This window comes from Spiroplasma endosymbiont of Dioctria linearis, assembly GCF_964030865.1.
GTDB lineage: Bacteria > Bacillota_I > Bacilli_A > Mycoplasmatales > Mycoplasmataceae > Spiroplasma_A.
On record NZ_OZ034984.1, the window covers coordinates 519,043 to 634,385 of the forward strand.

The window sequence follows — 115,343 nt, forward strand, 5'->3', positions numbered from 1 at the left end:
CAACTTGAATTAAAAAATAAATTTTATATACATTTTCAATTAAATAAAAGAATAGGAGAAAAATTTAACATGTTAAAACAAAAAAAATTATCAAGATAATTTCTCATAGAAAGAGAGAAATTAAAAGATGAAATTAAATAATAAAACAATTGATGTTTGAAATAAAGCAAAAGATTGTGGCTGTCAAGAATCAGATTGTGATACAAATCATAAATTATGTGGAATATGTAGCAATAAAATAGTTTATACAGCACATAAAAGCAATCAGCCTAATTCTAAATTTGCGTGAGATATTGATCATATAATTCCTTTAAAGAATGGTGGAACTGATGATATTAATAACTTACAAATTTCCCACGTAGTGTGTAATTCAAAAAAAAATTAATAATTTAAACTTAGAAGTTATATATAAATTGTATATAACTTTTTTTAATTTCAATTATTTTAAACAAAGGCATTTTAAAAGTAATTATAAATACCTTTATATAAATAAACATTTTAGGCTAAACTACTTTTGTTTATTATCATAACTTCACACTCTTTCAACTTTTACTTTTTACCACCTAAGCCTATTGTAAAACCGTATAAATCATTAGCATGTTTTTAACAGACTCATGAATTATTTACATCTTCAGTAACTTCTTCATAATATATTTTATTTAGTTTTTCAGTTTCTTTGCTTAATTTATTTAAGATTTTAATAGGTTCCAAATTATATCTAGAAATTTAATATTAACGCAATTTTCAATTTTATTGAATAGTATGAAATAATAAAGCTCTCTTTTTGCAAACACTCAATTTTAAATATATTAATTATTTTAAAAAGAGAAACAGAAAATATTTCATATTACATTAATATTAATCAGTCTATCACATAAATGATAATAAATAAATTGATTTTTTATAAAAAGGACTAATTTTAAATATTATCAAGCAAAAGGAAATTACATTAATTAAAAACTTCCTTATAATAAGAAATAATTCCTAGTAATTAATTAAAAGGAATATCTAAAAAATATCTAAAAAGTTAAAAGTTTTTAAATTTAAGCAATCTTTTTTTACAATATCTATCATTTTTTTATTAAAATTTTTATTATTCATTTTTCTCATACTAAAAAGACCTGGAATTACTGATATTGTATTTATTAATCTATTTTCACTAGTATGAAGTTCATCTAAATTATCCAGATCATTATATCTATCAATTTTTTTATAGAAAGTAATAATAGTATCCTTTTTTGAATTTTCTAATTTATATTTCTTCTTAGTATTTAGAAATTCTGATAAATCATTAAATACAACATTTTCATGTTTAGTATTAAATAATTTAACTTTTACCTTACAATAAATTTTATTAGTCCTCTCTTCTAAAAATAATTCCATATATGAGATTTCTATTTCTTGCTTTAAAATTCTAAACTTTATAGTATTATTTACTTTTAAATTTTTTTGAAAATATTCTTCATTCATTATTTCATCAATAATATTTAAATTGTCACTAAAAATCAAATCATTTTTTACAAATAAATTTTTTATGGGAATGAAGAAAGCATTAATGTTTACATTTAATATCTCTATGCCTTTTATTGAGTTTTTTTTATAAAAATCAGTTCAATTGAATAACAATAATTTCTGATAATTTTTCTGATAATTTATTTTTCTAAGATTTTTAAATATTTTTTTATTAATAAAAAATAACACTATAAATAGAATTACAAATAAAAATAATCCAAGTAAATAAATAATATTAAAGTTAAGAAAAGTAAATGTAATAAGAAAAATAATTAAAACAAGTAATGAAAAAACACCAGATATAGTTAAAATTAAAATTATATCATTTTCGTGATTGAGTTTAAAGTCTTTATAATTAATTTTATTAGATTCATTTTTAATCATTATAATCTTTCCCCCCTTAAAATTCTATCAATAATAATATTATTTAATTTAAAATTGTTTCTACTATATTAGTAAAGTTTATTTTAAAATGACTTATATTATAAAAAAATATAAGTTAATATTTTTTTGTCTTCTATATTTTAGTATAAATATATGTATTAAGTGAAAAAATAAAATCTTTAAAGAAATATTTTATTTTATTACTAAAATTAGTTATTATAGAAATAATATCTTTTAATTTTGTCTTACTATTTTTCAATTTTATAACGTTCTATTTGTGATACGATATTGAAATCACATTTATTAAATTCCACTATAGGGACAACATTCTCTTCTAATAAACTTTTAATATTTTTCTTATCATAAATTTGGTCTGAATTATAAAAATATTCTTCACCTTCTATCATTACATAACTTGATTTAATAGTTTCTTCATCTTCAATAGATTTTATAAACTCAGTTTTTTCAAATAATTTATTAATTTTTAAAAAATTATCAAACTCTTTTTTTGTAATAATAAAATTCTTATGTAATTCCTGACCAACTGAGCTTACTTGCATAATTTTTCATTTACTTGGCTTTACTTTTTAAGCTACATCCTGCTTTTTTTATTTTCTTTGCAATTTCTAAATATTCCTTTTCAGAAAGTGAATTTCTATTGTCAATTGTCCATCCAGATTCTTGATTAATATTGTCACTTATAGAGTCCATACTTATACCAACACTATCAAAATATTGAAGCAAATCATTTACATCATCTTGTGATTTTTTTAAAATTATACTTCCATTAGTAATTAATGTAACATCTAAATTTATTTTTTTTGATAACTTTGCCATTTCCTTTAATTGATCTCAAAAAAGAATTGGTTAACCACCAGCAAAATTTATAGCTTTAAAAAAATATACTTTATTTATAATTATTAATCAATTTTCTAAATTCCTTTTATAATTTGCTTTTGTAATTAGAGGCGCATAAAAGCAAAATTTACATCTCATATTAGAAAACATACTAAAATGAAAATTTAGTATTATATTTTGCAAGTCACTAATTTTATACATATATTAAAACTCCCCTTAAATTTTTAATATTTTATCACATTTAATTAATACATTTTATTAAGTTTTTATATTCAGAAAATTTAAATCCTAATAAATTTAAATAAAAATTTTGGATAAGCGGTAGTTTTTAACAATTCTATTAAAATAAATTATTAAAAATAGATTAAAATATACAGTATTTAAAAGAAATTAATATAAATTATTAATTATTTATAAAAATTAATTTTATAAAAGAGATAAGACAATAGAATTAATAATGTGCAATAAATTAGTATTAAAAATATTAACAAGACAGTATTTGGCCCTTTATAAGAATAATCATGAATAATATATCTTTCTTTTCCAGTATCTTCATCTTGAAAAATATCATATTTTATTTTAATAAAATTATTAGTATGAATAAAATGTGAAGTATTTATTGTAGCTATATTGTCATAGTTTTTTTCAACTAATCCAAATTTAGTAATAAACTCTAGTCATAAAAATGGACTTGTATAATAATTAGACATCCCAAAAAAACCTGGGATATAATCATTTGGTTTTTGATTTGATGATAAAAATAGTTTATCTTCATCATAGTTATTTATTATGTAAAAAAGAATTCCTTGATAAAGTGATTTACCACTTGATATTTCTTGCAACTCAAAAATTATTTTTCTTTTATCTATGCGAGTAGATTCCTTGCCAAAGATATCACTAAAGTATTGTTTCATTTCAGATGAAATTAATCCTAAATCATTATATAAAAAATAATCTTCATTTTTAAAATAAAAACCTTTTTGATAAATATCTAGAATCACTTTATTAATTTTTTTAAGATCATTATAATAAAAATTAAACTCCTCACTATTTTTAAAGTGTTTTTCAAGTTCACTAATATATAACTGTAACTCTTTTAGAAGTGAAACGCTTTTTAATAGATAGTTATTATCTTCAAATAGATCATAATCAGACTTTTTAATATCAAAATTTTGCAATTCATTAAATAAACTATTTTTCTCGATAATCTCTTTATCATATACTAACTCTCGATAATCTTCTTTATTTGCTAAAAATGTCTTATTAAAACTATTAAATAAATCAATATTATAAAATAAGTTTCCACTTCTATAAAAAGAATTATTATTTAGAAAGTAGTTATAATATTCTTTCATGTCACAACTTAATTCACCTTTATCAAAATTATTACCATTACAGTCAAAACTTTCATTTCCTTCATAATATAATACTTTTTTTAAATCTAAGTTTTTATCGTTAAAGTCTTTTAAATTTAATAAGAACTCATTTTCATGTTCATTTTCATGTTTGAATTTTTGTATATAATAATTAAAATAAATTCTATAACTAGATATTTCAGCATTATTTGAACCAATTGAAGCTGGATTATAGCTTTCATAATCATAAACTGCAGCATTAAAAAAGTGAAATACACTAAGCAAACCAAGAAAAAAGCTTGAAAAAATTAAAGATACTTTTTGTATATTTAAACTTAATATTAATAAATTTAAAGAAAATAAGAAAAGAGGAACAAGAAATACTAAGTAGAGATTTACAAAAATTAACTTTGTTACATAAATGTTTTCATTAAATATAATTAAATTTTCTATAACAATAACAGAAGATAACACAAAAGAAACTGCTAAAATCATCAAAATTAAAGCAATTAATTTAGAGCAAAATATTTGTCAAACTTTCATTCCATTTTTAACTTCAATGGTTTTAATACCATTTCTTTTTTGATTATAAAAAAACTCATTTGAAAATAATAGTGATAAAACTACTATTTCTATCATAATTAAAATTACATTTATATATTCTAATACAAATAATTGTGCCATTTCTTTTTCTGAAATTTTAATATATAAGCCAAAAGATAAATTTAATACAACCATTAAACTTAAAAATATTGAATTAACTAATATAAAAGTCTTTGATTTAAGAATTGATAGAATTGAGTATTTAAAGCAAGTGTAAAAAATCATTTTAATTATCTCACTCCAATAATCTATCAAAAGATTTATTTTTATCATGAGTTTTTATCGTATCAAAATACAATTTTTCTAAATTCTCTACATTTTTATCATATTTTTTATCCAAAATTATTTTTCCCGAATCAATTATGATTACCCTATCTATTATATTTTGTAATTCATCTAAAATATGGCTTGTAATAACTACTGCTTTATTTTTTTCTTTCATATTTTTCAATAAAGTTATTAATTCCATTCTAGAATTAACATCCAAATTTGCTGTTGGCTCATCAAGAAAAATAAATTCTGGATCATTAATTAAAGAAGCTGCCAACATTGCTTTTTTTTGCATACCAGCAGATAAAGATCTAAAGGGTTTGCTTTTATATTTTTCAAGTTCTAATAATTCCAATAAATGATTCATTCTTTTCTTTGCTTCTTTAGACTTTATTCCTGCTAATTCCGCGCTATACATACAAAAGAAACTTAATGAAATATTTCTAGGAAAAAGTGATTGATCTGTAAAAAAACTAAATTTACTTAAATTTTCATCTCCATTATTATAAATTATTTCTCCGCTATCTTTTTTATATTCTTTAAAAATTAACTTCAATAATGTAGACTTTCCAGCTCCATTTGGGCCAAGAATACCAGTTATTTCTCCAGAATTTATTTTAAGATTTATATCTTGTATTCCCTCACCATTTTTAAAAATTTTATTTAAATTTTTTATTTCTATCATTACTATAATTCCTTTATATGTTTATAATAGCATAAGAAAACATAAATAAGTATTAATCAAAATAATAACTATCCAAGGAATTTAAACTAAGTACTTATAAAAGCATTTAATGATTTCTCCACTTAATAGTTATTTTTTCACAAATTAGTTACTAATTTTAAAGAAGTAAATTTATTGATTTAGTTTAATATACTAAGTATCTTTATTCAAAAATATTTAAAATATAATTTACTCAATTGACTTACTTGATTGATTAAAGTCTATACTATTCTCTAATAACTAATAATTAGTATATTATTTAATTAATTCGAAGCCAATACAGTGAAATTATTTTTATGAATAAAATCAATAAGACACTAAACTAATTATATTAATATTTTTTAAGTCATTTCTTTAAATGATTTAAAAAATAATGTTAATTATATTAAAAATAGTAAAATAAGTATCACTAATATTTTTGCAGTAATGAAATAAAAATATTTTTGACTGATATGCAAAAAAATATTTTATTTATTCCCTACTATTAGTCAATAAATAAAATATTTTTTGAAGGTCATTTAAAACTGCTTCATTATAATAATTTAAAAAATTTTTTTTAGTATAATTATCTTGTGCATATAAGCCAAAAATGTAATCTGAAAATGAAAAATCTTTTATATATAATTTCTTGCTTAAATAATCTCTGCTATATTTAATTAGCTTTTGCTTCAAAATTAAGTTATTAGTAGATACAATTCTAGTTATACTATTATTTTTTTCAACTATTGTAAAATCTTTAATGCCTTTGAAGATTTTTTTAATTTCAATAGAAGATATTTTTTTATTAAAAGTTATTTCATGAGTTAATTGTAAATATAATTCATCCTCAGAAATTAACAATTCTAAATGATTAACATTAATTTCAATATTATTAATCAATAATAAAATATTATTACTAATTAATATTTTTTTTATAGTTCTATCTACTATCAATTGAGTTAATAATTTTTCTTCAATATAAAGTAACTCTAAATTTAAATTTAAAGTCTTGAAGTTATAACTATTATGAAAATTAAATAGCTTTATTCAATTTATCTTTTTTACTTTTTTACAGTGCCAACTAATTTTAATGTTTTTTAATTTCATAAAAACAGTAATAAAAAAATAAAAAGGAAGAAATAATAGAAAGCAAATAATACTTCCATCACTTAATGATACAATCTCTACAAAGATATTATTAGCAATAAAAATATATGATAAAAAAACAATAAGTATAACTAAATATAAAATTAGTAAAAAAGACATTAATAGTATAGACTTTCTATTTGAAAAATTTCTTTCATATTTTTTAGGGATATTATTATATTTAAGTTCTTCATCTATAATATTTGAATATTTCTTCATTTTTTTCCTTCTTACTAATTTCATTTGTTTATAAGTATCATAATTAAAAGTTACATAAAATAATTAATTTTTGCAACTGTGACTCAGAACTTATAAGCTATTCTCAGATAAAATAATCATTGATACAAAATTTTTTATTAATTTATAAATAATTCTATTCTCTTTATGTCTTTTTCTATTTGTTCATTATATTTTTCTAAAATATTTTTTTTATTATGTGATACAGAATAAAAAAGCCCTAAAATGTTATCATTAATTTCTTGAGTTTTATTTTTAGTCGTTTTCAATGTACGATATGTTTTTGTAAATCTATCCTTCTTAATAACTTCTAATACTCTTTCTTTTAAACATAAATCTAATTTAAGTTTTAAAAATTTATTTGGAATAGCTTCTACAATTTCTTCTTCTACTTTTAATTTAATCGAGTTAAAAATATTATTTTCTTCTTTTTTGTTTTTAATATTGAAATTTAGATTAACACAAACAATTAGAGAGAGTTCATTAGTGTCTTCATTTAAAATTATTTTCTCATATATGAATTTAATTGATACATCATTTAAGTTAATGATAATAGAGTTTAAAATGCTAATATCATCAATTTTTCTTTTTATTAACTGCTTTAGATCATAATAAGAGATATTGAATTTATTCAAAGTAATACTATCAATTTTAAAACTTTCTTTATTGCCTAAAGAATATATTTCTTTTCAATCAATTTCCTTTAATTTAAGATAAAATAAATTACTTTTCCTATCTAATAAAATACAACAAAGGTAGAATAAAATAGCTATTAAAGGTAAAAAAATTGCTGTTAATAAAGCCATTAAAATCTCAATTGTAATAACATCATTTATTTTATAAAATGTAGTAATTAATAGAAGAGTTAAAGCTTGAATAGAAATACAAATTACAATAATATAGTTTATATACTTTACATAATTTGTATCATAATTTTCCTTAATACTTATATTTTTTTCGCTCAAATGTTTTTTTTCCATTTTTTTCTCCCTTAAACTATTGAAAAATAAGCTATTTAAATAAATATTTTTTTAGTTTTTTCAATATCTTTATTTATTTGCTTTTCATATTCTTGCAACATATTTTTTTGATTATGTAAAACAGAATAAAATAACCCTAAAATATTATTATTAATCTCTTTAATTCTATTTTTGGTTGTTTTCATTGTACGATAGGTTCTTGTACCCTTATGCTTTTTAATTTCTTCCAATATCTTATCAATAGAGCAAAGACTTTTTTTAAATTTCAAAAGTTTTTTTGAGTTACTCTCTATTATCTCATCTGAATTCTTTAATTTAATTAAATCAAGGATTTTATTTATTTTACCTTTATTTTCAATCCTAGAATCCAATTCAATTGTATATATTAGGTTAAGTTCACTCATTTTTTTATTTATAATTACTTTTTCATAAGATATACTGATTTTAATTTTATTTAAGTTAATAATAATTGAATTTAATATATTAATTTCTTCAACTTTATCTTCTATTAATTGTTTTAATTCAAAATATGATATATTAAATTTATTTAAAGTAACATTTTCTATATCAAATTTATTTTTATTGTTTGAATAATAAATGCTTGTTCAATCTATTTCTTTTAATTTTAATTCAAATAATTTACTTCTATATTTTAATATGCATACTCCAATAAAAACAAAAGTAGAGACAAATATTAAATAAATAAAAGGCATGCCTATTAATATTAAAATTCTGTTTAAAGAATAATTATCTTCTTGATAAATAAAATATAATGATCATATAACTATAATAAGAAGACAAAATGAGATTCATATTGTGTACTTGTAAAACTTATTATAATTTGTATCAAAATTACTTTTAGTACTTATATTTTTTTTAATTAATTCACTTTTTTCCATTTTTATTTTTCCACCACTTTTAACCTCTTATTATTTATTAAAGATTTAATATTTTTCTTATAACTAATTTATAATCTTCTAAACTGTTTAATTATTTTTATTTTAGATATCATATTAATTTTAGATGTCATTGTTGATTAAATATTTAAATTTTAATTTATTAATTTTAATTCCCCTTTTATTAAATAATATCAAAAAAACACCTTAAAAGATGTGTAAAATTATGAAAATTTGTAAGTACAGAAGTTCTTACTAATATACTTTGATAGACACTATCAATATAAATTAATTTTTGCAAAAAAAAAAAAAAAAGACTCTATTAAAAAAATGAATCCTCTCTTAATAAATACCTTCTTTTTTATAACTATAAAAAAATAATAGCAACACCATTAAATATAATTGTCTTATAAAAAAATACTTTTAATACTGGAAATGTTATTTTGTTAATTAATTATAATCTAGAAGTTTTATAACATAAAAGTATCTAAGGTTCTTATTCTATATAATAGTACTATTTATTGCATTTCTTATGCACTGCTTTAAGATTTTCCTTTTGATTTGTACCACCTTGTGCTTTGGGATTTAAATGCTCGACATTTCAACAATTTGAATTATTAGGTTGTCATCCTTGATATGCACCATATTCCATTTGTTCCTTACATCTAAAGCATTTTTTATGACCTCTATCGCTAGTATCTTGTTGTGCTCCACAATTGCATTTTGGTGCATTCTCTCAGGCATGTCTTGCAATTGTTGGTAAATCTTTTTTTGCCATTTCTTTATTTCCTCGTTCTACAATATTATTATATAAAAAAAAGCAGATTTTTATAAAGATTTTAATGAAAAACTATTATTTAAACTGAACTACTAATAAGTTTCTTATTAGTTTTCTATCAAATGATTAATATTTTAAACATTTTTTTGTTAGCTTATAATTTTAATTTACACAATGAGTTATTTTTTGATAGATAGATATTAAAAAAAACTTATACATATAGAATTATGTATAAATTAAATTACTATTTTTCTTTTTATTCATGGATTGTTTCTTGTTTAGCTCATTTTTGAATTTCCAACATATACTCTTTTGTATTATTATTTAAAGTTTCATCCTTTTGTCACCCTTCAATAAATATATCAAAACTATCTGTTTGATCTCTAAAATAAGTTACTTTTGAGATTTTTGAGTTTAAAGATTCATAGTCTAATTGCATCATTTTATAAGATTCATACGCTCTTATAAATGTTTCAAATATTCAACTTTTTTGTCAAGCATCGCTATTTAATTTTATTAATTTTTCTTGTTCTTTACTACACTCATTACATTCATCAAGTTCCTTTGCTCAAATTGCATTCATTTTTTCTTGTTCTAAAACATAGTTATCTAATGCTTCTACAATATCATCTCCAGATTTTGGTTGATCTGGTAATTCAAATTTTTTCTCACTTTGACATGATATAACAGATGTTGAAGTTGAAGCAAATAAAGTTATTGCTGTAAATAAAGTTAATAATTTTTTCATAATTTCTCCTTTTAAATGAATTAATAAATATAGAATTATGTATAAATTAAATTACTATTTTTCTTTTTATTCATGGATTGTTTCTTGTTTAGCTCATTTTTGAATTTCCAACATATACTCTTTTGTATTATTATTTAAAGTTTCATCCTTTTGTCACCCTTCAATAAATATATCAAAACCTTCTGTTTCAATTCTAGAATAAGTTCCACTTGATATTTTTGAATTTAAAGATTCATAGTCTAATTGCAACATTTTATAAGATTCATAAGCTCTTATAAATGTTTCATATATTCAACTTTTCTGTCAAGCTTCACTATTTAATTTTATTTTATTTTGTTCTTCTTTACTACATTCCTTACATTCATCAAGTTCTTTTGCTCAAACTGAATTCATTTTTTCTTGTTCTAAAACATAGTTATCTAATGCTTCTACAATATCATCTCCAGTTTTTGGTTGATCTGGTAATTCAAATTTTTTCTCACTTTGACATGATATAACAGATGTTGAAGTTGAAGCAAATAAAGTTATTGCTGTAAATAAAGTTAATAATTTTTTCATAATTTCTCCTTTTAAATGAATTAATAAATATAGAATTATGTATAAATTAAATTACTATTTTTCTTTTTATTCATGGATTGCTTCTTGTTTAGCTCATTTTTGAATTTCTAACATATACTCTTTTGTATTATTATTTAAAGTTTCATCCTTTTGTCATTCTTCAATAAATTCATCAAAGTAATCTTTATTATCTCTACTATATATCATTTCTGAAGTCTTTGATTCTAATGTTTCATAATTCAATTGCAACATTTTATAAGATGTAAAAGCTCTTATAAAAGCTTCATATATTCAACTTTTCTGTCAAGCATCACTGTTTAGTTTAATTTGATTTTGCTCTTCCTTACTACATTCCTTACATTCATCCAGTTCTTTTCCTAAAATTTCATTGACACGCTTTTGTTCAAAACGATATTTATCTAATGCTTCTACAATATCATCTCCAGATTTTGGTTGATTTGGCAATTCAAATTTTTTCTCACTTTGACATGATATAACAGATGTTGAAGTTGAAGCAAATAAAGTTATTGCTGTAAATAAAGTTAATAATTTTTTCATAATTTCTCCTTTTAAATGAATTAATAAATATAGAATTATGTATAAATTAAATTACTATTTTTCTTTTTATTCATGTATTGCTTCTTGTTTAGCTCATTTTTGAATTTCTAACATATACTCTTTTGTATTATTATTTAAAGTTTCATCGTTTTGTCACCCTTCAATAAATTCATCAAAAGTATCTGTTTGATTTCTAAAATAAGTTACCTTTGATATTTTTGAATTTAAAGATTCATAGTCTAATTGCATCATTTTATAAGATTTAAAAGCTCTTATAAATGTTTCAAATATTCAACTTTTTTGTCAAGCATCGCTATTTAATTTTATTTTATTTTGTTCTTCTTTACTACATTCCTTACATTCATCAAGTTCTTTTGCTCAAACTGAATTCATTTTTTCTTGTTCTAAAACATAGTTATCTAATGCTTCTACAATATCATCTCCAGTTTTTGGTTGATCTGGTAATTCAAATTTTTTCTCACTTTGACATGATATAACAGATGTTGAAGTTGAAGCAAATAAAGTTATTGCTGTAAATAAAGTTAATAATTTTTTCATAATTTCTCCTTTTAAATGAATTAATAAATATAGAATTATGTATAAATTAAATTACTATTTTTCTTTTTATTCATGGATTGCTTCTTGTTTAGCTCATTTTTGAATTTCTAACATATACTCTTTTGTATTATTATTTAAAGTTTCATCCTTTTGTCATTCTTCAATAAATTCATCAAAGTAATCTTTATTATCTCTACTATATATCATTTCTGAAGTCTTTGATTCTAATGTTTCATAATTCAATTGCAACATTTTATAAGATGTAAAAGCTCTTATAAAAGCTTCATATATTCAACTTTTCTGTCAAGCATCACTGTTTAGTTTAATTTGATTTTGCTCTTCCTTACTACATTCCTTACATTCATCCAGTTCTTTTCCTAAAATTTCATTGACACGCTTTTGTTCAAAACGATATTTATCTAATGCTTCTACAATATCATCTCCAGATTTTGGTTGATTTGGCAATTCAAATTTTTTCTCACTTTGACATGATATAACAGATGTTGAAGTTGAAGCAAATAAAGTTATTGCTGTAAATAAAGTTAATAATTTTTTCATAATTTCTCCTTTTAAATGAATTAATAAATATAGAATTATGTATAAATTAAATTACTATTTTTCTTTTTATTCATGTATTGCTTCTTGTTTAGCTCATTTTTGAATTTCTAACATATACTCTTTTGTATTATTATTTAAAGTTTCATCGTTTTGTCACCCTTCAATAAATTCATCAAAAGTATCTGTTTGATTTCTAAAATAAGTTACCTTTGATATTTTTGAATTTAAAGATTCATAGTCTAATTGCATCATTTTATAAGATTTAAAAGCTCTTATAAATGTTTCAAATATTCAACTTTTTTGTCAAGCATCGCTATTTAATTTAATTTTATTTTGTTCTTCTTTACTACATTCCTTACATTCATCCAACTCCTTTGCCAAAATTATGTCCACTTTTTCTTGTTCTAAAACATAGTTATCTAATGCTTCTACAATATCCTCTCCAGATTTTGGTTGATTTGGTAATTGAAATTTTTTCTCACTTTGACATGATATAACAGATGTCGAAGTTGAAGCAAATAAAGTTATTGCTGTAAATAAAGTTAATAATTTTTTCATAATTTCTCCTTTTAAATGAATTAATAAATATAGAATTATGTATAAATTAAATTACTATTTTCTTTTTATTCATGGATTGCTTCTTGTTTAGCTCATTTTTGAATTTCTAACATATACTCTTTTGTATTATTATTTAAAGTTTCATCCTTTTGTTTTGATGCAATAAATATATCAAAGTAGTCCGTATTAACTATAGTATAAGTTTTTTCTGATATTTTTGATTCTAAAATTTCATATTTTAATTGCAACATTTTATAAGATGTAAAAGCTCTTATAAAAGCTTCATATATTCTACTTTTCTGTCAAGCATCACTATTTAATTGTATTAATTTTTCTTGCTCTTTACTACATTCATTACATTCATCAAGTTCATTTTTTCAAATTTCATCCGCTTGACTTTTTTCAGTAGTAATTTTATCTAATGCTTCTACAATATCATCTCCAGATTTTGGTTGATTTGGCAATTCAAATTTTTTCTCACTTTGACATGATATAACAGATGTTGAAGTTGAAGCAAATAAAGTTATTGCTGTAAATAAAGTTAATAATTTTTTCATAATTTCTCCTTTTAAATGAATTAATAAATATAGAATTATGTATAAATTAAATTACTATTTTTCTTTTTATTCATGGATTGCTTCTTGTTTAGCTCATTTTTGAATTTCTAACATATACTCTTTTGTATTATTATTTAAAGTTTCATCCTTTTGTCATCATTCAATAAATTCATCAAAGTAATCTTCATTATCTCTACTATATATCATTTCTGATGTCTTTGATTCCAATGTTTCATAATTCAATTGCAGCATTTTATAGCTTCTATAACCTCTTATAAATGCTTCATATATTCAACTTTTCTGTCAAGCATCACTGTTCAGTTTAATTTTATTTTGCTCTTCTTTACTACATTCCTTACATTCATCCAGTTCTTTTCCTAAAATTTCATTGACACGCTCTTGCTCAGAACGATATTTATCTAATGCCTCTACAATATCATCTCCAGATTTTGGTTGATCTGGTAATTAAAATTTTTTCTCACTTTGACATGATATAACAGATGATGAAGTTGAAGCAAATAAAGTTATTGCTGTAAATAAAGTTAATAATTTTTTCATAATTTCTCCTTTTAAATGAATTAATAAATATAGAATTATGTATAAATTAAATTACTATTTTTCTTTTTATTCATGGATTGCTTCTTGTTTAGCTCATTTTTGAATTTCTAACATATACTCTTTTGTATTATTATTTAAAGTTTCTTCCCTTTGTCATCCTTCAATATATTCATCAAAAGTACTTGTTTCTCTTTTTACATAAGTTACATTTGAAACTTTGGAATTTAAAGTTTCATAGTCTAATTGCAACATTTTATAAGATTTATATGCTCTTATAAATGTTTCATATATTCTACTTTTTTGTCAAGCTTCACTATTTAATTTTATTAATTTTTCTTGTTCTTTACTACATTCATTACATTCATCAAGTTCCTTTGCTCAAATTACGTTCATTTTTTCTTGTTCTAAAATAGTTATCTAATGCTTCTACAATATCATCTCCAGATTTTGGTTGATTTGGTAATTCAAATTTTTTCTCACTTTGACATGATATAACAGATGTTGAAGTTGAAGCAAATAAAGTTATTGCTGTAAATAAAGTTAATAATTTTTTCATAATTTCTCCTTTTAAATGAATTAATAAATATAGAATTATGTATAAATTAAATTACTATTTTTCTTTTTATTCATGGATTGCTTCTTGTTTAGCTCATTTTTGAATTTCTAACATATACTCTTTTGTATTATTATTTAAAGTTTCATCCTTTTGTCACACTTCAATAAATTCATCAAAAGTATCTGTTTGATTTCTAAAATAAGTTACCTTTGATATTTTTGAATTTAAAGATTCATAGTCTAATTGCATCATTTTATAAGATTTAAAAGCTCTTATAAATGTTTCAAATATTCAACTTTTTTGTCAAGCATCGCTATTTAATTTAATTTTATTTTGTTCTTCTTTACTACATTCCTTACATTCATCCAACTCCTTTGCCAAAATTATGTCCACTTTTTCTTGTTCTAAAACATAGTTATCTAATGCTTCTACAATATCATCTCCAGATTTTGGTTGATCTGGTAATTCAAATTTTTTCTCACTTTGACATGATATAACAGATGTTGAAGTTGAAGCAAATAAAGTTATTGCTGTAAATAAAGTTAATAATTTTTTCATAATTTCTCCTTTTAAATTAATTAATAAATATTTGACGATTCAATTTCTATAATTTTGTTTATAGTTGACATAATATCATTATCATAAATTAATAAAGGTATAGTCAAACCTAAACTCGTTTGGTAATTATATAAATAAGTTTTATAAACTTGTACATTTATATTACTATTTTGTTTAGCAGCCTTTTTAACGGCATCAAGTGCTAAATCCTGACTTTGATAATAAATAAAGTTAGAACTATCATTTACATCTCTAATTCTATACACAGCATATCTACCATCTGAAATAATATTATCATAAGATAATTTAAAATTTGGATCTCATGTTTTTATTTCATCTCTATGTACATATTTTGCTGTTAATGAAATATTATTATGTAATTTTCTTAATGCTGCCTCTTCACTTTCTCCAGATGATTCTACTTTTCCAAAAGCATCATAAACTATATATTTTTTTTGTAATGTTCTTTTACTGTTTATAATTTCCTTTTCTTTGGCCTCTTCAAGGGTATTTGCCAACAGTTTACCATCTCTACTTGATAAATCTTGATCTGTTCCATATGAATATTTTAATACAGAACTAAAAGTACCTTGCAGTGGTAAAAAATTATCTAATTGTTCTTCTGTAACATAAAAATCTTCTCTCATTTTATACATTGCTTTATTATCAATTATATAAGGCTCTTTTAATATTCTTTCCTTTATTGGTAAAAAGTCATTATAACTTTGAATTAATGAGTATTTGAAACCTTGATTACCATTAACATCATATAATTTATCTTTTGCAATAGATCCTTCTTTATTTAAATTTAAATTATTATTTTTAAGATCTTTAAAAGTTAATTCCTTATTTGGATTTTCAAAATTTTGTAATCCATTAAAATAATTTGAGAATCATTTACTATAAAAATTTGCTAAATTATCTTGTGTCATATCACTTGTTGTATATGCATTTCCCATTTCTGGTGAGAATCATATTTCATCTCCACTTATTTTATCTTTTGTAATATATCCTGTAAAAGAAGTACGAGTTTCATCGTAATAACTAAAATCATCTATTGTAACTTTTTTATTTTTATAACTAGAATGCATTAAATTAATTTTTCCATTACTACATGATTTTTCATTATATTTAAAATTAAAAGTCTTTGTTAAATAAGGTCTCTTACCTTCCTTCTGACTTTGTCAATTAGTTCTAAATTCTCCAAGAAAAGAAGATCAAGAATTAAATGTTTTATTATCTAACATTTCCAAATTAACATAGTCACCAAAACCATAATCATCACTTGCTCCTTGACATTGAACTGTTATTCTATAATCTTTTTTTGGCATAAATTTTATTCTATATTTAGAGTTAGTATCCAATAAATTTTTATAATAACCTTCATAAAATTCTGATTCCAACTCTCTTTTTAATTTAGCAAAACTCTCTTCTTGAGTTCCAAAGAAATTAATTGGTTTAATTGCTTGTTGATTTAATCCTGTTTTTTTATTGACATAATATCCAGAAGTAAATTTTGATATTAAAGCCTCAACATCATTTTGATTGAAAGCATTATAGTATTCATTTGCATAAATATAGTATAAAGATTTATTAATTTTTAGATTATATTTTTCATTATTTTTGGCTTCATCAGGTGTATCAAATCATTCAATTTGATCATAACTGTACTTTGCTTTTACATTTCCCAAATTAGCATAAGTATTTAATGCATTTTCTTTTGAAAGAGCTATATTTCCAAAAGCATCTCTATATACTTGACTAAAATTATTGATATTAACATCATAAATTTTTTTATCATCTAATGTCATATGCTCATAATTTTTAATAATTTTTGATGGATTTGAAGAAGTCAATTGCATTTGTACAAAGTTATTTTTTAGAATATACTCATCTAGTTCCTGAGGAGAATTAAATTTCTTTCCATCAAAATAACTATATTCAGTATCTCCAATATATAGTCTATTTTCTTCTATATCCTTATAAAGCTCTTCAATTTGTTGATTTGATAAATTGCGAAATTTTATATTACTAATATTGTTTTCACTAGTAAGTAACGGTAGTATAGTTGAACTACTTAATACCAGAGCTAAACTTACTTTATATAATAATTTTTTAAACATGTTTACTTCACCCCTCTTTTAATAAACTTCATGAGTTTGTTGCTCAATTCATTTTCTAAATTCTCATTCATTTAAAAATATATTGTCTTTAAAATCAAAGGTTTTTAACTCACCATTTTGATTAATTACTTGATAATTAATATTATTATCTAGATAAGTTAATAACTGATTTAATGTTTTAAAATACTTATTTTGTCCATAAAAATCCAACTTATAAAAGTCATACTGACTTCCTTGATATTCTTCTAAACTATCATAGATTGAAGTTTTTATTAGATCACTGTTAATAATTAACTTAGATTCAACAGGTTGATTAATTTTAATGAAGGAAATAATTTCTTCTTCACTATCCTTATAAATTTTTTCACCATTTTTCATTATATAAAAATATTTTTTATTAAATTTGGAATTAGCAATGTTTTCTTTTAAACTTGATATTGCATCATACTTATTTTCAAAAGCATTTCCAAAACCATCTAAATAGTATTCTTTTTTATGAATTACATATTCTTCTTTAAATAGCTGTTCAATAAATATTTCCTTTTCTTTAACTAAAGCTTCTTGATATTCAGATCAAGTAAATCCTCCTGGTGAGTTTACGGGCTTATTAAATTTATCATTTGTTAATGTATAAACCTTGCTTTTGTTCATAATACTTGCAAATATTTTTCTTGAAGAGAAGTAATTTTGAGGATTTTTGTAGGCATCTAATATTAACTCTTCTTCTGCTGTATCTTTATGCAAATAATACTTATTTTTAAACTCATAAATAGTTGTTGATGAAGATTCTGGGTTTTTTGGAACTAAATAGTTTATTGCTGAATCTGAAATTTTTATAACGTTTACTTTTGGATTTGGTTTTTTAATTGATATATTAATTAAAGGAATTTTAATTGTAGGCACTGTATAAAATAATGATGTATTTTGATCTAATTTTGCTTCAAAACTAACTACTGACATAAAACTTAAAGCTTGACTTATACTCCATGCCTTTCCTACTCAACTTAATCCTGATACTAAACTAGTAGCACTTGCTTTTGAATTATAATTCTTATCTGTAAATCCTTTAAAACCAATTCCTTTATAAATATCTTCACTCTTACTTTCAATTTCCTTTTGATTTTCTTTATTAATTTCTTCCATGTTACTATCTATTTGCAACTGAGAAGTATTTTTATCTTTAAAGGTATTTTCAGTTTTTTTCTTATTTTTGCTTAGCTTTTCAAGTGGTTCCATTACAGTTTCTGCTATTTTTTGAAATTTTACAACTCCATCCAGTAATCTTTTATTTGCACCACCTTCTGAATAGAATTTATCCACATTTATAAAAAGAGAATATATATCTTCAAAACTACTTTCTCTTAAAGATTCCAATCCATTTTCAGAATCATTTGAAAAAACGTTCTCAACCATTTCTTCTTGTGAATTAATTATATCTGCTAATATATATACAAACGATTTTTCTAACTCTTCATAAGAAACACCAATTCTATGTACTTTACTTTTTATTAATAATTTATTAAATACAACTAGCAATTTATTAAAATTTGTAAATTCTTTATCTTTAATAAGATTTAAATCCATTGACGCATCTTCAAAATAATTTTGTTTAATATTACTCATTATAAATTCTAATTCTTCCTTACCTTCTTGACTCCAATCAATATTCTCTTTTAAATATTGCAAATATTCAAAAGAGGCAAAATTACTTTTTTCACCAGAATTGGATTTATGAATTCAAGGCAAAACAATATCAATGACAGTACTTGTCATTGATGATAAACTGACAGCATAACTATAAGCAATTAAAGGATTAATATCAACAGAACCAGTTTGTTCAAATTTAATATTATTATCTTTAATCTCTTCAGTTGATTCAAAATATTTTGGACCAACTAAATATCCATTTTGTAAATTAAGATTTCCTACTTGTGCTCAATAAGATTTTTTATCTGCATCTAAAACTTCTTTAATATGCTCTCTAGATAATTTTGGATCTAAAGGTTTTATTAAATTTTCATATTCTAAGTAGTTATAATCGGAAAAAGCTTTTCCATTATATTCAAAACCAGTTGTCATATTTTTTCTTAATCAAGATTTAATTTCTGTTTCTGTTTGACATATTCCACTTTGCAAATAGCAAGTAGTTTTATCATCACTTTTTTCCAACTCTTTTAGTTTAATTTCTTCATAGTATGATCTTGCATCACTTTCATTGTTTGTTTCTTTACCTTCAACGAAAATTGATGATTCATAATTAAAGTATGTTTCTAAAGCATTATCTCTTGAAAGATATGCTTGATTATCATGACCCCTATAAACTTTAACCTCTTCTTCTACATTAGAAGTTACAATATCAGAAGAAAGTTCTCCAGAAGCATTAATTGTATAATTGCCTGGATTTCTCATTGTTTTTTCTTCTGTGATTTTGAATTTCTGATTTATATATAAATCTAGTTCTTCTTTTGTGTTAAATAACTGATTGTCAAATTTAAAAATATTTGTTTCGTAGTTAAAAGTTCTTTGTGCTTCATTATAAGCATAGTTATAAACTTCTTCTTTTGTTAAAAACTCTTTACCTGCAAAACTATAACCTATTGGCTGAGGTTCTACAATATTATTATTTGTTAATACAATACTAACTGGAACTATTGTTCCAATAGTTCCAATAGATATAAGTGAAACAATAGAAAGTCTCTTTTTTGTTAATCACTTACCATTTTTTGATTTAAATATTTTATTTACTAATTCAGTAAAATTATTAGTATTTTTTTTCATTTTTTCTTTCTCTTTTGAAAATAAATTAAATAAGCATAATAGAGAGTTTTTATCTAATTGCTTTATTTTCTAAATTTTCCTCCCCTTATTTGCTGAAATTTACTCATATGTGCATTAGTAAAAACTTCACACAATTATTTTATACACCTAATTTATTGCAAAATCAATATTTTTACCATAAATTTAACAAATTTTGGAAAAATTTTGCAATAATATAAGCGCATACTTTAGAATGTTATATATAACTTTAATAACTTATTAACAATAATTAACAGTATTGTATTTGTAAGATTTAACTTTAAAATTAAGAATTGTATCTAATTCAATTATTTCAAAATAATTTGTCATTTCTCATTAAAAATTCTTTGATAAGACTTTTTAATTCGTTTTTTAAATAAATTTCTTTTTAATCTCTAATTATTGTTAAAGAATTATTAAGATCTCAATCAAGATTTGAAAAATAAGGTATAATTGGGCTTCCTTCATTTATCCATACTTTTGTATGGAATATAAAATGTAGTCTAAACCTTTTTTCTTTATCGTTATAACTTCACACTATTCCTGCTTTTACACTGTTCCTGCTAGACCAATTCTAAAAACTCATAAATCATTACTATATTTTCTAGCTGGCTCAATATTATTTACATCTCCTTTAACTTCTTCATAATATTTATAAACAGATGCCTGTTCGCTTGATTTATCAGTACCAAATGATGATCCAAATATTAATGTTGGCTCTGTAGAAGTTCTATTTCATCATTGTTTCGTAAATTTCTTGTATTTAGGTTCATCACTAAATCCCAATGTAATAGCTAAATATTGCTCAACAATTGGACTACCATAACCCCCTGTGTGTTAATCATAGCGAACTTATTCTCAATTAAGAGATTCCTTATTACTAATTGATCTACTTCATAAACAGAATTTTCAGATTCTGAAGTAGATCAATAAATATTTCATTTTCGAATTCACTTCTATAATTTGTTTCAACTTGTCTTTCCTCGATTAATACATTACTAATAATTGGAATTGCGCCACTACTTCCTATGGATGCAATTCATAATAAACATATCATTTTAGACATTTTTATTTGTTTTTCCTTAACTCCATAAGCACCTACAAATGATATATCCATTGGTCAAATAAAAGTAATTTATAAGTACTTATGGTGCCTTTTTAGCACCAATATTTGTAACTAAAACTATTATTATAATAAAAAGTGTTATTAATTCAATTATCTACCTTTAGCAATTTGCAATATTTGCAGTTATAATATATTAAGGAGTTTAAATAATGTCTAGGGAAGAAAAGATTTTTAATTATTGAATAAAACTTTTAAATGACTTATTTAGTTTAGATCAAAAACAAATAGAAAAAGAAAATCTATTAAATTCATCTAAAATAAAAAATCAATTAGCAGTTACAAAAAATGATAATAATAGTGTTTATAGCAGTATAAGGTATTTTTTTAATAAGCATTTTCAAAATAACTATAAAAATTTAAATAAAGAAAGTATTTTATATTACTACATAAATAGCTCTTATAAAAACTGAGACAATATAAAAAATAGAAATTTTATATACCCTTTTGGAATAAATAATAGTCAAAAAAAAGCTGTGGAAAATGCTTTTAAATCTAATTTTTCTATAATTCAAGGTCCGCCAGGAACAGGAAAAACTCAAACAATATTAAATATTGTTTCAAATATTCTTTTAGATAAAAAAACAGTTGCTATTGTTTCAAATAATAATTCAGCTATTGATAATATATTTTATAAATTGAATCCCAAAATTAAGGATAGTAATAATTATAAAGAACAACTAGAAGTAATTTGATTTTTATCTTCTTTCTTAGGGTCATTTTCAAAAAATAAAAATTACTTTACATTGGAAATGCAAGAAAAAATAGCATCTGCAAAAGAAAAATGAAAAAAAGCATTTGAAAAATCCAATGTAAATATGGAAATTAGTGTGCAAAATGATAAATTTCAAGTACTAATTGAAGAAATTGAAGAAATTGAAATTTTAAAGAAAAAAATATTAAGAGATGAAAAAGTATTACCTAAAGTTAAAAAAGAAAAAGAAATATATGAATCAAAAATTATCTTAAAATATAAAAATAACACTAATTTATTGAAATTATCCCTTGATAAATTAAATAAATTTTATATTAAAATTAAGGTCTACAAAAAAGATAAGCTATCATGATGATTTAAATTAAAAAATAAATTTAAATATAAGCTACCTAAGAATTTTTTTAAATACGACTTCATATCAGAAATATACTTTCACGTTCTAAATAAAAAAACTAAAGAGCTAAAAGAAAACTTAATTAAAAATAAAAAATTATTAAATGAGATTGATAATAATCAATTAGATGACTTAATAAAAATATCAAAAGAAATATTATATAACTCTATTTATGAAAATTATATGTCAGAAGAAAAAATAAACTTAACAGCAAATAACTTTACTGAAGTTAGTTCTGAATTTATAAAATTATTTAATAAACAGCCAATAGTTCTAAGTACAATTTTTTCATTAATAAATTCTAAGCCAGCAGATGTACTATATGATTATTTAATAATAGATGAAGCTTCACAAACAGACATGTTAGCTAGCATTGCTTCAATGGCTTGTGCAAAAAACATAATAGTAGTTGGTGATTTAAAACAGTTATCTCAAGTTAACTCCCCTAACTATAAAAATTACTTTGAAGAAAATAAACTATTTTTAAATGAAGGATATGAATACTGAGAAAATAATATTTTGAAATCTCTTATAAAAATATATGGTGAAAAGATTCCTAATCAACTATTAAGAGAACATTATAGATGTGATCCTGCTATCATTGAATTTTGTAATCAAAAGTACTACAACAATGAACTGATTATTATGACTGAATCAGAAAATGAACAAAGTCCTTTTGAATTAATAGTTGGTGAATCTTTATACTATACTGACACAAATAACTCTAAAACTAGTAGAAAAGAGTTAGAAAATATTAAACAATATCTTAGTGATAATAAAATTAGTGACATAGGAATTATTAGCCCTTTTAGAGATCAAGCTAATATCTTAAATAAACAATTAGGTACAGATAAGATAATTGCTAATACAATTCATGCTTTTCAAGGACAAGAAAAAGATTCAATACTATTTGCTGTTACAAGACAATCAATAAAAGGAAAAGATGATTTTGTTTCTAATCCAAAATTAATAAATGTAGCTGTCTCAAGAGCAAAAAATAAATTTATACTTGCATATTCAAAAAATATTAATAGTTGTCCTGACAATGATATCAAAGACTTAATAAATTATATTCAATTTAATTTTCCAAATAGCAAAGAAGTTTATAAAAAGAATACTGAGTTTTATATTTTATCAAAAGAATATAATAATGATTTAATAGAGTTTATTAAAAACTATAATAAAAACCACTTCAATGGTGCTAAAGAACCAACTGAAATAATAATACATACAGTTCTAGAAAAAATTATATCGCTGGAGGAATTTAATAACTTAGATATTACCCTATTCAAAAAATTAAGTCATATTATTCCTAAAGCTATAGAGAATGATATTTTTAATAAAAGAGAAAAAGAATTTTTAAATCATCACTGATCTCATATTGATTTTCTGGTTTATGATAAATTTAGTTTTGAACCTGTCTTAGCAATTGAAGTCGATGGATATACATTTCACAGAAAAGAAAAACAAAAATGAAGAGATAATTTAAAAGATAAGGCTTTAAAAATTCAAAATATACCTATCATGAGAATTAGTACAGATACATATAAGAAAATTGGACTTTCAATAATTAATAAAATAAGAGAAATAAAAAATAAATAGAGAACGTTAATAATTGAATCAAATATTAGAAATATAATATATGATTCAATTTTTTACTTGAACAATCTTTAATTTATTTTAAAAACAATCTTCACTTTTTTAGAAACTCAAAATCATATAATTGGTTTAAAAAAATTATTTTTAGAGTTAATTTTAAAATCAGTTCTAATAAACATGCAAAAGAATTTTTAATTACAATCAAATAAGTAAAGTTATAAATTTAATAATATTTGCTTAAAGAATAAATAATTTGTTTTTGAAAAATTAAGCATTAAGAAAAAACTGCTAAAATTTAGAATAGATTATTCCTTATTTATTAAAAAATCAATAAAGAGTTTTTAAATTAAACACTTTTAAAAATTTAACATTTTATTAATAAATATATTTATTTTATAATTACAAAATATTAATATTTAAAAACACTTAACTTTTAGCTTTATGTAATGCTTTATAATCGTCAAAATAAAATAAAAGTAAATTCATTCAATGAATTTACTTTTATAAAAAACTTTATTATTTTGTAATTTAACTATCAATTTTCAGGAGAATAATAAAATATTATTCTCCTTCCAATATTTTTTTACTTTGAGCTTCTTTATGTTAATAGTTTATCCTAATTTCAATGATAACTTCTCATTTAATATATTTTTAAATTTTTTTTATTAATAACTTTTTTTATTAATAAAAATTAAATATGCACCAAAAGTTAGAATTAAAGATATTAATGTATAAGTTATATATAATATTTCTACCTTCAAGAATCTTTTAGTTTTTAAATTTGTTATAGTTATTTCAGATTCTTTTGAATAACTCTTAATATTGTTTAAACTTGAAAATAGCTTCTGACGTGCCCCTATTTGATTAATTAATATATCATTTTTATAATCCACTGATTGATACATCAATGAAAAATGTCTAAGAGGATTAAATACATTTTTAATATTTTCAACCTTTTGAGCATTAATAATATCTTCGGTTGTTATTACAGAACCATCCATCTTAGTAAACGGTCTTTCTGAAATTATATAATATACTTTATTCATAAGTGTTCTTGTAAATAAATACTCATCAGGGCTATAGTTATTCTTAATTTTTTCTTGTAAATCTAAATTTAAATTAATTTTTTTTGGTTTATAAGACAGATCTAATTCTTGATAGAACAAATAGTTTACAGCATCTTTATTAATAAAATTATAAACTTCATGATACTCTATGCCATTTTTTGCTTCTATAGCTTTATTTGTTAGTTTTAATATTTCTTCTGAATTAGTAGTATACTCATTAGAAAATTCATAAACATTTTCTCATGTATTTATCTTTGATTCTGAAAAAAGAGATTCAATTTCAAGGGAGATATCTTTAAATACTACAGCTTTATTTTGAACCTCCAATTCTCAAGTTTTATAACCAGCCATTACTTCTTCAATATCCATAGACATAAATTCAGGTTGCTGTAAAGCAAAGTGAAGATTTGATATTTTCTCACTTTTTTTTATTTCTTCAAATTGCTGATTTGCATAACTAAAGTTGATTGCCATATTATTAAGTTGTTTAATATTTGAAGAGGAATTAAAACTTGATATCATTCCTAATAAACTAACCACTACCAACAATAACACTGAAAATAATGTAGCCAGTGTACCAATAATTGATTCTCTTTTTAATAACATTGAGAATAAAATAGTCACTGAGAAAACCATTAAAACAAAAATAGAGTATCACCCATATACTGAGATGTATATCTTATATACTAAAATATTTGCATTACCATTCGCTAAAAAAATTGAATAGAAAATAATTGACTTAATTAAACTAATAAGTAAAAAAGAAAACAGAACAATTAATATAAACATAACTCTACTAAAAAAAATACTTTTTTTAGAAATTCCATATCTTAACTCAAGTTTATAAGTATTATCAACTATTTGATTTAATAGTATGGTCAAACTGTAAAAAATTGTAATAAATAAAAATATTATAGAGTTTATTATAATAATTAAATTAATTGACAAATATATATTTTCTACACTTTTGTTTGTATTTAAAATTAAAGACGAGATAAGTTCAGATACAAAAATAGATGAGAATGCTATTACATATATTAATCAATTTGTCTTTTGATTTTTAAATATAATTAATTGATTAATAAAAGTAATTTTAAGAGAATTTTTTTTATTTTTCATTCATATACTCCTCTAAACTACTTTTTATTTCCTCAGAATTGTTTGAACTATATTTATTAAATATCTCATTAATATTATCACTCTTATTAAATTTTTTATTATATGTAATTTGACCATCATCCATAATAATTACGTGATCAATTAATTGCAATACTTCCGAAATTAAGTGAGTAATTATAACTATAATAGTATCTTCAGACTTTAATTTCCTTATTACATCTAAAATAATTGTTTTATTTTTAATATCTAAATTTGCTGTAGGCTCATCAAAGAAAATAATCTTTGGTTTAAAAAGCATACAAGCATATAATGATAATAATTTTTTTTGTCCTGCCGATAAATTTTTAATTTTAATTTTTCAATATTTTTTTACATCAAAAATACTTGCTAAATAATTAATTCTATTCTTATATTCTTGTTTTGAAAGTAAGTTAATATTTACTAGTATTTCAATAAAATTTCTAACACTAATATCATTAGGCAATTCATTATTTTCTGTAAAAAAATATCAATCCCTAAAATCAATATTTCTTTGCTCCAAATTATCTAAATAAATTTCTCCCGAAGTCTTATTGAGTTCATTAAAAATTATTTTTGTTAATGTGGTTTTACCTACTCCATTATTTCCAAAGAGTCCATAACAATTTCCTTTTTCTAGAAAAAAAGAAATATCTTTAAGAATATTTTTTTCTTTAAAACTCTTATTTATTTTATCTATTTTTAGCATTTCATTTTCCTAACTATAAATTATATAAGTTGAGGTTGCCCCCACCATAAAAGTATTCATTAAATTTGGTATTATTTCAATTGAATTAGTTTTTTCTGATTGACCTTGTGAGTTATCATAATCAAAAAACATACTAATACCATTTGCTATAACCTTCTGGTCTCTTTTAGTTACTATTTTATTTAGATTCTTTGTAGCATCTATATTCATTAAAGAGTTTGGAAACCAAATAATAGAAACTCATATATTATAGTAAGTATTTCCAACTATTTTTACTCCACTAAATATTTGTGTTGTTAGTGTAGCTAATCCAAAAGTATTGTTTTTTAAAATTAATTTATTATCAATATTGTTAAGCCCTGTTACATACGATAAGTAATCTATTTTAAAATTAGAAGTGCTTGAAACTACCTCATCTTTAATATTTTCTTGACCATTAGTATATAAAAAAGTATACTGATCATTTTTAAATTGTCCTAATGAAGCATGATGAACTAAACTACCCCAAGCCCAAGAATATCAAACTCCCAAATGAGATTTAATAGTAAGATTATCTCCATTTCATTCTTCATATAAAACAAGTCTTGCCGCTTCATTATTATTATGTTTTGAATCTGAAAAGTTAAATATTGTTTTACTATTATTTTTATTTTGCAAAAGATAAGTAATACCAGTTGTTGAATATGAATGATTCTTTCCAGCTGGATATGTTCATCTATTAATATCTCAATTATTTCAAAAATTAACCATATATTCATATGTTATATTAAGTGCAGCATAATTATTTACAAATTCATCTCTACTATTTGCATAATCTCTGGTATTAATTGTAATACCTTGAATTAAATGTTCATATCAAGTATCTTTGGGTACATATCCTAATAAATAATCAATAGGTTTTACAACACTAGGTAAATTTTTATCTCCAGTTGTATCAATAAAAATTCTGTAGTTACTTCCGTAATTTTTACCGTTAAATTTAATATCATTATTTAATAAATCATCATTATTAAAATTTACTGATTTTTTTATATCTACTACTTCATACTTCTTATTATCTATAATAAGAGTTGATAAATTTAATATAGAGAAAATTGATAAAACTAATACAAAAAATATATTAATAATTCCATTTTTTAACATTTTTTGCTTCCTCTTTCTTTTTGATTATTAAATTTTTAGAATAATTTTACTTTGATATTAAATTTTTATTATTGTTAACTAATGCCTATTAATTAATAAATTAATAGGCATAAAATATTTTTATATGTATAAAATCTATTTATACAAAATTATTATAATGCATATTTTTAAATAAAATAAAAAATATTATAATATTTTTTATTAAGATTATAAGTAATAAGCGATTATGTCCCTACATATTAACAAGCGACTTTGTCCTCTTTTATAATCCATAAATGTTGGTTTTTTGAAAGGACTACTATTAAATACAATGAAATAAGAACAACTAAGATTAATTAAGTAATTATGTTTAAGAAAAGACTCTATTAAAAATACAGCCTATAAATTAGGTTATAGTGTTAGACACACAAGACAAAACTTAAAGAATATCAAGAGACTGGAGAAAAACATTAGTTGAAAGAACTTTTGGAACTTTGCAAAGAAGATGAACTCAAATAATTCTACTCTTAGATTTAAAAAATATTGAGCAGTTAAATAATTATTTACCCCATCTTATTCATAAATACAATCAAGATTTTTCAATACCTTTAGACCAATTAGAATCAGTAGCTAGAAAATTTAATCAAGATTAAGATATTATTTTCTCTTATCGAAGTGAAATAATTATTGATAATGGTCATAGTATTGATTTTAAAAAATTAAGTGATTTATATGTAAGTATTTACTGCAATTTACTTTAAGCTAAAGTTAAAACTAATGATTATGGAAACAATAAATAAGAAGTATTATGCACTAATTGGAAATGACATTTACAATCTTATTCAAGTTGAAGATGAACTTTTACATGGAAGTATGAAAACACTATCTAATAAGGAGTTTGAAACGACTAAAATACCAAAAATTGACTCTCCTTGGAAAGCAACTAAATGATACTTTTTTGATAGAAAAAGAAAAAATACAATATCTATTTATTAGACAAATCTTGTATTTTGGGACATAATCGTTTTCTATCTACAATATAAATGCTATTTTTAGTATAAATATTCTGAATAATAAATAATTACAAAAAGAATATTTTAAATTATAGACGTATTAATATATTGAAAATAGAGCTAACTATTTTTTATCAAACAAAAGAATATTTTCACTCTTTGGTTTAGTGCCTTTCATATTTTCTATATCAATCTTTATAAAACGCGCATCTTCAAAAGCTGTTCCTGAAACAAGACATTGACCTGGTACCAATGTTGGAAGCAAACCTATTTTGTCGTTTCCAACATAAGAGTTAGTTTGCTTAATGATATCAATATCCTTATCGTTTATTAACTTATGAATAATAAAATTATGCATTTGAGATAAAATATCTGTTGGAATATCTGCTGGTCTTTGACTTGCCAAAGTTAAAAATAACCCATATTTTCTTCCCTCTCTTATAATCTTTTTTAATATATTAAGTGAACTTATATTTTCATCATCCTCTGATTTTACTGTTACGTTATGTGCTTCATCTATAATTAAATTTATATAATTTTTGTTTTTTTCAGCTTTTTTTATTTTTCCTAAAATTAAACTAGTTATAAAGTTTATTATTATATTTTTATTTGAATCAGTATAATTTTGTAGTTCAAAAATACTAATCCCATTGTCAAAAAAATCAAAAAAATCAAAAAAATCATTTTCAAAATTTAAATCAAAAATATCATTAAATTCATCACGTACTAACAAACTTCTATTATAGACTGGCATTAATCAATCATCGTTTCCACCGTCAATTACAATATGATACAAAATTAAAAAAACAAAAAAATTTATATCCTTTGAAATATTTGTTTGTAATTTAATAGAATTTTGAAATATTTCAGTTTTAATAGTTTCATTAATTTTTATATCCGGTTCTTGATTTAAGAAAATTTCTCCTATATGTGCTGACCCTGTTCCTCCATCTTTTTTGGCTATTCTAATTTTATTTAAATTTTTTAAAAATAATTTTCAACTTTCGTCGTCTTTAAATAAAAAATTTGAGTTTTCTATAATAGTTTTAAGCTTAAAAAGTCAATCAAATTTTTTATCTTTACAAATTTTAAATATTATATCTTGTAAATATTTCTCTACTTCATTTTTTTCTTCTTTTATTATCTTTTTATATTCTTTTCATGATTTCTTAATTAATGGAGCTTGAGTCTTTGTTGTAGCATTTAGAACATTACATCATATATCTCCATTAATTTCATTAAAATTTATAGTTATTTTATTTTTATTATCCAAATATATTGTTTTTGAAAAATTAGATAGATTATTTTCACATATTGAATTTGAATATTCATTATTATAATCAAATAAAAATAGTTTGACTTTTATATGTGAATTAAAAAGTTCTCTGTTTTCTATAAGATCACTAAAAATTTTGGATAAGGTTACAGATTTTCCAGATCCAGTATTTCCAAAAATACCTAGATGAGAGGCAAAAAAATTATTTAGATTTGTTTTAACATTAAAATTATCATTTTCTAGATCTTTTCCTATTTCATATTCATTCTTCAATTTCAAATCATTGTTAATTATTTTGAGATCTTCCAACGTTAATTCATAAACTCTACTTCCTAAAATTATAGGAATTCCAAAACTTCCTTTTATAAAATTTTCAGTATTTTTTTTATTTATAAAAGAGCCATAAATAGTAGCATCTAATTCCTTATATATTTCTCCACCTGTGCTTTTATTTCTTATATACTGTGCACCAATTATTTTAAGTATTATAGTATTAAATCCAGTTTGAATTTTTACTAATGTATTTGCATGGGGGTTAAAATTTTTTGTTTTTAAATTGTAAGGAGAATCTGAATCTGATTCAAAACAATAAATGTAAACTTTTCTGACATCCAAATTTACTTTGGTTACATAACCTATTGCGTCTTCCATTTTTTATTAATCCCTCTCATTTATTTGCTTATTGTCATTATTTATAAGTGAAAATAAATTTTTCAAAGTTTTGAATACATTTGAAGTTTTAAAACTATATAAATCCATTTCAACTTCACTTTTATTAATTCTTTCTAAAATTACATTATCAAAATCCTTTTCTTCTTCTAATATATTAGAAACTAATCCATTACTTGTGTTTGAAAAAAATTCCATATTTATTATTATATTTGCATCATTAAAAGAATCTCTCAAAATTTCATTGATGTGTTTATCGCCAAAAGAATAGCCAATTACAAATATAATATTTTTTCCTTGTTTATTATCTAACAAATTTCTCATATTTATATAACCTTTAAAAATTTTCATATCAGATAAAAAATTACTATATTTTGTTCTTCCAGGAATAATAGGTTCATTTTTATTTCCATGAATTTTTTGAATATAATAAGTTGGAATAAAAGTCTTTGTTGAATCATGATAAACTGTATAATTAAAAACGTTTTCATCAAATCCTTCTTTATCAATTATGTACGAAGGCATCTTGTTTTTTAACAATATTTTTTGAAGTAAATTATCATAATTTAAAGTTCAAAAATATGTTTTCTTATTTTGTGTTAGATTGCCATTACCTTTATTTTTATTTATATTTAATTTTTTTAATGAGACTATAAATGAGTTTATTTCTTCAAGATCATTTAATTTCAAATCCATTTTACTATTTTTTAAAGATTTTACAATTTCATCATAAGTTTCAAGATTATCTAACTCCAAATCCATTTTAATATTTTCAAAAAATGAGTTTATTATTTCGTCTTTTACTTTATCTTCACTTTCAGAAATCATATCATCCATTCAGCTTTCAAAATCTTCAGTAATTGAACTTGTTTTGGAGTTAACTATTTTAGTAATACCCTTTATAGTTTTTTTTAAATCACTTGCCAAAGGTAAAACTCCATTATTAAATCCTGCACCTATTACAAAATGCAAATTATTTGAAGATAAAATCCTTTTAAATTCTTCAAAGCTTAACAAAATTTTTTTATTATTATTCATATTATTACTCCTAATATACTAATCATTTTTTCATGGATATATAAATTTATTTTTTTATTCAAATATATTATTAATTATAACAAAAAAACGCCAGAAAAAAGGTATTTAAAATTTTGTATTTTCATTCATATTATGAGTTGTACTGTTCCTTTTTTTCGGACACCTATATTTTATAACTAACTCTATTCGTATTATAAAAATATTGATACATTTTCAAATTTATAATATGAGTAATAAGCAATTATGTCTCTTCATATTAACAAGCGACTTTGTCCTCCTTTATAATCAATAAATGGAGGTTTTATGAAACGAATACTATTAAATACCATGAAGCAAGAACAACTAAGATTAATTAAGAATTATCTTTAAGAAAAGAATCTATTAAAAATACAGCCTTTAAATTAGGTTATAGTGTTATGCCCACAAGACGAAAACTTAAAGAATATCAAGAGACTAGAGAAAAAAGTATTAGTTAAAAAAACTTTTGGAACTTTGTGAAGAAGATGAAATCAAATAATTAGACTCTTAGATTTAAAAAAAATTGAACAATTAAATAATTATTTACCCCATTTCATCCATGAATACAATCAAGATTTTTCAATACCTTTAGAAGAATTAGAATCAGTAGCTAGAAAATTTGATCAAGATGAATATATTGTTTTCTCTTATCGAAGCGAAAAAGCTATTGATAATGGTCATAGTAATAGTTTTAAAAAAGCTAAGTGATTTATATGTAAGGGCTAAGCTCCAATTTACTTTAAGCCAAAGTTAAAAGTAATGGTTATGAAACGATAAATAAGAAGTATTATGCACTAATTGGAAATGACATTTACAATCTTATTCAAGTAGAAGATGAACCTTTACATGGAAGTATGAAAACACTATCTAATGAGGAATTTGAAACGACTAAAATACCAAAAATTGACTCTTCTTGGAAAGCAACTAGCTGATAGTTTTTGTATAGAAAAAGAAAAAATACAAGATCTATTATTAGATAAATCTTGTATTTTGGCACATAATCGCTTGTTATCTACAATTAATTACTATTTTTATATTTCATTTATTTTAAAATTTAAATAATAGTTTAATAAATTATAATAAGAAATTATTAGAAAACTTTAACTGTTTTTAAAAGAAATAAAAATTAACTTATATTAACTACTTTTATACAATTATTTATTTTTTTATTTGACTTCTATATTTTGATTTTCTAAAGCTTTATGAATTGACTCCATATTTATTGGCAATTTTACAAGATTTATTAATGGCAAATTATTTTTTATTAAATATAAGAATAAGTAATTAATCTGACGATAGTTTTTAGCTGCAATTACTAAGGAGTTTTCATCTCTATCATATTTAAAGGATTTAATATTTTCTTGTAATAAGAAATCTCTAAATTTTTCTACATCAAATAAATCCTTGATAAATAATTTATACTTGGAGTAAATGTTTAATGTCTCTTTTGTGCCTTCAAATATTTTCTGACCACTTTCTAAAATAATATACTCATCAATAATATCTGAAATTTCATCAATATTATGAACAGTAATAATTATTGTCTTACCTTGTTTTTTAAACTCTACTAATAAATTTTTAACTTTATTTCTTCAATATGAATCTAAATTTGCTCCAGGTTCATCCATAATAATTATTTCAGGATCTTTTATAAAGCATAGAATTAAATTAATTCTATTTTTCATTCCCCATGAAAAATCTTTAACTTTTTTATTTCTATGATTTCAAACATCAAAGTATTCCATTCAATACTTAACCTTTTCTTTTATTTTGCCTTTTTTTACTCCCATAATTAAACAACTATCTTTTAAAAAGTTATACGCAGATATATCATGTAAAGCAAAATCCATTTGAGTATAATATCCAATCATTCTATTTGCTTTGTGATAACTTCTTGATTTTCTTTTTATATTATTAATTGTTATTTTACCTTTATATTTTTTAATTATTCCCAATAGTGCATTTAAAATAACAGTTTTACCACTACCACTAGTACCTAATAGTCCAACAATTTTACATTGTTCAATTTGAAAGCTTATTGGGCCGACTTTATTTGACTTAAATTTTTTAATAAAATTATCAAATATAATTAATTTTTCCATTTTATTCAAACCTCCTTTTCTATTATTGTAAATCTAAGGAATTAAATTTATAAAATGCTATGGAGAATAAAATTATACTAATAACTCCTTGAATAACTAAATACCAGCATGGATTTGTTCCACTATCATAAGAAGTTTTATCAATTGAACCATTCTTAACTTTTAAATCATATGTACTATAAGGTAAAAGTATATTTTTTTGTGAATCTAGTGAAATATAAGACTTTAATTGTGGATCAAATCAAATATCTTCATAACTTAGACCAGAGTAATAAGTATAATTTACAAATACATTTGATAAAAAATTAAAATGAAAGAACATATTATAAATGTTTCTTGTACTTACATAATCATTTCACTCCTGGCTTGATTCATTTAACTTATAGTTTGTTGCAATAACATAATTTGAGGTGTAATTAATGAAATAATCTTCAAGAATTCTTGTAGTAATCATTAAGGGATTATAAATTGAAGAAAATAGTTTTTCATTAGAGTTATAATTTTCATCCATATCAGCTTCAACTACTCTTTGACCATCTTCATCTTGAATTCTTAAACCATTTAAATTCATAAAATGATTTTGATAGATATCTTTTAAATAAGAAATATTGAAACTTCTCTTATCTAAAGAAGCATCATCATTTAAGTTATTACCACTCTGCCCTTTTCTAATTAATTCAATATAGCCTTTTTTCTCTTCTGTAATAACTCCTTGTTCATCTACTGATTGTCAACATGCACTTGGATCAACATTATCACATGAATCTAATTGAATATAATCATCAAATAAGTAATAAAACTTTTGTTGAAAATGAGTAGTATATGAATTAATGTAATTATTAAATTCTAGTAGTTCCTTTAAAATTTTAAACTTGTTATAACCATTTTCATCTTTAAAGTTGGGATCACTATTTTTAATTTTATTTTCCAATTCGCTAGTACTAATAAATTTATATTTTAAATAAGTTTCCAACCTTATTTCATCATCAAATTTCAAATCAGAAAGAGCTGAGTCAAATGGAACTGAAGATATTTTAGCATCAAAGCGAATTTTCAATGGCTCATCATCAATTATTCCTAACTCTTTTCAAAAGTTTTTTCTATTCTCTATATTTTTAGTCTCGCTTATTGTGCTTATTCGATATTGATTTTCTAAGAAGTTATCAACAATATATTTACTTAAATTAGGATAAGCTATTTGCGATTTATTAACATTAGAGATTAAATCAAATGAGTTATAAATATTATCTGTTCTTAAAATAACAGTTCCTGCTTCTCCTGAAAAACTTATATTTTTTGATTTTTCTGATGTCTTTAAAAATTGATATGGTAATGATGAAATAAAGCTAAATGACATTATTAAAGTAACTATAATTATTGATGCTTGTGGTGAAAGTACTGATAATAGAAATAATACAAAATTTGATAATAAAATTATAATTAAAAATAAATATAATGTATAAACCATAGATATTTTAAGAACCACTGGATTATTAAAGTTAGTAACTGCAATAATTGAAAAATTAATAGTAAATAGTATAAAACAATAAACTCAAATAACCATATTTGTTGTAATAAATAATTTAGATCTTTTCAAATGTTGTGTAGAAATAATATTTATTGTTTTATCAGTTTTTTTAATATGAAAAAAATAATTTAATAATCTCATGGAAATTAAAATAACAATAGCACATGTATGTATTAAAACGTAATAGTTAAATACAATAAGTTTCATATCAGAAGTTGGAAATATCATTAACATTAAACCAACTAATACTGATAAACTCATAGATATTAAATACATTATCATAAAAGTTTTTTCTCTTAAAATACTTTTAAATTGATATTTAAAAATTGTGAAAAAACTAATATTCATCTTAATATCTTTCATAATTTCTCTCCTTTTTTTTATTTTAAATTTTCCTACTAAAAAATTAATTAACAAGTTTAGTAAGTTTTACTAAGAAAATATATATCTTTTATTAAGGTATTATATTGTTTGCCTATTTAATTTTAAAAACTTTAGAAATCATAATAAATGTAAAAGACTCTGATTCCTTTATAAAATGCAGAATATAATGAATTCATATATTTAAAAAGAATAGCTCCTTTTAAATTTAATAACTATTTATACTCTTAAAGATAAAGTGCCCCTGCTTTTAAATGGGAAATCTGAAAATTTGAATTTTAAAATTAATTTTAAACAAAAAACAAACTATTTAAGTTTGTTTTTTACCAGAAACATATTTACAGTTTTGACAATATGTTTAATATTTACAAAAAATAAACTCTATTCTTTAAAAATTATGACAATATCTATTATTATTTTGAGTATCCTTGAGAAAATAAAACAGTTCTTTTATTTATGTTTACTGTGTAGCTTGATTTGAAATAATCCATTTCAAATGCAACCGATAATTTATAACCACCTAAGTAGCTATCTTTAAATAAAGTATAAGCACTTCCTGAATTATAAGAATGATTAATAATATAAGCATATTTTCCATCTTTGCTATCAGCAGTTCATGATACGTTAAATAAAAAATGACTCTGTTTTGAATTTGAAATTAATTTATCTCTCTCTGTTCTTAAATTAGAATGCTCTAAGTTTACAAAGCTATTAATATTTTGAGTTTTATTTTCTATTCCTAAAGAAGATCATTTATTAAATAATTGTGAGTTTCTAGAAAAGGAGAATATTATATGTTCTTGATCATAACCTGCACCGGATCACTTAACTGTTTGATAAATATCACCAAAAGCATTAGTTGCAACTTTAAAATTATCTTTTAGCACATTAACAAATTCGCTACTTTTTCTTGATACCACTTCTCTATTTTGAAAATATCCAAAACTTAAAGATAAATTAGGTATATCAATCTGTTCTTGATCATTAATTTTATAATTAAGATTAGTTAAAGTTATTGAATTGAATTTAATAACTGAGTTTATAAAAACATTCATATTTTCATTATTACCTAAACTCAATGAAATCTGATTTAATTTTGATGATAAGTTATCTATCATGTATTCTTCTGAAATATTTTCAGTAGAAGAGATCAAACTTTTAATATTTGCATCATTTGATTCTGTATTATCTAAAAATCTTTTTAATTCATCCTCTCCAAGTTTATTTTCCCTGTAAGATAATAAATTCTTAAGATTAGTAAAAGACTTTTGTTTAGATATTGTTAAATCAATGTTGAACTCATCTTTTACAAATTTTAAAAACTTATTTGAATAACTTGAATCATTAAAATAATTCATAATTTCATTATTATTCTGCTCTAAAAATGTTCTACTACCTAAATTTAAATCTGTCGAATAAACTCTGCTAATATCATTTAATAGAAATTTTTCTTCAACACTATTATACATATCCTGAATATTTCCACCAATTTCTTCATCATCTGTTATAGAAATTACATTTGGTACGTCTTGAATTTTATACTCTTCAAATTCCCCTGTTTTATTTTGAAAATTAACTGAGACTGAATAATTGAATTTAGTTGTTCCAAATCATATTCTTTTGTTACCCTCTTCATATGATTTAGTTTTAATTTCAATTTGCTTATTAGGAACTATAACTAGTTCTTTAAAAACAGAGCTAGTTCCTGCAAGCAGAACTGAATATTTTTCAACCTTATTTAAATCATTTATTTTTTGTTTTAATTCATTTAATTTAAATAAATTATTAAAGTCTTCAATAATAATTGGTCTCACTTCATCATCTGCGATTTTATTACTATCACTTCCCATAAAATCTTCAAATTTCTGTTTATTAAAAAATTTTAAATTACTTCCAGGTTTATCTATTATTAAAAAATTTTTATTAGTATCTGCAATATGTTCATTTAAAATCTTATTTACATCATTTTTAAACTCCTTTATCAATGTTTCAAGTTCTAAAACAGGCGGAGCTACTTTATTTCCACAAGCCATAACGCTTAAGCTTGGTGTAGATATTAAACCAATAGCACTTAATAAACTTAATAATTTTTTCATATATTTTATTCCTTTTCATTTTTATTATTCTATTTAAAAAAAAAAAAAAAAAGCAAAGAAAATTAATACACTTAAAAATGTTTTATTAACTTTAAAACATTTTTAAGTGTATTAATTATTTTAGGATATAAAAAAAATTTCAATAAATAAGGTTATATTAATAAAAACAACTAAAATAGTTTTAATGACTTTACTATATTTTTAGCCAGTTATTTTAAAAAAATACTAATTTGAGAATTAATAATACTTAAATTTAGACTAATAACTAAAGCAAATAAATCATTTTGACTTATGCTGTTAGAAATAACTATAGGATCTATTATTCCTTGTAATTTAAAATAATCTAGATTGTGTTCTAATTGTAGTCTATACTCAATTCAGAATATATAAAATACTTTTATTTTAAATGTATTTACTGTTTTTTATATGGAATATTTATATCCTTTCCTTTCACTTAAAGATTATCTTTTATATCTAATTTAAAATTCTCATTTCATCATCTAATTTGACTGTTGAACAATTTAGTCAATAACAAAATAAATTTATAGCAATTTAATCTCCTTTTTTAAATACTTAGTTAATTTAAGAAAAAAATTTTAGTAAATTAACTAAAAAATGAAATCTCTTCAAAGTCATTCCTAATTTAAATATAATTAAATAAAAATTTATCTTATAAAAAGATAAATTTAAAAGTAAAACTAGGTAAATTCAAATACTCAAGCATATATTACAAAAATAGTTCCAACTCCTGCAAATGATGCTGGGAGCAACTAATCATGAGCTGTTACTGTAGTTTCTGTAATAATTAATACTAGATAAAAAAACTTTAAATGCTGACGCAATAGTTCTAATATTAAGTGCTCATGCTACGGCACTAAGAAAATTTAGACCTAAATTATGTTTTTGTCTATAAAATCCAATTGATGCTGAACCAATTCCAAGTGAAGCACTAGTAGCTGAGGCTGTAAATGCTTAAGGAATACTAACTCCAAATCATCAAGCTGCTGCTCAAAACCCAGCTGAAGCAATCCCGCTAAAACTGCTAATGAAGATAAAGTATTTTGTGCTATTGCAAGATCTCTTGAGAATTTAGTTAATGAAGATTTATCTATTAGTTGAATTTTCTTATTTCGGGGCAGGACTGTTATTATATACAAAATAAAATTTTATATTCTTGCAATTACAATTTCCCTAGTATTTATTAATTTATAGGAATAAAAAATAAAGTTAATATAATTTACTTAGTTTCAGAAATTTATCAACTTTATTTTAAGAATAACATAAATATTAAATTTTACCTTTAAAAAATTTATAATTAATAATACATGTTATATCTTTAAATGAATTTAGTTTTTTGAAATATAGAAGTTGAATTATATAGTATTCCTGAAACTTTTATATTAGAAATATATATATTGTCATTTTCATAAATAACAAAAGTAGAAAACTCTTTTTTATTTCATTTTTTTGAATAATTTTTTAGTTCAAAACTATTCAAATCTAAATTAACTACAATATTTTCAGTTACTTCATCTTTAATACTATTAGTTTTCTCAAGAGAAAAAATAATATTACTATTCTCATTATATAAATTAGTAATTTTTACAAAGTTAATTCTAGGCGAATCTCAGTTATAAATTATAGTTATTTCCATTAATTTATTATTAAAAAATTCTGATAAAGTAATTTTGTTACTAAATTTTTCTATCATATAAACTTTATTTTTATAATTAAAAATATTGAAAATAGAACTATTAGGAGTATTAACAACTCATTGTAACTCTAATTTATTGTTAGAAAAATTAATTTTATTTAATGAACTATCATAATCATTACTTGAACTTCATTTAGATACATAGACATCTTTATTATAATACAATAATTTTGATAATCTTGACTCTGTTCATTCAAATATTAAGTCTTCACTAGTTTCTAAATCATAAACACCCAAATTATTTGATTTTCCAGCTACATTAGATGAAATTAAATAATAAATTTTATTTTCTACAAAAATCATTGAGAACATATTATGAGATTTTAAGACTACGATTTCACTAGTAGATAAATCAACTGAAACAATTGAGGCTCCATTATATCAAATATCACTATATAGAATAAAAAGTTTATTATTATATATATGAAAGTTAATTCCAGAAAAATTAAATGTCGACCTAACAGCATCTTCATCTAAAACAACCGATCCTAAATTCTCAACATTACCATTATCTAAATTTAATTTATAAAAATTTGCTCTATTATAATTATTATAATCATTAATAATAAATTGATAATAAATTTCATTACCAATTAAAATGGATTTACCACTTATCTCTTCAAGATTTTCTTGAAGTTCAATAGAGTTTACTAAAATAAATTCTGAATTTATTTTGTCTTCAACTTTATAAAACTCAAGTATATTCTCTTTTACAATTGTTCCATATCAATTATTTTCAATTTTTAATGGTGTATTAAAACCATATAGACTCCCTTTAGATAACTTACCCACATTTTTTTGAGCAATAATACCTGACTCATAGTTTAAATTTTCTTTATGAACTTGATTGGGATTGATCATCATTTGTCCAGTGCTTGTAGCAGACATTGTAAACACTGCTATTAAATTTAATAATTTAATCATTTTTTGCCTTTCTTTCATAACCCACCCTACCGACCTTAATCATTTTTATTTTATTATTAAATTAAAATAAAATATTTTTAGTTTTTAATAAAATAGCTACATTACTATCAAAAATGTAACTGATAGGTTTAATATTACTAAAATGATTTTACTAATAACTATGTTTACTATTTGCTTTTATTTTTTGATAGACTAGACAATTTTAATGAGATTAAGGGTTATACTTTTGAAAAATATTAGAATTAGTATTTAAATTATAATCTATATATTTATAAGAAGTTCAAAAAATATTTTGAACATTTAATATTTCTCAAGTTTATTACTTTCTCCTAAATATGACATAGTGTTTATTTAATAGAACTTAAGAAGGAAAAGAAAAAAGAGAACAAGCAGAGAAAGAGATAGAATTATTAAAAAAGTCCATAGCATCATTTCTAATAGGTTATCAAAAGGTTAATAAAAAAACATATACAAAAAAGGATATCAATCAGATATATCAAACAGTATATGAATTATCATTAATGGGAAATGATGCAAAACAAACTCTTCTAATTTATGGTGTTGGCTATCGTAGTTATAATAACTGAATTAAAAGAGGAAAACCTGAATATAAAAGACAATATCATATTCATGCAAAAGAAGCTGTAGAAAGTATTTATTCAAGAAAGGATGGTATATTTGGTGCGGAGAAATCTAGATTAAAGATATTAAAGGACTTTAATATAAAACTTTCTAGAGAAACAATTATTGAGCTCAGAACAGAAGTTTTATTAAAACTAAAAAAGGAAATAGCTTCTGCTAAATCAAAGACAAGGATGGGAATAAACACCTATAAGAAACATACTTCATTAGATCTTATTAAAGGAGATTACAGCTCTAATAAATATTTAGAAAAGATAGGAATTGATGGTACATGATTTAAAAATATTTATATTAGAGGAGTTAAAACAAAACGATTATTTTTACCTGCATACGACTTTTACTCTAATGAAATTAGTTCATATTCAGTTGGCAACTCTGAACATATACTAGTAACTCTTGAAATGCTAGAAGGTTTAGTAAGAAAAATGAATTTAGTTAGAATAACTAGAATTATTATGCATAGTGATTTAGGTTCTGCGTTTACAAATAAAGAAACACAAAAATTTTGTAAGTAACATAATATAATTAGATCAAATTCAGTTTCAGGCTTTAAAGGTAATCAATTTGTAAAACAAACACATAGATGAGTCAAAAAGTATTTTTTTTAATATTTGGTAATAAATTTAATAATGATCAACATTTTAAAAGTTGTATATATAAATTTGTTAAAATTTTTAATAGTACAAATATAATCTTAAAAAATGGATGTACACCAAACGAAATGATCCAAAATTTTAGGAAATAATGTTACTTAGGCTCCCCAATACCAAATAATAAAATAAGTTCTAAATACAAAATTAATTTTATACACTTTTATATTTATAAAATGAATTTATTTTTATAAGAATCTAATTGTGTCTTACATATAAAAACTTTTATCAAAGTTATTTAAATATTAAATGAAATATTTTTAAATAAATAAGTAGAAAGTCAACCAAATGTAAGCAATAACCCATTCATTAATATCGTTGATATACAATAGAGAATAATATTTATATCTTTTAAAGCTGGTGTCTCTATAAGTATTTTAATGTTTTCACCATTTTCCATAGTTTCATAAACTAAATAACTAACTAGTTCTTTGTCAAAATCAGGAGGCAAAACATTTAAAATAAAAACTTGTAAACCAATGTAGTTAATAATTATTTTTAGAGCTTCATTTTCTGAAACTGAAATTAGAGCAATCAGTTCTAATAACCCTATTAAAGTAAAGTAAGTTAAGATTAACGAACCTACAATATTAAATAGCATAGTTCTTTCTATTAAAAGTAAAGCCACAATAAAAAATATAGATGCTAACATTAATAAAAAGAAATAAGTTTGTAATCCTCCTAAAGTTATATTAGATAGAGCATCTTTGGAATCATGTGCAAATGAAGCAATAGAAATAAGAATCACAAATGCTGGTAAGTATAAAAATGTTGTGATTAACATTAAAGTTAAATACTTGGCTAATATTATTTGTGCTTTAGAAATAGGTTGAGTTAACCATAAAGAAATTTGAGTTGAATCAACTTCTTTTAATAATATCTTATTAATAAAGATTATTATAATCATTCCATAAATCACTCACCCTAGATTTTTAAAAAGAATATTGTATATCATTTCTAAAGGAATCATCTCCATTGAACTTGATCCACCGAAATCCTGAGAACTACTTGTTCTTTTGATTAAAGATCCATATGCAATAGAAAATCCCTCTGACAGAAAAGGCAAGCAAAGAAGTCCAAAATTAATTAAACTTCAAAAAATAGTTATAAAAGTGATTAGTTTTCAGTGAATTCTAAGATGAATTGCAATAGTATTAACTAATCTCATTAGAATAACTCTTCTACATCATGACTTTTAAATAATTTTATAAAATTATTGTGTATTTCTGTCATATTTACTTCTTTAACACTATACTCTTTTACAAGAAAACCTTCCTTAATAAAACCAACTCTATCACAAATTTTTGAAATCTCATCAAATTCATGCGAACAAATAATAATTGTTGCTCTATAATTTTTTTTAAAACGCAAGATCAACTCATAAAACTGAGCTGAGATTGCTGCATCTAATCCTCTTGTTGGTTCATCTAGAACTAAAAATCTGGGTTTATGCATAACTGCAGCAATTATTGCTAATTTTTGTTTCATACCACTAGACATTTTAATTATTCTTTTTTTTGCATCCAATTCAAAAAAACTTAAAAGTTTATCAATATAATTTCAATCAATATTACTTTTTAATTTAGCAATTATTTTTAGATATTGAATTCCAGTTAATGCATCATATAATGCAATTTCTCCTGAAATATATCCAGAAAACAGCATAATATCTTTTGTATTTGTAAAACTATCCATTCCGTCAATTGTAATTTTTCCAGAATCAGGTTTAATAAAACCCAGTACTTGTCTAATAAATGTAGATTTACCTGCACCATTTGGCCCCATGATTCCATATACTTCATTCCTATTCACTGTTAAAGAAATATTAAAGTTTCCAGCATTATTTTTGTATTTTTTTGATACATCTTTAGCTATTAGCATTTTTAAATTCTTTCCTAACTTTTTTTTGTTTTATATTTTTATGAATTTTAATTTTATTGATAAACAATATCATTTGTACCAATATTTTATTTATAAAACACTATATTTTAATTTGATTGCTAGGATTTTTATATATTTATATTTTAAATATATAAATTAGAAAAAACCAAAAAAACAACAAAAATTTCAAAAAATTTGAAACATTTACTGCAAAAAAATCATTTTAAGAAAAAAAAAAAAAAAATCATTAATTATTAATGATTTTAAAATTATTAAATTTGTAAATGCTTTTTAAAAAGTACAAATGAACTTAAAAGTACTAAAATTGAAATTATATAACACAAAATATAATTAATAATTATTAAAAATTTTAAGTTTTTTACTTCATATTTCTCAATCATTGTTTCCTTAGGAAAATTTGTTTCTTCTAATTCATTTTTAAAAACAAAATTATAGTAAATATAATTTTCTGATGGAAAAGCAGGAAAACTAGACAATAATATATTTTGTTGATAACTATTATTGAAATAACTAAAAGTTTGCATTTCATTAATTACAAAAAATGGATTTATAAAACTTTTTAAATACATTTTACTTATTTGAGAATTAACAAATTCATTAGGATCCTTCTTTATTTCATAACCATAGTTTTGAGATATATTATAATAAGCATCAATTATATCTAATAATCCCTTTTCAAACAACATAACACCTGGAGTCATATTTGTTCCAAGTACAGTTTCTTCTAAATTTTCTTTATAAAGAAATTCATAATCTCCTGGTTCTAAAGATGACAGATCTCTACCAACAGTTAAAATATTTTTACAATAATAGTCCACCAAATTAATAATTTCTAATTTTTCTTGATCATTTTTATAATAGTCTTTAAGTTTTTTAATTAACTCATTAAAATTATATTTTCCATCTAAACTAATATTTTTTGTAGAATTAACTGAATAATAACTATTACTTCATATTTCTTCAATGCTATCTTTAGAGTTATTAATTGGATTTTTAGAATCTAATTCAAACAAATTATTAGTTTCTTCAATAAATTGAAAAATTAAGTTTTTATTAAATTCTTCATGATTGAAATTATAATATTTACTATAAGGAAATTTTTCTTTATAAACTGAAAAATAATAATAAGCACCTTTATTAGCTAAAAATTTAGCATATTCCTCTTTTGAATCAAAAATCAAATAATTTTCTGATTCGCTTTTTAATTCTAAATAAATCGGTAAATTAGCATATTGTTCTGTTAATAACTTAAAATTTGAGTTCTTAGCATACAATTCATGACTTTTTTTAGTAGTATCATATCTAATATTTTGCTCACTTGCTATGTAACTTTCATTTGAAAGGTTAGTTAATAAATTTAGAAAACTATTAAAAGGTAAAACTAAAATAAATATCCCAGCTATAACCCCTAATATAATTGGTTTTCTAAATTGAGAAACCATAATAAAAATAGAAGAAACAAAGATATCTATTGCTAAAATACCTATTAAAACTATAATTTGATTTAGCAAATTAATTTTAAAATACACATTATTAATAAATGAGAAAAAAAAGATATTTATAAAATAAAATGATAATAACATTACTAATAAAATCAATTTATTTGAAATAAATCTTATTCAAAATATTTTATTCATAGAAATATCATTGCGATGTTCAATATTTAATATTCCATTAGCTTTATCCATCATTCAGAACCTATTTGCAAAAAATATTTCGAATAATAGTATGAAAAAAATAAGAACAGAATAGATGATATAATTATAAGCCACAACCTTACCTGGTTGTGAATTAGCTGATGCAATTTTCATTAAAAAAAGTATATCTACAATAAAGGTAACTAAGATTAAACTAAGAAAAGTAATTCAAAAAAATTTTGATTTTATTGTATGATTTATTATTCTTGAAGCTATTGGATTAAATGCTTTCATTATTTTCTTATCTCCTTTAGATCATCAAACACCATATGTTTATTTTCAGTTCCTAGATGTTTATGATATAAATCAATTAAAGATGATTTTGATTTTTCAAATTTATCTTTATAACAAATTTTTCCATTCTTTAGAAATATAACTTTATTAATATAATCTTCAAGTTCATTTATATTATGTGAAGTTATTAAAATCATAATTTTAAATTCTGTTGATAAATACTTGATTAGCTTTAAAAATTCTAATCTCGAATTAACATCCAAATTTTCTGTTGGTTCATCTAAAATAATAAGTTTTGGATCTGTTAATAATAAAGGAATCAAAAGAGCTCTTTTTTGCATCCCTGATGACAATTTTTCAAATGTGTAATTTATATATTCTTCTAATCCTAGCATATTCACTAAATTATCAAATTTTTCTTTAATATCTTTAATTTTTATTTTCTTTAAATCTAAAATATACCTACAATAATCATAAATTTTTTCTGACTTTGGAAAGTTATTTTGATCGGGAAAATAACCAATTAATAATCTAAAATTTTTATTATCTCCAAAAAATTCTATTTCACCTTCATCCAATTTATAGTCACCCATTATAGATTTAATTAAAGTTGTTTTACCTGCTCCATTATCTCCAATTAACCCTGTAATGTCACCTTCATTAATAGAAAAAGAGATATTAAATATTCCCTTACTCTTTTTAAAAACTTTAGATATATTTTTTATTTCTATCACTGTATTATCTCCTTATTTTAATAGTAATAAAGGACAATTAAAATAATTGTCCTTTATTACTAGGCTGTTACAAAAAATAATCTGTTTAAATTAATTTTAGTACTACAACTATGTACTGCTCCTGCTGTTCTTGCATAAATATAGTAATCCACTTTAATTGAAATAGTATTATCATGAATATTATTTGTAGCTTCAACTGTTAATTTAATTCTTGATGTATGATGTCCTCATCCTTTTCAAGAATCCACTGTATCATCATTTTCTCATACTCTCTTATTCAAACCAATATCTTTAATACTTAGTGTTAAACTGTCTCTTTCTTTTCCATTTGTATAAGTACCATACTTAAAATTTCCATTAGCAATAATGCGTGAAGTATCCTGGAAGTCACTTTGTCAATTACTATTAGAAATAGTAGTTAAATTAGTACCATATTTTTCTTTTGTTTGTGTTCCAGTTGCCTTTGTTGTAACCTCATCACTTATACTTATTGGTACAGTTGTAGAGTCTGCAGTTACTGACCTATTTTCCTTCATATTTTCCAAAATTTCATTATTTTTTAAAAGTAAATTTTTATTTATTATTAATGAATTACTTGCTAAAGGCGTAGATAACAATCCTATTACACCAGATAATTTTAATAAATTTTTCATTTTCTTTTCTTCTTTTCATTTTTATAATATCACAATAGTATTTAAAATTAAATACAATATTATTTTTTTTCTTATGTTATGAGTAATAAGCGATTATGTCCCTACATATTAACAAGCGACTTTGTCCTCCTTTATAATCAATAAATGGAGGTTTTATGAAAGGACTACTATTAAATACCATGAAACAAGAACAACTAAGATTAATTAAGCAATTATCTTTAAGAAAAGAGTCTATTAAAAATACAGCCTATAAATTAGGTTATAGTGTTAGACACACAAGAAGAAAACTTAAAGAATATCAAGAGATTGGAGCAACAGCTTTTATTCATAAAAATACCTATAAATAAAATTCAACAATTATTTAAAGATGAAATAATTGAATTATTTCAAACTAAATATTATGACTTTAGTATTAAACATTATTGAGAACTAAATTGGAAAAGAAAAATAATTTACTCTGCAATTAGACACATATTAATAGAAGAAAACATTTTAATTGAAACTCTTAACAGAAAAACAAAAAAAGATATTCGTAAAAATTTAAAGGCAGCAAACCAAGAAAATTTAACACGCGAGTATCTTTCAAATTCAATTATAACAAGCAAACCCCATCCTACGCAAAAGAAAATTGTAAAATTTGGAGAAATCTACGAAACTGATGCTTCAAATCATCAATGAATTAAGAACTTAAAATGTCATTTGCATATTGTAATTGATAAAGCTAGTAAAAGGATTTTAGCAGGCTATTTCAGTGAGCAAGAAACTACTGAAAGTTATTATAATATCTATAAAAAAGCCTTCAAACATTATGGTTTACCAAAATTAAATGTTAGTGATAATCGAAATGTTTTTAGTAGTAAAAATAATCGTGACCATTTTGGTGATAGTGTCTCAAATACACAATTGCAGTTTATTTTTCACTCTTTAGGAGTAAATACAAAAACAACGTCAATCCCTCAAGAAAAGGCATTAGTCGAAAGAACTTTTGGAACACTGCAAAGAAGATGACCTCAAATAATTAGACTCTTAGATTTAAAAAATATTGAGCAGTTAAATAATTATTTACCCCATCTTATTCAAGAATACAATCAAGATTTTTCAATACCTTTAGACCAATTAGAATCAGTAACTAGAAAATTTGATCAAGATGAAGATATTGTATTCTCTTATCGAAGTGAAAGAATTATTGATAATGGTCATAGTATCAGTTTTAAAAAAACTAAGTGATTTATTTGTAAGTGCTTTACTCCAATTTACTTTAAGCCAAAGTTAAAAGTAATGGTTATGGAAACGATAAATAAAAAGTATTATGCACTAATTGGAAATGACGTTTAGAATCTTATTCAAGTTGAAGATGAACGCTTACATAGAAGTATTAAAACACTATCTAATGAAGAATTTGAAACTACTAAAGTGCCCAAAATTCACTCTCCTTGAAAAGCAACTAACTGATATTTTTTTGATAGAAAAAGAAAAAATACAAGATCTATTTATTAGATAAATCTTGTATTTTGGGACATAATCGCTTATTACTCATAATTAACAATTTATTTAATAACAAAAAAACTCCACAAAGGAGTTTTATATGCTATACTATATTTAATGGTTATTGCCCCAAATGCTGGTAATAAGGGAATGGCGTGTGTATTTATCAAATTTTCCTTTCTCGGTTCCAATAATTCATTACTTAGTAACAAATATATTATATGAAATAACCTTAATTGGTTATTTTTTATTATATATACAAAAAAAATTAGATAAATTAATTATCTCAATTGTATTAAAAAATTCAATTAAGGTCATTATTAATTTTTATCCAAACATATAGCTACAATCGCAAGCAATATCGTACATAATGGAGTTATTACTTTCATAACATATTCTATGATTCGTGTTGGATCTTCAATTGCTTCTACAAATAAACTAATCCCTCTTTCTAAAAATTCATTCATTTTTATTTCTCATGTTTTGAAATAAAAAAAGACCAGTATCTAGTCTTTGTTTATCTATAAATATTATATATCAGATTAACAATTTATTTAATAACAAAAAACTCCACAAAGGAGTTTCATGCTATACCATATTTAATGATTATTGCCCCAAATACTGATAGTAAGGGAATGGAGTGTGTATTTATCAAATTTTCCTTCCTCGGTTCCAATAATTCATTACTTAGTAACAAATATATTATATATGAAATAACCTTAATTGGTTATTTTTTATTATATATACAAAAAAAATCTTATGAGTAATAAGCGATTATGTCCCTACATATTAACAAGCGACTTTGTCCTCCTTTATAATCAATAAATGGAGGTTTTATGAAAGGACTACTATTAAATACCATGAAACAAGAACAACTAAGATTAATTAAGCAATTATTTTTAAGAAAAGAGTCTATTAAAATACAGCCTATAAATTAGGTTATAGTGTTAGACACACAAGAAGAAAACTTAAAGAATATCAAGAGATTGGAGCAACAGCTTTTATTCATAAAAATACCTATAAATAAAATTCAACAATTATTTAAAGATGAAATAATTGAATTATTTCAAACTAAATATTATGACTTTAGTATTAAACATTATTGAGAACTAAATTGGAAAAGAAAAATAATTTACTCTGCAATTAGACACATATTAATAGAAGAAAACATTTTAATTGAAACTCTTAACAGAAAAACAAAAAAAGATATTCGTAAAAATTTAAAGGCAGCAAACCAAGAAAATTTAACACGCGAGTATCTTTCAAATTCAATTATAACAAGCAAACCCCATCCTACGCAAAAGAAAATTGTAAAATTTGGAGAAATCTACGAAACTGATGCTTCAAATCATCAATGAATTAAGAACTTAAAATGTCATTTGCATATTGTAATTGATAAAGCTAGTAAAAGGATTTTGGCAGGTTATTTCAGCGAACAAGAAACTACTGAAAGTTATTATAATATCTATAAAAAAGCCTTTAAACATTATGGTTTACCAAAACTAAATGTTAGTGATAATCGCAATGTTTTTAGTAGTAAAAATAATCATGACCATTTTGGTGATAGTGTCTCAAATACACAATTGCAGTTTATTTTTCACTCTTTAGGAGTAAATACAAAAACAACCTCAATCCCCAAAGAAAAAACATTAGTTGAAAGAACTTTTGGAACATTACAAAGAAGATGACCTCAAATAATTAGACTCTTAGATTTAAAAAATATTGAGCAGTTAAATAATTATTTACCCCATCTTATTCAAGAATACAATCAAGATTTTTCAATACCTTTAGACCAATTAGAATCAGTAACTAGAAAATTTGATCAAGATGAAGATATTGTATTCTCTTATCGAAGTGAAAGAATTATTGATAATGGTCATAGTATCAGTTTTAAAAAAACTAAGTGATTTATTTGTAAGTGCTTTACTCCAATTTACTTTAAGCCAAAGTTAAAAGTAATGGTTATGGAAACGATAAATAAAAAGTATTATGCACTAATTGGAAATGACGTTTAGAATCTTATTCAAGTTGAAGATGAACGCTTACATAGAAGTATTAAAACACTATCTAATGAAGAATTTGAAACTACTAAAGTGCCCAAAATTCACTCTTCTTGAAAAGCATACTAACTGATATTTTTTTGATAGAAAAAGAAAAAATACAAGATCTATTTATTAGATAAATCTTGTATTTTGGGACATAATCGCTTATTACTCATAATTAACAATTTATTTAATAACAAAAAAAACTCCACAAAGGAGTTTTATATGCTATACTATATTTAATGGTTATTGCCCCAAATGCTGGTAATAAGGGAATGGCGTGTGTATTTATCAAATTTTCCTTTCTCGGTTCCAATAATTCATTACTTAGTAACAAATATATTATATGAAATAACCTTAATTGGTTATTTTTTATTATATATACAAAAAAAATCAGATAAATTAATTATCTCAATTGTATTAAAAAATTCAATTAAGGTCATTATTAATTTTTATCCAAACATAATAGCTACAATCGCAAGCAATATCGTACATAATGGAGTTATTACTTTCATAACATATTCTATGATTGGTGTTGGATCTTCAATTGCTTCTACAAATAAACTAATCCCTCTTTCTAAAAATTCATTCATTTTTATTTCTCATGTTTTGAAATAAAAAAAGACCAGTATCTAGTCTTTGTTTATCTATAAATATTATATATCAGATTAACAATTTATTTAATAACAAAAAACTCCACAAAGGAGTTTCATGCTATACCATATTTAATGATTATTGCCCCAAATGCTGGTAGTAAGGGAATGGAGTGTGTATTTATCAAATTTTCCTTCCTCGGTTCCAATAATTCATTACTTAGTAACAAATATATTATATATGAAATAACCTTAATTGGTTATTTTTTATTATATATACACAAAAAATCAGATAAATTAATTATCTCAATTGTATTAAAAATGCGATTTTAAATTAAAAAAACAATAAATTACCTTTCAATTTTCATTAAATTTTTCTTTAAGTTCTGAATAGGTTGTGTATATTCTACCCATTAATATATTTTTTAATTAATCTTATTGACTTTTTTCAAAAGCTAATTGCTTTTCTTTATCAGGTTTATCTCAAATCTCAATCATCTTTTTATCATTAACATAACTATAATTTTTACTATTAAGTGTTGGACCATTTATAGTAATTGTATTAAGTAAAATCACAAAAATTAGTTTTTTCTTTTGAAAGTTTAATTATCAAATCATACAATTGATTTTGTTCCATATTATTCAAACTATATTCCATTTTTAAGCAATTTGGTTGAAGAAAATCTATAAACTTTACTGGTTATTAGCTAAATATATTAATAATTTTTTATCTATATCTAGTACATCAAAAAAAGTATCCATTATGGACACTTTTTTCATTTAAATTTAAAATACTATCAATTATGTTTCTAGCAGATCGATATGGTAAAAATTTTTTAATTAGCATTATGTTATCAACTGCTAAAAGACTATCATAATCATTCATGTAGTTTTTATCTATATACTTCATTATTTCTTGAATATCTTTTAACACATATTTATCTTTAGTTAAATAACTATTATTAATATAAAAAAGTAAATTTTCAAACCCAATAGAACTACCTGATATATTATTTTGAGACTTAACTGTTTTGGTATCGCGTACCATTTGAGTAAAGCGACCATTAGTTTGTTTATCTCTTTCATTGAATTTTTCGACCATTATGGAATCGAAATTTAAATACATTTTTGCATCAAGTTGTCCTATTAAAGAAGAACCACTATAATAATTATTTTCGGCTTTAAATTTATATTCGAAAGTCGGAGCAATATCATATTCTTCATTCTTATACACTAATTTAATTACTTTATTATCAAGTGTTGTATAAAAATTTTTATTTGTCTTTAAAAAATTATTTAAAAGAAATTTGAACTCAAAAAACTCAGATTTATAGTTTTTAAAATCAAATGGGGTTTTTTCTTCATTTGGAATTTTATATTTTGGATTAGTAAAAACCAATAATTCTTCATTTTCAGAAAATAAATATTCATTTGTAATAGCTTGCATATTGATTCGAACATTAATATCTCAGTCACTGTTTGAGATATTAGTGTTTCTTGCATTAGATCCTGTAATGTATGTATTAAATTTATATTTTGGATATTTAAATTTATTAATTTCACTTATTACATATTCTACATCATCGTTTATTTTATAGTTAACAATATTATTGTGGTATTCAAAGTTATTAGTTTTAATTAATAATTGACTATTAGTAATTGAAAATAAAAAAATTAACAAGATTTTAAATATTTTTATCACTATTTTTTCCCTCTTTTACCTTTCCCTCACTATTAATATTGGTTGTTAAATTAATAATACTAGGATTTGTTAATAAAATACTTCCTATTATTGACAATAATTTTAACATTTTTAATTTACCTTTCTTACTAACCCACCCTACCATCCTTCTAAATTTTATTACAATACTAAAATAAATTATTTTTAATTTTCATTTTAATAAAAATATATTGTATAAAATAAGGGCTAATAATTTTTTTCTAAAATCTACTAAGTTACAATATTTTAATAATTAGTATCTTTGCATTATTTTTTTATAAAAATATTTAATTCCATAAAATGAATTTATCTTATAAAAAAATAAATTTAAAAGCGGAACAATACAAATTTAAAAACTTAATCATATATTACAAAATTATTGCAAATGTTCCACGATAGAATCATGATACATTACTAAATAATTTCAGATATAAACTGGGTTTTTGTATATAAAATTCAATTGATGCTGAGACAACTCCAATTGAAGCACTATTATCTGAGGCTATAACTACTCAAGAAATGTTAATTGTAAAACTATATAATACTAATTATTTTTTGTGCTTTTCTAAATTAAGTAAATTTGTAACTAAAAAGACTATACTTTTTTCTTTCTTATATTTGATTCTTTTATTTTCAATACATATAATTCTAACTACAGTTTAATTACTCTCTTTATTTATTCGAAACCTTTTAAAATTTAAATAATAGTTTAAAAATATTTAGAAAACTATAATAAGAAATTATTGGAAAATTCTAACTGTTTTTGAAAAAAATAAAAAATTAACTTATAATACTTTTGAAAAGTATTAGAATTAGTATTTAAATTATAATCTATATATTTATAAGAAGTTCAAAAAATATTTTGAACATTTAATATTTCTCAAGTTTATTACTTTCTCCTAAATATGACATAGTGTTCATTTAATAGAACTTAAGAAGGAAAAGAAAAAAAGAGAACAAGCAGAGAAAGAGATTTAATTATTAAAAAAGTCCATAGCATCATTTCTAATAGGTTATCAAAAGGTTAATAAAAAAACATATACAAAAAAGGATATCAATCAGATATATCAAACAGTATATGAATTATCATTAATGGGAAATGATGCGAAACAAACTCTTCTAATTTATGGTGTTGGCTATCGTAGTTATAATAATTGAATTAAAAGAGGAAAACCTGAATATAAAAGACAATATCATATTCATGCAAAAGAAGCTGTAGAAAGTATTTATTCAAGAAAGGATGGTATATTTGGTGCGGAGAAAGCTAGATTAAAGATATTAAAGGACTTTAATATAAAACTTTCTAGAGAAACAATTATTGAGCTCAGAACAGAAGTTTTATTAAAACTAAAAAAGAAAATAGCTTCTGCTAAATCAAAGACAAGGATGGGAATAAACACCCATAAGAAACATACTTCATTAGATCTTATTAAAGGAGATTACAGCTCTAATAAATATTTAGAAAAGATAGGAATCGATGGTACATGATTTAAAAATATTTATATTAGAGGAGTTAAAACAAAATGATTATTTTTACCTGCATACGACTTTTACTCTAATGAAATTAGTTCATATTCAGTTGGCAACTCTGAAAATATACTAGTAACTCTTGAAATGCTAGAAGGTTTAGTAAGAAAAATGAATTTAGTTAGAATAACTAGAATTATTATGCATAGTGATTTAGGTTTTGCGTTTACAAGTAAAGAAACACAAAAATTTTGTAAGTAACATAATATAATTAGATCAAATTCAGTTTCAGGCTTTAAAGGTAATCAATTTGTAAAACAAACACATAGATGAGTCAAAAAGTATTTTTTTTAATATTTGGTAATAAATTTAATAATGATCAACATTTCAGAAGTTGTATATATAAATTTGTTAAAATTTTTAATAGTACAAATATAATCTTAAAAAATGGATGTACACCAAACGAAATGATCCAAAATTTTAGGAAATAATGTTACTTAGGCTCCCCAATACCAATAATATTCTATAGTTATTTATAATTAACAATTCAATATCTTTTATACTTTTTTTAACTAAAAATATTTATAATGGCTTTAAATGTAATTTAAAAATAAAAAATAAAAAAACACCATGTCTAATATGGTGTTTTAAGAATAATCACTTATAAATTTTTACTATTCACATGTGTCTCATCAATTGCAGTTCAAATATATTTATTAAAAACTATAGAGATAAAAATCCTCAGCCACTTTTGTAAAGCTTCCAAAATAAAATTTATAACTAATTTCTGTAATTGTAGGAACTAATATTCCTAAAAAATCAGGATTCAGTTTTACATTAATATAAATTTCAAGTTCCGGACTTTCAGGTTTTCCAACAAGATTAATTAATTTATTTTTGGAGTCTTCAAATTGACCACAATAATGAAGTCGATCTACTTCAATATTTGCAGGTCTAGTTATCTCACAAAAACCTACTTTTGGATTTTTCTCATGAAAATTTTTAAAATTATATTTACTATCATAAGGTGTAATATCTATAAAATTATTACTCATCCTTTTATAAATAAAGCTATCTGTTTTTTTCATACCTCAGTATCAATTACCAAAAATGTCTTCCATTTTTGTTATAAAATTTAATTGATCTTCTAGAGTAAAACCTTCAGGTTGTAATGCCTCAAAATTAGGTATTGCATATTTGTCATCTCCTCAAAAAAGGAATTGTACTCCTTGATCATTAAGCATATTATGTTCTCTTCAAAGATTATAAATGTTTTTTTTATCAATTCAATAATTTCTAATAGGATAAACAATCTCTTTGCTATAGGTAAATATATCACTTTCCTTAGAATACATTGTTACAGAAAAATTACCTATTTGATAGTCTCCTATTTTTAATTTATTCTCATCTAAACTGTAAATATTATCAGAAGAACACTCACTTCCTTCAATTGTTAAACAATTATAATTTTTTTCTTTTTTAACTACTTTTAAAAAAATATCATCTTCTCTATATTTAATTTTTTTTAAAGCATAGAACTTATTATTTTGAAAAAGGCTATCAAATTTTTCAATTGCTTTTTCTAATCCCTCAAAATTGTCTAAGTATGATTTGAGAATATAGAAATCCATTTCGGGATTAGTATCGTCTCCAAAGTATTCGATCAAATAATTTTCAAAATCCTTAATTGTATCAATGTATACTTGTTTTACCACTTTTGAAGGAATAGCAATAAAATCAGGTTCTCTAATAAAATCTGGAGTACAACTTATAGCTAAAGTGCTTGGAATAATTGTTGCAAACAATGAAGAATAAATAGTTAGTTTCTTCATAATTAACTGAATTTAATGTCTGATATTGACATACTTGCTTCTGCTCTTGCTCAATAAGCATTTCAAGCTGAAGCTCAAACCCAAGTGTTTACAGACAGTCTTATTTCAAATTTAAAATTAGTTAATCAAGTAGTAGTCAATGTACCAAAAGATTTTTCTTGATTTACATTTTTATAAGTTAAATCAAAAGCATTAATTGTTGTATTTTCATTAACATTAATTCTTTTATATTTTGGCTTAATATGATTACTATCTTTGTATTGCTCATTTTTTGGATTAGGTTCTTTTTGGTTAACAGTATAATTGAATCTTCCCATTCCCTGAGTATAGTAATTTGTATTTAAACTATAATCCATATATTTATAAGAACTTAAAAATTTACTTTTACCTAAATCAATATCTATTACTACTGCACTAGTTTTAAAATCAGATTGCTCTGAATTATATGCATCAGATCTAGCTGATTGTGTTCCAACATCTGCAACTTTTGAAAAAAGATCGTCAAAAGTTATAATTACAGAACCAGTATAGTCTGAATTCATAGTTGAGCTAGCTACTGCATTTTTATAAGTTATTGTTTCTATAAAAAAATCACTTTCTTTTAGTTTATTTTTTCTATTTGCTGCCAAGACAAGTTCCTCTAAAACTTGTCTATTTAATTTTGTAACTTCACCCATATTAGTAATTTTAATTGCTTCACTTAAATTAGGTTTTATAACCGTATTTTCATTTATTAGAGAAATATCTAGAATGTTTAGTATTCCTTCAAATTGATTACTATCACCCATATATAACATAGTTAAATCTCCCTTAGATTTACTTCCCTCAGTAGTAGGCAATTGTGGCATAGCCACAAATCAGTCATCATAATTTTTTTGAACAGAAGTTATAATTTCTGAAATCTCATTTTTCTTATCATTTATTTTTGAAAGTTGTGATAAAATAGTTATCACAACTAATTTTTCATCATCTAATTTGTTTTTAATAGGGTATAAATTTACTTCCCCACTTTTTAATTCTAGTTCAGTTAAATTAATAGTTGCATATTCTGAATTGAGTAAATTATTCTCATTCTTTTCTAAAATATGTTGATTTGTTTCCAAAACTAATGTTGGAACGGCAGTGATTGATAAACTAATACTTGACAAAGTCGCTAATAGTTTATTCATATTTTCATCCTTTCGTGTATGATTTCTCATACGCTTATATATTAATTCTTTTTTTTAAATAAATTTAAAAAATCAACATTAATTTCATAAAAAGTGGAACAATTCTCAATATTTTCTCATTTTTAAAAAATAATGAATTAATAATTTCAAAAGCTTATAATAATATTCTGCTTTTTTAAAAAAACTACTTATTAATAAAGTAATATAAAAATTTATTGTCTTTTATATATTTAATTTTTCCAAAGTACATTTTAAAGCTGTTCTTTATATTTTCTGGATCTAATATATCTAAATATTTTTCATTTAAAGGTATATCTAAAATTATTTCTAGTTCATTATTCTCTAAATTCATAATCCTTAATTTATTTTTAATTCTTTCAAGTTGAGAGCAATAATGTAAATTTTTTTCTTGTAAATTTTCATTAGAGTTTATTTCACAAAAATTTATTTTTGGATTTACTTTGTGAAACTTTCTAAAGTCATATCTTTTAATTGGTTCAACAATCTGTGCAAATTTATTACTTAAATAACTATACATAAAGCTTTTTGTTTTTTTCATCTCTCAAAATCAATTACCAAAAATGTCTTCAACGCTGGTAATGAAATTTATTTGTTCTTCCAAAGTAACTCCATTTGGTTTCATTATTTCAAAATTAGGAATTGTAAAGTAATCTTCATTTATTAAAACTTCTTGAATTTTTTGATCATTCATTAAGTTATGATTTTCTCAAAGATTTGAAAAATTCTTTTTATTAATTCAGTAATTTCTAACTGGAAAATTTAATTGTTTTTTGTAAGAAGAGCTAATTCCTTTTAATGACTCTATTAAAATATTAAAACTTCCTAAATTATACTCTCCAATTTTTACAATATTATTATCTTCAATAAAGGTTGTTCCTATTTTGCAAATCATTTTATCAATTGTTTTACAATTAATATCTTGTTCAAGTTCTTTTATATTTAACTTTATATTATCTGTTGGATACTTGCTTTTATTTAAATATTTCCTTTTATTTAATTCATATAATGAGGTAAATTTATTAGCTAGAGTTGTAGTGATATTCCCTTTCCCTATCTCTATTTCAAAATCATAAAAGTCTTTTTTAGGATTTTCATTATTACCATAAATATCATCTAAATATTTCTCAAACTCAAGAATTGTTTTTTCAGTAATTTTATTAATGATTTCTAATGGAATTCTATCAGAGTCTAATGAAGGATTTGCCCTAATTGGTGGTCCACAACTTATTACTAAATTAGTAAGAATAATTGATGAGACTAATGAAGAAAAAATTAAAGTCTTTCTCATAGCTAATTTAGTTTAATGCCTTTAAAAGACATCTCACTTAATTTTTTAATCTTTTTTTTATAATTTCTTCAGTCACAAAAATTTGTATCTTTATTAATCATATAATAATATTTTTTATTTATATAATTGAGAAAAGTTACTTTATTATCATTATTTAAAAAATTATTTTTAATAGAATCAATATTAACACTTGTAAGGCTTGATACTTTAATAGTTTTTTCAATTATAGATTGATTTTTATTTTGTAACTTATTTCAAATATAATACATAATTATTTTAACTACTTGGAAATTTAGTTTATTGCCAATTAACTTTAAGTAGACTAAATAAGATACAATACTATCATTGTTTTTATAATAAAATTGAACTCTATTCCATCTTAAAAATGGAATAGTTTCTATTGATAAACTAATACTAGACAAAATAGTTAATAGTTTATTCATTCTTTTTCCTTTCTCGTATAATTTTTATATACATATATATATTAATTAGATTAAAGAGAAAAAATAAAAAAGTTGATAAAATATTAAGAAAAAATGAACTTTTTCTAAGATTTGTTTCATTTTTTAAAAAATATCAATTGATAACAAGTCTGCCTTAATTTAAAAAATCAGATTCTACCTTAAAAAGACCATTAGATATTAATTATATTTTTAAACTCTCCTAAAGAATTTGTATTTAAAGTAATTTACTTTAAGAGTTTACAAAATTTCTAAATCAATATAACTTTATTATTTCTAATCTCATTATATATATTGAAATTTTAACTTCATTTTTCAAAAAGTAAAAAATTTATAATGTTAAGTTTCTAAAGCATCATATCTCAAAAAAGTAAAAAAAATCTTATTCAATATTTTGAATAAGATTTTAATTGATTATATTAAACTACAAACTATTTATTTCCTCAAGTTTCTTTAAATCAAGTTTCAAACATTCAATTTGAAACAGCATCATAGTTAATAGCTCATGTCATTAATCCACGAATATGGATATTGTCATTTTCTAGTAAAACATATGATTTATATATTGATTCTCTTGTTGCTGCACCTCTACCTGCAGGTTCATTAGTAGCAGCTCCTAAAACGAATTTATTTGTTGGAATTTTTTCATAAAAATCGTTTTGGGCACTATATTTTGTTGTTAAGTATTTTGTTACTAAGTAGTAGAATTCTCCTCTATACTCAGTATCATCATTTGAAATATATGAAGTATTAACTCCTAAATAGTTTTTTTCTTCTTCATCAACAAATGGTCCAAATGCTCAACCATTATAGTATTGAGGATTTATAAAGTCATATAGACCATCAAGTCCTTTTAAGAAAGGAATATAACTTGCTTGATTACCACCTTCTGTATTGTATTTTAAATATGGTAACTCTGGTGCCATTGTTAACATAAATTCTTTACCTTTTGAGTTTTGAATTTTTTTAGCTTCTTTTAAAGCTGAGATTGTAGTTTGTTGACTTTCTCTGTCTCCAAGTGCTCCACCTTCTCAATCAATATCGATTCCATCAAATCCATATTCATCCATATATTTAATAAATGTAGCAGTTAATTGATCAGTTTGATCTTGTCTAAATCTCATTTCTCCACCAGTAGCTCCACCCATTGATAAAATTACTTTTTTACCAGCGTTTTGTAAAGATTTAATTCCTCTTTGAATTCCCTCTTTACTTGTTGGACTAAATGCTTCAAAAGTAGGCATTGCATATGGTTCTCATGTATATAAGAATGAAATATCAATTACATTATATGCAGAGTTTAATAATTCATTACTATTTAATAAATCAACTGGAGTACTATGTTGGCCTTCTCCACCTCATTCATATCAGTAACCTACTAAAAGTGCATCATTTGAAGGTTTTGGTTTCTCACCATTTTCTTCTAAACTAAAATTGATTACAACTTGTGATTCTTCATTATAAAATTCAGATTTTGCCTTTGTTTTAATTGTAGCTCCAGTTGTAGAAATGTTTTTAACTTCAACTTCATCTTTTTTAACATTTTTATTTTTAGCATAAACTGCATCCAAGATTGTTGAGGTATTTGCGTTCTTAATTACTCCTAAATTTATTTGTGTTAAATCAACAGATAAATCTTTTTTATTTGAAGGTTTTTCTTTTTCAAGAACTTTAAAGTTAACTTCAATAGAACCTTTATAGATTTTGCTTCCACTAATAGAATTAATAGTTGCACTTGTTTCTGTTATGTTTTTAACTTCTAAATGTCCTAAATCTAAGTTTGTATTTTTTTGTGCTAAAGCACTTAAAATACTTACTTCTGTATTTTGATTAAGATCACCTAATTGAGTATTTTTAATAATATCATTTAATTCATCAGGTTGAGATATTGAAACTACTGTGTAAAAATTAATATCAACAGTTCCTTTATAACTATATGAATTTTCTTTTGCTTTAACTGTTGCTGAATAATTTGTAAATTCTTCAGTTATTCCTTTATTGCCAGTTTCTTTTATATTAGAAATTTCAACTTGATTTAAATCTAATCCTTTATTGGCACTGTCAATTAACTCTTTAATTTTTAATTCACTTAGATTTTCACCTTCAGCTAAATGAATTGCTGTGCTTTTGCTTTTTTCAAAGTTTGTTTTTGTAATAACTTGACTTAATTCTTTCTTTTCAACAGGTTTAGCATTTTCTGAAACACTGTATGAAAGTCATACTTCATCTTTATATTTAGATTTACCTTCTTCATTCGGGATTAAAATTGAGTTATACTCATTAGTATTTTTTAAAGTTAATTTTGAAGTATCTAAATTTGGATTGTTTATTTTAACAGCTTCCATAATTGTAACTTCATTTATATCTGAAATATTACCCAATCAAGTTGTTTTAACTTCATTATAAAGTGAAGATACTGATTCAGAACCTTCTGAATTTCCTTTTAAAGTAAAACTAATATAACATTCATCTTGGTATACTGTTGAACCAGATTTAGCAACAACTTGTGCTCCTCATTCAGTTACTGATGTAACTTCTAGTTCATTAATATCAATTTCACTATTTTTTGCTTTAACTTGATTTAATATATTTTTTTCAGTTTCTTGTTCATTAGAACCAGCTTGTATTTCTCCCAATCAGCTGTTTTTAACTGCTGAATAAAGTGCTACTGCTGATGAATCTCCACCATTAATTACATTATAAGAAACTGTTGATTGTCCTTTATAAAGAGTTGAATTACTCTTTGCTTCAATAGTTGCTCCTCATGGATTAATAGCTTTAACTTCTAATTCATTTGTGTTGATTAATGGATTAACTCCTTTTAACTCTTTTAAGATTTCTGCAGAATCATTGCTAGTGATTGTCCCTAATCATGTATTGCTAATAGATTCTCATAAATATTGAGAATCTGCTTTTCTATTTCCAAAATCAAATTTAACACGAGCCTCCCCATCGTAATCGGTTGCTCTATTTTTTGCAACAAAAGTAGCATTTCCATTAAATAAATCAACATCTTTTAATGCCAATTTATCTGTATCTACTTTTGGATTATTTTGTTTAAGTGCACTCTTTAGAATACTTTCACTTACATTGCTTATTTTTCCTAAATCTTTGTTTTTAATGATTTTATCAATGTCCTTTGTATTATCTACTTTTAAATTACAACTAACAACAGCTGATGATGTTGAAGCAGTAAATGCAATTGTAGATAAAATTGATAATAGTTTTTTCATTTTTATAGTCTCCCATGTTTTGTATTATATACAATTAAAAGACATTGTCAAAAATGAGAAACTTAGAATAAGATAAAAAAATACTTTAAAAGTTTACTTTTTAGTTAATTTGAACTAAAAAGCACATTTATATTTAAATATTTTTATAAAAAGAGGAATAAAGCATTAATAATACAACTCATAATATGAAATAGTAACTAATAAGATAAGTAATTACCTTAATATGTAAAAATATTTTTAAATATTAATTTTAAAAAGTAATTTGTAAAACTATTCAATTTCTTATGTTATATAGATAGATCTGCTTTAGCTGAGAAATTAGTATAAAAAAAGTTATTATCTTAAAAAATAATAACTTTCAAAATTCAATTAATATATTTCTATATTAATTTGCATATCCACCTTTTGGTCATACTAAGTATAATACTCCAGGTATAATTGCTAAAATTAATAATAAAATTAATGTAATCAATTTATGTTGTGGATGTAATAATCAGTAAATTATTCCAGGTATAATTGCCAATATTAATAATATTATTAATAATAATAGACTTTTATCTTTCATATGTTTTTCTCCTCAAATTAATTATAAATAATTTTACCTTGAAATTCCATAAAATATTGATTATTTTATAAATAAATTTATCTACTTCTTTATTAAAGATAACGTTGAATCAATTAATAAGCTTAACAACTAGTCAACTCCTATTGTTCCTACTCTAGCTCATTCTTGAATTTTCTTCATAAATTTTTTTGTATCCTTTGTTAAATTATCATATCCTTGACTTTTATCCATAAATTGTTCGAAGTCATTAATACTTTCGCTTTTATAAGTTTTTCCTGAGTTCTTTGATACTAATTGGTCACATTCAAATTGAAGCATTTTATAAGATTTATAAGCTTTAATAAAACTTTCGTATACTACACTTCTTTGTCTAGATTCACTTTTTAATAGTATTTGATTATTTTCACTTTCACTGCAATTTAAACATTCTGCAAGTTCCTGTTTAATTATTTCATCCACTTTTGTTTTTTCTTCAGTATAATAATCCAAAGCATTTATAATATCTTCTTCTGATTGAGGTTGATCTGGTAATTCAAATTTAATTACCTTTTCTTTTTGACATGAAATAACCATATTAGATGTAGAAACAAATAAACTAGTTGCTGAAAATAGTGTTAATAATTTTTTCATTTATTATTTTTCCCCTTTAAAACTTTATATTGTATTGATATTCTCTGAAATTGGATTTATCAATTTTAACCACTTATATGTTATATACTTAAAATTAAACAAAATCAAGATATTTGCTCTAAAACAACAAGATTAAAAAAAATCTACTACGTAGATTTTTTTAAACAATTAAGATTTAATAACACCTTTTTTAGCTGATTTTTTTCTTATGACAATATAAGTTATTGTTAAAATGACTGCAGTTCCACTAGCTGCCAAAATTATTACCCAGATATTTCAATTATTGCTCTTAGCAACATACTCTCCAAAAGTATCACCTGTATAAAGTGATTTATAGTCTAACATTTTTGAATGATTTTGACCTCTATAATAATTTAATTTACTTCCAAATCCATCCAAAGCATGACCAATTTCGTGAACAACTACACTAAATTTATATGGACTACTTCAAAAACCTTGCTTATACTGACTGTTAAATTCTTTAAAAGTTAAACTAGGTCCTGTAATTACAATATAAGAATATGCAGTGCTTGCAAAATTACTTTGACTATCTACATAATAATTTGTACTTGTATAACCCATTGTTCCATCGTTCATATCTGTTCCATCATCATTTTTTAAAGGAAAATCAGGACTTAATATAAGTGCTACTAATATATTATTTACCCATATATCATTTTGTATAATGTTATATAGCGAATTATAAGTTTTTAAAGTAATATCTCTTAACTTTTGAGTATTATTAGTTGATCATTTTTCACTATCTGATCCCAAACTATTTGGAGTACTTTTTAAATATACCTCTTCAAGATTATTGTAGACATGTGATAATCAAACTCCACTATAATTATTTTTATCTTTTGTTGCTTCAGCTAATGTTTTATCTAAATTATCAAATGAGTCATAGTGGTTTTCATTAAAGTTATTAAATGCATCAATTGATTCTTGACTTGCTGGAGTATACGAATCTTGCATTCATGAAGAAGCAACTGTTAATAAGCTATTTTTTTGAATTTGATTAAGATAAATATTATTTCCTGTTTGTACTCTAAGTTGTGAAATTATATAATTTAAAGTTTGCTGATTATTTGCTCAAATAATTGAATTATTTGAATATTGCAAGTTTAGAGCATTACTTGGCATTGTCTGCAACGTTGTATCATAATATACTTTATTTTCTAAATTTTTAACTAGTTCAATAAATTTTTGTGATATTGTCAATGAGTTCTCATAAGACCCATTAAATGTCCCTCCTGTTTTAATAATTTCAGGAAGAATATTAATATAAAAGTTATTTGTTACTTCTCAACTTTTATTTTTTAAGTCATCTTCTGTATTTAATCACTTACTAAAGCTTTCTGCAAAAAACTCTGCATCACTTGAAGAACCATAAATACTTGGCATAACAGTAGATGCCAACATATTTTGAATAAATAATGACTCATAAATTTCACTTTGAGCTCCATTTATACTTAAAGTAGTTTGAACTTTTTGAATATCACTGTTTGAAATATAAATACTATTTGCATAGTAATATTTTAAAAGACGTCCATAATACATATAATTGCTTTTTGGAGTTATTAAAGATTTATATGAAATTTCTTCATCTTGATTTACATATTTAATAGTTTTTACAAAATTATTGTGCTCAATATTAGTTTTTACAGATTCAGACGTTGAAACTGTAAAAGAAAAAAATAATGATCATAATAATGTTCAAAACATTATAATTCTTTTCATTTTCTCACTACCTCTTTATATTTTCATATATATTTTTTAGAACTTATTTCAAGATATAAATCAAGATTATTATATAGCAAAATAAATAAATAAAATTATATTTTGGAACTTTTATGGTGCTAAAAGTAATTATTTTAAATATTCATTTTTTACTACTGTTTTATATTTCAATTATTTTCCTCCTTTATTTGTATAGCAAATACTGATAATATTGAGATATTTGTTAAAGTATTAAAAATCTTTCAATAATTCTGAGAGTTTTCTTCAAAAATATTATGAATGCTTTCACTGTTTAGTGAATTATATTCAAGCATATTTAAAATTATTTCAGAAGAGCTTTCAATTGTTTCAAAACTATTTGATTTTTTTATAAGTTCTAAACCTTCTATAATTTTTTTATTAAAATTAAAATTTTCCTTAATTAAACTATTGCAATAATTAACTATTATATTTTGAATTTCATTAAGACATTCAAATAGGTTCATTACCTCTTTATTATTTTTTACATTATTATAACTTTGAACTATTCACTTATCTAATAAATCTGCTATTTGCTTTATTGACTCTATATTCGGTCAATATTTATGACGATCAAAGACTTGTAATCTATTTAAAGAAATTAGTTCATTTCAAAAATCATAATAATAAAAGTTAATCATATCTTTGACTTCTTTAAATTGATCAAGATATTCAATATTTTTAAAATAATTAAATATCTTTTCAAATTCTTTAGTTAGCAAGTTATCTCTTTTAAGCTGGATTTTTTGATCTTCAAATAATATCGATATTATTTGCAAGGCTGGATTATAAAATTTAAATATTTTCTTAGAATTTTCATGATTAAAATCATATTTACCTAACATAAATTATTCTCTTTTCTCTTTATACAATTAATATATAATAAAATTAATGAATTATAGAAGGTTTAATAAAATGATAAATAACTTTAAAGCATATAAATTAACATTAAAAGATAAAGAACATTTAAAAAATGTAAGTCCTTATTGAGAGAAGGACATTAAAAAAAGCATTAAAAAGCTTATGAAATGAATATTGAGATTTAATAAAAATCCAAATGACTTCAATATTGAATATACGAATAACTACGAATTGTATGATGTTTTATTTCAGCAAATTGATAATTATTCAAATTTTTACAATCAGAAGTTTAAATTAATTAATAATAACTCTAAGCTATTATCTAAATTTCATAAATTAATTGTAGATTATGTTTTTATTTTAGGTTGAGTAAAATCAATTGAATTAATATGCACTTTCTTTGAAGATATTGCAAAAAAAGATATTGCAAAAAAATCACAGTATGCAATTGAATTGATAAATAATTGCCTAATTTCATATTTTGAAATTTATAAAAAAGAAGTTTTAAAAATAATGAAAAAAGATGAATATTTAGAATTAATTTTTGAAAGAATTTTTTCAAATAAAAGCACTATTACTAGAGTAGACATTGCTGCAAGAGATGTTATGAGTTATTCAAAAATGTTAAAGAAAAAAAATAAACTAAGTGAAGAAAAACTTATTAAATTAAATATACTTTCTATTGAATTAATTGTCTTTTCAAATTCAATAACCTATTTTTATACAAGATTTTTAAGTAATGTTTATTAAAAAATAAACCAATAATTGGTTTATTTTTTATTTAGCAACTGTTCAAAATACTCTACTAATTTTTCAACTTCCAATATTAAATCCTTATATGATTCTTCTTTTTTACAATCAAAATTATATTTTTTAAATAATTGAGTAGCTTTTAAACTTCCCCCATCTTTTAAGAAATTTATTATTTGAGAAGCATCTTTGGTTCTTTTAAATTCTGAATATAGTTTAAAGGAAACCGCAATTGATACAGCATATTTATAGATATAAAAAGGTTGTTCAAAAATATGAGATATAGCTATTCAACTATATTTATATACTTGATCATCATATCTATCAAAAATAGATTTTCCTAAAACTTTCTTATTTGCTTTTTTTAGTATTTCTGATATTTTATCTAAAGTAAGAACCTCACCTTTTTCGCTTGAGTTATAGCACTGATATTCAAACTCGGCATCCGCAATAGCAGAAAAGAAATTAGAAAAAATAAATTCAATTCTATTTTGAATTAAAATCAATTTCCTACTTTCATTCTTTTCATTTTGAAATAAATAATCAAATAGCAAATGTTCATTAAATGTCGATGCTACCTCAGCAATCATATTTGAAAATCCATTTAAAGGTTTTGGTTGATTTTGTTTAGCAAATAAATTATGAACAGCATGACCTAGTTCATGTGTTAAGGTTGAAATTGATTCTATATCTTCTGTAAAATTTAAAGAAATTAAAGAGTCATAAGTATTGCTTCCAACTGTAAAAGCACCAGTTGATTTATTTTCATCCTCATAATAATCAATTTTATTATCTGATAAGCAATATTCTAAGTTAGCAATATATTTTTCTCCAATTGGTTTTAATGAATTTTTTATTATTTTTTGAGCTTCTTCAACACTATAATTTTTTCTTTCCAACTTAAATAGTTCCAAACTTGAATCCGTTCCATAAAATTTTTCTAAATTTAAGTATTTTTTAATTATTTCATAATATCTATAATAAACACTAGAGTTTTTAGAAGTAAATTTTATTAAGTTTAAAAAATTTGTAATGGAAAAATCAGCTCTATCAAAAAAGTTTTCTTTAAAACTTTTCATTCCAACAAGTTTTATTGATTCAATTTCTTCTTTTACAATAGATTCATATATTTTTGCATAAGTATGTTGTTTAAATTTTAACCCCTCTTTAAATTTTAAACTTGCTTTAATTCTTAATTGTTGATCTTTAATAGGATCTGAATAAGTTAAAATATCTGAGATAAACTTTTGATTAATAATATATTCTTCATTTTTATACACTAACTTTTTTTCTTCATTATCTTTAAATCTCATTGAGTCATACATTTCATAAATAATTGAACTAGAGTTTGAAACCTTTGACAACAACTCTCTTTGGTTTTGAGGCATAAGATATTTTATATTTTTAAAGAATTCTTTGTAACTTTCTGAATAATGAATAAGTTCAGAATCTTCTGATAGTCACTTTAAAATTTTTTCTTTTCCAATATTTTTAATTTCCTCATTAACTCATGAGAATTTGCCATCAAATTGTTGCATTTTATTATTGAAAATTGAGTCTAATTTTAATAACCTAGGGTTATTTTGTTCGATATATAAATGCTTTAAAAAATGATTAATTTTAGAGACACTCTTATCCACTGCGATTGAATCCTTTAAAAAATTTATAAAATCACTCTTATTTTTCAATTTATTTTTATACATTAATAACTCATTATTTTTTTCAACATACAAGTCTAAGTCTAATAAAAACTCTTTATCACTTTCATAAAGAGAAAGTAAATTTCATTTATATTTATCTTCTGCATCAATTCTCTTCATAATTTACCCAAAAAATTTATTTAAAAATTTTCTTTTCTATTATTTCAATTAGTTATTACTAATAAGAAATTCTATATCTTTAAATTAGTATTATTTAAAGATATAGATATTTCAAAATTTTATAAAGAATTATTTTTTATAAATAATTAATTTTCTTAACTAAATTGATTTTACATTAATTTTAATAACTTGTCATTTATAACTATATATAAAAAATAACATTAGACAATGTTATTTTTTTTCTTTATTGTGAGTGTCATTATATCATGATTCAAAACTTCACTTTTTAAACATAACTTGTTGACCATTACTTTCAATCATACCTTCATAAGCATCATAATTTATTGCTCAAGACATAAGACCTCTTGTATAAACTTTATCTTTTTTAAGAAGTTTGTGTGATTTTTTAATTGATTGTTTAGTTGCAGATCCATTCCCTGCAATCTCATTTGTTGAAGCCCCCATTACAAATTTATCTGCATCAATTAAATAGTAGTCATTTTTTGGACTATATTTTGTTGTCAGATATTTGGTCATTAAATAATAAAATTCTGCTCGATACTTAGCATTATCATTTGCAATATAATCTTCTTTAATTTTTAATTTTTTTTGTTCTTCAGGCTCAATATATGGTCCAAAACCTCTTCCATTATAAAGCTGTGGATTTATTCAATTATAATATCCTTCTAAACCTTTTAAAAAAGTAATGTAACTACCTTTACCTGTAGTATCTGATTTATTTGTTAAATATGGCATTTCTGGAGCCATAGTTATTATAAATTCAGGATTTTCATCCTTAATTTCTTTTAAAGCATCTACAGTTGTTTGTTGACTTGTTTTATCTGTTAATGATTTTTGTGCTCAGTTAATATCAAGACCATCAAAACCATATTCATCAACTACATCTAAAATTGTTTCTTTTAATTCGTCTTTTTGATTACTTCTAAATTTCATTTCACTTGAAGGTGAACCACCCATTGAAATAAGAACCTTTTTACCTTTAGATTGCAATAACTTAATTCCTGCTTTTACTTCTTCTGGATTTTGTGGTAAATATTTAGGCATTTCATAATTTGATTTTGAATAAAAGAAAGAAGCATTAATGACATTATAATTTGTTTCTGCTAATTGCTCAAAAGTTGGAATAGTTTGTCCTTCCCCATTCCAATCAAAATAATAACCTACTAGAACTCTATCTTCTAATCTAACAACATCTCCCTTTAAATTAAAATTTATTTGCAGTTTTCCACTATACACTCCATCATCTGTTGCTGTAATAACAACAACTCTTTTTTTAATACTTTGAATAATAACTGATTCCATTTTTAAATCAGGATTTCATTCTTTAATTTTAGTTTTAATTGTATCTTCTTGTTCATTTTCAATAAAACCTAAATTAGTTTTTAATACATGATGAACTAAATGATTGTCAGCTGATGTATCTCCCATATTAAAGCCACAAGCAACAACTGCAGTTGAAGTTGTAGCAACTAAAGAAAATGAAGACAGCAAAGTTAATATTTTTCTCATTATTTTACCCTCAATTCAAAAATATAAAAGTATAAGCAAAAATATATTTTTTATATATTCTATTATTACTTTTTAACTACTAAAAACCAGTAATAATACTGGTAAAAAATAATATAATTAACTATTTTTTTTCTTGTAAATAAATATCTTTATATCACTTTGAAAAAGTTCATTTATCTCATTTAATAATTAAAGGATCTTTACCTTCTTGTGGTATTGACGCTATCTTTCCATCATATGCATCACTATTTATTGTTCAAGCCATAAGACCCTTTGTATAAATACCATCTTTTGCAAGCAGCTCATATGATTTTTTAAGTGCATCTTCAGAAGCTGCCCCTTTTCCTTCAGCAACGTATTCATGAGTTGAAACTCCTAAAACAAATTTATCCGGATCAATAATAAAGTAGTCATTCTTTTTACTATACTTAGCAGTGGCATATTTTGTTAATAAATAATAAAATTCTGCTCTATGTTCTAGATTATCATTTGTAATACTACATTTAAGTTCTCCACTTTGTTCAACTTGACAGGTATCATCTTTATCATCTCAATTTAAAATTCTTTTTTCTGCATCTTCAATAATAACATCATAGCCAAATTGATTATATGCTTTAGGAGTTACTCAATTATAGTAACCATCTAAACCTTTAAAAAATGGAATGTAACTTGGAGCTCCTCCAATTTCAGTTGCAAGTCTTAGTCCATCAGGAGTAGTTGATAGTGAAATTATAAAATTTTCTCTCTCACCTTTAATTTCTTTTAAAACATCAGTCATTACTTGTTGACTTTCTCTATCTGTAGTACTTTGTATTTCTCAATTAATATCTATTCCATCAAATTTATACTCATCTATTACATTTAAAATTGCTGCCTTTAGTTCTTCTTTTTTATCAGTTGTAAATTTCATTTTTGTTGATAGTGCTCCACCCATTGAAATTATTGCCTTTTTATCATTTTGATGAAGTAACTCTATTCCATTTTTTATTTCTTCAGGTTTTTTTGGATTAAAAGTAGGCATCTCAAGTGCTTTAGAAGCATAAAAATCTCCAATGCTAATTACATTATAATTTGTTTCAACTAATTCTTCGAAAGTAGGAATTCGCTCTCCTTCAACAACTCAATCTTTTCCATCATTATAATAACCAACTAAAACTTTTTCTTCTAATTTAATAGGTTCACCCAACAAATTGAATTTTACTTCCATAGCTCCTGTATATGCACCTTTTTTAGTTGCTGCAATAAGTGCTGTTTTATTTTTATTTACTTTAGCTACTTTATATGAATTTGCATCCAAACCTGGATTTAATTCTTGAATTTTAGCTTTTATAGTTTCTTTATTATCATTTTCTAGCATTCCTAAAGATGTTCTTAGAACATGATTAACTAAATGATTTTCATCATTGATATCTCCAATACTATAACCACATGCAACAACTGAAGTTGTTCCAATAGCTACTAATGACAATGAAGATAATAGACCTAATATTTTTTTCATTATTTTCCCCTTAATTTAATCTTGCATTTTCATAAAATATTAATACTTTGTATTTTAAATTCCAAATTATTTTATTTATTTTCTTTATTATGAGTGTCATTATATCATGATTCAAAACTTCACTTTTTAAACATAACTTGTTGACCGTTACTTTGAATCATACCTTCGTAAGCATCAAAGTTTATTGCTCAAGTCATAAGTCCTCTTGTATAAATACCATCTTCACTTAGCAATTGATATGATCTTTTAATAGATTCTTCAGTAGCAGCTCCTCTACCAGCTGGTTCATTTGTTGAAGCTCCCATTACAAATCTATCTGGATCAATTAATCAAAAGTCATTTAATCGACTATATTTTGTTGTTAAATACTTAGTCATTAAATAATAGAATTCCGCTCTATGAGTAACATCATCATTTGTTATATAGTCCATCGATAAATTTAATCTTTCTTTATCTTCAGGTTCTACATACGGACCAAATGCTCAACCATTATAAAACTGTGGATTTATCCAATCATAATAGTCATCTAATTGTCTTAAAAATGGAATATAACTACCTGTTTTATCTTTATCAGTTGAATTTTTTAAATAAGGCATTTCTGGAGCCATAGTTATCATAAATTCAGGATTTTCATCTTTGATTTCTTTTAAAGCATCAATAGTTACTTGTTGACTTTCTCTATCTGCAAGACAACTACCTTCTCAGTCAATATCCAAGCCGTCAAAGTCATATTCATTAACTACATTTAGAATTGTTTCTTTTAATTCATTTTTTTGATCAGATCTAAATCTCATTTCACTTCCAGTAGCTCCACCCATTGAAATAAGTACTTTTTTGCCTTTTGATTGTAGTAACTTAATTCCTGCTTTCATATCTGCTGGATTTCATGGTTGAAATACTGGCATAGTATAAGCTGTTGGTGAGTATAAAAATGAGATATCAATTACATTGTAATTAGTATTAGCAATATCATCGAAACTTGGTTTTACTTGAGCTTCTCCTCCTCATTCATAGTAATACCCAACTAAAACTTTATCCATAGTTTCAATTGGAGCATCTTTTAATCTAAATCTTATTTCCTTATTTCCTTTGTAAATACCCTCATCAATTGCTGAAATAGTTGCACCTTTATTTCAAATATTTTCTATTTTAATTGCACTTATATCTAAGCTAGGATTTAACTGCTGCAACTTATTTTGAATTGTTATTTCTTGATTATCTTCAATTTCACCTAAGTTATATTGAGTGATTACAATACTTAGTTCCTTTTTATTATCTGGTTTTGAACCAATTAAATTACATGAAACTACCGTAGTTGATCATGATGTTATTAAGCTAATTGACGACAAAAAAGTTAACAGTTTTTTCATATATTTTACCCCTTTATTTAAATATTATCATAAATAACATTTAAAAGTTTTAATTTAAATAAAAAAGTCAATTAGTAAAAAAATACTAATTGACTCAAGTTTTATTTATATTTAAATAATATGAACAGTTTTTATACTATTTATGTACTAACATATTAAATGTTCCATTAGCACCATTTGATTCAAATGAAACATAGAAGTAATCATCATTAACTAACTCATTATTTGAAATGACTGAACTTTTTTCAAATTTGCCATCCTTATTAATTGCCTTATAAACATTTAATGATTTAACATCACCAATATTTAATTTTAATGTTGTATTAATATATTTAATGGCTTCACTATTTAAGCTATTTCCTGAATAATTAAACATATCAACTATTTGACCTGCTAAATAGTCAATTCCCAAGTTTGGCAAACTAATGTTTGATTTATATTCATTGTCTGTATAATCCATAGATTCACTTATTGTATATTGTGTATCTAATGTAACAATATATCCTGGTTTAATTTGAAAGTCAGCTAAAGATTGCTCTACTTGATAACCATAAAGATTACCCTCTATTGATTTTCCATCAGCAATTGCTTCAAAACCAATTGCATATTTATAATTTCCTAAATTATCTAATTTATCAATTGTAACATTCATGTTTAAGATTTCATAGTCTTTAGCATTAATAAGTCTGGCCAACTCATAGCCTACTGGTCTTGTACCATCAAAACCAGTTCCTGGAAATCTTGTTTTACTACCTGTAATTGAAAAGTTTGTAACATTATTCTCTCTATTAAAATTTCTTTGATCTTCAATAACTTTAATTAGTACTTCCTTGTAATCCTCTGTACCAAGTATTATTTTTCCATCTTTGTCAAAATGCTTTTCATTATTTACAGTTAATCAAATTGTTCCAACTTCATCATTTGAAGTAATTTTATTATTAACATTTTGCTCCATTGTAGCAATTGGTGCTATAGCAGAACTAGAAACTGATAAAGTTCCTATAAGACTTAAAAGTTTTATCATATATACCTTTCATTCTTAAACCCACCCAACCTACCAAAAATTAACATTTTAAGTTTTATTTTTAATATAAGGATTTTTTACATTTTTTTATTGGTTAAATTTTATTAACTTAAATAAATCGTAGCATAGAACTTTTTAAACAATTTATTAATAGAAATGTATAAACTATTTTTAATTTTTTAGATAAAAAGTCTTTTTTGTTTAAATTAAAAAATAGTTTATTAAAAGGAAAAAATATCTCGATATAAAATTAAATTACTTAATTATTTTGTCTATTTTATAAATAAAGTAAAAAATTCATTATTAAATACTGAATTTGCAAATAAAAAAACTTTCTTATAGAAAGTTTTTTTAAAATTATTTATTTATTAAAAGGTCTAATTTTTCATTAATTTCTTTTAATAATTCTAAAAGAGGTTTTTCAAAGTTTTCAATTCTTCCTGAATTTCCAGCTTGTCCACCAAATCCACCATTAGGTCTTCCGCCACGGTCTCCACCGCGACCACCAAATCCACCTGGTCTTCCGCCACGGTCTCCACCGCGACCACCACCAAATCCACCTGATCTTCCACCACGATCTCCACCACGTCCACGATCTCCACCACGGTCACGGTCTCCACCACGATCACGGTCTCCATCTTGACTTTTAGATCCATCGCTTGGTGATCTTCTAAAGTTATCTTTGTTATCAAATCCCATAAGTTCATTGCCTTTCTATTTAGTTCTTTTAAAGGCAATAATAATACGCTATCAAAAGATGTGTAATTTAACACTCTTATTATTATATAGGAATAATCATTCAATCTTAATTTATTTAAATTAAGTTTTCAAAAACTTAACTTTTAAGTAATTAAATTGATTAATTAGTACCTGTTTTAGTCGAATCACTTTTAATTACACTATTTAAAAGTTTTAAGATACTAATATTAAATAAAATAGCAGATAAAGTAATAATTAAAGCTACAATTGTTACTCCAAGAAACAATGCTAAATCAATATTTGCTGAAAGATAACCGGGTACCTCTTCAATTGAAATGTGACTATTTAAGCTTTTTTCAATCAAAATAAACTGTGAAAGTAGTATTGCTTTAATAATTACAATTGCAATAAGCATTATAATAGTTAAAAATACATATATATTATTTAAATTTTTAAATTTTAAAAATGGCTTTTTAATTGAGTTATTTGCAAAAAATATTAATGTAAAAATAATAAGAATTGTTGTTAGAGATATAGATAGTATTTTTAATAACTCTAAATTTGTATTAAAAATATCATCTATTGAAGCAGTCTGATAAGTTCCTATCAAATACTTTCCAAAACTATTGTAAATAACGACTCCATTCTTATTTTTATCTTCAAAAGTAAAACTAATAATAAATTTGGAAAATAAAGCAAGAAAAGAAAAAATAAATGCAATAATTACAGTGATTAAATTATAAGTATAATACCCCCTAATATTTTTATATTTTCTTTTAAGCATTTAAAATATTCTCTTTTCTTTATAAATATATTTTAGATTTTAACATATTATTAATCAGTCTAAAAAGAAGAAAAACTACTTAAAAGTAGTTTTAACTAATATCATTTATTTTTTTATAATATTGTTTATCCATTACTTTGTTATTAATAAAATTATATAAGAAACTAAATCCTACCAATAATCCTATTATTCCAAAAAATGCAATGAAGAATCATCCAATACCAGGAATTCCAGCTGGTCCAACATGATGAATATCTAAAAAGAAATATGGATATAATAAATTTATATTTTCTGTAAAATAGTAATCTCCTGAGTTAAATCTAAGTTCTCCACGTACCATTGCATAAACACAATAGATCAAAACCATAGTAAATTGAATTCAAAATTTTTTAATAAAGAATTCCTTAAAATTAACTTTTTCCTTATTGCTCATAAATAAATTTACATATAAAATAAAAGCAACTGGAATAATTGCATGATCAACTAATGTTACAAAAATACTAAAAGGTTGTGTTGGAAAACCTTCAACTGGAATTAAAATTCCATTGTAAACAATTAAAGTAACAGTTATCATTGTTGCCAATGAATTAGCTGTTGTATAACTTAACATTTTTGTTTTACCTTCTTTTTTATAATTTATTGCTGCATATAAAAATCAAAATTGAACTAAAACATTTGAAAGTAAAGTAAATGTTGTAAAGTAATCTATTGTATATATTTCATAATTACCTTGATAAACAGCATTTACTTCACCTGCTGTTGCTATATTTCAAATATAATATGAAAATATAGTAAAGAACGATAAAAGTCCAAAAAAATATTTATAAATTAATTGAAATTTTAATGATTTCATAATTTTCTTCCTTTCTTTTTTTAATATAATTGAATTATATATGAACCATTATAAAATTAATTTATTAAAAAAATAATCCTTTAGATTATTTTATTTCAATATGAAGTTGATCTAATTGTGACGAATCTACTTTATCTGGAGCATTTGTCATATTGTCTATTCCTGATGAATTTTTTGGAAAAGCAATTACTTCTCTTATATTTTCAGAACCTGTTAATATCATACAAATTCTATCTAATCCTAAAGCACAACCTGCATGATATGGAGCTCCATATTTATAAGCATTAAGGAATCAACCAAAATTTGTTTCAATTTCGTCTTTTTTAAGTCCTATAGCATCAAACATTCTTTGTTGAATTTTGGGATCAGTAATTCTTTGACTTCCCCCACCAATTTCAAACCCATTTAATACTATATCATATGCTTTTGCTAATGCTTTTGCCTTATCAATATCAAAGCTATCTAAACTTATATCTGCTGGCATTGTAAATGGATGATGAGATGCTACAAATCTATTTTCTTCTTCAGAAAATTCAAATAACGGAAAGTCAATTATTCAAGCTAATTTCATTACTTCTTGATCTAATAAATTTAGTATTTTTGCAGTTTTATTTCTAATTGCTCCCATTGCCTGACTTGCTTTAAAATACTCATCTATAACAAACAGAACTGTTGACTGTTTTTTTATTGAAAATAGTTTTATTAACTCTTTTTTTTCAAAATCCGATAATTTTGAACCTATCGATCCTGTTCATTCTTTTAAATCGTATTTTGCAAATGCTAATATATTAACACTATTTTGTTTAGCCACCTCTGTTAATTCTTCCAAATCTTTTTTACTTAACATAGAGTCAACACAAATTGATCTAATACTTTTATTTTCAATATTACAGAATAATGGTATTTCACTCTTTTCAAAAATTTCATTTAGTGTTTTGATTTCAAAACCAAATCTTAAATCTGGTTTATCATTACCATATTTGTCCATAGATTCTTTTCATGTAATTCTTTGAACTGGTTCTTTAATTTCAAGACCTTTAATTTCAAAAATAATCTTCTTAATTAAATTTTCAATTGAATTCATAACATCTTGATCATCTGCAAAAGACATTTCCATATCAAGTTGTGTAAATTCAGGTTGACGATCTATTCTTAAATCCTCATCTCTAAAACACTTCACAATTTGAAAATATCTATCTAAACCTGAAATCATAAATAATTGTTTATAAAGTTGAGGTGATTGAGGTAAAGCATAAAATTTACCTGCGTTCAATCTTGAAGGAACTAAAAAGTCTCTTGCCCCTTCTGGAGTTGACTTACCAAAAATTGGAGTTTCAATTTCAATAAAGTTATTGTCCAAAAAATAATTTCTAATAGTTTGATTCATTTTACTTCTAGTAATTAAATTTCTTTGCATTATTTCTCGTCTTAAGTCTAAATAACGATAAGTTAATCTCGTATCTTCTTGAGACTCAATATTATCTTTAATTTCAAAAGGAGTTAATTCAGATCTATTAATTAGAGTTAATTTTTCAACCTTAATTTCAATTTCTCCAGTTTTAATTTCAGAATTTTTTGACTTTCTTTCAATAACTATTCCTTCAACTTCCAAAACATATTCAGATTTAATATTTTCCAAATTCTTTGATTCATCAATAACAAGTTGAGTAACTCCATATCTATCTCGAAGATCAATAAAATTCATTGCTCCCATTTTTCTAATTTTTTTAACTCATCCTTGTAAAATCACTTTTTGTTTGACATTCTTTATTGTAAGTTCTCCACATGTGTGCGTGCGTTTCATTTTTTTATTCTCCAACAATTGCATCTACTATTTCATCAAATGCAACTTTTTTCTCTTCTTTTGTTAATTGATTTTTTATAATAACATTATTTTCTTTCAGTTCATTGTCACCTACTATTATGATATTTTTAGAATTTAGTTTTTCAGATTGTTTAAAAGCTGATTTCATACTTCTATTCATAAAATCAAAGTCAACTTTTAAACCTGATTTTCTTAACATTAGTAGTAATATATTTGAAAATTGTTTTGCTTTTTCACTTAAAGCAATAATATAGGCATCCAAAGTATTAGGAGTTGAAATATAAATTTTTTCTTCTTCTAAAGCAATTAGCAATCTTTCCATACCAATAGCAAAACCAGATGCTGGTAAATCAACATTTCCTAACTTTTTAACAAGTTCGTCATATCTTCCACCACCCAATAAGGTTGAACTTTTTTTATCTTTGATTTCGTAAACAAAGCCAGTATAATAGTCCAATCCTCTTACTAGTTTCTTATCAATTATTGGTTTTATTCCAATATTGTTTAAATTGTCAATCAAAGTTTTAAAGTAATTTTTGTCTTCTTCATTTAGATAATCTTTCATATCAATTACATCATCAAATTTATTTCCATCTATTTTACAATCTAAAACTCTTAATGGATTAGCTTGAATTCTTTTTTTGCAATCATCACAAAGTGATTTGGGTTCTAAGTATTTCTTTAAATCACTAATGTATTCTTTTCTTTGTTGACCATTTACTAAATAATTTAAGTGAATTGTATAATTTTCAATTCCAATTGTATTTAAAATTATTGAAGATAAACAAATAATTTCACTATCAATTTCAGGTGTTTTAGGTCCAAAAACTTCAACTCCAAATTGATTAAACTGTCGATTTCTCCCAGCTTGAGGTCTTTCATATCTAAACATTGAACCAAAATAGAACAATTTTAATGGTAAATTTTCATTTATATACATCTTATTTTCTAAAATAGCTCTAACAGTTGGTGCTGTACCCTCTGGTCTTAAAGTCAATTCTCGATTTTTTCGATCTTCAAATATAAACATTTCCTTAGAAACAATATCTGTTTCTTCACCAACACCCCTTTTAAACAGTTCTAAACTTTCAAAAATTGGTGTTCTTATTTCATTATAGTTAAATGAATCAACAATATTTCTTATTATCATTTCCAAAGCAAAGTATTCTCTTACTTTTAAATCGATTAAATCTTCTGTTCCTCTGGGTTTTTGAATCATATTTTCACCTCTAACCTTTATATTTTACACTTTTTTTAAAAAGAGCAAAATAAAAACCCAAAAAATGGGTTTTTATTTAAAATTTTATTAACTATTTATTTACTTTTCTTGCTTCTCGTTGTTTATGTTTTTCTTCAACAAGAGCTTGATAAGCTTTTTGTTTAGTTGCTAATTCGTTTTCAAATTCACTGTAATTATCTAATTTTTTATTTAAAATTGACAATCTTTCTTCTTTATTGTTAATTTTTACATTATTTTTAACATTTTCAATTTTTTCTAAAATAGACTCTTTTACTCCATTAGTTGCATCAAGAGTTAATTTACCCTTTTTAATATCAGCTGTTCTTCATAAACCTAAAAGTATTGCTGACAATAAACTAGCTCCTAATACAATCAGAACAGCTGCTCCTGCTCCTAAAGCAATTGAACCACCATTCATTGAACCATCTTCTAAATAACTTGAACTTAATAATGGGAATACAAATACCCCACCATGTGATGCAAGTAATTTAATTTTTAATGCGCCAACTAATCCACCAATTAAAGCTCCACCAGCCATTGCACTTACTGCAACTCTTTTTGGATCTTTAACCATAAATGGAATTGCACCTTCTGAAACGAAACATGCACCCATTAATCAGTTAGCTTTTGCAGCATCTCTATCTTTTGCTGTTCAAGCTCTTGGGAAAATAATTGTTGACATTGCTACCATTAAAGGAGGTAACATCCCTGCTAACATTGCTGATGCCATAATAATTGTTTGATCATTAAAGGCATTTCCAGCTGCATTGATATCTGTAACTAATTTACCACCAACTGCTAAATTACCTAAAGAATAAGCAATTTTATTAATTGGTCCACCCATATCAACACACATCATAAATCCAATTAAAATTGATACTAATCATAATAAGTTTAATTGTGCTAATTCTGAAATACCAAGGCTTATACCACCCATTACAAATCCTAAAGGAATATTAATAACAAACATTGTTAATGCTATTGATAATAATGACAAGACAGGAATAAAGACAATATCTCTAGCTCCTTGTAATCCTTTTGGGAATTTTGCCATTGCTTTTGATCAACCAACAACTAGTAAAGCTGCAAGATAACCCCCAACAATAGCTCCAATAAACCCAGACTCAGTTCCTTGTAAATTAGATGGAATTAATCTTGATCAAAGACCATTTCAACCATTAGTAATTGAGTTACCGTCCGCATCGTATGCATAACCAAATCCTAAAATGTTTGTAGATAATAATCCTGCGACCATTCCAGGCATTAATCCCTGAGATCCCACAATTGAAAACGCAATAAATGCTCCCAATATTGGTACCATCATAGACATTGATATTTTTCCAATTGCTGCAAATCAACCAGCTGCTGGATTAATTGTTCCAAAATCTCCACCAGCATTTCCATTTCCTGCAGCAAAGTCTATTAGGAAAGCAATTCCTAATATAATTCCCCCTGCAACAACAAATGGTAACATTCTTGAAATTCCACCAAGTAAATTCCCTTTAATATCAAGGAATTTTCTCATTGTAAATTCACTTACTTCTGATGAATCAGATGCGGCTTTAACTTCAGTTAATCCCTCACCTTTTTTATATTTTTCAATTAATTGATCACCTTTAAAGATAGCTTCTTTAGTATTTGTATCAATAACTTTTTTACCATTCAATCTTGAAAGTCCTTCAAGAGCTTTATCATGAGCTAAAATTATAACTTTAGCATTATCTATATCTTCTTGTGTTAACTTGTTCTCAATTCCTCTACGTCCTTGAGTTTCAATTTTAACTGTTAAACCCTTTTGTTTTGCATATTCTTCAAGTTTTTCTTGAGCCATATATGTATGTGCAATTCCTGTTGGACATGCTGTAATACCTATAACATCATAACTACCTGATTTTTCAACTTTTTCAACTTTTTGTTCTTGTTTTGTTAACGCATTTTCTACATCTTTAATTGATTTTGCACTTCTTAATTTTTTTTGTACTTCTGCTTTCATTAAGAAACCAGATAGATCTGCAAGAGCAGTTAAGTGCTCATTTCCATCTTTTCCATTTGTCATAATCATAAATACTAAATCAACTGGTTGATCATCAAGTGATTGTCAATCAACTTTATTTTTTAATTTTACAAAAGCAATTGCTGATTTTTCAACTGTAGGATTTAAAACGTGAGGAATACCAATTCCATCTCCAACCCCAGTTGATCCTTCAGATTCTCTTTTGTAAACAGCTGCTTTAAAATCATCAATAGATTTAATGTATTTTTCTTTTTCTAAACTTTTAGAAAGAAATTCAATAACTTCATCTTTTGATTTTAAATCAACATTAAAAAAACTTATTTGTTTACCGAATAAATCTTTTAATTCCATGTGAACCTCCTATTTTATTTTTTGAACATCAATTTTTGAAACTAATTTTTCTATTTCTTCTTTTGAAGCAAGTCATTCGTTAAAAGCAGTTGCAGCTCCACTAGCTGCTGCGTATTGAAGTGTATTTTCAATACTTAGATTTTTATATTTTCCAAAAACAAATCCAGCCAACATGCTATCTCCTGCACCAACTGAGTTTACAAGTTTTCCTTTTGCAATTCCAACTTTGTAAATATCATTATTTGAATCAAAATATAAACTTCCTTTTGAGCCCATACTTAGCAATACATTTTGAGCTCCTAGTTTTTTTAATTTATTGATTAATTCTTTTGTTTCTTCGAAACTTATATCTTCGTTAAATTTTATTCCTAATGTTGAACAAATTTCTTCAAGATTAGGTTTAATTAAGAAAGGTTTTTCTTTTAAAACATTTTTTAAAAGTTCATTTGTAGCATCACAAATTAGAATAGCTTTTTTTTGATTTGCAATTTTTCCAATTTGTTTATAGATATCTTTATCAATACCCACTGCAACACTTCCTGTTAGCATAACAATATCTTCTTTTTGAAGATTAGATGTTAAATAATCAATTAAATTTTTTAGAACACTTTTTTTAGTATTAAATCCCATTCCATTTAATTCTGTTTCTTGTTTTGATTCTAAGTGTTTAATTTTATAATTAACTCTAGTTGATCCTTCATTAAGAAAAAAATTGTTATTTAAATTTATTTCTTGAAATTTATTTAGAAAAATTTCTTTATTGTTTTCTCCCATAATCCCAATTGCTTGAATATCTGCTTGCAAATTTTTTAAAATAATTCCAGCATTTATTCCTTTCCCACCAATAACTTTATACTCATCAGTATAATAATTAGTTATACCTAATTCTACTTTTTTATTGGCTAAAACAATATGATCAATTGCAGGATTTAACGTTAATGTATATATCATTTTTATACCTCTTCATTAATGAGTGCTATTTGAGATTTATCACTAAATTTTACAAGTGATTTAGATTTATTTTTTGATGTATCTGCTAAACCAAATGAAAATTGTGAATTTTTAATAGCTATTCTTTTAACTTCTGCTTCGTCTTCATCTGTTGTAAAAAAATTAAATTCATTGTCTACGGCATTAATACCTATGAAAGCCAAATCAAAATTATATTTTGATAATGCAGTTATTGTTTCAACACCACATATTGCTCTTGTAGATATTTTTAATTTTCCTGGTAATAAATTAATATCTTTAATACCATTTTTTGCTAAAATCTGTGCATTGATAATTGAATTAGTATAAATCTTGTTATTTAATTCTGGTTTTAATATCTCTGCTAGAAAAAAAGTTGTTGAGCCTGCATCTAAAAAGATGGTCTCAAATGGTTTAATACAAGCTAATGCTTTAATTGCTATATTTTTTTTTGCTTCAACATTAGTAAGCAATTTTTCATCTAAAAATGCTTCCAATATTGATTTTTCTCTAATGGTCTTTGCTCCTCCATGAACTCTTTTTAATTTAGATTCATTGTGAAGATCTGTTAGATCTCGTCTTAGAGTGGTGAAAGGAATATTTAAGTGTTTTGATATTTTTTCATTTGAACAATAATCTTGTTCATTTACAAAATCTAAAATTAATTTTAGTCTTTCTTCTCTGATCATTCTTTCACCTCAATAATATAATATTCCAAAAAAGATAAAAAACAACCAAAAACAACCAAAAATTAAAAATAAAAAAATATGGAATACCATACTATTTTCTTTTTTTCTTATTATCTGTTGATAGACCTCTAGTTTTTGCCATTGCTATGTTTATGTCAGAATATTTAGCTTCTTGAGCTATTCCTTCATCTCAAATTGGATTAATAACTTCTCTTCCTTCACTTTCAGCTCTAGCTTCTTTAGCAATAATGTCAGGATTTGCACCTTGTTCAATTTTCATTGCTTGTTCAATAGTTAAATATGGATCTTCAGGTCTAACTCCTTTTTCAACTAAAGAAGCTATTTGCATTCTTATTTGTGAGCTTGAAACTTTTTTATCTTTAAAATCAACTTGTCATTGTACTGGTGAAGCCTTTTCAAATTTATAAGGTTCTTTAATAATTGCATATAACATATTTACAAATTTTTCAAAGCCATCTTCTCCCTTTCAAAAATTTGTTTCTTCTGCAACTATTAAATTACCATTTTTTAAATCAAATTTTGAGAAGTGCATTTCAAATATTTTATTTGATCAATCACCTTCTGGAATTAAATAAAAATTAGTAATAAGTGAACAATTAAATATATGGTTATCAAATTCATAAATTGAAAAATTAAATCTATCAACGCTTGTTGTATCAATTGATACACTAAAATTAGTAACATCGGACACTTTACTTAATCAATGTAAAACAGATTGTGTATATTTTAGAACAAATTTTAATTTTTGACTTGAGAAAATCATTGTTTTTCATCTTGTAAAATTAAAGTCAAATTCAGATTCTTTTCTATTTGAAGCAATATTAAAGTCTAGGTTTGCTTTAACAAATTCTTCAATTGGTAAATAAATCATTTCCTTTTTCATATAAACCTCATTTTATTAATTAAATTATACCATATAAGCCTAATACTAACAATAATTAATTTCTGGTTGGTTGTATACAAAGTCTAGACTCTTTTTATTGAATGGTTCATTAAATTTAGTGAAAATATTATTTTTGTAAAATGTACCAAACTTATAGTTACATTATTTAAATTTATATCCCTAAAAAATTATTACATCAGTTATCCACTTTAAAAACATTTTCTCTTTTTATTTAAATCAAAAAAATAAAACCTACTATTTTTAAAGTATCTACTATAAAAATTCTCTGCAATTCCTCAAGATTTATTTCATAAGTAATATATCTCCTCTAAATTAATATTAAAATTATATTTATCTATTAAAATATTAATAGCACTAATTTTAATAATATGTCTTATATATTATTGCAGCTAAAGTTTTTTTATTGTTATAAAACATTAAAAGCACTTCTAGAAGTGCTTTTAATTAATATTTCTTAATAATGTTAATTTTTATTTAAACTTTTATAAGACATTTCACAATAAAATATAATTATGCCATTGGATTTTCTGATGAAGTTGCTCTTGTAACTCCAATAACTCCAGGAATTTCTGAAAGTGATTTTAATATCACATTTAATTGATCAGCATTATTAACACTTATAATCATACTTCCCTTACCTGAATAATCTTCTTCTTGAGAAATAACTTTAACCTCATTTAGATTTACTCTTTGAGCATTAAAAACGTTAATTATATCTAATAAAATTCCTGGTCGATCATAGGTTGTCATTCTTATTTTGGCATTATAATTTCTATCTTCAGTTTTTGCTTCAATTCACTCTGTTTCTAATAAGTTTTTTACTCTTTTAATATTGGTAATATTTAAACAATCACTGCGATGAACCTGAATCCCTTTTGTTTTTGACATAAAACTAGTAACTGGTTCAACAGGAACTGGATAACAACATTGTGCAAGAGTACAATTAACTTTTTCAATTCCATTAATTCTTAAATCATCTCTTCCCTTAGCTGACTTATATTTTCTAGTTTTCATATCATTGATTACTTCAATATCTTTTAACTCTTGTTTTGATACATATACAATTTCAACTGCTTCTGGAATAGTAAAATCACCATTACCAACTGATAATAAAAACTCATCAATATTTTTATAATCTAAAACATTTAATTTTTTTTGAATTTCATCAATTGATTTTACTTGTCATTTTAAGTTGTGAGCAATTATATATCTATCAACTTCACGTTTAACATTTCTAATGATTTTTTGATTTGTAATTTGTTCTTTTGCTTGTGCTTTTACTTTTTCAGTATTTAAATAATCTTCAATAGCTCTTCGTGCCGTTGAAGTACGTACAAAACGTAATCACTTTTCATGAGGATTTGTTTCTTTTGAAGTTTGAATTTCCACCATTTCTCCTGAATTTAATGTTGAGTTATAGGGTGAAAACACCCCATTAATTTTAGCTCCAATAGTTTTATTCCCAACTTCAGTGTGAATTTTATATGCAAAATCTAAAACAGTTGATCCAAATGGTAAGTTAACAACATTCCCATCTGGAGTTAAAATATAAATCATTGGTGCTAAATAATCTGATTTAAAAGCTTCTTCAACTACTTCTCCACTTAAATCAATTTTTTGTGATTCTTCATCGTAATCTAATTCTGCAGCTTCTGATGCTAATTTTTCTAAGTCCATTAATCTTGTAAACATATCTACTTTCAAATCAATTTCCTTTTGTTTTTCAGCAATATCAATATTTTTTTCACCCTCTTTATATTTTCAGTGAGCAGCTGCTCCATTTTCAGCAATATCGTCCATTTCATACGTTCTTATTTGTGCTTCAAAAATAATTCCATCTTTACTTGCTAATGTTGAATGCAATGATTGATATAAATTATTTTTTGGTGTTGCAATATAGTCTTTAAATCTTCCTGATAAAGGTGTAAATAGTTGATGTAATCAGCCAAGAATTCTATAACAATCATCTTGTTTTTCAGTAATAATTCTTACAGCCAAAATATCGTGAATATCACTAAATGACTTACCAAATTGAGTTAATTTTCTATAAATTGAATAAATTGTTTTTGATCTACCAAAAATAGTTACATTTGAGATACCACCAGCTTTTAATTTTCTATTAACTTCAGAAATAATTTCAGTAATTATTTCTTTTCTTGTACTTTTATCTTCTTCTAAAAGACTTTTAACCCTTTTGAATTCTTTTGGATTTAAATATTCAAATGAGTAATCTTCTAAAAGATTCTTAGCATTTTTCATACCAATTCTATGAGCAATTGTTGAGTAAATTTCTAATGTTTCTTTAGCAATTACTTTTTGCTTTTCAGGTTTCATATGTTGAAGAGTTAATAAATTATGCATACGGTCAGCAATTTTTACAATAATAACTCTAATATCTCTAATCATTGATAAGAATAGTTTTCTTAAATAATTAGCTTTCATTTGCTCACGATTTTCTTTTGTAAAGTAACTTACTTTTGTTACAGCTTCAACAATATCTGCAACCTCAACACCATATAATTCTTCAATTTCCGAGAAAGTAACTGGGGTATCTTCAATTACATCGTGTAAAAGACCAGCAATAATAGTTTTTGGTCCCATTCTTCATTGAGCTAAATAATATGCAGTTGAAAGTGGATGTATTATGAAAGGATCTCCACTTTTTCTTTTTTGATTTTTATGTTTTTCTTCAGCATAATAATATGCTCTTTTAACTTCATCAATTAATTTTTTATTTTTAATATACTTTTTCATTTCTGAAACAAGAACTTCAACATCACGGCATTCAATAAAATTAAATTCTTGTTCACTCATTGAGGCTCTTGACTGCATAAAATTCCCCTTATCTTTGATAATTTATTATTAACTATATTATATATAAATTAAACTAATAATAGTAAGTTGGCTATGTTTTTTTTACATTTAAAAAAAGACAAAATATTTTAATATTTTGTCTTTTTATACTAATAAGTTACTAAACTTTTTGAGTCAAATTCCTTAAATAAATCTGGTTCATGTAGGAATGATAAATCAGCTACAAATACTATTCCTCCAACTTTTGCTTTCTCTTGATTAACAAGTTCCACAATAGCTTTCATAGTACCCCCTGTTGCTAATACATCATCTACGATAATTACATTATCGTTTTCTTTTAAGTCTCCCACATGCATTTGAATATGACCTTTACCATATTCTAAAACATATTCAACATCTTTTACTTTTCTTGGTAATTTTCCAGGTTTTCTTACTAAAACAAATCTACAGTTTGCTGCATATGCAACTGCTGATGCAAATAAGAAACCCCTAGCTTCTGGAGCAACTATAACAGTTGCCTTTTTTGCTTTGACATACTCAACCATTTTATCAATTACATATTTAAAAACATCTTTATCATTTAATAACGGAGTAATATCTTTAAAGGTTACTCCCTCTATTGGGAAATTATGAACATCTAAAATATATTTCTTTATATCCATATTTATTTACCTCTTAATCATTTATTCCTTCTATGATTTGTTCTTCTTTTGAAACATATAAACCATTTATGAAACGTTTTCTTGCTAATTGATTTCTTATTCTTATTTGCTCAAATACTACCCACAATGGTAAGGAAATAAATAATACAAATACACTTGAAACAAAAATCCCAATTATCATTGAAGCTCCAAATGATCAAATACTTGACATTGATGAAGCTAAGATGATTCCAAGAACTGTATATAAAACAATTAATAATAAAGATCTAACTAACCCAAATCTAAATGTTTTTACTAAAACTTCTGATAAATAGTTGTTTTGTTTTGCAACTCTATTTATTTTAATTTTATTAGCTTTTTTAACTTTTCTAAACTCTATTTTTTTAGCATGCTTAATTTCTTTAAATTCTAATTTTAATTTTTTCTTCTCTTCTTTTGGTAAATTATTAGTTCTAATATTTAGTCTCATTTCATTTTTAAGATTAAATAACTCATCATTCATTTTTTTCTTAACTGATTTTGTATCATAAATAATTTCAATTTCTTGTTTAAAGAAGTTTATTAATGATTTTTCATCTTTTGATGCAATTAGAGTTCTTGCTTTACCAAATATAATGAATAAAGAAATAATTGTAAAGAATATTGAACCAACTATTGCAATGATTGCAACATTTCCTAAAGGAATTTGTAATGCTGTTATTGCTGCAACTGCAACTAGTGGTGCTAAAACTATTGATATAATCATCGCTATATAATATGTTCATTTAAATCTAATAAGTATATAAATAACTAACGCTGCAATAATTATTAAAATAGAGATCGCTATTTCCTTAATTGATCAGAACATTGTAGCTGGTTTAATAGCTTTTGTTATAAATCCATTATTTGAAGTTGAATTTATATTTTTATCCACACCTAAATTATTAAACATTTTTTTAATAATTGCTGACTGTTTTAAATCTTGTGTAAATACTGTCAATGTTATTCAATTTTGATTTTCTTTAGTTATTGAAGAGGGATCATTAAATATGAATTTATCTCCATAAGAAACTGAATAATTTTTACTTTTATATGACTTCTTATCTGATAAATTTTGAGCCAAGTAATTAACATAAAAACTATCATCGAATACAAAGTTTAAGAATTCACTAACTGTTCTTGTTTCATCTAATTTAACAGCTTCTTCATTAGATTGATTATTAGATTTAAAGCTCTCATGTTTTTCAACTAAGTCTTCTTTAAATTCATAGATTTCTTTTAACTTTTGTTCGTTACCATAACTTGTATCTTCAAAACGCTCTTCTCTAATTTGAGAATAAAGTGTTGAAGTATTATCTCCTCATAAAGTATAATCTGTTCTTCCACCAAATGTATCATCAAAACGTAGACCGAATAAGAAACCAAGACCTAGTGATAATGCCAGTAGAATTACTCCAAATAATGAAACAAACTTAGTTCCATTTTTGATGTTTCTTTCAACTGTCTTTATTTTTAGTTTTTCATTAGTAGAAGTAACAATTTGCCCTTCTTCTTCAATAATATTTTGAGTATTATCATCTCTAACAAATATTAATTCATTTACTTTAAAATTAAGTGACTGAATTTTTTTAGCATCTTTTTCAGGATTTAAACTATTAATTTTTTCTGTTATTAAATCAATTTTTTTATTTAGTTTTTCCTTAGCTAATTCTTGCTTCTTATTATTTTTTTCTATATCTTTTAAGTTAATTTCACTTAATTTATCGTTTAAAGATTTAAGATCACTTTCAAGTTTTGAAATTGCTTCTTTGTCAATTTCAGGTTTTGAATTTAATTTAGTAATTTTATTTTCTATTTTTCTTATTTTATAATTCATAAAGAATTTACCTTGAGATGCAAAATCTGTATTTAAAGCAAATAAATATGATTTATTTGCAATTAATTGAGAATTAATTATTAATTTAAATAGAATTACACCTACCAATATTGTAAATAATACTGTAAAGAATGACCCCATTGCCAACATTATTGCCATTGAAATAATTGCATTAGATGAGATTCAGAACATACACATTGATGGAATTAATAAAGCAACAACTAAATCTAATGCTATTCCAACATTTTCTTTAATAGAAATATTAAAACTAGTTTTTAATCCTCTTTGTTTTAGATAGTAACTCTCCTTCATATTTTCAAATAGAGAAGAGAAGATCTCAATATTTAGCCCAAGTAAAATAAACGAGCAAATAATTGTTTCTGGTCCAACTGCCAGATTGAATCATGATAATGACAATAAAGTCATTCCTATAATTGCTAATGTAATTATCATTGAGAAAAGACCAAGTAGTCTATAAAAGAATCCCATATAAACAATTAAACATAAAGCAATAATTAATATAAATACTAATGCTGAAATTAACATCACTTGTGTTACTTTTCCATCAATAGTTGCAACAGAGTTAACTGTAAAAACAAACCCTTTACCAGATGCGTTAAATAAAGAAGCACCAATTCTAGCCTTTGCTTCTGAATCAACTTTAGTTATTAAATTATTTCCATCAATATACCCATTAGAAGCTTGCCCTTTTGATTCAGTAACATTTCCATTAAATAAGAAATAATTAGTTACTAAGTTATTAGCAAAAGTTTCATTAAAAAGTATTTGATTTGATATAACAAAATTTAAAAGTACTGGGTTTATTAAAGAAAATATTTCATTAACTTTATATTTTTCTGTTAATGTATTTGAAGAATCTCATAATTTTACATTTTGTGAATATCTTCCACCTGTTTCAAAATCCTTTGTAACAGCATTTGAATCATAAACATATTTTGAAGTCTCTGATAAATAGTTAAATGAATCTACAACCTCTAAAAATGAGTTTGCATCTTTTAAAGTTTCATTTGAAGCATTTCTTTTACTCATCAATGAACCTCTATAAGTTGTACTAATTCCTGAAGATGTTTTTTCAGTTCATTGACCATAAAATAGGTCATATAAAACTTCTTTAACTTTTGTAGGAGTACTACTTGCATCATAGAAAGTTCTTAAAGGTTCAACAATAACTTTAAAGAATTCTTCAATTCTATCTTTTTTCTCACCTTTAATTAAATTGTAATAGTTTCTTATATCATTATAAAAACCATCAGCGTCTAAAAGGATAAATAGAGGTAAAGTTCCTGCTTCACGAGTTTGTCCTTCAGCTCCTTCTTCTGTTTTAAATAATGCTTTAAAATTATCACCATTTAGTGAATATGAAATTGCTGGGTTTTTTGAATTTGACTCATTAATGAAAGTTGAAGATGCTCCAGTAAAATATTCATTAATTCCTTTTCTTTCAAGTTTATTACTTTCGTTTGTAATTTGTAAATCATTAAATTTACCTTCTGTTGAGTCTAATAAAACAATTCCCCCATTTTTTTGGATTTGATTTTTAAAAATTGTTTCATTTTGATATGCATCTACTGGAGATAAAACTTTTAAAAAGTTTTTACCAGCTTTTTCAATTATTATTTGATTATTTCCCATTGGATTTAAACGTTCATTTAGAGCTTTAGCTCCTTCTGTTGAATCACCATTTGGTTGACCATTTATTGATTCCTTTTCATTTAAATTACCAACTGAAACAAGAGCTGAGTAATAACCTTTAAAGTCTGAACCCAACTTAATATTTTCTGAGAATTTTAAATTAGAGAAAACTATCCCTAATACCAAAGAAGAAATAATTATTAATATAGCAAAAATCTTTAAAATTGGTTTTTTAGGCTTATTGCTTATATTTTTTTCCTTGTTATTCAAGTTAACCACTATCTTTCTAAAATAATTTTTAAATCCATTTCAATTGAATTATTTTTATCTAAAATTGCACTAACATTTAGATATTCAAATATTTTGTTAATTTTAATGTTCATAATAAAGAATGATAAATCATTTAAATCAACTATTTTATTCTTCTTAAATATTACATCTTTTAAATAGCAGTATAAGTCCTTCAAAGTAATTCTACTAAATTCTTTCCTTATTTCTGTTAATTTAAGATCTAACATTTCATAAATAATTTTTTTAAGATTTTCCTCTTTCATTAAATCACCACTATAATCATAATTATAAACAAAAAAACTAATAAATTTAATAAATTTACTAGTTTCTTTAAAAAAATTAATCTTTTTTATCATTATTATCTTGTTTTTTAGAATTTGGTTTCCTTCTTTGACTCTTTTTATGTAATTTTTCATGCTCTTTTTGAGCTCTAACAATTGCAATTTGTCTAATTTTTTCTAATTCCAGTTCATTCTTTTCAATTTTGGTTCTTATAATATCTCTATCATCATTCTTTTTAATTTCATAGTTAAATAATCCCCGTACGCTTTTTGTTATAATAGCATTAATTTTAACTTGAGGGTCAATCATAAAAATTTCTCTTTCAATTTTATCTCAATCCATAACTGACATTGCTACCATAATAACACTTCTATGTAAATAATTTCCATTAATTCTATTGATACTATCTCAATTTAAAATATCATTTTGGAATCCATTTTCCAATAACATTTTGTTAATTTCTTTTGGAGTGTTTGTTGTTATCATATATGTTCTTACTGTATATTTTGGATAGAAAATATTAGTTGACATTCCTGCAAAAATTACAAGTGAGAAAGAGGCAAATAGTGATGGTCCAAAAATAAATAAAAATTTAATATGTCATACTAATCCTTGATTAACATTTACTAAATCATCACCATAACCCTTTTTACAAACAAATTGAACTAAAAATTCATATTGATCCTTTGTAAACGAAGCTGAACCATCAAATAAATTCCTTGCAGATTCTATTGAAGTGTAATCATTAGAATAAATGATATTGTTAAATCAGGCTTCAAATACTGGATCTCATCGTAAATTATTATTATCCCCAACTAATGCACCATTTTCAATTGCAAAATCTCACATTGATTTTAATAGATTATTATCTTGATAATAATTACCACTTTGAAGGATATTAATTTTTATATCAGAATTAATAAGAGACATAGGAATAATAATAGTATTTAAAATAATAACAACTGCTAAAATAATAAAATTAACTTTTCTGTTTAGTGAACCAACTGGTTTATTTGTTTTATTAGATAAAAAAACAGTTAAAAAGTCTAATCCTCCAGTAGAAGAACCAATTTTATATACAATTGAATATGAGAATCCTAGTAAAAACCCACCCAATGCTGCAAATATAAATAATCAAATACCTGTATTTCATGACCCTGGCATTGAACCAATTAATTGATAATTTACAAGTAAATTAAATTCTCTTGGGTTAATAAATGGAATATTTTGAATAATCTGGTCAAAACCAATCTGCATAATTATAAAAATAAATGTTGTAAATGTAAATTTTTTTCCTAATTTAATATATCCAAAAATAAAAAGAGGAATATTTATAGCAAAATAATAAATAAAATAAAATGATGATTGCAATTGGACTTGATCTTGATTAGGAAAAGTCAAAGTTGCAAAAAAACGTGCAATTGCTCCAGCTCCAGCTGGGAAAAGACCACCTCTACCCGTTGGAGTAATAAAGTAGTCAAAAGTAATAGTAATTAAAAAGGCAGCTAGAATAATTTTAAAGAAGTCTCTAATAAATTTGGTTCTAAAATATTGCTGAACAAGTAATTTTTGTTCTCTTTTAGACATAATTTTATTTTCAAGATTACTTAAAAGTTCTCCATCAATATTTCCACCTCTATTTAATTCTTTTGCCAACTTATTAATTGATTTTTTTTCTTCACTTGATTGGAATTCAACAACTTCTTCTTGAATAATTTCTTGAGTTGCTTCTTGAATGTCTTCAATTATTTCATTTAAATTATTCTTTTCCATTGTTTCCCCTCCCAAGTTTTACATTATTTTCTTTTTTTTGCTTTATTTATTATACTTGATAAACCAAGAGATTCTCTTTTTTTCTTTTGTCTCTCTAATATTAACTGACGTAATACATCTGAATCATATGCAGATTTTCCTTGTTTTTTTGCTTTTTCTAGAATAGTTTCTTCTGGTTCAACACTATTATTAATTCATTTTGATTTGCTTACTTTACTATTCATTTGTCTTGCATTTTTAATTATTGAGTCTAGTGTTTTCAGTTGAGTGGTTTCTACAGTCTTTACTTTTTTATTAACTGGTTTATTATCTATATTTTTATCCCTATCAGGTATTTTGAATTTATTTGGCACTGGTTTATCATCAAGCTTTAGTAAAGATAAATCTAATAAATCCTCTAAAATATGACTTACACTATCATTATCTTCAAAAAAACCCTTCCTTTTTTTACAAGCCATAAATTCACCCCTTACTAAAATAGTATATACTAAATTTCTTTATATTAAAAAATAAAAAAATCACTTTTAAAGTGATTTCTTTATTTTTTGTTACTATGCATTTTTTAAACGAACTGTAACTTTGAATGATCCAACTTTCAATGGGTCGTAATCATTTCTTGTAATATCAACAACTGTATAAGTTTTTTGATCTTTACTTGAGTATCCGCCAAATACAACAGCTTCATTAGCTTTTGATTTAGTTTTAATAATAACTGGAAGCTTTGCAACTCCTTCTGCAGGAACTTTACAGTATACTATTATTTTTTCAAATGGAGATTCAACTTCTGCCAATTGTTCATTTAAATATTTTATAAATTCGTTTGCAACTAATTGTGATCCTTGTTTTGGAGCTTCAACAAATTCATGAGTAATATTATGAGTAATATAGAATGAAATTGGTGCATCTACTGCAACTAGTAAATGTTTTTTCAATACTGTAGCACCATCATATGTATATGCTGATTTATCTTGTGAACGATCAGCAATTACTTTTGAAACCGCTCTTGCAACATCTTCAATTGAAACAATTTTAGTTGATTTAAGATCATATTTAGCTGATTTATTTCATAACAATTCATCATCATTTACATGAATATTTGTTAAGAACATCATTTTACGTAATCATTTTTTAGGAGCATTTTTTCATTCATCTTCTCCTAAAATAATTTTACTTGGTCCTTCATCTTCTAATTTACTTTTTAAAATTTCTACAATATCAATAGCTTCAGGTTTAGCTGCTTTTTTATCAACTAACATCAATGATGGTCCTAAACCAGAAATAATTGATGTAACATCACTTTTGAAAAGTGATACTCATTCATCATGAGATAATTCAAATAATTCATGAATTACTTCTAATTCATCATTTGTATTTTTTGTAAAGTCAATAATGTATTTTGATGATAATAAGTTAAATAATCTTGCCAATAAGTATTTTAAAGTATTAGCTGTTTCATAAATTTTAAACTTATGTAATGGATCATTATCTCATGGTGATAATGCATTATTATACATAATTTTCATTGCAACAAAGTTAACACTTGATTTTTTAGCTATTTGAGCTAATGCTCCAGCTTCTGAATCAATTACGTCAATTGTTTGACCGTATTTGTCAACCATTTCTTTAAATTGTTTTGAGTTATAAATTAACATATCAGCAGTACCAATAATACCATCTGAAACTCCTAATTTAAAGTTTTTAACTTGTGTTACAAATTCTGTATTAAAAGTATATGCTTCTGGTTCATGTACGATTTGTCCATATTTAATATCTTTGAATACTGTTAAATCAGCATCTCTATAAATAAATTTTGTAGCCATAACTGTATCTGTTGTATCAAATTTATCATTTGTTGATAAAGCTAAGTCTATGTTTAAAACTGTTTCCAAAGTTGGATATTCTTCCATTAAATAAGTAATTGCCATTGCAGCATTTGCTTTTCCATAACCGATTGTTGCGATTATAAAAAACTTCCCTCTGTATTTAAGATGTTGAATAACCATATTTCTTCATCAATATTTTTTTACAGTTTTAATCCCTTCACGATCTTTAACTGTAAAGTAAGCTGTTGAAATAATACCTATCATTTCTAGTCTCCTCTTTTATTTTTCTCTATACCTTTATTTTTTATGTATTTATACAAAAATAAAGATTAATTTAATTATACTAAAAAGTTCCCAAAAACACTACTTTTTTATTAAAAAATTGAACTAATTTGAAATTTTTTACTTTTTAACATTTTAAGTTTAATAGTATATTTTTTGTTCTCAACTTCAACCTGATATGAATAATTTTTTAAGTCAGTAACACTTATGATTTCTTGATTTAAAATATCATCATTTATTTTTTTATTATACTTAGATTGTTCTTTTCTATATTCTTCTCATAAACTAGATTCTTCTTCATTTTTTGGATTTGTAACTCATGATGTTAGTTTTTTACTACCTTGTAGATTTACAAACAAAGTCTGTAAATTAGTTTGAAATTTATAAAGATCATTTTCGTTTTTTTCACCATTTTTTAAATCTAATATTTTTCTTAAATTTATTAATAATTCAGAGATATTAGTAAAATCAATTTTAAATTCACCTTCAAAATCCTCATTATTAATTATGTTTCAAAAAACCTCTTTATATGTTAATTTTCTCCCTAAAAATGTTACATTAGTATTTTGTATAATATTTTTAATATTAATATCTTCTTCATTTTCTTCATTATTCAATACTAATAGAATTTTGTTAATAAATTTTCCACTATAAAGTTCATCTCATAATGAATTTTTGTAAATTTCATCAATTTTCTTCAAACTTTTTAGTTTTTCTTTTAAAATCTCATCTTTGATAATAGAGCTAACTAAGAAACTATTCATAATATCAATAATTCCTTTAAAGTTTGAACCAGATACTAATGAATTAACCAACTCAATGCATACACTTCCTAAGTTTACTCTATCAATTTTAAAAGCTTTTAAAAGATTTACAATTATTGGTGATAATCCTTCAGTTATATAAAAAGTTGGAAATATAGCATTCATTGAAGCTTGTAACAAGGGGTTTATCCCTTTTAGTTGAATTTTTTCATCTGCAATTACTCCAACACTTGGGATTCCAGGAAAAATAGTTTTTAATTTAGGATTTTCATAACTTTGAAATAATAAAGCCAATATTAATTTTAAACCGTCACCATTTTTATATGTACTTTCTAAAAAATCAAGAAAGTTTAAAACATTTATTTCATTTTTAGTAGCATCAATTTTTGTATCTCTAAATACTTCAATTTGTTTGAAGTAGTTTTTATTTCCATTAGATTCACTTTCTGTATAAATTGTTCCTACTCCATTTGCAATATATACAATTAGAGTTCTTACAAATCTAACTATTTCAGCAATAGCAGGTAGATCAATTATTAAATCGAAACTAATTGATTTTTCATTATTAAAAATTGATTTAAGATTAGTAGTTAATTTACTTATTGAGTTCAGAAATACTTCCTCTTCAAGCTCATCTTTTGTTGGGATTTCTAATTGATTTTTATTTCCAATAAGATAATCAATTGAGTTTGAGAAACCAATAATTGCTGAATTTAAAGACTCTTGATTTGTAAAATCAGCATAAGGTTCATTTGAAAAGGCATTTGAAAATGCTTCACTATTTTCCTTTGAAAGAAGTTTGTCTAAATAACTAACTAAATAGTTATCACTTAAATTTACAATAAATGATGGAAATATTGTTAATAATTTAAATAGCAAAGCAATAATTTTACCATTACCTAACAATTCCAATAAATTAGGAATTGTTACAAGAATTGTTTCTAGAGTTGCGCTATTTTGAGGTTTAATATTACCTTCAAAATTTATTGTTTCAGCAACTTTTAAATCCTCATTAAAAAGATTTTTATCAAAATAATATCTATATAGTTCATCAAATCTTGAATAAGAATTTAAATCATCTTTAGTATAATTATCATTTCCATATATATTTGATATATCTTTTATTCTTTTATTTTTTAATATACCATCCATTTGATAATCAAAATTATAGTTTTTTGTATCACTTAAATAAATTGATTTACCAATTTGTTCAACTGCAGTTTGTAATGAAATATCATCTATTATTTTTTTATTTTTAGTACAAGAGACTACTAAAATAGTTGGTGAAACCACTAATAAAGAGGATCCAAAAATAGCTAATAGTTTTTTCATAATTATTTAAACTCCCTAAAGACAATTTCTTTTATTATCTCTGAAACATATTCATGAACCAGTTTAGTTGGATGAACAATGTCAGTAAAAAAGTATGAAGTCATTATTTCATCTCTCTTTTTCAAGTCATCTCCTCATAAATTTTCAACTAAAGGTTGACCTATAACCTTAACATCCAATTTAGTTTTGTTGAATGTATTATTTATTTTAATTGTCTCAATATAATTTTTAAAGTTAATTCTTGAAAGCTCATTAAAATTAAAAGTTTCTTTACCATTTACTTGTATTATAGTTTTTTCAGAGAATGGAGATGAAGTATTATATTCATTTTCAATTTGATTACTAATAGTCTTCCCATATCCCTCTATAATATTTGGAAAATCATTATCTCCTTCATATAGTGAGCTATAAAATAAGTTTCCAGAATAATAGTTGTTTACTTCATTGATTAATTTATTAATTTTAAGTTCGTACTCTTTTCCGAGATCGATAATATCTTGTTTTTCTTCTCTATTAATATATCTAGGAACAACATCCATAATTGGTGGTCCCATAAATAGAATATTTTTTATACCATTATTTAAAAGTGTAAATAATGTTGCTCTAATACTTTTAATAGATTCATCCATATATTCTATTACAACTTTGTCATTTTGACTATCTTGACTTTGAATTAAGGAGAACATATCGTTACCTCCAATTTCAAAAAACACTAAATCATTTGCTCCAATTTTTTGTTGTTTAACTAAAGCTCTTGCTTGTTCTTCTGTACTAAAATCATTAATAATAATTCCATTTACAAATTCTGATGATTTTCCAGCTGTTGCACCACCAACAGAGTAATTTTTACCATAACCTTCTTTTGAATTATTTAGTTTTGAGTATTTATTACTAGGTTTCATTGCTCCAAAATTTAATTTTTCAGATAATAGATAGCCTGTAGTCTTTCCATTACTAAAAGCACTATTATAAACACCATCTTCTTCAAAACCATATGCTCCTCCAAGTGTTAAATTGAAATCAACATATTGATCCAATGATGTATTTACTACAAATTTATCTTTAACATAAGTTGTTAAACCATTAACATCACTCAATGAGTCACCTACTATAAAATAGTTGGTAAAACCAAAATGATCATTTGGGTTTGAACTTGTATCAATAGCTTTACTTTTATCAATATCCAAACCAATTTTTAAAGGACTTGTCTTAATAGTACTTGGTTGCTTTGGCATACAAGAAACTGTTGAAGTTACTGTTGATATTGAAAAGCTAAATACAGTTAATAATGATAATAATTTTTTCATATTATTTCCTTCCCTTATTTTTTTATTTTTCTCATTTCTTTTTTAAAATTATAAACAGACCTATTCCACCAGGGATAACTAAAATATTTAAAAATATTAATACAGCACTAAATCTTAAAAAAATTAAAGTTGCTGTAAAATTTGGGAACTTCAAGTCATCTACTGTAACATATCTTATATTTTGATTTTTACTTAAAGTTTTATCTACAAAAGGATTTGTTAATTTAAGTGCAAAATTAATAGAATCAATTTGAGTATTTAAAAATCATACCTTGTTATTTACAATTTTTGTTCCAATAGAATGCTTAACTTTTATACCATTTAATCCTGGTCCACTATATTGCATTTGTTCATCATAATCTTCTTGATTAAGAATTGTTTGTTGTTTCAAAGACATTTCATATGTATTTTTTGAAAAAATTTCTTTTAAACCACCACTTTTAAATATTCATTGAATTCCGGTGTTAACAAAACCAAAGGATTGAAATTCTTCAGCTACACTCTTATCAAATTCAATAAAATTTAATCCGATATCATATAAATCAATTTGTTCTTTATTTTCTACTTTTTTTGCTCAATATTTTTCATACCATTCATCAGAGTAGTTTGAATATTTTAAGTAGAACATTTGTTTTTCTTGTGAATCATCAAAATTTATTGTTGATAATGCATCTGCTTTAAATGAAGATTTTATAACGTGTTCCATCATTTCTTCATATAAAGGATGATTTGGGTCAAAAACAAATTTATTTTTAGGCATTATTCTCTTAATTTGTTTTTCAACACTATTAATAAAAGTTAACGATTCAATACCCATTCCTGGGACTGTCATAATAATGGTTAATATTGGAAAGAAAGTTGTTAAAGATAAAATTAATATTAATAATATCTTATTAGACTTACTTTTAATATTTTTCATGTTTTTCTCCTTCCACTTGCTTAAAGTGTTATTTAGATTTTATATTATTTTTTTAGATAAACTAAAAACATTTTATAAAAAAAGATGAAAGTAAATAAAAAATAAAAAATAAAACAGATTTTACTCTGTTTTATATATCTCTAAAATTATATTGAATGAATTTGCCACAACTCCACTAATTAATCTTCCTTGATGTCTTTCAAATTTATCATCTACAGAACTAACCATTATTGCTGATTCTCTATTATCAACCATACCATTTAAATTTGTAACAGTAATAAGTCCCTCTTTTAATAATTTTGATAAGAAAAATGGATCAATTTGAGAAAGTACACCATATTCTAATCTTTTTAAATAACCATATCCAGTAATTTTTGCATCAATAAGTTTATATTCTCTTATTATATTTTGAATTTGTTGGTCAATATCTTCCCCATTCTCCAAAAAAATAACTAATAAATTTGATTTTTCTTTTACTAACATTCTTATTTCCTTCCCCCTATTGATTAACTTGTTGCTTCTTATTTTCTAATTCTTTTAATTTTTGTTTTTGTTTTGTTAGTTTTTTTGCCTTTGGATCATCTAAATGTTTTTCTCTAAAACGTTTTTTATCTCTAATTGTATTTAAGTTATTAATTTGCTCGCTACGATATGCAACTTCTTCATCTTTTAATTCTCTTAAATCTCTTAAAGTTTCATTTAATGATTTAACAATTTGATTTGTGGCAAAAGGATCATTTGGATCATAATACATAATATTATCAAATATTTCTTGTGTTTCAACATTTGGCATTGTTCCTACTATTAGAGAATGAAATCTATTATAGTTTTCCTTTAAATCTGCAATTTTTGCTCTTGTTGAATTTGGAAGAGTTTCCATCATAAAATCTGAAATAAATAATAAGTCAGCTCTTTTAAAATCTTCTGAGTGCATCTTTTCTATAATTTTTTCAAAGGCAGGTTTGGCGTTAGTTTTACCATAAAAAGATTTAGCTAAAAACTCTAACATTTTTTGAATATTTACATTTTTACCATTAATGGTAAATTCTTCAACATGTTGATTTGCAAAGTTTACAAAGATTAAATCCCTATATTCTTTCAAAGCAACTTTCGATATGGCAATTGATAATGCTTTTGCAATATATTCACCAGCACCTTCCATAGAACTTGATGTATCAATACAAATTATAAATTTTCCTTGTTCTAATGGTATTGGTGCTTCATATTCTACTTCTTCAATTTCATGTTCAATGACTCTTTCATTTGATTCAAATAAAAAAGTTTGAAGTTGTGATTCCACAAATTTCTTATAAAATATAATTTCTAATTCCTCGTCAAATAGACTTGCAAATTCCATTGGAAGCAATCTTTCAAGATCTTTTGAAACAGTTAGTCCTACAATTTCTTCTGGGTTATATGGTAATTTAACTTCTGTTGGATATGTAACAACTTGTTCTGTTATATTTATTTCCATTAAATCATCTTCACCATTTAATCGCCCTAACATCTCAGCTATCATTAAAATTGAAGGATCTTTATATAAGAAGTCTGCAAATCTAGCTATTGATTCAATGTTTTGATTTCTCAGTTCGTCTTCAATATTGGCTACTTTTCCAAAAACATCATACATTGTTTTATAAATTTTTGCATATTTTCCATAATTTTTGATTATTGAATATATTTCAACTAAATAGTTATATCTTAAATCCTCCACAGCTTTCATTCTATAGTCAACAATTCTCTTCGTTAACATAAAAGTTCAAGTTTTAAAAAACTCAGTCAATCAATCTCTACCTTTTAACTCTAAATACCCATTATCAATTTTTCAACTCATTGTATCAATATATGTTGAAAAAGGAGAATCAAACTCGACTAATTTATTTTGAATAAGTCTTAAATTCTGAGCAAAACTTACTTCATCATAGTATTCAGAAATATAATTATAATAAATTATTTCTTTTCTAATTGGTTCAGGAAGTTTTATTTGTCTTATTGTAGACAAATTTGAAGCTGAATAAAAATTATTAATTTTATCATCTAATTGTTCAGCTGCATATTCATGATTTTTTTTAAATGTTAAAAACTCACTATTATGAATATCTTTTCGTCTAAGTTTTTCAATCTCTTTTTTGATTTCACTTACTGGTTTTTCTAAGTCAAATTTCATAATAGTTTCCTTCTTTACTTAAATTTCTAATTTAAAGTCTAAATCATCAATTGGATTTTTTTGATTATTATTTTTTTCGTTTAGTTTAAATTGCTTTTCTAATTCAGCTTCTTGTTCCAATTGTTTTTTAGTCTTTGCATCGAATGCTTGCGCAATTTTTTCATCATAAATTTCTTCAAAGAAAATACAATTCATATTCATATATTTTTTATACTCTTTAAACATTTTTGCTGACAATGCTTTATATTTAGTTTCAAGTTCAACAATATTATCTGCTAAATTATTCATTTGTTGATTAAATTCATTTGGACTTTCATTTTGTAATAAGTATTTTTTGTTTTCATTTACAAAAAGAATCTGATCTGCTTTATAAGCTTTAACTAATGTTTTTTGACTTCCTGAATATTTATTTAAATTTACTCCAAAATGTAAATCAATTTCAAATGACTCATTTGTTAAATTTCTTATTTTATTTCAATCCGCTGCAGATATAAAACAAATTTTATAGCTATCTCCACCATCTGTAAAATTAATAAAATAGTATGTTCCATTAATTGCACCTTTAAATGGATCAGTATATGGTGTTAATCTTAAAAATTGTGCTTCAACTTGACCAATTTGTGAGTTTACTAAATCAATTTGATTCATTAAGTTTTTCTTTTCATTTCTTCATTCTAAACCAAATTGTTCCAAAAATGTATTAAAGAAAATTTCAGAATACTGCTTTTCTTGTTCTTCGTTATCTCAAATACAGTATGGAATTACAAATAAATCAGCAATATCAGTTTCTGATCTTCCATTATAAAATGCACTTGTTTTCATTAACCCTGATATTTTTTTTCAACGTCTATCAGAAATATAAGCTTCTCCATTTGTTTCTTTTAATATTTTTTTTCTAAAATAATGAATAAAGTCTAAAGTTTTTCTACTAATTTTTACTTGTTTTGATTGTTTTTTTCAGATTTCCAATTCTTGAATTGTAAGTTGAAGTTTTGGATCTACATCAACGTCAAGTGATGATTCACCATCTAAAAGTTGCTCAAAATTATCATCACTTTTTAAACCTTCAGCTATAAATCTAATAATAAAACGGTCAAATAAAGCTTCCAATCCTTCACCTTCTGCAGGTAATTCATTTGAAGCTGAAATTAATAGTTTCAATGGAACTTTTATATCTGTTCCACCATTTCTAAAAAGCTTCTCATTAATAATTGTCAATAATGTATTTTGAATACTTGGTCCAGCTTTTCAAATTTCATCTAAAAAACCAACATTTGAAGCAGGTAGATAATTTTCAACAACTCTAACATATTTACCTTCTTTTAGTAATCTTAAGTCAATTGGTCCATAGATTTCTTCTGGAGTTGAAAATTTACTCATTAAGTATTCAAAATTAGTACCACCCTTAATAGCAAATTTTAATCTACGCGAAATTAGTGATTTGGCAATACCTGGTTTACCTAAAAGGAAAATTGACTCCTCTCCTAAAAGAGCTAACATTGCTAATCTAAATATTGTTTCTTTTTCATAAACTTGAAATGAAATTGCTTTTATTAATTTTTTAATTCTTTCTGTAATATCCATAAAATTTCCCTCTAATACATATTATTATAAAACATTAAGCCTCTTTTTAAAAGAGTTGTTGGCCTAATTCTCAAATAATTCTTCTCTACGTTTTTTGTATTTATCTTTTTTAATTTTTGCTATTGACTCTTTAATATGCTTTCTTCTGATATCTTTTTTAACTTTATCTACTTCAGCTTTTCTACGTTTTTTATATCCTGGTTTTACTTTTTGACCCTTATATTTATCAATAATTTTTTTAGTTTCAACATTTACTGGTAAATTTGCATTAAATTCTTTTTTCTTTTTAACAGTATTAATTTCAACTAATTGATTATTTACCAATTTAAAGTTAGAAAATGAAATACCCTTTGACTTTAGTTCATCAATTTGGTGTTGATTTGTAGAGTTAAATAAAACATAACTTTGGCCAGAATATTGATTTCTTCCAGTTCTACCACTTCTGTGAATATAATAATCTAAGTCCTTTGGCAGGTCAACTGAAATAATATGACTTACTCCATCAATATCAATTCCTCTTGCCGCTACATCTGAACCTACAATTCATTTAAAATCACCATTTTGAATTCTTTTTTGCATATTTGTTCTCTGTCTTGAGTCTAAATCTCCGTGTAACTCACCTACATTTTTAATGCCAAATTCATTTAGTCAAGAGATAATCTCTTTTATTTGATCTTTTTTATTTAAAAAAACCATACAAACATAAGGATTAATTTCACTCACAATTGTTCTAAGAACTTCCTTATTTTCCTTATTTTTTGTTCAAACAAGAACATGCTCAATATTTTTATTAGTTGGATTTGAATCCTTATTTTCTATAAAAATGGATTTTGATAAATATTTTTGTAAAAAAGGTCTTAATCCTTTATTAATTGTTGCAGAAAATAAAGATACGTTTACATCCCTATTAATTTTTGAGAGCATATAGTCTACTTCTTCAATAAATCCAAGATCAAAAATCATATCACATTCATCAATTACTACATATTTTGCAGTAGTAATAAATAAATTACCTTCTTCATACATTTTTTTTAATCTTGTTGGTGTTCCAATTACAACACTAGGCTGCTTTGTTTTAACATTTTGAATTGATTTTTCAATATCATCTCCACCAACAAATAACCCAACTGTTCCCTTATCATTTAACTTTAAAATATCTTTAGTATTTTCATAGATTTGTCTAGCAAGTTCTCTTGTTGGAGTTACTATTAAACATTGAATTTTATTTGTTTCATCATATACAATATTATTTAATATAGGCAATAAAAAAGAATGCGTTTTTCCAGTTCCTGTGTGCGACTGAGCAATAACTGATCTATGTTTCTTTATAAGTGGAATAACTTTCTCTTGAATTTTAGTTGGATAGACAAATCCAATTTCTTCTAAAGCATCATTAATAAATTTTTTAAAGCCAAAATCTGAAAATTTCATATTATTTCACCTATTTCATACAACATATATTATATATTATTAATCTATATCTAGATAGTCCTCTCCCTTTTCAACTTCAACTTTTGACAGATCCAAATAATCTCATTGTCTTAAAACTTCATAAGTAGCAATTCCCACAGAGTTGGCAATATTAAGACTTCTTCCTGAACTTACCATAGGAATTCTAAAACATTTGTCCATATTATCTTTTAAAATCTTTTTTGGAATACCTGTTGATTCCTTTCCAAACATAATAAACACTTCATCATTAATTTGTTTAAATTGAAAATCACTAATTGGTTTTTTACCATATCGAGTCATGCAAAATATATTAGCATTTGGATTGCAAGTTATAAAGTCATTTCAGTCATCATATCTTACATATTCACAACCTTCAAAATTATTAGCACTACTTCTTACAAAATTTCTTTTATCGAAAATAAAACCAAATGGTTCAATTAAATGTAGTTTTGAATTTGTAAGTGCGCAAGTTCTCATTATAGCTCCAACATTATCAGCAATTTCTGGTTGAAACAATACTATATTGATTTTTTTCATTTTTTGTCCTCCTTAAAAATAGTTATTCTTTTTTAAAAACTCTTTTAATAAAGTTATTGAGCGATTACGATGTGATATAGAGTTTTTTTCTTCTTTGGTCATTTGAGCAAAAGTTTTATCAAAGTTATCTGGTTTGAAAATTCTGTCATATGCAAAACCATTTTCACCAATTTGACTATCAACAATAACTCCATTTACTATTCCTGTAAATACTTGTTCAACACCCTTATTCTTGTCAATTAGGGCAATTGAAGATGTAAAAAATGCTTTTCTATCTTCGCTTTTCATTAAATTTTCTCGCTCTAACTTTTTCAATAATAAATCATTTATTTTCATCCAATCTGTTTCTGGTTTAGCTCATCTTGCTGAATAAATTCCGGGAAAGTTATCTAAGCGTTTAATACTCAGTCCCGAATCATCTGCAACAACTACTCCCTCAACTATCTGCGATAATGTCTTAGCTTTAAATAAAGCATTTTTCTCAAATGTTGGTTCATCTTCAGGTATATCAATTAAATCAGGAAGATCATTTAGCGATTTAATTTCCATTTCAGGAATCATTTCTTTAATCTCTTTAATTTTATTAAAATTTTGTGAAGCAAATCATAAAACGTTCATATAAATAACTCCTTTTAGTTTCTAATTAATATTATAATAATAATAGCAATAAGGAGTGAAATAAATGAAATTTAATGGTTATACAAATAAAGTAACCCTAGAAAATGATATTTTGAAAAAAGAGTCAATACCTTTTCATGATATTTATCTAGATAAAAAAAATGAATATAATTTTTTGAAACAATTAAAGAAAACTGAGCAAGATATATTATTAACTCCATTAAAATTTTATTGAAAAGATAATAAATTATTTTCAGAATATAAATTTTTAAGAAATTTTCAAACACTTAAAGATATTAAAATAACTAAGGAAATAATTAATAATGTAACTAATTTAATAAAAAAACTTCATAAACTTAACTCAAAAGAATTTAAAATAAATAAATTTAATTATCATGAATTTTTAAATATTTTTAAAAATAACATTAATAATCCATTAACTAATTTTGAACCTTATTTTAATGAAATAAATAACTATATTGATAAATTTGAAAAGTTAAATTTGGTTTTAAGTCATAATGACTTAGTCCCCGGAAATATTTTAATAAATAAAAATGAGATAATTTTAATTGATTACGACTATATTTCCTTAAATAACAAGTTCTTTGATATAGCAAGTTTTATAAGTGAAACGTTAAATGATAATGAAGAACTAATTAGTTACTTTATAAAAAAATGTATTGAAGAAAAATTAGTAAATATTAACGAAATTGAAACTTTAAATTTAATGATTAAATACCAAGATCTTTTATGAACATTATGATCAAATTTTATGTTTGAAAAAGAGAAACAAAAGATTTTTAAAGATATCTTTAATCATAAATTAGAGAGATTAAAAAACAGAAAGATATACTAATCTTTCTGTTTTTTTTGTCTTTGCTTTTCTTCTTTTTGATCTAATTTCTCTATTATTTTTTTCATTTTAATATTTCTTTTTAACTCTTGTTCTTGTAGTTCTTTTGTTATTTTTTCATCTAATTCTATTTTAAAATTCTTTAATTCCTCTATCTTATTTTGTTTTTTAATTAAATAAATTTGATATCTTTGAGCTCTTAATAATTTATTACTCGGTATAATTTCGCCTTTTTTATAAGCTTCTAGCACTTTTTCATAATCTTCTATTTTTTTATTTTCCTTATTTCTAAATAAAACACTTATAAAAACAAAAAATGGAGTTGCTATTATAACAAAGGCAACTATAGCAATAAATCTAACAAATATTCAAATACCTGAAGTATTCATAAAACTACCAAACAAAATTAATATAATTAATATCAAAGTAATTAAGGAACTAAAAGTAAACATATCTGCTTCATGAAATTTAAACTTATAAAATAAATACGTTATCAAAAAGCTGTATAAAAAGTATACAGTACAAATTAGTGCAACATAACCTACATTTGGATATGGCAGCTTACTTGTAAGAGAAAAATTAAAGTCAAATCCAACACAAAATCAAATAGTTAAGCCAGGAATTATTGACTCTATAATTAATAAAAGTAAACTCTTAAAAAATGGGGTTCTTGATTCATTAAAATTTTTAATTTGATTATTTAACATTAGTTCTTCCCCTTTAATACTTATTATAAATATAAAATAAAAAAATCCCTTAAGGGATTTGAATTTTCATAATGGAGCGGGTGAAGGGAATCGAACCCTCACAGTCAGCTTGGAAGGCTGAAGTTCTACCATTAAACTACACCCGCGTATAATCACATTAATAAATATATATAATTACTACGCAGATGTCAATACTTTTAAAATATTTTTTACACTTTAAGATTTTATATTTTTAACTTATTTTTTCACTTAATGAAAAGAACAATGAAATTAATGCATAACATCTATACTTATAAAAGAAATTATTATCTTGAAAGTTAATTAACATATGTTTTTGTTCTTTAATCTCAGGTAGCTCTGATATATTACTTGGAGTAGTTATAATAAAAATTTCATTTTTGGCTTTTATTAAATACTCTAAAGCAATTACTGTAGTATCAGTATCTCTCCCAGTTAAAAGAATAACAACTAATTCATTATGGAACTCTAAGTGTTTCCCAACTTCTAAATTTATAGAGATGTCAATTATTTTGGTTTGAATTCCAACATTGGTTAAAACATCCTCTAAAAATTTAGCTGAATACATCGATTGATATGATGGACATATTCATACTTTCCTTCTTTCATTTATTTTACTAGCTAAATCATATAAGAAACCATCATTTTCAGTAACTCAGTTGTTTATGACAGCTCTCATCCCTGTCATATCAGCTTCATTAGGTTGATCTGCTCTTATTTTATTTTGCATAACATTTTCATATTCTACTTTTAATCTAATTGATAATTCTTTATATCCTTCACAATAGCAAGCTTTTGCAAATTGTGTAGCTGTAGCTAAAGAAACAAAACACATTTTGCTAATCTCGCTTTGACTTTTAAAGACTCCAACAGATCAATCTGCTAGAATTTGTTTACCAATTAATTTAAAAGTAGTATTTTTATTGTCCTTAATTAAGTTCTCTACTCTTTCGTAAACAGACAACATTATTAAGTCTCCTAACTTGTTATTCAATTTTTAAGTTAAAGATTTGATCTGATATATTCAATAATTTCATTAGATATGTCTTCAAAATTTTTATAATCATGTTCAAATCATTTAACGTTATTTAATTGATTTTTGAATCAAGTTAACTGCCTTCTTGCATAATGCCTATTATTTTGTTGCATCAGTTCGATACATTTTTCATAATCTATTTCTTTTTCAAAATATTTTATGATTTCTGGACCTCCAATGCATTTTAAAGATTGGGCTCTTTTGTCAAAATTATTAGCTTTATAAGCCAATTGTATTTCTTCAAACAAACCTTTTTCTATTAAGCTAAGTACCCTATTGTTTATTTTACTATATAATTCCTCTCTTTTGGCAGATATTCCAATAATTAATAAATTATTATAAAGATACCTTTTATTGTCCTTTGTTAGTTTAGTTTTTGTTATTCCTGTTAGTTCAATAAGCTCCAAAGCTCTAATTAATCTATATCTATTATTCATATGAATTTTTTTGGCCTCTAAACTATCTTTTAAATTTAAAAAATCTCAAATCTCCTGATTTGATTTTGTATCATATTTTTTTGCATAATTATCAATATGATCATCACTGCTAAAGTTATAATCCATTAAAACCGAATTAATATAAAGTCCTGTTCCACCAATAAGTATAGGAGTTTTTTCGTTCTCCAATACTTTTGCAATTTTTTCTCTTGCATGCTTTTGAAATTCTGCTACTGAGTAGCTCTCATTAACTTCTTTTATAGAAAGTAAATGATGTTTTATTCCTTGCATTTCTTGTGTTGTTATTTTATTTGTTGCTATATCTGTTCCTTTAAAAATTTGAGTAGAGTCTGCGTTAATACATTCTCCATTAAATTCCTTTGCAATTTTAATTGATAGGTCTGTTTTCCCACTTGCTGTTGGTCCAACTATAACTATTATTTTATTCATAATTATTACTACCTTTCAAAAATTGACAAAAAAAAATATTCCCACCCGCTATCAAATGCATGAGAAAGGAAATACTTATTTATTGAGCGGTCTTTAATATCTCACGCAAACATAAAGAATAACAAATATTCTTGGCGTCCCTAAGGACATAATAATTATATAATAAAAAAACCTTACATAAATAAGGTTTTTTTATTATTTTTTTGTTACTGCTGATCTAATTTTAATGTTTACTTTTCTTGGTTCAACTATTGAAGGTTGGAATAAAACAGTTTTTCTTGTTTTTCCTAGTTGATTACCAGCAATTTTTACTTCTTTTTTTTGATTAAAAAGACCTGAAATATCTCTTCCACCAGTAACTACAGCTACTCAGTTTTCATTTAATTTACGTTTAACTTTTGCATTTAATCAATGTAAAGCAACAACGTTATTTACATCATCTCTTTCACCATCTTGATCGATTAAACTATAAACTCAACCGAATTCTGATGCTTGTCCATATTCGCTAACTTTAATAATTGCTCCAGCAATATCTTGTCTATAGATAGATGCGTTTGTTGCTGAAACTGGATCTGATTTCTCTCAAATAAATTTTTGTTGTCCATCAGTTAATTTTATATCTTTATTTATAATTTTCTCTGGTTTTGGATCTGAAACTTTTTTTCTTGTTTGAATATGCTCAGGTCTCATTTTATTTGAAGCAGCTCTTTTAACAGCTGTTGTTTTAGGTTTTTTTGCAGTTGTTTTTTTTGCAATTAATGTTTTAGTAGTCGATTTTTTAGCAGTTGTTGATTTTTTTACTGCTACTTTTTTTGCACTTGTTGCTTTTTTTGCAGTTGTACTTTTTCCTGTTGTTGATTTTGCAGTTGCCATATAGTAACACCGTCTTTCTAATAAAAATACTAAATTTTAATAATAATTTTATTTTTTATTATCAAAATATGATTTAATTATACATTATTTTTTAAAACTATTCTACTCAAATAATAATAGATAAAAAAATAATATAATTTACTACACTATTTTCTTATTTTTAGTTTTTCAATAATTGTTTTATATCTCTCAACATCTTTTTTAAACAAAAAGTTTAATAAATGTCTTCTTTGAGCTACCTTTTTTAATAAACTTCTTCTTGAAGTAATATCTTTTTTATGTAAATTTAAGTGCTCTGTTAGATTTTGAATATCTTGAGTTAAAATAGCAATTTGAACTTCAGCTCTACCTGTGTCATTTGTATTAACTCCGAATTCCTTAACAATATTTTCAATTTGTGTTTTAGAAACCATGTTTATAACCCCCCTATTAATCCTTGATTGAAAATTGTTCTATCATAGAAAAGATTTAGGGTAAATCAAATCAAAGATAAAACATCAATACTTAAAAAGTATATCAAATTTAAAGGAGTTTTTATAATTTATTTAAAAATTCAATATATAATGAATCTTTTTTACTGTGTATTTTAACAATGTTGTTTTTCAATCTTATTTCTAAACTCTTACCATCAATTTCTACTAAATAAAGGCCATTAGCAATTTCTATATTGTAGTCTTCCATTAAATAACTATCTTCACTAATTTTTTTAAATCTAGCTGTAAAGTTATCATCTATTATTTTATTAACATTGCTAATTTCTCCCTTTATTAAATTATCTTTTAAAAGTGAGGTTGAAATATTTAAAACTCTTTTAAAAACTATTATATTTTCAACTCCAAAAAAGTTTTGTAAAAAGGAAATGTTTCCTTCCCCTTTATAAGCAAATCTAAAATCATCACCTACAACTATTTTTTTGACATTTAGTGTTTCCTTTAAAAATAGACAAAAATCATTGGCATTTAATTTAATAGATTCACTATTAACATCAATTTCAAATAGATAATCAGGTTTATAATTTCTTTCAATATTTTGATACTTATCATTTCTTGACTGTAAAGTTTTTTTTATTCCCTTTAAAAAATCTGAAACTTTTTCAGAGAATGTAATTACTGATCAAATAAAATTCTCTTCTTTAGCTATTCTTTTTGTTTCAGAAAAAATTGCTTTATGCATTTTATGAAGACCATCAAAAAAACCAATACACACAACATTTCCCTTTTCTTGCAAATTAAAATATTCACTGTTTTTAAGAAAGGTTTGATATTTAATCATAATATCCATTCCTTTCAGCTTCAGTTAATTGATCTAAAGGAACCTCATCTCACAAACCTCTTTGACATTTATAAAGGTCATGGGCAATATGTTTATAAATTGCCATTACCTCTTTAGAGTCATTAATAATAAAAATTATTGGATAATTAATACCATTTAAACTAATTGCCTTACCTTGTTTAATATCTCTAATTCTATGATATTCAATTAGTGTATGTTCATTTTTCATTAAAGCATCATACATAGACATTAGATCCTTTTGTTCTATTTGTTCTATCTCTTTTGCATCAGCTAAATTTAAACCTCCAGAAGATGTTCTTTCTAATTGACAAACCGTTGCAATTGTTTCTAAATCCTTTGCAAAATCTGTAACTAAACTTCTAATATAGGTTCCTTTACTACATCTAACATTTAATTTAATTGTTCCCAATTTTTGATTAAATTCTATTAACTCACAGCTTTTAATAGTAACCTTTTTTGGTTTAATTTCAACTTCCTGTTGTTTTCTTGCATATTCATATAGTTTTTTCCCATTCACTTTAACTGCTGAATATATTGGTGGATACTGATCATAAATATAGCCATTATATTTATTAACAACTTCTTTTACTAGAGACTTTGAAATTTTTTTATATTCCTCTTCTTGTACTACTTTTCCTGTAATATCTTGTGAATCAGTATGTATAAACAGCTTCATTGTTACAATATAACTTTTGTCACTACTTAAAATATAATTTGATATTTTTGTTGCTTGATTGATTAAAATTACCATCAGTCCTGTTGCTAGAGGGTCCAATGTTCCAGCATGACCAATTTTTTTAATATTAAATTTTCGCTTAATATTTTGAATTAAATCATTTGAAGTAATTCCTTCTGGTTTGCGTACTAAAAGTATTCCTGATTTACCATCCATTTTATTTCCTCCAAAAAATTTCCTATATTTATTATTACACATAACCCATTATTGCTATAAAAATAATTTCTAAAAATATGTTATAATATACTAAGTTAAAGAACTTAGGGGATTATTATGCGTAGAAAATCAGATTTTTATAAAAGTATTGAAAATGAATTTAAGATTATTTCTGAAAAGGAACATTTAAATAGTTCAGGTAATCCTGTAAATAATCTTAATACAAAAATGTTTTATTTATTAAAACATCACTTTAACTCATTTGAAGAATTTGATCAAGCAATAATAGAAGAAATTTCAAATACACTACAATCACTTGAAGAAGTAATTGTAAAAAAAGCACTTTCTTTTCAAAGACTAGCAAAAGAGGTATTCAGCGAAAATATTAATCCACAAAAATGAGTGGATTTTGCTCAAAAAGAAGCACAAGCTTTAAGTTATGAAATGTATGATGAAAGTGAAATTAAATATTTAAGACATTTTCATATTGTTTGACTTACATGAGTTTATTGTGATGAAGAATTAAAAAAATTAAGAATTAAGGCAAGTAGAGATGTTTATAATAACATTGGTCAAGTTGAAAAGGATTATATGAGAAAACGTGCTCAAATATTAAAAGACCATAATGGTGGAACTGATAAGTGATAAAAATAATTTATTAGTAATATAAAAAAGTTGTATTAGATTATCTAACTAATACAACTTTTTTTATATTTTGTTTAAATTAAAAAAACCTTTTAAAGAAAGGGTTTTTTAATATTATTTTTAAGCAGAATATTATTATCCTTTTAATTTTCTATACTCAGGTTTTGGATTTTTTAAAGACTTCGTTCAATCCCCTGCAAATGCTCTAGCGAAATCATATTCCTCTAAATATGCTAAACCATGAGTTAATAAACTTTTATTAACTGGTTTTTTAGAATGAACATCTAATCCTCTATCATCATTCATTGATCACATTCCAATATATCCTAAACCAACATTATGACTTCAGTTATACAATTCTTTTGCATCTTCTTCAGTAAATACGCCTAGAACTGTATCATTAACACCAATCATTGGAGTTGCTCCAATTAATTTATAAAGACCTTGGTTTCCAATTGAAACTTTTCCATAATTTTTTTCAATTGAAGTTGCTAAGTTATTTTTTGTAGCATTTACTGCTTCTCTTGCTAAATCAAAGTTAGTTAATCCATCTTTGATTGCTTGTGCATAAATTGGGTCCCCATAGTCCATTAACATTAAATTAACTACTGGTAGATCTTTTTCATCTAATCCAGCTTTTTTAAATTCTTCAACAAATATATTCATTACACGATAACCAACAGAAGTTAAACCGGTAGGCAATACTGGTAAAGTTACTGAAAAGTCTCATGATTTATCTTCTTTTTTCATTTCAGCAATTGTTGCTGCCAATAATCTATTATCTTCATCTAATTCTTGAGCATGTCCTTCAATATCAAAATCAATTGCTTTTGGCATTTTAACATTTTTGCCTTTTTTGTTAGCTAATTTTACCAATGAATCTTGATAACGAATTAGACCTTCTTTAAGATCTTTTTTTGCTTTTTCAGGACTATTTGGATTTAATTTATTTGCTAAAGTTCAAGGATTTTTTTCTGTAAATCCACCTGTAGTTGCTCCACCATAAGCTACTT

General features: G+C 23.8%; 102 protein-coding genes, 1 tRNA gene and 2 pseudogenes (1 of these 105 running past the window's edge). 12 read left to right on the top strand and 93 right to left on the bottom strand.

Going from position 1 to position 115,343, the window contains the following annotated elements:
- The first annotated feature begins 127 nt into the window (after positions 1-127).
- The gene (locus AAHM84_RS02170) at positions 128-385 is read left to right on the top strand and encodes an HNH endonuclease signature motif containing protein (protein WP_342259274.1); all 258 of its coding nucleotides are present in this window, start codon (positions 128-130) and stop codon (positions 383-385) included.
- Between the two features lie 623 nt (positions 386-1,008).
- Here AAHM84_RS02170 and AAHM84_RS02175 read toward each other — a convergent pair.
- From AAHM84_RS02175 to AAHM84_RS02295, 25 genes are all read right to left on the bottom strand, one after another.
- The gene (locus AAHM84_RS02175; protein WP_342259275.1) at positions 1,009-1,896 is read right to left on the bottom strand and encodes a hypothetical protein; all 888 of its coding nucleotides are present in this window, start codon (positions 1,894-1,896) and stop codon (positions 1,009-1,011) included.
- Between the two features lie 248 nt (positions 1,897-2,144).
- On the bottom strand, positions 2,145-2,456 hold the full coding sequence (locus AAHM84_RS02180; protein ID WP_342259276.1) for a hypothetical protein: 312 nt from the start codon (positions 2,454-2,456) through the stop codon (positions 2,145-2,147).
- A 10-nt stretch (positions 2,457-2,466) separates the two neighbouring features.
- On the bottom strand, positions 2,467-2,733 hold the full coding sequence (locus AAHM84_RS02185) for a hypothetical protein (protein ID WP_342259277.1): 267 nt from the start codon (positions 2,731-2,733) through the stop codon (positions 2,467-2,469).
- 428 nt (positions 2,734-3,161) lie between these two features.
- The gene (locus AAHM84_RS02190) at positions 3,162-4,937 is read right to left on the bottom strand and encodes a hypothetical protein (protein ID WP_342259278.1); all 1,776 of its coding nucleotides are present in this window, start codon (positions 4,935-4,937) and stop codon (positions 3,162-3,164) included.
- Between the two features lies 1 nt (position 4,938).
- The gene (locus AAHM84_RS02195; RefSeq protein ID WP_342259279.1) at positions 4,939-5,667 is read right to left on the bottom strand and encodes an ABC transporter ATP-binding protein; all 729 of its coding nucleotides are present in this window, start codon (positions 5,665-5,667) and stop codon (positions 4,939-4,941) included.
- Between the two features lie 510 nt (positions 5,668-6,177).
- Positions 6,178-7,050, bottom strand: a complete 873-nt coding sequence (locus AAHM84_RS02200) for a hypothetical protein (RefSeq protein WP_342259280.1) — start codon at positions 7,048-7,050, stop codon at positions 6,178-6,180.
- A 137-nt stretch (positions 7,051-7,187) separates the two neighbouring features.
- The gene (locus AAHM84_RS02205; protein ID WP_342259281.1) at positions 7,188-8,048 is read right to left on the bottom strand and encodes a hypothetical protein; all 861 of its coding nucleotides are present in this window, start codon (positions 8,046-8,048) and stop codon (positions 7,188-7,190) included.
- Positions 8,049-8,083: 35 nt separating this feature from the next.
- The gene (locus tag AAHM84_RS02210; protein ID WP_342259282.1) at positions 8,084-8,947 is read right to left on the bottom strand and encodes a hypothetical protein; all 864 of its coding nucleotides are present in this window, start codon (positions 8,945-8,947) and stop codon (positions 8,084-8,086) included.
- Positions 8,948-9,458: 511 nt separating this feature from the next.
- Positions 9,459-9,722 (bottom strand): HNH endonuclease, encoded by a 264-nt coding sequence (locus AAHM84_RS02215; RefSeq protein ID WP_342259283.1) that lies wholly within the window; start codon positions 9,720-9,722, stop codon positions 9,459-9,461.
- 256 nt (positions 9,723-9,978) lie between these two features.
- The gene (locus tag AAHM84_RS02220) at positions 9,979-10,470 is read right to left on the bottom strand and encodes a lipoprotein (RefSeq protein ID WP_342259284.1); all 492 of its coding nucleotides are present in this window, start codon (positions 10,468-10,470) and stop codon (positions 9,979-9,981) included.
- A 66-nt stretch (positions 10,471-10,536) separates the two neighbouring features.
- Positions 10,537-11,028, bottom strand: a complete 492-nt coding sequence (locus AAHM84_RS02225) for a lipoprotein (protein WP_342259285.1) — start codon at positions 11,026-11,028, stop codon at positions 10,537-10,539.
- Between the two features lie 66 nt (positions 11,029-11,094).
- A complete protein-coding gene (locus AAHM84_RS02230; protein WP_342259286.1) occupies positions 11,095-11,586 on the bottom strand; it encodes a lipoprotein in 492 nt (163 codons plus the stop codon).
- A 66-nt stretch (positions 11,587-11,652) separates the two neighbouring features.
- Positions 11,653-12,144, bottom strand: coding sequence for a lipoprotein (locus AAHM84_RS02235; protein WP_342259287.1), 492 nt, complete (start codon positions 12,142-12,144; stop codon positions 11,653-11,655).
- Between the two features lie 66 nt (positions 12,145-12,210).
- Positions 12,211-12,702 (bottom strand): lipoprotein, encoded by a 492-nt coding sequence (locus tag AAHM84_RS02240; RefSeq protein ID WP_342259286.1) that lies wholly within the window; start codon positions 12,700-12,702, stop codon positions 12,211-12,213.
- A gap of 66 nt (positions 12,703-12,768) precedes the next feature.
- Positions 12,769-13,260, bottom strand: a complete 492-nt coding sequence (locus tag AAHM84_RS02245) for a lipoprotein (protein WP_342259288.1) — start codon at positions 13,258-13,260, stop codon at positions 12,769-12,771.
- A gap of 65 nt (positions 13,261-13,325) precedes the next feature.
- The gene (locus tag AAHM84_RS02250; RefSeq protein ID WP_342259289.1) at positions 13,326-13,817 is read right to left on the bottom strand and encodes a lipoprotein; all 492 of its coding nucleotides are present in this window, start codon (positions 13,815-13,817) and stop codon (positions 13,326-13,328) included.
- A gap of 66 nt (positions 13,818-13,883) precedes the next feature.
- A complete protein-coding gene (locus tag AAHM84_RS02255; RefSeq protein ID WP_342259290.1) occupies positions 13,884-14,069 on the bottom strand; it encodes a hypothetical protein in 186 nt (61 codons plus the stop codon).
- 213 nt (positions 14,070-14,282) lie between these two features.
- The gene (locus AAHM84_RS02260; RefSeq protein WP_342259291.1) at positions 14,283-14,375 is read right to left on the bottom strand and encodes a lipoprotein; all 93 of its coding nucleotides are present in this window, start codon (positions 14,373-14,375) and stop codon (positions 14,283-14,285) included.
- Between the two features lie 66 nt (positions 14,376-14,441).
- The gene (locus AAHM84_RS02265; RefSeq protein WP_342259292.1) at positions 14,442-14,768 is read right to left on the bottom strand and encodes a hypothetical protein; all 327 of its coding nucleotides are present in this window, start codon (positions 14,766-14,768) and stop codon (positions 14,442-14,444) included.
- Entirely contained in the window at positions 14,731-14,931 is a 201-nt protein-coding gene (locus tag AAHM84_RS02270) for a lipoprotein (RefSeq protein WP_342259293.1), read from the bottom strand. Before AAHM84_RS02270 ends, AAHM84_RS02265 begins: the two co-directional genes overlap by 38 nt.
- Positions 14,932-14,997: 66 nt before the next feature.
- Positions 14,998-15,489, bottom strand: a complete 492-nt coding sequence (locus AAHM84_RS02275) for a lipoprotein (RefSeq protein ID WP_342259294.1) — start codon at positions 15,487-15,489, stop codon at positions 14,998-15,000.
- A gap of 20 nt (positions 15,490-15,509) precedes the next feature.
- Positions 15,510-17,612, bottom strand: coding sequence for a hypothetical protein (locus AAHM84_RS02280; protein ID WP_342259295.1), 2,103 nt, complete (start codon positions 17,610-17,612; stop codon positions 15,510-15,512).
- An 18-nt stretch (positions 17,613-17,630) separates the two neighbouring features.
- Positions 17,631-20,390 (bottom strand): hypothetical protein, encoded by a 2,760-nt coding sequence (locus AAHM84_RS02285; RefSeq protein ID WP_342259296.1) that lies wholly within the window; start codon positions 20,388-20,390, stop codon positions 17,631-17,633.
- Between the two features lie 567 nt (positions 20,391-20,957).
- On the bottom strand, positions 20,958-21,194 hold the full coding sequence (locus AAHM84_RS02290; protein ID WP_342259297.1) for a hypothetical protein: 237 nt from the start codon (positions 21,192-21,194) through the stop codon (positions 20,958-20,960).
- Between the two features lie 103 nt (positions 21,195-21,297).
- Positions 21,298-21,474: a hypothetical protein gene (locus tag AAHM84_RS02295; protein WP_342259298.1), complete on the bottom strand. Its 177-nt coding sequence runs from the start codon at positions 21,472-21,474 to the stop codon at positions 21,298-21,300.
- Between the two features lie 209 nt (positions 21,475-21,683).
- On the opposite strand from AAHM84_RS02295, the gene AAHM84_RS02300 reads away from it, so the two are divergent.
- Positions 21,684-24,242, top strand: coding sequence for an AAA domain-containing protein (locus AAHM84_RS02300; RefSeq protein ID WP_342259299.1), 2,559 nt, complete (start codon positions 21,684-21,686; stop codon positions 24,240-24,242).
- A 662-nt stretch (positions 24,243-24,904) separates the two neighbouring features.
- Here the strand turns inward: AAHM84_RS02300 and AAHM84_RS02305 are convergent.
- The 3 genes from AAHM84_RS02305 to AAHM84_RS02315 are packed head-to-tail and all read right to left on the bottom strand — an operon-like array spanning position 24,905 to position 28,295.
- Positions 24,905-26,425 carry a hypothetical protein gene (locus tag AAHM84_RS02305; protein ID WP_342259300.1) on the bottom strand — a complete coding sequence of 507 codons (1,521 nt, stop codon included), beginning with the start codon at positions 26,423-26,425 and terminating at the stop codon, positions 24,905-24,907.
- Positions 26,415-27,152 carry an ABC transporter ATP-binding protein gene (locus AAHM84_RS02310; RefSeq protein WP_342259301.1) on the bottom strand — a complete coding sequence of 246 codons (738 nt, stop codon included), beginning with the start codon at positions 27,150-27,152 and terminating at the stop codon, positions 26,415-26,417. The genes AAHM84_RS02305 and AAHM84_RS02310 overlap by 11 nt, the downstream gene beginning before the upstream one ends.
- Before the next feature lie 9 nt (positions 27,153-27,161).
- Positions 27,162-28,295, bottom strand: a complete 1,134-nt coding sequence (locus tag AAHM84_RS02315; RefSeq protein ID WP_342259302.1) for a hypothetical protein — start codon at positions 28,293-28,295, stop codon at positions 27,162-27,164.
- Between the two features lie 473 nt (positions 28,296-28,768).
- Between AAHM84_RS02315 and AAHM84_RS02320 the strand changes: the two genes are divergently transcribed.
- Both AAHM84_RS02320 and AAHM84_RS02325 read left to right on the top strand, forming a co-directional pair.
- Entirely contained in the window at positions 28,769-28,927 is a 159-nt protein-coding gene (locus AAHM84_RS02320; RefSeq protein WP_342259303.1) for a hypothetical protein, read from the top strand.
- 124 nt (positions 28,928-29,051) lie between these two features.
- Positions 29,052-29,270 carry a hypothetical protein gene (locus AAHM84_RS02325; protein WP_342259304.1) on the top strand — a complete coding sequence of 73 codons (219 nt, stop codon included), beginning with the start codon at positions 29,052-29,054 and terminating at the stop codon, positions 29,268-29,270.
- Positions 29,271-29,411: 141 nt separating this feature from the next.
- On the opposite strand, the gene AAHM84_RS02330 is transcribed toward AAHM84_RS02325, so the two are convergent.
- Together AAHM84_RS02330 and AAHM84_RS02335 are read right to left on the bottom strand one after the other, a co-directional pair.
- Entirely contained in the window at positions 29,412-31,214 is a 1,803-nt protein-coding gene (locus AAHM84_RS02330; RefSeq protein ID WP_342259305.1) for an ATP-binding protein, read from the bottom strand.
- Positions 31,215-31,220: 6 nt separating this feature from the next.
- A complete protein-coding gene (locus AAHM84_RS02335) occupies positions 31,221-32,270 on the bottom strand; it encodes an SIR2 family protein (RefSeq protein WP_342259306.1) in 1,050 nt (349 codons plus the stop codon).
- Positions 32,271-32,681: 411 nt separating this feature from the next.
- Between AAHM84_RS02335 and AAHM84_RS02340 the strand changes: the two genes are divergently transcribed.
- Positions 32,682-33,014 (top strand): hypothetical protein, encoded by a 333-nt coding sequence (locus tag AAHM84_RS02340; RefSeq protein WP_342259307.1) that lies wholly within the window; start codon positions 32,682-32,684, stop codon positions 33,012-33,014.
- Between the two features lie 440 nt (positions 33,015-33,454).
- Here the strand turns inward: AAHM84_RS02340 and AAHM84_RS02345 are convergent, their stop codons facing one another.
- The 5 genes from AAHM84_RS02345 to AAHM84_RS02365 form a co-directional block, all read right to left on the bottom strand.
- Positions 33,455-34,390, bottom strand: coding sequence for an ABC transporter ATP-binding protein (locus AAHM84_RS02345; protein ID WP_342259308.1), 936 nt, complete (start codon positions 34,388-34,390; stop codon positions 33,455-33,457).
- 22 nt (positions 34,391-34,412) lie between these two features.
- The gene (locus AAHM84_RS02350; RefSeq protein ID WP_342259309.1) at positions 34,413-36,281 is read right to left on the bottom strand and encodes a hypothetical protein; all 1,869 of its coding nucleotides are present in this window, start codon (positions 36,279-36,281) and stop codon (positions 34,413-34,415) included.
- A 431-nt stretch (positions 36,282-36,712) separates the two neighbouring features.
- Entirely contained in the window at positions 36,713-38,395 is a 1,683-nt protein-coding gene (locus AAHM84_RS02355) for a lipoprotein (protein WP_342259310.1), read from the bottom strand.
- Positions 38,396-39,285: 890 nt separating this feature from the next.
- Positions 39,286-39,552 carry a hypothetical protein gene (locus AAHM84_RS02360; protein ID WP_342259311.1) on the bottom strand — a complete coding sequence of 89 codons (267 nt, stop codon included), beginning with the start codon at positions 39,550-39,552 and terminating at the stop codon, positions 39,286-39,288.
- Positions 39,553-39,731: 179 nt separating this feature from the next.
- Positions 39,732-41,051 carry a hypothetical protein gene (locus tag AAHM84_RS02365; RefSeq protein WP_342259312.1) on the bottom strand — a complete coding sequence of 440 codons (1,320 nt, stop codon included), beginning with the start codon at positions 41,049-41,051 and terminating at the stop codon, positions 39,732-39,734.
- 503 nt (positions 41,052-41,554) lie between these two features.
- Between AAHM84_RS02365 and AAHM84_RS02370 the strand changes: the two genes are divergently transcribed.
- Entirely contained in the window at positions 41,555-42,190 is a 636-nt protein-coding gene (locus AAHM84_RS02370; RefSeq protein ID WP_342259313.1) for a hypothetical protein, read from the top strand.
- A 373-nt stretch (positions 42,191-42,563) separates the two neighbouring features.
- Here the strand turns inward: AAHM84_RS02370 and AAHM84_RS02375 are convergent, their stop codons facing one another.
- The 5 genes from AAHM84_RS02375 to AAHM84_RS02395 form a co-directional block, all read right to left on the bottom strand.
- Positions 42,564-43,493: an ABC transporter permease subunit gene (locus AAHM84_RS02375; RefSeq protein WP_342259314.1), complete on the bottom strand. Its 930-nt coding sequence runs from the start codon at positions 43,491-43,493 to the stop codon at positions 42,564-42,566.
- Positions 43,493-44,206, bottom strand: coding sequence for an ABC transporter ATP-binding protein (locus AAHM84_RS02380; RefSeq protein ID WP_342259315.1), 714 nt, complete (start codon positions 44,204-44,206; stop codon positions 43,493-43,495). Before AAHM84_RS02380 ends, AAHM84_RS02375 begins: the two co-directional genes overlap by 1 nt.
- Before the next feature lie 272 nt (positions 44,207-44,478).
- Entirely contained in the window at positions 44,479-46,158 is a 1,680-nt protein-coding gene (locus AAHM84_RS02385) for a hypothetical protein (RefSeq protein WP_342259316.1), read from the bottom strand.
- Positions 46,158-46,892, bottom strand: a complete 735-nt coding sequence (locus AAHM84_RS02390; RefSeq protein WP_342259317.1) for an ABC transporter ATP-binding protein — start codon at positions 46,890-46,892, stop codon at positions 46,158-46,160. Before AAHM84_RS02390 ends, AAHM84_RS02385 begins: the two co-directional genes overlap by 1 nt.
- 59 nt (positions 46,893-46,951) lie before the next feature.
- On the bottom strand, positions 46,952-47,545 hold the full coding sequence (locus tag AAHM84_RS02395) for a hypothetical protein (protein WP_342259318.1): 594 nt from the start codon (positions 47,543-47,545) through the stop codon (positions 46,952-46,954).
- Between the two features lie 155 nt (positions 47,546-47,700).
- On the opposite strand from AAHM84_RS02395, the pseudogene AAHM84_RS02405 reads away from it, so the two are divergent.
- A pseudogene (locus AAHM84_RS02405) lies at positions 47,701-49,042 on the top strand (ISNCY family transposase).
- A gap of 308 nt (positions 49,043-49,350) precedes the next feature.
- Here the strand turns inward: AAHM84_RS02405 and AAHM84_RS02410 are convergent.
- Positions 49,351-49,497, bottom strand: a complete 147-nt coding sequence (locus tag AAHM84_RS02410; RefSeq protein WP_342259321.1) for a hypothetical protein — start codon at positions 49,495-49,497, stop codon at positions 49,351-49,353.
- A 369-nt stretch (positions 49,498-49,866) separates the two neighbouring features.
- On the opposite strand from AAHM84_RS02410, the pseudogene AAHM84_RS02415 reads away from it, so the two are divergent.
- Positions 49,867-51,208: pseudogene (locus AAHM84_RS02415) on the top strand (ISNCY family transposase).
- Positions 51,209-51,524: 316 nt separating this feature from the next.
- Here AAHM84_RS02415 and AAHM84_RS02420 read toward each other — a convergent pair.
- From AAHM84_RS02420 to AAHM84_RS02435, 4 genes are all read right to left on the bottom strand, one after another.
- Positions 51,525-51,665 carry a hypothetical protein gene (locus AAHM84_RS02420; RefSeq protein WP_342259323.1) on the bottom strand — a complete coding sequence of 47 codons (141 nt, stop codon included), beginning with the start codon at positions 51,663-51,665 and terminating at the stop codon, positions 51,525-51,527.
- A 435-nt stretch (positions 51,666-52,100) separates the two neighbouring features.
- Positions 52,101-52,241 carry a hypothetical protein gene (locus AAHM84_RS02425; protein WP_342259324.1) on the bottom strand — a complete coding sequence of 47 codons (141 nt, stop codon included), beginning with the start codon at positions 52,239-52,241 and terminating at the stop codon, positions 52,101-52,103.
- Positions 52,242-52,392: 151 nt separating this feature from the next.
- Positions 52,393-53,367: a hypothetical protein gene (locus tag AAHM84_RS02430; RefSeq protein ID WP_342259325.1), complete on the bottom strand. Its 975-nt coding sequence runs from the start codon at positions 53,365-53,367 to the stop codon at positions 52,393-52,395.
- On the bottom strand, positions 53,351-53,476 hold the full coding sequence (locus tag AAHM84_RS02435; protein ID WP_342259326.1) for a hypothetical protein: 126 nt from the start codon (positions 53,474-53,476) through the stop codon (positions 53,351-53,353). The genes AAHM84_RS02430 and AAHM84_RS02435 overlap by 17 nt, the downstream gene beginning before the upstream one ends.
- Before the next feature lie 1,001 nt (positions 53,477-54,477).
- Here AAHM84_RS02435 and AAHM84_RS02440 point away from each other — a divergent pair.
- Complete coding sequence (locus AAHM84_RS02440) at positions 54,478-55,113, top strand: hypothetical protein (protein WP_342259327.1); 636 nt, start codon at positions 54,478-54,480, stop codon at positions 55,111-55,113.
- 455 nt (positions 55,114-55,568) lie between these two features.
- Here the strand turns inward: AAHM84_RS02440 and AAHM84_RS02445 are convergent, their stop codons facing one another.
- The 9 genes from AAHM84_RS02445 to AAHM84_RS02485 form a co-directional block, all read right to left on the bottom strand.
- A complete protein-coding gene (locus AAHM84_RS02445; protein ID WP_342259328.1) occupies positions 55,569-56,684 on the bottom strand; it encodes a hypothetical protein in 1,116 nt (371 codons plus the stop codon).
- 2 nt (positions 56,685-56,686) lie between these two features.
- Positions 56,687-57,853, bottom strand: coding sequence for a hypothetical protein (locus tag AAHM84_RS02450; RefSeq protein ID WP_342259329.1), 1,167 nt, complete (start codon positions 57,851-57,853; stop codon positions 56,687-56,689).
- A 184-nt stretch (positions 57,854-58,037) separates the two neighbouring features.
- The gene (locus AAHM84_RS02455; RefSeq protein WP_342259330.1) at positions 58,038-59,162 is read right to left on the bottom strand and encodes a hypothetical protein; all 1,125 of its coding nucleotides are present in this window, start codon (positions 59,160-59,162) and stop codon (positions 58,038-58,040) included.
- A 2-nt stretch (positions 59,163-59,164) separates the two neighbouring features.
- Positions 59,165-59,605, bottom strand: a complete 441-nt coding sequence (locus AAHM84_RS02460; protein WP_342259331.1) for a hypothetical protein — start codon at positions 59,603-59,605, stop codon at positions 59,165-59,167.
- A gap of 449 nt (positions 59,606-60,054) precedes the next feature.
- The gene (locus tag AAHM84_RS02465) at positions 60,055-62,856 is read right to left on the bottom strand and encodes a glycosyl hydrolase family 18 protein (RefSeq protein ID WP_342259332.1); all 2,802 of its coding nucleotides are present in this window, start codon (positions 62,854-62,856) and stop codon (positions 60,055-60,057) included.
- A gap of 385 nt (positions 62,857-63,241) precedes the next feature.
- Positions 63,242-63,421, bottom strand: coding sequence for a hypothetical protein (locus AAHM84_RS02470; RefSeq protein ID WP_339031120.1), 180 nt, complete (start codon positions 63,419-63,421; stop codon positions 63,242-63,244).
- A 129-nt stretch (positions 63,422-63,550) separates the two neighbouring features.
- Entirely contained in the window at positions 63,551-64,051 is a 501-nt protein-coding gene (locus AAHM84_RS02475) for a lipoprotein (RefSeq protein ID WP_342259333.1), read from the bottom strand.
- Between the two features lie 168 nt (positions 64,052-64,219).
- The gene (locus AAHM84_RS02480; RefSeq protein ID WP_342259334.1) at positions 64,220-65,791 is read right to left on the bottom strand and encodes a hypothetical protein; all 1,572 of its coding nucleotides are present in this window, start codon (positions 65,789-65,791) and stop codon (positions 64,220-64,222) included.
- Between the two features lie 152 nt (positions 65,792-65,943).
- Positions 65,944-66,654: a hypothetical protein gene (locus AAHM84_RS02485; RefSeq protein ID WP_342259335.1), complete on the bottom strand. Its 711-nt coding sequence runs from the start codon at positions 66,652-66,654 to the stop codon at positions 65,944-65,946.
- A 70-nt stretch (positions 66,655-66,724) separates the two neighbouring features.
- Here AAHM84_RS02485 and AAHM84_RS02490 point away from each other — a divergent pair, with 70 nt between their 5' ends.
- Complete coding sequence (locus AAHM84_RS02490; RefSeq protein WP_342259336.1) at positions 66,725-67,420, top strand: hypothetical protein; 696 nt, start codon at positions 66,725-66,727, stop codon at positions 67,418-67,420.
- A gap of 20 nt (positions 67,421-67,440) precedes the next feature.
- Here the strand turns inward: AAHM84_RS02490 and AAHM84_RS02495 are convergent, their stop codons facing one another.
- The 30 genes from AAHM84_RS02495 to rdgB form a co-directional block, all read right to left on the bottom strand.
- Entirely contained in the window at positions 67,441-69,240 is a 1,800-nt protein-coding gene (locus tag AAHM84_RS02495) for a M3 family metallopeptidase (protein WP_342259337.1), read from the bottom strand.
- A 231-nt stretch (positions 69,241-69,471) separates the two neighbouring features.
- Positions 69,472-70,770, bottom strand: coding sequence for a glycosyl hydrolase family 18 protein (locus AAHM84_RS02500; protein WP_342259338.1), 1,299 nt, complete (start codon positions 70,768-70,770; stop codon positions 69,472-69,474).
- Positions 70,771-70,891: 121 nt separating this feature from the next.
- Complete coding sequence (locus tag AAHM84_RS02505) at positions 70,892-72,268, bottom strand: glycosyl hydrolase family 18 protein (protein ID WP_342259339.1); 1,377 nt, start codon at positions 72,266-72,268, stop codon at positions 70,892-70,894.
- Between the two features lie 71 nt (positions 72,269-72,339).
- Positions 72,340-73,638: a glycosyl hydrolase family 18 protein gene (locus AAHM84_RS02510; protein WP_342259340.1), complete on the bottom strand. Its 1,299-nt coding sequence runs from the start codon at positions 73,636-73,638 to the stop codon at positions 72,340-72,342.
- 136 nt (positions 73,639-73,774) lie between these two features.
- Positions 73,775-74,662: a hypothetical protein gene (locus AAHM84_RS02515; protein WP_342259341.1), complete on the bottom strand. Its 888-nt coding sequence runs from the start codon at positions 74,660-74,662 to the stop codon at positions 73,775-73,777.
- Positions 74,663-75,069: 407 nt separating this feature from the next.
- A complete protein-coding gene (locus tag AAHM84_RS02520; RefSeq protein ID WP_342259342.1) occupies positions 75,070-75,318 on the bottom strand; it encodes a hypothetical protein in 249 nt (82 codons plus the stop codon).
- A gap of 203 nt (positions 75,319-75,521) precedes the next feature.
- Entirely contained in the window at positions 75,522-76,145 is a 624-nt protein-coding gene (locus AAHM84_RS02525) for a hypothetical protein (RefSeq protein ID WP_342259343.1), read from the bottom strand.
- A 91-nt stretch (positions 76,146-76,236) separates the two neighbouring features.
- Positions 76,237-76,998: a Pr6Pr family membrane protein gene (locus tag AAHM84_RS02530; RefSeq protein ID WP_342259344.1), complete on the bottom strand. Its 762-nt coding sequence runs from the start codon at positions 76,996-76,998 to the stop codon at positions 76,237-76,239.
- 85 nt (positions 76,999-77,083) lie between these two features.
- The gene (gene aspS / locus AAHM84_RS02535) at positions 77,084-78,802 is read right to left on the bottom strand and encodes an aspartate--tRNA ligase (protein WP_342259345.1); all 1,719 of its coding nucleotides are present in this window, start codon (positions 78,800-78,802) and stop codon (positions 77,084-77,086) included.
- A 4-nt stretch (positions 78,803-78,806) separates the two neighbouring features.
- Entirely contained in the window at positions 78,807-80,042 is a 1,236-nt protein-coding gene (hisS, locus tag AAHM84_RS02540; RefSeq protein WP_342259346.1) for a histidine--tRNA ligase, read from the bottom strand.
- A 91-nt stretch (positions 80,043-80,133) separates the two neighbouring features.
- Positions 80,134-82,428 carry a fructose-specific PTS transporter subunit EIIC gene (locus tag AAHM84_RS02545; RefSeq protein ID WP_342259347.1) on the bottom strand — a complete coding sequence of 765 codons (2,295 nt, stop codon included), beginning with the start codon at positions 82,426-82,428 and terminating at the stop codon, positions 80,134-80,136.
- A gap of 9 nt (positions 82,429-82,437) precedes the next feature.
- The gene (locus AAHM84_RS02550) at positions 82,438-83,379 is read right to left on the bottom strand and encodes a 1-phosphofructokinase family hexose kinase (RefSeq protein WP_342259348.1); all 942 of its coding nucleotides are present in this window, start codon (positions 83,377-83,379) and stop codon (positions 82,438-82,440) included.
- A gap of 2 nt (positions 83,380-83,381) precedes the next feature.
- Complete coding sequence (locus tag AAHM84_RS02555) at positions 83,382-84,086, bottom strand: DeoR/GlpR family DNA-binding transcription regulator (RefSeq protein WP_342259349.1); 705 nt, start codon at positions 84,084-84,086, stop codon at positions 83,382-83,384.
- A 91-nt stretch (positions 84,087-84,177) separates the two neighbouring features.
- Positions 84,178-84,990 carry a hypothetical protein gene (locus tag AAHM84_RS02560; protein WP_342259350.1) on the bottom strand — a complete coding sequence of 271 codons (813 nt, stop codon included), beginning with the start codon at positions 84,988-84,990 and terminating at the stop codon, positions 84,178-84,180.
- A 531-nt stretch (positions 84,991-85,521) separates the two neighbouring features.
- Complete coding sequence (locus AAHM84_RS02565; RefSeq protein ID WP_342259351.1) at positions 85,522-87,843, bottom strand: RelA/SpoT family protein; 2,322 nt, start codon at positions 87,841-87,843, stop codon at positions 85,522-85,524.
- Positions 87,844-87,974: 131 nt separating this feature from the next.
- Entirely contained in the window at positions 87,975-88,487 is a 513-nt protein-coding gene (locus AAHM84_RS02570; RefSeq protein ID WP_342259352.1) for an adenine phosphoribosyltransferase, read from the bottom strand.
- 13 nt (positions 88,488-88,500) lie between these two features.
- A complete protein-coding gene (locus AAHM84_RS02575) occupies positions 88,501-92,265 on the bottom strand; it encodes a protein translocase SecDF, variant type (protein WP_342259353.1) in 3,765 nt (1,254 codons plus the stop codon).
- 8 nt (positions 92,266-92,273) lie between these two features.
- Positions 92,274-92,642 (bottom strand): post-transcriptional regulator, encoded by a 369-nt coding sequence (locus AAHM84_RS02580; protein ID WP_342259354.1) that lies wholly within the window; start codon positions 92,640-92,642, stop codon positions 92,274-92,276.
- The gene (locus tag AAHM84_RS02585; RefSeq protein WP_342259355.1) at positions 92,626-94,341 is read right to left on the bottom strand and encodes a YitT family ABC transporter; all 1,716 of its coding nucleotides are present in this window, start codon (positions 94,339-94,341) and stop codon (positions 92,626-92,628) included. The genes AAHM84_RS02580 and AAHM84_RS02585 overlap by 17 nt, the downstream gene beginning before the upstream one ends.
- Positions 94,342-94,364: 23 nt before the next feature.
- Positions 94,365-94,799, bottom strand: coding sequence for a hypothetical protein (locus AAHM84_RS02590; RefSeq protein ID WP_342259356.1), 435 nt, complete (start codon positions 94,797-94,799; stop codon positions 94,365-94,367).
- 93 nt (positions 94,800-94,892) lie between these two features.
- On the bottom strand, positions 94,893-96,428 hold the full coding sequence (gene fib, locus AAHM84_RS02595) for a cytoskeletal motor fibril protein Fib (protein WP_342259357.1): 1,536 nt from the start codon (positions 96,426-96,428) through the stop codon (positions 94,893-94,895).
- A 110-nt stretch (positions 96,429-96,538) separates the two neighbouring features.
- Positions 96,539-98,542 (bottom strand): lipoprotein, encoded by a 2,004-nt coding sequence (locus AAHM84_RS02600; RefSeq protein WP_342258390.1) that lies wholly within the window; start codon positions 98,540-98,542, stop codon positions 96,539-96,541.
- Between the two features lie 2 nt (positions 98,543-98,544).
- Positions 98,545-99,849, bottom strand: coding sequence for an SGNH/GDSL hydrolase family protein (locus AAHM84_RS02605; protein ID WP_342258391.1), 1,305 nt, complete (start codon positions 99,847-99,849; stop codon positions 98,545-98,547).
- A gap of 22 nt (positions 99,850-99,871) precedes the next feature.
- A complete protein-coding gene (locus AAHM84_RS02610; protein WP_342258392.1) occupies positions 99,872-100,768 on the bottom strand; it encodes a hypothetical protein in 897 nt (298 codons plus the stop codon).
- A 120-nt stretch (positions 100,769-100,888) separates the two neighbouring features.
- The gene (locus tag AAHM84_RS02615; RefSeq protein WP_342258393.1) at positions 100,889-101,251 is read right to left on the bottom strand and encodes a PCC domain-containing protein; all 363 of its coding nucleotides are present in this window, start codon (positions 101,249-101,251) and stop codon (positions 100,889-100,891) included.
- Positions 101,252-101,267: 16 nt separating this feature from the next.
- Complete coding sequence (locus AAHM84_RS02620; RefSeq protein ID WP_342258394.1) at positions 101,268-102,935, bottom strand: hypothetical protein; 1,668 nt, start codon at positions 102,933-102,935, stop codon at positions 101,268-101,270.
- Between the two features lie 18 nt (positions 102,936-102,953).
- On the bottom strand, positions 102,954-104,519 hold the full coding sequence (locus tag AAHM84_RS02625; RefSeq protein ID WP_342258395.1) for an AAA family ATPase: 1,566 nt from the start codon (positions 104,517-104,519) through the stop codon (positions 102,954-102,956).
- A gap of 63 nt (positions 104,520-104,582) precedes the next feature.
- Complete coding sequence (locus tag AAHM84_RS02630) at positions 104,583-105,950, bottom strand: DEAD/DEAH box helicase (RefSeq protein WP_342258396.1); 1,368 nt, start codon at positions 105,948-105,950, stop codon at positions 104,583-104,585.
- Positions 105,951-105,989: 39 nt separating this feature from the next.
- Positions 105,990-106,508: a tRNA (cytidine(34)-2'-O)-methyltransferase gene (locus AAHM84_RS02635; protein WP_342258397.1), complete on the bottom strand. Its 519-nt coding sequence runs from the start codon at positions 106,506-106,508 to the stop codon at positions 105,990-105,992.
- Between the two features lie 12 nt (positions 106,509-106,520).
- Positions 106,521-107,126 (bottom strand): RdgB/HAM1 family non-canonical purine NTP pyrophosphatase, encoded by a 606-nt coding sequence (gene rdgB, locus AAHM84_RS02640; protein ID WP_342258398.1) that lies wholly within the window; start codon positions 107,124-107,126, stop codon positions 106,521-106,523.
- Between the two features lie 64 nt (positions 107,127-107,190).
- Here rdgB and AAHM84_RS02645 point away from each other — a divergent pair, with 64 nt between their 5' ends.
- Entirely contained in the window at positions 107,191-107,982 is a 792-nt protein-coding gene (locus tag AAHM84_RS02645; RefSeq protein ID WP_342258399.1) for a hypothetical protein, read from the top strand.
- On the opposite strand, the gene AAHM84_RS02650 is transcribed toward AAHM84_RS02645, so the two are convergent.
- From AAHM84_RS02650 to truB, 8 genes are all read right to left on the bottom strand, one after another.
- Positions 107,979-108,686 carry a DxFTY motif-containing membrane protein gene (locus AAHM84_RS02650; RefSeq protein ID WP_342258400.1) on the bottom strand — a complete coding sequence of 236 codons (708 nt, stop codon included), beginning with the start codon at positions 108,684-108,686 and terminating at the stop codon, positions 107,979-107,981. The genes AAHM84_RS02645 and AAHM84_RS02650 overlap by 4 nt on opposite strands.
- 72 nt (positions 108,687-108,758) lie before the next feature.
- A tRNA-Gly gene (locus AAHM84_RS02655) sits at positions 108,759-108,832 on the bottom strand.
- Between the two features lie 86 nt (positions 108,833-108,918).
- Complete coding sequence (locus AAHM84_RS02660; RefSeq protein WP_342258401.1) at positions 108,919-109,671, bottom strand: hypothetical protein; 753 nt, start codon at positions 109,669-109,671, stop codon at positions 108,919-108,921.
- A gap of 35 nt (positions 109,672-109,706) precedes the next feature.
- Entirely contained in the window at positions 109,707-110,627 is a 921-nt protein-coding gene (miaA, locus tag AAHM84_RS02665) for a tRNA (adenosine(37)-N6)-dimethylallyltransferase MiaA (RefSeq protein WP_342258402.1), read from the bottom strand.
- A gap of 195 nt (positions 110,628-110,822) precedes the next feature.
- Positions 110,823-111,500, bottom strand: coding sequence for a hypothetical protein (locus AAHM84_RS02670; RefSeq protein WP_342258403.1), 678 nt, complete (start codon positions 111,498-111,500; stop codon positions 110,823-110,825).
- A gap of 146 nt (positions 111,501-111,646) precedes the next feature.
- Positions 111,647-111,913, bottom strand: coding sequence for a 30S ribosomal protein S15 (gene rpsO / locus AAHM84_RS02675; RefSeq protein WP_342258404.1), 267 nt, complete (start codon positions 111,911-111,913; stop codon positions 111,647-111,649).
- Positions 111,914-112,034: 121 nt separating this feature from the next.
- A complete protein-coding gene (locus tag AAHM84_RS02680) occupies positions 112,035-112,772 on the bottom strand; it encodes a hypothetical protein (RefSeq protein WP_342258405.1) in 738 nt (245 codons plus the stop codon).
- Positions 112,765-113,685 (bottom strand): tRNA pseudouridine(55) synthase TruB, encoded by a 921-nt coding sequence (gene truB, locus AAHM84_RS02685; RefSeq protein WP_342258406.1) that lies wholly within the window; start codon positions 113,683-113,685, stop codon positions 112,765-112,767. The genes AAHM84_RS02680 and truB overlap by 8 nt, the downstream gene beginning before the upstream one ends.
- Positions 113,686-113,802: 117 nt before the next feature.
- On the opposite strand from truB, the gene AAHM84_RS02690 reads away from it, so the two are divergent.
- Complete coding sequence (locus AAHM84_RS02690) at positions 113,803-114,333, top strand: hypothetical protein (RefSeq protein ID WP_342258407.1); 531 nt, start codon at positions 113,803-113,805, stop codon at positions 114,331-114,333.
- A gap of 132 nt (positions 114,334-114,465) precedes the next feature.
- Here AAHM84_RS02690 and AAHM84_RS02695 read toward each other — a convergent pair whose 3' ends face one another.
- Positions 114,466-115,343 carry the end of a lipoprotein gene (locus AAHM84_RS02695; RefSeq protein WP_342258408.1) on the bottom strand. It continues 2,095 nt past the right edge of the window, so the window shows 878 of its 2,973 coding nt (coding positions 2,096-2,973); its start codon lies off the right edge, out of view; the stop codon is at positions 114,466-114,468.